Source organism: Lysobacter sp. FW306-1B-D06B (assembly GCF_038446665.1).
In the GTDB taxonomy this organism is placed as follows: Bacteria; Pseudomonadota; Gammaproteobacteria; order Xanthomonadales; family Xanthomonadaceae; genus Lysobacter_J.
In genome coordinates this window covers 1,642,523-1,756,932 of record NZ_CP151802.1, presented here as the reverse complement: position 1 = coordinate 1,756,932, position 114,410 = coordinate 1,642,523, and the positions used below count along the sequence as shown (strand labels likewise).

General features: G+C 68.1%; 101 protein-coding genes, 1 tRNA gene, 1 other RNA gene, 2 pseudogenes and 2 riboswitches (1 of these 107 cut by a window edge). Of the genes and pseudogenes, 27 read left to right on the top strand and 78 right to left on the bottom strand.

From position 1 onward, the window contains the following. Positions 1-369: 369 nt before the first annotated feature. Both AAFF32_RS08095 and AAFF32_RS08090 read left to right on the top strand, forming a co-directional pair. Complete coding sequence (locus AAFF32_RS08095; protein WP_216960027.1) at positions 370-642, top strand: HU family DNA-binding protein; 273 nt, start codon at positions 370-372, stop codon at positions 640-642. 241 nt (positions 643-883) lie between these two features. Next, on the top strand, positions 884-2,122 hold the full coding sequence (locus tag AAFF32_RS08090; RefSeq protein ID WP_342317026.1) for a contractile injection system protein, VgrG/Pvc8 family: 1,239 nt from the start codon (positions 884-886) through the stop codon (positions 2,120-2,122). A gap of 175 nt (positions 2,123-2,297) precedes the next feature. Here AAFF32_RS08090 and AAFF32_RS08085 read toward each other — a convergent pair. The 20 genes from AAFF32_RS08085 to AAFF32_RS07990 all read right to left on the bottom strand — a co-directional run bounded on the left by AAFF32_RS08085 (position 2,298) and on the right by AAFF32_RS07990 (position 18,524). Then, positions 2,298-2,373: transfer RNA gene (locus tag AAFF32_RS08085), tRNA-Lys, on the bottom strand. A 111-nt stretch (positions 2,374-2,484) separates the two neighbouring features. Next, complete coding sequence (gene queC / locus AAFF32_RS08080; RefSeq protein WP_342317025.1) at positions 2,485-3,183, bottom strand: 7-cyano-7-deazaguanine synthase QueC; 699 nt, start codon at positions 3,181-3,183, stop codon at positions 2,485-2,487. 24 nt (positions 3,184-3,207) lie between these two features. Further along, complete coding sequence (gene queE, locus AAFF32_RS08075) at positions 3,208-3,885, bottom strand: 7-carboxy-7-deazaguanine synthase QueE (RefSeq protein WP_216960044.1); 678 nt, start codon at positions 3,883-3,885, stop codon at positions 3,208-3,210. Positions 3,886-3,902: 17 nt separating this feature from the next. After that, entirely contained in the window at positions 3,903-4,682 is a 780-nt protein-coding gene (gene ybgF / locus AAFF32_RS08070) for a tol-pal system protein YbgF (RefSeq protein WP_216961822.1), read from the bottom strand. Positions 4,683-4,715: 33 nt separating this feature from the next. Next, a complete protein-coding gene (gene pal, locus AAFF32_RS08065; protein ID WP_216960047.1) occupies positions 4,716-5,225 on the bottom strand; it encodes a peptidoglycan-associated lipoprotein Pal in 510 nt (169 codons plus the stop codon). Between the two features lie 69 nt (positions 5,226-5,294). After that, the gene (tolB, locus tag AAFF32_RS08060; protein ID WP_216960050.1) at positions 5,295-6,611 is read right to left on the bottom strand and encodes a Tol-Pal system beta propeller repeat protein TolB; all 1,317 of its coding nucleotides are present in this window, start codon (positions 6,609-6,611) and stop codon (positions 5,295-5,297) included. Positions 6,612-6,775: 164 nt separating this feature from the next. Beyond that, entirely contained in the window at positions 6,776-7,747 is a 972-nt protein-coding gene (gene tolA / locus AAFF32_RS08055) for a cell envelope integrity protein TolA (RefSeq protein ID WP_216960051.1), read from the bottom strand. Further along, entirely contained in the window at positions 7,747-8,196 is a 450-nt protein-coding gene (gene tolR / locus AAFF32_RS08050; RefSeq protein ID WP_216960053.1) for a protein TolR, read from the bottom strand. The genes tolA and tolR overlap by 1 nt, the downstream gene beginning before the upstream one ends. Positions 8,197-8,284: 88 nt before the next feature. Further along, on the bottom strand, positions 8,285-9,070 hold the full coding sequence (gene tolQ, locus AAFF32_RS08045; protein ID WP_216960055.1) for a protein TolQ: 786 nt from the start codon (positions 9,068-9,070) through the stop codon (positions 8,285-8,287). Between the two features lie 67 nt (positions 9,071-9,137). Then, on the bottom strand, positions 9,138-9,569 hold the full coding sequence (gene ybgC, locus AAFF32_RS08040) for a tol-pal system-associated acyl-CoA thioesterase (protein WP_216960057.1): 432 nt from the start codon (positions 9,567-9,569) through the stop codon (positions 9,138-9,140). Next, positions 9,566-10,597, bottom strand: coding sequence for a Holliday junction branch migration DNA helicase RuvB (gene ruvB / locus AAFF32_RS08035; RefSeq protein WP_216960058.1), 1,032 nt, complete (start codon positions 10,595-10,597; stop codon positions 9,566-9,568). The genes ybgC and ruvB overlap by 4 nt, the downstream gene beginning before the upstream one ends. Positions 10,598-10,659: 62 nt before the next feature. After that, complete coding sequence (locus tag AAFF32_RS08030) at positions 10,660-12,579, bottom strand: potassium transporter Kup (RefSeq protein ID WP_216960060.1); 1,920 nt, start codon at positions 12,577-12,579, stop codon at positions 10,660-10,662. A gap of 39 nt (positions 12,580-12,618) precedes the next feature. Beyond that, the gene (ruvA, locus tag AAFF32_RS08025; RefSeq protein WP_216960062.1) at positions 12,619-13,209 is read right to left on the bottom strand and encodes a Holliday junction branch migration protein RuvA; all 591 of its coding nucleotides are present in this window, start codon (positions 13,207-13,209) and stop codon (positions 12,619-12,621) included. A 130-nt stretch (positions 13,210-13,339) separates the two neighbouring features. Continuing rightward, the gene (ruvC, locus tag AAFF32_RS08020) at positions 13,340-13,867 is read right to left on the bottom strand and encodes a crossover junction endodeoxyribonuclease RuvC (RefSeq protein WP_216960065.1); all 528 of its coding nucleotides are present in this window, start codon (positions 13,865-13,867) and stop codon (positions 13,340-13,342) included. A gap of 27 nt (positions 13,868-13,894) precedes the next feature. Then, positions 13,895-14,623: a YebC/PmpR family DNA-binding transcriptional regulator gene (locus AAFF32_RS08015; RefSeq protein ID WP_216960068.1), complete on the bottom strand. Its 729-nt coding sequence runs from the start codon at positions 14,621-14,623 to the stop codon at positions 13,895-13,897. Between the two features lie 37 nt (positions 14,624-14,660). After that, positions 14,661-15,311 carry an alpha/beta hydrolase gene (locus AAFF32_RS08010; protein ID WP_216960071.1) on the bottom strand — a complete coding sequence of 217 codons (651 nt, stop codon included), beginning with the start codon at positions 15,309-15,311 and terminating at the stop codon, positions 14,661-14,663. 160 nt (positions 15,312-15,471) lie between these two features. Next, positions 15,472-15,990, bottom strand: a complete 519-nt coding sequence (locus AAFF32_RS08005) for a GNAT family N-acetyltransferase (protein WP_342317024.1) — start codon at positions 15,988-15,990, stop codon at positions 15,472-15,474. Between the two features lie 2 nt (positions 15,991-15,992). Continuing rightward, a complete protein-coding gene (locus AAFF32_RS08000) occupies positions 15,993-16,274 on the bottom strand; it encodes a DNA primase (protein ID WP_216960077.1) in 282 nt (93 codons plus the stop codon). A gap of 6 nt (positions 16,275-16,280) precedes the next feature. After that, positions 16,281-18,077 carry an aspartate--tRNA ligase gene (gene aspS / locus AAFF32_RS07995; protein ID WP_342317023.1) on the bottom strand — a complete coding sequence of 599 codons (1,797 nt, stop codon included), beginning with the start codon at positions 18,075-18,077 and terminating at the stop codon, positions 16,281-16,283. 132 nt (positions 18,078-18,209) lie between these two features. Beyond that, positions 18,210-18,524: a zinc ribbon domain-containing protein gene (locus AAFF32_RS07990; protein WP_216960083.1), complete on the bottom strand. Its 315-nt coding sequence runs from the start codon at positions 18,522-18,524 to the stop codon at positions 18,210-18,212. A 242-nt stretch (positions 18,525-18,766) separates the two neighbouring features. Between AAFF32_RS07990 and AAFF32_RS07985 the strand changes: the two genes are divergently transcribed. Then, complete coding sequence (locus tag AAFF32_RS07985; protein WP_342317022.1) at positions 18,767-19,678, top strand: PhzF family phenazine biosynthesis isomerase; 912 nt, start codon at positions 18,767-18,769, stop codon at positions 19,676-19,678. A gap of 172 nt (positions 19,679-19,850) precedes the next feature. On the opposite strand, the gene AAFF32_RS07980 is transcribed toward AAFF32_RS07985, so the two are convergent. Then, entirely contained in the window at positions 19,851-21,692 is a 1,842-nt protein-coding gene (locus AAFF32_RS07980; RefSeq protein WP_216960088.1) for an ABC-F family ATP-binding cassette domain-containing protein, read from the bottom strand. Between the two features lie 207 nt (positions 21,693-21,899). Between AAFF32_RS07980 and ybaL the strand changes: the two genes are divergently transcribed. Together ybaL and AAFF32_RS07970 are read left to right on the top strand one after the other, a co-directional pair. After that, positions 21,900-23,585, top strand: a complete 1,686-nt coding sequence (gene ybaL / locus AAFF32_RS07975; RefSeq protein WP_216960090.1) for a YbaL family putative K(+) efflux transporter — start codon at positions 21,900-21,902, stop codon at positions 23,583-23,585. A gap of 10 nt (positions 23,586-23,595) precedes the next feature. Next, the gene (locus tag AAFF32_RS07970; RefSeq protein ID WP_216960093.1) at positions 23,596-24,228 is read left to right on the top strand and encodes a YceH family protein; all 633 of its coding nucleotides are present in this window, start codon (positions 23,596-23,598) and stop codon (positions 24,226-24,228) included. A 72-nt stretch (positions 24,229-24,300) separates the two neighbouring features. Here AAFF32_RS07970 and AAFF32_RS07965 read toward each other — a convergent pair whose 3' ends face one another. The 13 genes from AAFF32_RS07965 to clpB form a co-directional block, all read right to left on the bottom strand. After that, positions 24,301-25,047, bottom strand: a complete 747-nt coding sequence (locus tag AAFF32_RS07965; protein WP_342317020.1) for an adenosylcobinamide-GDP ribazoletransferase — start codon at positions 25,045-25,047, stop codon at positions 24,301-24,303. After that, positions 25,044-25,604, bottom strand: coding sequence for a histidine phosphatase family protein (locus tag AAFF32_RS07960; RefSeq protein WP_342317019.1), 561 nt, complete (start codon positions 25,602-25,604; stop codon positions 25,044-25,046). The genes AAFF32_RS07965 and AAFF32_RS07960 overlap by 4 nt, the downstream gene beginning before the upstream one ends. After that, positions 25,601-26,647 carry a nicotinate-nucleotide--dimethylbenzimidazole phosphoribosyltransferase gene (gene cobT / locus AAFF32_RS07955; RefSeq protein WP_342317018.1) on the bottom strand — a complete coding sequence of 349 codons (1,047 nt, stop codon included), beginning with the start codon at positions 26,645-26,647 and terminating at the stop codon, positions 25,601-25,603. The genes AAFF32_RS07960 and cobT overlap by 4 nt, the downstream gene beginning before the upstream one ends. Beyond that, the gene (gene cobU, locus AAFF32_RS07950; RefSeq protein WP_342317017.1) at positions 26,644-27,165 is read right to left on the bottom strand and encodes a bifunctional adenosylcobinamide kinase/adenosylcobinamide-phosphate guanylyltransferase; all 522 of its coding nucleotides are present in this window, start codon (positions 27,163-27,165) and stop codon (positions 26,644-26,646) included. Before cobU ends, cobT begins: the two co-directional genes overlap by 4 nt. Then, a complete protein-coding gene (locus tag AAFF32_RS07945) occupies positions 27,153-28,628 on the bottom strand; it encodes a cobyric acid synthase (protein WP_342317016.1) in 1,476 nt (491 codons plus the stop codon). The genes cobU and AAFF32_RS07945 overlap by 13 nt, the downstream gene beginning before the upstream one ends. Then, positions 28,625-29,620, bottom strand: a complete 996-nt coding sequence (gene cobD, locus AAFF32_RS07940) for a threonine-phosphate decarboxylase CobD (protein ID WP_342317015.1) — start codon at positions 29,618-29,620, stop codon at positions 28,625-28,627. The genes AAFF32_RS07945 and cobD overlap by 4 nt, the downstream gene beginning before the upstream one ends. Further along, on the bottom strand, positions 29,613-30,539 hold the full coding sequence (gene cbiB / locus AAFF32_RS07935) for an adenosylcobinamide-phosphate synthase CbiB (protein ID WP_342317014.1): 927 nt from the start codon (positions 30,537-30,539) through the stop codon (positions 29,613-29,615). Before cbiB ends, cobD begins: the two co-directional genes overlap by 8 nt. Further along, on the bottom strand, positions 30,536-31,834 hold the full coding sequence (locus tag AAFF32_RS07930) for a cobyrinate a,c-diamide synthase (RefSeq protein WP_342317013.1): 1,299 nt from the start codon (positions 31,832-31,834) through the stop codon (positions 30,536-30,538). The genes cbiB and AAFF32_RS07930 overlap by 4 nt, the downstream gene beginning before the upstream one ends. Then, a complete protein-coding gene (gene cobO, locus AAFF32_RS07925) occupies positions 31,831-32,457 on the bottom strand; it encodes a cob(I)yrinic acid a,c-diamide adenosyltransferase (protein ID WP_342317011.1) in 627 nt (208 codons plus the stop codon). Before cobO ends, AAFF32_RS07930 begins: the two co-directional genes overlap by 4 nt. Continuing rightward, positions 32,454-32,978, bottom strand: coding sequence for a hypothetical protein (locus AAFF32_RS07920; protein ID WP_342317253.1), 525 nt, complete (start codon positions 32,976-32,978; stop codon positions 32,454-32,456). The genes cobO and AAFF32_RS07920 overlap by 4 nt, the downstream gene beginning before the upstream one ends. A 104-nt stretch (positions 32,979-33,082) precedes the next feature. Beyond that, on the bottom strand, positions 33,083-33,664 hold the full coding sequence (locus AAFF32_RS07915; protein WP_342317010.1) for a hypothetical protein: 582 nt from the start codon (positions 33,662-33,664) through the stop codon (positions 33,083-33,085). Between the two features lie 24 nt (positions 33,665-33,688). Then, the gene (gene btuB, locus AAFF32_RS07910; RefSeq protein WP_342317009.1) at positions 33,689-35,533 is read right to left on the bottom strand and encodes a TonB-dependent vitamin B12 receptor; all 1,845 of its coding nucleotides are present in this window, start codon (positions 35,531-35,533) and stop codon (positions 33,689-33,691) included. Positions 35,534-35,664: 131 nt separating this feature from the next. Beyond that, positions 35,665-35,900: riboswitch (cobalamin riboswitch) on the bottom strand. A 279-nt stretch (positions 35,901-36,179) separates the two neighbouring features. Further along, positions 36,180-38,765 (bottom strand): ATP-dependent chaperone ClpB, encoded by a 2,586-nt coding sequence (gene clpB / locus AAFF32_RS07905; protein ID WP_342317008.1) that lies wholly within the window; start codon positions 38,763-38,765, stop codon positions 36,180-36,182. 150 nt (positions 38,766-38,915) lie between these two features. On the opposite strand from clpB, the gene otsB reads away from it, so the two are divergent. The 3 genes from otsB to otsA are packed head-to-tail and all read left to right on the top strand — an operon-like array spanning position 38,916 to position 42,876. Then, positions 38,916-39,665: a trehalose-phosphatase gene (gene otsB, locus AAFF32_RS07900; protein ID WP_216960133.1), complete on the top strand. Its 750-nt coding sequence runs from the start codon at positions 38,916-38,918 to the stop codon at positions 39,663-39,665. Between the two features lie 47 nt (positions 39,666-39,712). Next, positions 39,713-41,509 carry a glycoside hydrolase family 15 protein gene (locus AAFF32_RS07895; RefSeq protein WP_216961824.1) on the top strand — a complete coding sequence of 599 codons (1,797 nt, stop codon included), beginning with the start codon at positions 39,713-39,715 and terminating at the stop codon, positions 41,507-41,509. Continuing rightward, positions 41,506-42,876 carry an alpha,alpha-trehalose-phosphate synthase (UDP-forming) gene (gene otsA, locus AAFF32_RS07890; protein ID WP_342317007.1) on the top strand — a complete coding sequence of 457 codons (1,371 nt, stop codon included), beginning with the start codon at positions 41,506-41,508 and terminating at the stop codon, positions 42,874-42,876. The genes AAFF32_RS07895 and otsA overlap by 4 nt, the downstream gene beginning before the upstream one ends. Before the next feature lie 48 nt (positions 42,877-42,924). Here otsA and gloA read toward each other — a convergent pair whose 3' ends face one another. From gloA to rluD, 7 genes are all read right to left on the bottom strand, one after another. Then, complete coding sequence (gene gloA, locus AAFF32_RS07885; RefSeq protein WP_342317006.1) at positions 42,925-43,455, bottom strand: lactoylglutathione lyase; 531 nt, start codon at positions 43,453-43,455, stop codon at positions 42,925-42,927. Between the two features lie 58 nt (positions 43,456-43,513). Beyond that, positions 43,514-45,118 carry a hypothetical protein gene (locus tag AAFF32_RS07880; RefSeq protein WP_342317005.1) on the bottom strand — a complete coding sequence of 535 codons (1,605 nt, stop codon included), beginning with the start codon at positions 45,116-45,118 and terminating at the stop codon, positions 43,514-43,516. 144 nt (positions 45,119-45,262) lie between these two features. Continuing rightward, positions 45,263-45,709, bottom strand: coding sequence for a DUF3574 domain-containing protein (locus AAFF32_RS07875; RefSeq protein WP_342317004.1), 447 nt, complete (start codon positions 45,707-45,709; stop codon positions 45,263-45,265). Then, a complete protein-coding gene (locus tag AAFF32_RS07870; protein WP_342317003.1) occupies positions 45,706-46,122 on the bottom strand; it encodes a thiol-disulfide oxidoreductase DCC family protein in 417 nt (138 codons plus the stop codon). The genes AAFF32_RS07875 and AAFF32_RS07870 overlap by 4 nt, the downstream gene beginning before the upstream one ends. Then, the gene (locus AAFF32_RS07865; protein WP_342317002.1) at positions 46,112-46,660 is read right to left on the bottom strand and encodes a DUF4166 domain-containing protein; all 549 of its coding nucleotides are present in this window, start codon (positions 46,658-46,660) and stop codon (positions 46,112-46,114) included. Before AAFF32_RS07865 ends, AAFF32_RS07870 begins: the two co-directional genes overlap by 11 nt. After that, positions 46,657-47,412 carry a peptidoglycan editing factor PgeF gene (pgeF, locus tag AAFF32_RS07860; protein ID WP_216960157.1) on the bottom strand — a complete coding sequence of 252 codons (756 nt, stop codon included), beginning with the start codon at positions 47,410-47,412 and terminating at the stop codon, positions 46,657-46,659. The genes AAFF32_RS07865 and pgeF overlap by 4 nt, the downstream gene beginning before the upstream one ends. A gap of 3 nt (positions 47,413-47,415) precedes the next feature. Continuing rightward, positions 47,416-48,402: a 23S rRNA pseudouridine(1911/1915/1917) synthase RluD gene (gene rluD, locus AAFF32_RS07855; RefSeq protein ID WP_342317001.1), complete on the bottom strand. Its 987-nt coding sequence runs from the start codon at positions 48,400-48,402 to the stop codon at positions 47,416-47,418. Positions 48,403-48,481: 79 nt separating this feature from the next. Here rluD and AAFF32_RS07850 point away from each other — a divergent pair, with 79 nt between their 5' ends. Then, complete coding sequence (locus AAFF32_RS07850) at positions 48,482-49,327, top strand: outer membrane protein assembly factor BamD (protein WP_216960162.1); 846 nt, start codon at positions 48,482-48,484, stop codon at positions 49,325-49,327. Between the two features lie 69 nt (positions 49,328-49,396). Here the strand turns inward: AAFF32_RS07850 and AAFF32_RS07845 are convergent, their stop codons facing one another. The 3 genes from AAFF32_RS07845 to sucC form a co-directional block, all read right to left on the bottom strand. Further along, positions 49,397-51,031 (bottom strand): NAD+ synthase, encoded by a 1,635-nt coding sequence (locus AAFF32_RS07845; protein WP_216960176.1) that lies wholly within the window; start codon positions 51,029-51,031, stop codon positions 49,397-49,399. A gap of 161 nt (positions 51,032-51,192) precedes the next feature. Further along, complete coding sequence (sucD, locus tag AAFF32_RS07840) at positions 51,193-52,068, bottom strand: succinate--CoA ligase subunit alpha (protein WP_216960179.1); 876 nt, start codon at positions 52,066-52,068, stop codon at positions 51,193-51,195. A gap of 12 nt (positions 52,069-52,080) precedes the next feature. Continuing rightward, positions 52,081-53,247, bottom strand: a complete 1,167-nt coding sequence (gene sucC / locus AAFF32_RS07835) for an ADP-forming succinate--CoA ligase subunit beta (protein WP_342317000.1) — start codon at positions 53,245-53,247, stop codon at positions 52,081-52,083. 217 nt (positions 53,248-53,464) lie between these two features. On the opposite strand from sucC, the gene AAFF32_RS07830 reads away from it, so the two are divergent. The 8 genes from AAFF32_RS07830 to coaE all read left to right on the top strand — a co-directional run bounded on the left by AAFF32_RS07830 (position 53,465) and on the right by coaE (position 65,267). Continuing rightward, positions 53,465-55,090 (top strand): ATP-binding protein, encoded by a 1,626-nt coding sequence (locus AAFF32_RS07830; protein ID WP_254200192.1) that lies wholly within the window; start codon positions 53,465-53,467, stop codon positions 55,088-55,090. Positions 55,091-55,174: 84 nt separating this feature from the next. Continuing rightward, a complete protein-coding gene (locus AAFF32_RS07825) occupies positions 55,175-56,638 on the top strand; it encodes a sigma-54 dependent transcriptional regulator (RefSeq protein WP_216960187.1) in 1,464 nt (487 codons plus the stop codon). A 408-nt stretch (positions 56,639-57,046) separates the two neighbouring features. Further along, on the top strand, positions 57,047-57,460 hold the full coding sequence (locus AAFF32_RS07820) for a pilin (protein WP_342316998.1): 414 nt from the start codon (positions 57,047-57,049) through the stop codon (positions 57,458-57,460). Positions 57,461-57,561: 101 nt separating this feature from the next. Continuing rightward, positions 57,562-60,603: a fused MFS/spermidine synthase gene (locus AAFF32_RS07815; RefSeq protein ID WP_342316997.1), complete on the top strand. Its 3,042-nt coding sequence runs from the start codon at positions 57,562-57,564 to the stop codon at positions 60,601-60,603. Positions 60,604-60,700: 97 nt separating this feature from the next. Beyond that, entirely contained in the window at positions 60,701-62,422 is a 1,722-nt protein-coding gene (gene pilB / locus AAFF32_RS07810; protein ID WP_342316996.1) for a type IV-A pilus assembly ATPase PilB, read from the top strand. A gap of 3 nt (positions 62,423-62,425) precedes the next feature. Then, a complete protein-coding gene (locus tag AAFF32_RS07805) occupies positions 62,426-63,685 on the top strand; it encodes a type II secretion system F family protein (RefSeq protein ID WP_216960198.1) in 1,260 nt (419 codons plus the stop codon). A gap of 45 nt (positions 63,686-63,730) precedes the next feature. Further along, positions 63,731-64,594 carry an A24 family peptidase gene (locus tag AAFF32_RS07800; RefSeq protein WP_216960201.1) on the top strand — a complete coding sequence of 288 codons (864 nt, stop codon included), beginning with the start codon at positions 63,731-63,733 and terminating at the stop codon, positions 64,592-64,594. 55 nt (positions 64,595-64,649) lie between these two features. Next, positions 64,650-65,267 (top strand): dephospho-CoA kinase, encoded by a 618-nt coding sequence (gene coaE, locus AAFF32_RS07795; protein ID WP_342316995.1) that lies wholly within the window; start codon positions 64,650-64,652, stop codon positions 65,265-65,267. A gap of 26 nt (positions 65,268-65,293) precedes the next feature. Here coaE and AAFF32_RS07790 read toward each other — a convergent pair whose 3' ends face one another. The 3 genes from AAFF32_RS07790 to AAFF32_RS07780 all read right to left on the bottom strand — a co-directional run bounded on the left by AAFF32_RS07790 (position 65,294) and on the right by AAFF32_RS07780 (position 70,289). Next, a complete protein-coding gene (locus AAFF32_RS07790; protein WP_342316994.1) occupies positions 65,294-66,292 on the bottom strand; it encodes a Nudix family hydrolase in 999 nt (332 codons plus the stop codon). A gap of 75 nt (positions 66,293-66,367) precedes the next feature. After that, entirely contained in the window at positions 66,368-69,097 is a 2,730-nt protein-coding gene (secA, locus tag AAFF32_RS07785; protein ID WP_342316993.1) for a preprotein translocase subunit SecA, read from the bottom strand. Between the two features lie 268 nt (positions 69,098-69,365). Next, positions 69,366-70,289, bottom strand: a complete 924-nt coding sequence (locus AAFF32_RS07780) for a M23 family metallopeptidase (RefSeq protein ID WP_342316992.1) — start codon at positions 70,287-70,289, stop codon at positions 69,366-69,368. Here AAFF32_RS07780 and AAFF32_RS07775 point away from each other — a divergent pair. Next, positions 70,288-70,743: a DUF721 domain-containing protein gene (locus AAFF32_RS07775; protein WP_216960217.1), complete on the top strand. Its 456-nt coding sequence runs from the start codon at positions 70,288-70,290 to the stop codon at positions 70,741-70,743. The genes AAFF32_RS07780 and AAFF32_RS07775 overlap by 2 nt on opposite strands. A 223-nt stretch (positions 70,744-70,966) precedes the next feature. Here AAFF32_RS07775 and lpxC read toward each other — a convergent pair whose 3' ends face one another. The 17 genes from lpxC to rsmI form a co-directional block, all read right to left on the bottom strand. Continuing rightward, positions 70,967-71,881, bottom strand: coding sequence for a UDP-3-O-acyl-N-acetylglucosamine deacetylase (gene lpxC, locus AAFF32_RS07770; protein ID WP_216960220.1), 915 nt, complete (start codon positions 71,879-71,881; stop codon positions 70,967-70,969). 260 nt (positions 71,882-72,141) lie between these two features. Then, positions 72,142-73,362, bottom strand: a complete 1,221-nt coding sequence (ftsZ, locus tag AAFF32_RS07765; protein ID WP_216960223.1) for a cell division protein FtsZ — start codon at positions 73,360-73,362, stop codon at positions 72,142-72,144. A 186-nt stretch (positions 73,363-73,548) separates the two neighbouring features. Continuing rightward, positions 73,549-74,784 carry a cell division protein FtsA gene (ftsA, locus tag AAFF32_RS07760; protein ID WP_216960225.1) on the bottom strand — a complete coding sequence of 412 codons (1,236 nt, stop codon included), beginning with the start codon at positions 74,782-74,784 and terminating at the stop codon, positions 73,549-73,551. Then, positions 74,781-75,521: a cell division protein FtsQ/DivIB gene (locus AAFF32_RS07755; RefSeq protein ID WP_216960228.1), complete on the bottom strand. Its 741-nt coding sequence runs from the start codon at positions 75,519-75,521 to the stop codon at positions 74,781-74,783. Before AAFF32_RS07755 ends, ftsA begins: the two co-directional genes overlap by 4 nt. Continuing rightward, the gene (locus AAFF32_RS07750; RefSeq protein ID WP_342317252.1) at positions 75,518-76,477 is read right to left on the bottom strand and encodes a D-alanine--D-alanine ligase; all 960 of its coding nucleotides are present in this window, start codon (positions 76,475-76,477) and stop codon (positions 75,518-75,520) included. The genes AAFF32_RS07755 and AAFF32_RS07750 overlap by 4 nt, the downstream gene beginning before the upstream one ends. A gap of 17 nt (positions 76,478-76,494) precedes the next feature. After that, a complete protein-coding gene (gene murC / locus AAFF32_RS07745; RefSeq protein WP_342317251.1) occupies positions 76,495-77,937 on the bottom strand; it encodes a UDP-N-acetylmuramate--L-alanine ligase in 1,443 nt (480 codons plus the stop codon). An 8-nt stretch (positions 77,938-77,945) separates the two neighbouring features. Next, positions 77,946-79,037 carry an undecaprenyldiphospho-muramoylpentapeptide beta-N-acetylglucosaminyltransferase gene (gene murG / locus AAFF32_RS07740; RefSeq protein ID WP_216960234.1) on the bottom strand — a complete coding sequence of 364 codons (1,092 nt, stop codon included), beginning with the start codon at positions 79,035-79,037 and terminating at the stop codon, positions 77,946-77,948. Further along, complete coding sequence (gene ftsW, locus AAFF32_RS07735; RefSeq protein ID WP_216960236.1) at positions 79,037-80,362, bottom strand: putative lipid II flippase FtsW; 1,326 nt, start codon at positions 80,360-80,362, stop codon at positions 79,037-79,039. Before ftsW ends, murG begins: the two co-directional genes overlap by 1 nt. Continuing rightward, positions 80,362-81,447 (bottom strand): phospho-N-acetylmuramoyl-pentapeptide-transferase, encoded by a 1,086-nt coding sequence (gene mraY / locus AAFF32_RS07730; protein ID WP_216960239.1) that lies wholly within the window; start codon positions 81,445-81,447, stop codon positions 80,362-80,364. Before mraY ends, ftsW begins: the two co-directional genes overlap by 1 nt. Continuing rightward, positions 81,437-82,792: a UDP-N-acetylmuramoyl-tripeptide--D-alanyl-D-alanine ligase gene (murF, locus tag AAFF32_RS07725; RefSeq protein WP_342317249.1), complete on the bottom strand. Its 1,356-nt coding sequence runs from the start codon at positions 82,790-82,792 to the stop codon at positions 81,437-81,439. Before murF ends, mraY begins: the two co-directional genes overlap by 11 nt. Positions 82,793-82,821: 29 nt before the next feature. Continuing rightward, a complete protein-coding gene (locus AAFF32_RS07720; RefSeq protein ID WP_216960242.1) occupies positions 82,822-84,294 on the bottom strand; it encodes a UDP-N-acetylmuramoyl-L-alanyl-D-glutamate--2,6-diaminopimelate ligase in 1,473 nt (490 codons plus the stop codon). Further along, on the bottom strand, positions 84,291-86,231 hold the full coding sequence (locus tag AAFF32_RS07715; RefSeq protein WP_216960245.1) for a penicillin-binding protein 2: 1,941 nt from the start codon (positions 86,229-86,231) through the stop codon (positions 84,291-84,293). Before AAFF32_RS07715 ends, AAFF32_RS07720 begins: the two co-directional genes overlap by 4 nt. Beyond that, positions 86,228-86,497, bottom strand: coding sequence for a cell division protein FtsL (gene ftsL, locus AAFF32_RS07710; RefSeq protein WP_216960248.1), 270 nt, complete (start codon positions 86,495-86,497; stop codon positions 86,228-86,230). Before ftsL ends, AAFF32_RS07715 begins: the two co-directional genes overlap by 4 nt. Continuing rightward, complete coding sequence (rsmH, locus tag AAFF32_RS07705; protein ID WP_216960251.1) at positions 86,494-87,600, bottom strand: 16S rRNA (cytosine(1402)-N(4))-methyltransferase RsmH; 1,107 nt, start codon at positions 87,598-87,600, stop codon at positions 86,494-86,496. Before rsmH ends, ftsL begins: the two co-directional genes overlap by 4 nt. 11 nt (positions 87,601-87,611) lie before the next feature. Then, positions 87,612-88,058, bottom strand: coding sequence for a division/cell wall cluster transcriptional repressor MraZ (mraZ, locus tag AAFF32_RS07700; RefSeq protein WP_216960254.1), 447 nt, complete (start codon positions 88,056-88,058; stop codon positions 87,612-87,614). An 802-nt stretch (positions 88,059-88,860) separates the two neighbouring features. Beyond that, positions 88,861-89,215, bottom strand: an RNA gene (gene rnpB / locus AAFF32_RS07695) — RNase P RNA component class A. 292 nt (positions 89,216-89,507) lie between these two features. Then, the gene (rsmI, locus tag AAFF32_RS07690; RefSeq protein ID WP_216960258.1) at positions 89,508-90,359 is read right to left on the bottom strand and encodes a 16S rRNA (cytidine(1402)-2'-O)-methyltransferase; all 852 of its coding nucleotides are present in this window, start codon (positions 90,357-90,359) and stop codon (positions 89,508-89,510) included. A gap of 208 nt (positions 90,360-90,567) precedes the next feature. Between rsmI and AAFF32_RS07685 the strand changes: the two are divergent. The 5 genes and pseudogenes from AAFF32_RS07685 to AAFF32_RS07665 all read left to right on the top strand — a co-directional run. Then, positions 90,568-91,824 (top strand): annotated as a pseudogene (locus AAFF32_RS07685) (penicillin-binding protein activator); the annotation flags it as partial. Beyond that, a pseudogene (locus tag AAFF32_RS07680) lies at positions 91,808-92,187 on the top strand (YraN family protein). The pseudogenes AAFF32_RS07685 and AAFF32_RS07680, both read left to right, overlap by 17 nt. 89 nt (positions 92,188-92,276) lie before the next feature. Further along, positions 92,277-93,281, top strand: coding sequence for a DUF4349 domain-containing protein (locus tag AAFF32_RS07675; protein ID WP_342316990.1), 1,005 nt, complete (start codon positions 92,277-92,279; stop codon positions 93,279-93,281). 1 nt (position 93,282) lies between these two features. After that, on the top strand, positions 93,283-93,816 hold the full coding sequence (locus AAFF32_RS07670) for a metal-dependent hydrolase (RefSeq protein WP_342316989.1): 534 nt from the start codon (positions 93,283-93,285) through the stop codon (positions 93,814-93,816). Continuing rightward, positions 93,813-95,195: an FAD-linked oxidase C-terminal domain-containing protein gene (locus AAFF32_RS07665; protein WP_216960274.1), complete on the top strand. Its 1,383-nt coding sequence runs from the start codon at positions 93,813-93,815 to the stop codon at positions 95,193-95,195. The genes AAFF32_RS07670 and AAFF32_RS07665 overlap by 4 nt, the downstream gene beginning before the upstream one ends. 7 nt (positions 95,196-95,202) lie before the next feature. Here AAFF32_RS07665 and AAFF32_RS07660 read toward each other — a convergent pair whose 3' ends face one another. The 10 genes from AAFF32_RS07660 to glyA form a co-directional block, all read right to left on the bottom strand. Then, positions 95,203-95,388 carry a hypothetical protein gene (locus AAFF32_RS07660; protein WP_216960279.1) on the bottom strand — a complete coding sequence of 62 codons (186 nt, stop codon included), beginning with the start codon at positions 95,386-95,388 and terminating at the stop codon, positions 95,203-95,205. A 114-nt stretch (positions 95,389-95,502) separates the two neighbouring features. Beyond that, complete coding sequence (gene thiL / locus AAFF32_RS07655) at positions 95,503-96,462, bottom strand: thiamine-phosphate kinase (RefSeq protein ID WP_342317247.1); 960 nt, start codon at positions 96,460-96,462, stop codon at positions 95,503-95,505. An 86-nt stretch (positions 96,463-96,548) separates the two neighbouring features. Then, positions 96,549-97,010, bottom strand: a complete 462-nt coding sequence (gene nusB, locus AAFF32_RS07650; RefSeq protein WP_216960285.1) for a transcription antitermination factor NusB — start codon at positions 97,008-97,010, stop codon at positions 96,549-96,551. Then, entirely contained in the window at positions 97,007-97,474 is a 468-nt protein-coding gene (gene ribH, locus AAFF32_RS07645; protein WP_216960288.1) for a 6,7-dimethyl-8-ribityllumazine synthase, read from the bottom strand. Before ribH ends, nusB begins: the two co-directional genes overlap by 4 nt. Before the next feature lie 81 nt (positions 97,475-97,555). After that, a complete protein-coding gene (gene ribB, locus AAFF32_RS07640) occupies positions 97,556-98,668 on the bottom strand; it encodes a 3,4-dihydroxy-2-butanone-4-phosphate synthase (RefSeq protein WP_216960291.1) in 1,113 nt (370 codons plus the stop codon). A gap of 12 nt (positions 98,669-98,680) precedes the next feature. Beyond that, a complete protein-coding gene (locus tag AAFF32_RS07635; protein WP_342316986.1) occupies positions 98,681-99,286 on the bottom strand; it encodes a riboflavin synthase in 606 nt (201 codons plus the stop codon). A gap of 173 nt (positions 99,287-99,459) precedes the next feature. Further along, positions 99,460-99,652, bottom strand: a riboswitch (FMN riboswitch). Positions 99,653-99,794: 142 nt separating this feature from the next. Next, entirely contained in the window at positions 99,795-100,556 is a 762-nt protein-coding gene (locus tag AAFF32_RS07630) for a class I SAM-dependent methyltransferase (RefSeq protein ID WP_342316985.1), read from the bottom strand. A 23-nt stretch (positions 100,557-100,579) separates the two neighbouring features. Continuing rightward, positions 100,580-101,674, bottom strand: coding sequence for a bifunctional diaminohydroxyphosphoribosylaminopyrimidine deaminase/5-amino-6-(5-phosphoribosylamino)uracil reductase RibD (gene ribD / locus AAFF32_RS07625; RefSeq protein WP_342316984.1), 1,095 nt, complete (start codon positions 101,672-101,674; stop codon positions 100,580-100,582). Then, on the bottom strand, positions 101,674-102,195 hold the full coding sequence (gene nrdR / locus AAFF32_RS07620) for a transcriptional regulator NrdR (RefSeq protein WP_216960303.1): 522 nt from the start codon (positions 102,193-102,195) through the stop codon (positions 101,674-101,676). Before nrdR ends, ribD begins: the two co-directional genes overlap by 1 nt. Positions 102,196-102,294: 99 nt before the next feature. Next, a complete protein-coding gene (gene glyA, locus AAFF32_RS07615; RefSeq protein WP_216960306.1) occupies positions 102,295-103,548 on the bottom strand; it encodes a serine hydroxymethyltransferase in 1,254 nt (417 codons plus the stop codon). 170 nt (positions 103,549-103,718) lie between these two features. Here glyA and lpxO point away from each other — a divergent pair, with 170 nt between their 5' ends. The 3 genes from lpxO to pyrF all read left to right on the top strand — a co-directional run bounded on the left by lpxO (position 103,719) and on the right by pyrF (position 107,561). After that, positions 103,719-104,624: a lipid A hydroxylase LpxO gene (lpxO, locus tag AAFF32_RS07610; protein ID WP_342316983.1), complete on the top strand. Its 906-nt coding sequence runs from the start codon at positions 103,719-103,721 to the stop codon at positions 104,622-104,624. A 190-nt stretch (positions 104,625-104,814) separates the two neighbouring features. Further along, positions 104,815-106,476 (top strand): energy-dependent translational throttle protein EttA, encoded by a 1,662-nt coding sequence (gene ettA, locus AAFF32_RS07605; protein WP_216960325.1) that lies wholly within the window; start codon positions 104,815-104,817, stop codon positions 106,474-106,476. A 272-nt stretch (positions 106,477-106,748) separates the two neighbouring features. After that, the gene (pyrF, locus tag AAFF32_RS07600) at positions 106,749-107,561 is read left to right on the top strand and encodes an orotidine-5'-phosphate decarboxylase (protein WP_216960328.1); all 813 of its coding nucleotides are present in this window, start codon (positions 106,749-106,751) and stop codon (positions 107,559-107,561) included. A gap of 376 nt (positions 107,562-107,937) precedes the next feature. Here the strand turns inward: pyrF and AAFF32_RS07595 are convergent, their stop codons facing one another. Together AAFF32_RS07595 and AAFF32_RS07590 are read right to left on the bottom strand one after the other, a co-directional pair. Next, a complete protein-coding gene (locus AAFF32_RS07595; protein ID WP_342316982.1) occupies positions 107,938-109,386 on the bottom strand; it encodes a DUF1501 domain-containing protein in 1,449 nt (482 codons plus the stop codon). A gap of 10 nt (positions 109,387-109,396) precedes the next feature. Beyond that, positions 109,397-111,121 carry a DUF1800 family protein gene (locus AAFF32_RS07590; protein WP_216960335.1) on the bottom strand — a complete coding sequence of 575 codons (1,725 nt, stop codon included), beginning with the start codon at positions 111,119-111,121 and terminating at the stop codon, positions 109,397-109,399. Positions 111,122-111,384: 263 nt separating this feature from the next. Here AAFF32_RS07590 and AAFF32_RS07585 point away from each other — a divergent pair, with 263 nt between their 5' ends. Next, the gene (locus AAFF32_RS07585; RefSeq protein WP_216960337.1) at positions 111,385-112,728 is read left to right on the top strand and encodes an NCS2 family permease; all 1,344 of its coding nucleotides are present in this window, start codon (positions 111,385-111,387) and stop codon (positions 112,726-112,728) included. A 4-nt stretch (positions 112,729-112,732) separates the two neighbouring features. Here the strand turns inward: AAFF32_RS07585 and AAFF32_RS07580 are convergent, their stop codons facing one another. Together AAFF32_RS07580 and AAFF32_RS07575 are read right to left on the bottom strand one after the other, a co-directional pair. Beyond that, positions 112,733-113,599: a glycosyltransferase family 2 protein gene (locus AAFF32_RS07580; protein WP_216961831.1), complete on the bottom strand. Its 867-nt coding sequence runs from the start codon at positions 113,597-113,599 to the stop codon at positions 112,733-112,735. Beyond that, on the bottom strand, positions 113,586-114,410 hold the 3' portion of the coding sequence (locus AAFF32_RS07575; RefSeq protein ID WP_216960340.1) for a glycosyltransferase. Its footprint extends 30 nt past the window's final position; only the last 825 of its 855 coding nucleotides appear in the window; its start codon lies beyond the right edge, outside the window; it ends in the stop codon at positions 113,586-113,588. Before AAFF32_RS07575 ends, AAFF32_RS07580 begins: the two co-directional genes overlap by 14 nt.

The following is a 114,410-nucleotide window of genomic DNA, read 5'->3' as shown; positions in this document are numbered from 1 at the left end:
TCTTCCTGGTCTCGCTGCCGCTGCGTGCTCATCTCCCGACTTTCGTACACGTTTGCGCGGTAGCACTGGCGGTGGACCTCGTCCTCGTGCTGATTCGTCGGAGCACGCGCTCGCGCGCCTACTAAGTCCTTTGCGGTGCGCATATCGGCTGGATCAACCACCCAAGGGTGCTGGATGGACCTCGGAGCTTCCGCATGCTGGTGCCGAATGTCGGCCGCGATTGCGGTACCCGGCGGCCGATCCCGCCTCGCCATGGCCTAGCATCATTTGCCGCCCAAGGAAAGGTGCCATCACCGCGATCGGGGCCGCAGCCACGAGGCGCGCCCGCCTTGGCTGTAGACTATCCAGTCTTTCAAAGCAGGAACCCGCATGAACAAGGCACAGCTCGTCGAATCCATCGCAGAACGTTCGCAGCTCACGAAGACCCAGGCCGAAGCCGCGGTCAATGCGCTGGTCGAGTCGGTGACGCAGGCCCTGAAGCAGGGCGAGGTCGTCACGCTGGTCGGCTTCGGCACGTTCGAGGCCCGCAACCGCGCAGGCCGCACCGGCCGCAACCCGAAGACGGGCGAAGACATCGCGATTCCGGCGACGATCGTGCCCGCGTTCAAGCCGGGCAAGGCATTCAAGGACGCGCTGAAGTAATCGCATCCGTGTAGAACGCGGCCGCATTTGCGGCCGCGTTTGCTTTGACAGGCGTATCGAGCCGAAGCCGCACGCGATACAGCAAAGAAGCGCATTGCGCTGCATCGAAATTCGACTTCGGTACAGCGATGGGCCAGCCCTGAAAGACTACCCGCCGGTAAATTTCGCCCGCGGAAGTTCCCTGCGGCGAACGCGTCTTGAACGCCAGCGCCGTCCACGACACCTTCGGCGGCCCGCCCACTTGAACGTTGCTGGGGATGGCCACGTTCGTCCAGCACCGGCATCGCTACCCGAGCGCAGCATCGTTGGCATCGTCACGGCCTTCGAACAGGACGAAACCGGCTTCCGCCGTAGCCGCTATCGCGCCACCGTTGAATCGCCGCTCGCGCGCCTGGGCCTGCGCCATAACAGCCGCATCTTCCAACGGGTCAACGCCACCGAGATCCTGGCGACGCTGCTGAAGGAGCACCGCGTGATTGGCACGCGCACTGCGTACTCGGCGGCACACGAGCCGCGCGAGTACTGCGTCCAGTATCGCGAAAGCGACTCGGAGTTCTTTCATCGGCTGGCGACCGAAGAGGGCATCGTCCACTGGCATGAAGTCAGCGAGGGTCTCCACGCGCAGAAAGACATGAACCGGACGGTGCTCAACGACAGCAGTAGCACCGTCAAGGGCAACGATACGGACACGGTCGTGGGTACGCGCACGGTCAAGGTGACTGGGGAGGTCAGCGAATCGTACGAAGCCGGTGAAAGCAAGACCATCTCCGCTGGCGGCTATACCGAAACCATCACGGGCAACTTCACCACCACGCTGACCGGAAACTACACCAGCCAACGCGACGGCACCTGGTCCGAGAACGTGACACAGACGTCCAGCCGGACGGTGACGGGTGCGGTCACCGAAACCCTGCATGGCGGTCGCACCGTGATGATCTCGGCCGCAGGTGACCTGCACGGCAACGCGCTCTTCCAGCGCTTCGCTTTCGTCGTGACCTTTGAAGTCGCCGACTACCATCAGCTTCAGCGGAAGCTCGATTTCAGCCTTCTGGTCGCCGGTTGCCGGCACGTACTTGATATTGATGCGCTCGGTCGGTGCTACCGATCCAGTCTTCTTGTTGTTCATTGCCTGCATCCTGCACATTTGGTGAGCGCCGCATCGGTGTCAGGCATGGAGCTATTCCATGCTTTTGCGTGGACACTTTGCCGCGAGATGAATGGCTATTCATCTGAAGCCGAAATTACCAACGGCACGCCCGGAGTGCATATCAGACGATTCCGAATGTTCGATCGAGCCTTAGTTGCAGTGCGGTCCACCGGCAGCGCAGGCTCGAAGGCTCGCGTTTGGCACGCCACACGCCGCCGCGGTCTCGACCTGCATCTTCGGGCGCACGGAAGAATTCAGCGGGCGCCTCGGCGCGCTGTCTCGCGGGTGTCTGTGGGCGCGGAGTGCATGCCTGTGTCGAAACCCACTGCCTAAACATCGCCACGCTCGAAGTGCGCGGCAATTCCCGGCAGGCCTTCCACTAGCTCAGCGCCCCGGTTGCCCAGGCTGGCCAGCCGCATAGCGAACTCGAACCGACCCGTGCCGCGCCGATGTGACGCGTGCTCCACCGCAACACGGTGCCTTGCGGAAGCGGCGGTCTGCTGAAGGATGGTGGGCCGTGATGGATTCGAACCATCGACCAGCGGATTAAAAGTCCGATGCTCTACCGACTGAGCTAACGGCCCACGTTTTGAAGATCGGCGCGACCGCGATGCGGCGCGCGGGCCCGACGTTGCGCCGGGGCGTGCATTCTAGCGCAGGCCGCCGTGACGGTGCAGGCGACGCGCCGGGAAGATTCAGGCGTAACGCGTGGGGTCGGGCATGCCGGCCGCAGTGAAGCCTTCGGCACGCAGGCGGCAGGCGTCACAGTGGCCGCAGGCGCGGCCTTCGTCGTCGGCCTGGTAGCAGGAAACGGTCTGCGCGAAATCCACGCCCAGGCGCACGCCCTCGCGCACGATGTCGGCCTTGCTCATGAACTGCAGAGGAGCGTGCACGCGCAGGCCCGCGCCCTCCACGCCGGCCTTCGTGGCCAGGTTGGCCAGCTTCTCGAACGCGTCGATGAACTCCGGCCGGCAGTCCGGATAGCCCGAATAATCCACGGCATTGACGCCGCAAAAGATGTCGTTGGCGCCGAGCACTTCGGCCCAGCCCAGCGCGATGGACAGCATGATGGTGTTGCGCGCGGGCACGTACGTGACGGGAATGGCGTCCTTCACCGCCGCCTGTCCGACCGCGTGGCCGTCGGCATCGGTGGGCACGAGGATCGATTCGTCGGTGAGCGCGGAGCCGCCGATGCTGCGCAGGTCGACGTTCACCGTCTTGTGCGCGACGGCGCCGAGCGACGTCGCGACGCGGTCGGCAGCGTCGAGTTCGGACGTGTGGCGCTGGCCGTACCGCACGCTCAGCGCATGCACGGCGAAGCCCTGCGCGCGGGCGATGGCGACGACGACGGCGGAGTCCATCCCGCCCGATACCAGGACGACGGCGTTCTTCATGGGGTTCCTTCAATACGAGCCGGCTCAGCGGCCGGGCTCGTCATTCCACAGGATCTTGTGCAATTGCAGCTGGAAACGCACCGGCAGTTTGTCGGCGACGATCCAGTCGGCCAGGTCGCTCGGCTTGATCTGAGTGAAGCTGGGCGAGAACAGCACGTCGCAGACCTCGGTCAGCCGGTGCTCCGCCACAATACCTTTCGCCCAGTCGTAATCCTCGCGCGAGCAGATCACGAACTTCACCTGATCGTGCGGCGTCAGCAGCGGCAGGTTGGACCACAGGTTGCGGTGCACTTCCATCGAGCCCGGCGTCTTGATGTCGAGCACGCGCGAAACGCGCAGGTCGACGTCGGCGATGTCGATCGCGCCCGAAGTTTCCAGCGAGACCTCATAGCCGGCATCGCACAGGCGCTCGAGCAATCCGATGCAGCGCTTCTGGGCGAGCGGCTCGCCGCCGGTCACGCAGACGTGGCGGGCGCCGTGCTGGGCGACCTCGGCCAGGATGTCGTCGATCTGCCGCCACTCCCCGCCGTGGAAGGCGTAGGCGGTGTCGCAGTATTGGCAGCGCAGCGGACAACCGGTCAGGCGCACGAAGACGGTCGGCCAGCCGATAGCACGGGCCTCGCCCTGCAGGGACAGGAAGATTTCGGTGATGCGCAGCCGGTCGGGCGATGCGGCGGCCGCATCGAGGGGGACGGCGTTCATGCCGCCATTTTAGCGGATCAGCGCAGCCGGCCGAGCTGGATCGCGTTGAGGCGGTCGCTGGCGGTGCGGGCGGCGTCGGTGCCGGGGTACTTCGTGGAGACCTCGGCGAGCGTGCGCTCGGCGGCCTCGACCTGCTTCTGGTTGAACTGCGACAAGCCGATCTTGAGCATGGCGCCCGGGGCCTTGTCGTGGGTCGGGTAGCGGTCCAGCAGCGACTGGAACTGCACCTGCGCCATCTGGTAGTTCTGGGTGACGTAGTAGCTCTCGCCCAGCCAGTACAGCGCGTTGGGCGTGTAGGCACCCTCGGGGTGGGTCTCGATGAAGGCCTGGAACAGGCGGGCCGATTCGACGTAGTCGCCGGCCTTCAGGGCGTTGAACGCGGCGTCGTAGGCGACGCGCTCGTCGGCGCTCTTGGCGATCGCGCCCTTGTCGCCGTAGACCGCCGGAGGGCGGTCCTTGGCGGCGGCCGACGGCGCGGCGGGCTTGCCCGCCGGCGCCGGGGCCGCGTTGGGAGCGGGCGGGACGACCGCGCCACTCTCCAACCGGTTGATGCGACCGTCCAGGTCCAGGTACTGGGCCTTGGAACTCTGCAGCAGTTGTTGATTCTGCTGCTGCAACTCCTCGACCTGCGAACGCAGGGCCTGGACCTCGTTGCGCAGCGCCGAGACCTGGTTGAGCAGGTCCACGTTGCCCTGGTTGTTAGCCGCCTGCTGTTCGAGAACAGTCACGCGGTCGGCCAGGCTGGCGCGCTGGGCGACAGCAGGCGCGGCGACCACGAAGGTCGCCGCGAATGCCATGACGAGTACGGTCTTGCGGATCATCGTCAACGCTTACTTAGCGGTGTAGACGATCTCGACGCGACGGTTCTTGGCCCAGCAGTCCTCGTTGGAGTCGGTGCAGACCGGGCGCTCTTCGCCGTAGCTGGTCACGGTGATCTGGCTGCCCGAACCACCGTTGGCCTGGATGGCCGACGACACGGCATTGCCGCGGCGCTCGCCCAGGCCCAGGTTGTATTCGCGGCTGCCGCGCTCGTCGGCGTGACCTTCGAGGGTCATACGCGAGGACGGACGGTCACGCAGGTACTTGGCATGGCAGCCGACGATGGCCTGGAACTCCGGACGCAGGGTGTCCTGGTCGAAGTCGAAGTACACCACGCGCTGGCGCAGGCAAGCGTCGGTGTCCAGATCGTTCGGGCCGTAGACGCCCGACGTGGCAGGCTGCTCGACGGGGGCCGGGGCCGGGGCGGTTTCGGTCGGAGGGGTTTCCTTGACCTTCTTGGAGCAGGCCACGGCCGCGGTGCAAAGCACGGCGGCGAGCAGGATGCGAGTCGTGTTATTCATGGTTCTTCCTCGTCAAATCGGGGACAGTTCGGGGCGAACAGCTGTAATCAATACACCGCTATCGTCATATCAACGCGGCAAACGGAACGGCCCCCAGGCGGGCTCACGCACGTCCCCATCCGCAAGCACCAGGCGCTGGCGCACCCGGGCATCGGACGAAACGGCGTAGAGCACGCCCCGGCGGCCCTCGCGCGCAGCATAAAGGATCATTGCGCCGTTAGGTGCAAAGCTGGGCGACTCGTCGAGGGAACCGGGCGAAAGTGTGCTCCAGCGCGCAGCGCCCAGCGTGCTGTCCATCAGGGCGATGCGGTAGTTGTTGCCGGCGCCCTGGGCGGTGGCGATCTTCTTGCCATCGGCCGACACGCTGGCGCTGGCGTTGTAGCTTCCCTGGAAGGTCACACGGGTGGCGCTGCCGCCGGTGGACGGAACCGAATAGATCTGCGGACGGCCACCGCGGTCGGACGTGAAGTAGATCGTGCCGCCGTCGGCACTCCAGGTCGGTTCGGTGTCGATGGAGAAGTGGTTGGTCAGCTGCGTCAGTGCCTTGCTGCCCAGGTCCATCACATAGATCTCGGGATTGCCGCTGCGCGAGAGGGTCAGCGCCAGTCGGCGACCGTCCGGCGAGAACGACGGCGCACCGTTGATGCCCCGGTACTTGGCGACCAGCTCACGCGCACCGGTGGCGATGTTCTGGATGTAGATCGACGAGCTGCCGCCTTCGAAGCTCACGTACGCGAGGCGGTTGCCGTCCGGACTCCACGACGGCGACAGCAGCGGCTCGGGCGAGCGCACCACGGTCTGCGGGTTGAAGCCGTCGGAGTCGGCGACCATCAGTGCGTACTGCGCACCGCGACCGGTACCGGTGGCCGTGACGTAGGCGATGCGGGTAAAGAACGCGCCACGCACGCCGGTGATCTTCTCGTACACCGCATCCGCGATCTGGTGCGCGACGTCGCGCATCGCGTTGGCGCGAGCGGTCAGTGCGAAACCCAGCAGGCGCTGCTGCTTGGCCACGTCGAACAGCTCGTACTCCACGCGGTAGCTGCCGGCGCCGGCGTCGAGCACGCGGCCCACCACGATGTAGTCCTGGTTGAGCGCACGCCACGTCGGGTAATTGATCTCGCCGCCGCGGGTGGGCTTCTCGGTGATGTCGTTGACCGGCAGTGGGCGGAACTGGCCCGAACGCGCCAGGTCGGCGGTGACCACCTCGGCGACGTCCGTCTGCGGCGCGGCGGCACTGCCCTGGTAGGGCATGGGCACCACGACGATCGGCAAGGCCGCGGCGTTGCCGCCGACGATGTCGATCTCCAACCCTTGCTGGGCGGCGGCGGACAGGGGCAGCAGGAGGGCAAGCAGCGAGGCCAGCCAGGCGAGGGATCGTTTCATCGGCACTCCAGTCATCAATCCATTCGTTGGGCGGATCGGCGCAGGGACAATCCGTTCAGCTTTGTAATTGTTAACGCCGGCAGGTGAACGCCGGCTCAAAACTGAACCCTGCCCGCGACTCCTTCCCGGCCAGCGGGGCCGACCGGGACCCAAGCCTGGACCGCTCAGCGGTCCTCGGCGGTGAAGTTCAGCGTGAGATTGCGTTCGAACACCGACTCGAAGCCGGCGAAGGGCAAGGGCTGGGCCTTGAGCACGGCCGCCTCGATCGAGCGGCGACCCTGCTCATCGTAGGCGCAGGGCGATGACACTTCCGCACTCATCACCTGCCCGCCCGGGAGTTGGCGGATCACCAGCCGACAGCGCGCGCCGACCGGCACCGTCTCCGGCCGCGTCCATTTGGCGAGGATCGCCTCTTGGAGCGCCGCGGCGTAGCGGGCCTTGAGGCCGGCGTCGGCGCCGTTGTTGCCCGGGGGCGGGCTGGCGTCGCTGGAACCGGTGCTGGGCGCGGTCTCGCTCGAGGACTGGCGGGCGCGGACGTCGGCGATCTGGCGCAGGCGCTGCTCGGCCAGATTGGCCTCGCGGGCGGCCTGTTCGCGCTTCTTGCGGATGTCGGCGAGCTTCTGCTGGCGCTCCTGGTCCTGCTGTTCGGCCAGGCGGCGCTGCTGTTCGACTTGCTGCTGGCGCTTCTGCTCGGTCAGGTCGACCTGCTCCTGCTTGCGCTTGAGTTCCTGCGCCTTCTTTTCCTCGGCCGGCGTCGGGGTCAGCGTTTCGACCACCGCCTCCTGGTTCTCGGTGTCGGGCACCGGGATGAAGTCCTGCGCCTGCTGCTGCGGCGGCGCGACCGCATCCTGCGGCACCGGCTCCGGCAAGGGCTGCGGAAGCGGCGCGGTGTCCTCGGGTTCTGGCGGCGGCGGCACGTCTTCGATCGGCTTGGGCCGGTTGCGCAGCGTGCGCTGCATCGCCGGCGACAGAGCGTTGGCGTCGATCAACTCGGCCGAGACCGGCGAGCCGGCCACGGACACCGGCGCCGTGGCACGCGTCCAGAACAGACCGATGAACATCAGTCCGAACAGGAACACATGCAGCAGCAGCGCCCAGACGATCGCCTGCGTGGTGTCGGCGCGCGACTCGCGCATCAGCGACCGCCCTGGGTGGCCTGGTCGGGTTGGCTCATCAGGCCGACCTTCTTCACGTTGGCGCTCTGCAGGAGCACCAGCGCGTCCATCACCCGCTGGTAATTGGCCTTGGCGTCACCGGCCACGAACACCGCCACGTCCGGATTCTGCGAGACGATCGCGCGCACCTTGGCTTCCAGCGCCTTCGCATCGACGGCTTCGTTGCTGCCGGACTTCACCGTCAGGAAGTAATGGCCTTGCGCATCGACGCTGACGATGACCGGGTCCTTCTTCTCCTGGATCGACTTGGCGTTGGACTGCGGCAGGTCGATGTCCACGCCCAGGTTCAGCAGGGGCGCGGTGACCATGAAGATGATGAGCAGCACGAGCATCACGTCGATGTACGGAACGACGTTGATCTCGGCTTTGAGCTTGCGCTTGCGATGGCGGCGCGCGGTGATCCCGGCCATGGCCTTCCTCTACTGTTCCGGTGCTTCTGATGCCAGTGCGGAGTAAGAGTCCGCACATTGGCGTGCGGGCTCTTGCGACGGACTCGCGCTAGGTTTCGTCGACCTGGCGCTGCAGGATCGAGGAGAACTCTTCGGAGAAGGCGTCGTAACGGACCGACATGCGCTCGACCTTGGTGGCGAAGCGGTTGTAGGCCCACACCGCCGGGATGGCCGCGAACAAGCCCATCGCAGTCGCGACCAGCGCTTCGGAGATGCCCGGCGCGACTGTGGCGATGGTCGCCTCCTTCATGTTCGCCAGACCCTGGAACGAAATCATGATGCCCCACACCGTGCCGAACAGGCCCACGTATGGGCTGATCGAGCCGACGTTGGCGAGGAACTCCAGGTTGTGCTCCAGGCCATCGATCTCGCGCGAACCCGTGGCGCGCATGGCGCGCTGCGCGCCTTCCAGTTGCATGCGGCTGTCGGCGCCGCGGCGCTGGCGCAGGCGGCTGAATTCGCGGAAGCCGGCTTCGAAGATGGCTTCCAGTCCGCTGACCTCGCGGTTGCGCTCGGTCGCGCCGGCGTAGAGCTTGGACAGCTCGGCGCCCGACCAGAAGCGTTCTTCGAACTGATCGGCCTCGCGCGCGGCACGGTCGAGCACGCGCTTCTTGCGGAAGATGATGACCCACGAGGCGATCGAACCGAACAACAGCAGCAGCATCACCAGCTGGACCGGGATGCTCGCATGCAGCACCAGCTGCAGCAGATTGAGGCTGTTGGCGTCGGCGGCGCCGGCGGTCACGGCCTGCGCGGCAGCGCCTGCGGCGTTTGCGGCGTCTTCCGGCAGGGCTTCGACCGAGGTGGCCTGCAGCGCGGTCAACAGTGGCGTCATGCTTGGTTCTCCGTGCCCGTCTAGCGGGACTGTCTGCAACGTGTGTCTTGTTTGTCGGGTGGTACGGTCAGCGCGGCCGTTCGAGCGCCTTGAGCTCTTCCAGCAGCGGCGACGGGATTCCGCGCGGGCGGAACCCGGCGGCGTCGAGCGCGGCCACGCGCACCTGCGCAGTCAGCAGCACATCGCCGCCGCGGCGAATCGTCTGTGCAAACACCGCGCTGGCGCGGCGGCATTCCACCAGCTCGACCTCCACCGCCAGCGCATCGTCCAGTCGCGCCGGCTTGAGGAAGTCGATCTGCATCGCGCGCACCGCGAACACCAGATCGTGTTCGCTTCGCAGGGCCTCCTGGCCATGACCCTCCGCGCGCATCCATTCGGTCCGTGCGCGCTCCAGGAAGGCCACGTACCGCCCGTGGTAAACCACCCCACCGGCGTCCGTATCTTCCCAATAGACGCGTGTCGGCCAACTGAACGTCGCCGAAACCGTCTCGCCCGTCATGGCTGTTCCTCGAAAAGACCGCCCGTGCCGGGCTTGGGCTTCAGGCCGATGTGGCGATACGCCTTCGGCGTGGCCATGCGGCCGCGTGCGGTGCGGATCAGGTAGCCCTGCTGGATCAGATACGGCTCGACCACGTCCTCGATCGTGCCGCGCTCCTCGCTCAGCGCCGCGGCCAGCGATTCCACGCCGACCGGGCCGCCGTCGAAGGAATCGACGATGGTGTGAAGCAGGCGGCGATCGAGTTCGTCGAAGCCTTCCGGGTCGACTTTCAACATCGCCATGGCCGCGTCGGCCACTTCGCGCGTGATGTCGCCGCCGGCGCGCACCTGTGCGAAGTCACGCACGCGGCGCAGCAGACGGTTGGCGATGCGCGGCGTGCCGCGCGAACGCCTGGCGATCTCCGCCGCGCCCTCCGGTTCGCAGGCGATGCCCAGGATCTTCGCCGAGCGCCGCACGATCCGGGTGAGCTCCTCGGCGTTGTAGAACTCCAGGCGCTGCACGATGCCGAAACGGTCGCGCAGCGGCGCCGTCAGCAGGCCCGCGCGCGTGGTCGCACCGATCAGGGTGAAAGGAGGCAGATCGAGCTTGATCGAGCGCGCGGCCGGGCCCTCGCCGATCATGATGTCGATCTGGTAGTCCTCCATCGCCGGATAGAGCACTTCCTCGATCGCCGGCGACATGCGGTGGATCTCGTCCACGAACAGCACGTCGTGCGGCTGCAGGTTGGTCAGCAGCGCGGCCAGGTCGCCGGCTTTTTCGATCACAGGGCCGGAGGTCTGGCGCAGGTTCACGCCCAGTTCGTTGGCGATGACGTGGCTCAGCGTGGTCTTGCCCAGGCCGGGCGGCCCGAAGATCAGCACGTGGTCCAGCGCCTCGCCGCGCGCCTTGGCCGCCTCGATGTAGATCTTCATCTGCTCGCGCACCGGCTGCTGGCCGAGGTACTCGTCCAGCCGCTTGGGGCGGATCGAGGCCTCGATGGCCTCGTCCTCGCGCGTGGCGCCGGCGGCGATGATGCGGTGATCGTTCATCCGCCTATGTTCGCACGCGCGGCGCGTGGGTCACAGCGACGTGGGGCACGCTCCGGCGCCCATCAGATCTCAACCTGCGCGCCCAGTTCCACCAGCCGGTTGCCCGGAATGCGGAAGAACCCGGTCGCCGGCGCCGCATTGCGGTGCATGAACGCGAACAGCCGGTCGCGCCAGATCGGCATGCCGCGGTGACGGCTGGCCACCACGGTCTCGCGGCTGGCGAAGTACGTGGTGTCCATCGGGTCGAAATAGGTGCCGCCGGCGTCGCAGGAACGCATCAGCGCGAGCGGGACATCGGGGACTTCCATGAAGCCGAAGCGGATCAGCACGCGGTAGAAGTCCTCTCCGGCGATCGACTCGATCTTCAGGCGCTTTTCCCTCGGCGCGTACGGGATGTTCAGCGTCTCCACCGTGAGGAAGACGTTGCGCTCGTGCAGCACCTTATTGTGCTTGAGGTTGTGCAGCAGCGCGTGTGGCACCACGCCCTTGTCGGCGGTCATGAAGATCGCCGTGCCCGGCACGCGCACCGGCGGTGCGAGCATCAGGCCGGGGATGAAGCTGTCCAGGCCGATGCCTTCCTTGCGCACCTCGTCGTGCAGCAACTCGCGGCCACGACGCCAGGTACGCAGCAGCGTGAACACGACCACGCCCAGCAGCAGCGGGAACCATGCGCCGTCCAAGAACTTCGCGCCGTTGGCGACCACGAAGCCCACATCGACGATGAAGAACACCAAGCACAGCGGCAGCACCCACGTGCGCCAGCGCGGCCACAGCGCGCGCGCGACCAGCGCCAGCAGCAGCGTGTCGATCAGCATCGTCGCCGACACCGAGATGCCGTAGGCCGTGGCCAGCGCGGTGGAACTGCGGAACATCAGCACCACGACCAGCACCGTTACCATCAGCAGCCAGTTGATGCCCGGCACGTAGATCTGACCGATGGTTTCGTGCGAGGTGTGCTTGATCTGCATGCGCGGCAGGAAGCCCAGCTGCATCGCCTGCCGCGCCACGGAGAACGCGCCGGTGATCACCGCCTGCGAGGCGATCACCGCCGCCATGGTCGCCAGCACGATCATCGGATACAGCGCCCACGGTGGAACGGCTTCGAAGAACGGGTTCTTCACCGCCTCCGGATGCGCGAGCACGAAGGCGCCCTGCCCCAGATAATTCAGCGTCAGGCACGGCAGCACCATGAAGTACCAGCCGTGGCGGATCGGCCGGGCGCCGAAATGGCCCATGTCCGCGTACAGCGCCTCGCCGCCGGTGACGGCCAGCACCACCACGCCCAGGATCATCACCGACAGGAGGCCGTGCGACATGAAGAACTGCATGCCCCACCACGGATTGAGCGCCTGGATCACGGCCGGCGCCTTGACGATGTTGTAGATGCCGATCGCCGCCAGCGAGAAGAACCACACCAGCATCACCGGGCCGAACACGCGGCCGACCTTCTCCGTACCAAAGCGCTGGGCGAAGAACACCAGCACCAGAATGACCACGGCCAGCGGCACGATGAAGCGATGCAGCCCGGGCGCGGCGACTTCCAGGCCTTCGACCGCGCCGAGCACGGTGATCGCCGGCGTGATCACGCTGTCGCCGAAGAACAGCGACGCGCCGAAGATGCCCAGGATGCCCACCACGTAGGCCGATCGCGAGCCCTTCGCCAGCGTGCGCTGGGCCAGCGCCATCAGCGCCATGATGCCGCCTTCGCCCTGGTTGTCGGCACGCATGATGATGGTCACGTACTTCAGGGTGACCACGATCATCAGCGCCCAGAACACCAGCGACAGCATGCCCAGCACGGTCGCTTCGTCCACCACCATGCCCAGTTGCTGGGCGAAGTGCGGCGAGAACGCTTCCTTCAGCGTGTACAGCGGGCTGGTGCCGATGTCGCCGAAGACGACGCCGATCGCGCCGACGACCAGGCCGGCCAGCCCCTGCTTGCCATGGCCGTGGCTGCGCGAATCGGTTGCGGGAAGGGACATGGGATAGGAATCGACAAGGGCGGCGCGAAGCGCCACGGGTCAACGAAGCGCGGACTTTAGCGCTTTGCGGATGATGGTGGCAGCGTCGTCGCCGACGGCCACGGCTTCGCGCGCCATGCGCACGGCCTCGGCGGGCTTGTAGCCCAGCTGCTGCAGGGCGATGACGGCCTCGCTCTGCGGATCGGCCGCGCCGCCCGGTGAGGCGAGCGTGGCGCCTGCGCCGGCGAGGTCCGCCGCGCGATCGCGCAGTTCCACCACCATGCGCTCGGCGGTCTTCTTGCCGATGCCGGGGATGCGCGTCAGCGCGGTGATGTCACCGGCCTGGACGAGCCGTGCGAATTCGTCTACCGAAACGCCGGAAAGGACCGCCAGCGCGATCTTCGCGCCGATGCCGGAGACCTTCTGCACGTCGCGGAACAGCCTGCGTTCGCCTTCGCGCAGGAAGCCGTACAGCGACACGCTGTCTTCCTTCTGCGCGTAATGCGTGAACAGCGACACCTCGCGCCCCAGGTCCGGCAGGTCGTAGAAGGTGCTCATCGGCGCTTCCAGCTCGTAGCCGACGCCATGCACGTCCACGACCAGCCACGGCGGCTGCTTGAAAACCAGGGTGCCTTTGAGGCGGCCGATCATCGCAACGCTCCTGGGTGAAGCGGAAACACGGAAGTGAAAACAATGAAGGAAACGCCGCGAGCGCACGCAACGCATCGGCGCGAAAGCGTCGCCTTCCCGGGTTTCCGCCCCCCGTTCCCGTTCTTGAAGCTCATGACCCCCGCCTGCGCAGCAGCGCCGTCGACAGGCCGGTTCGCGCCGACGTAGCGCTCATGTGGGCGTGGGTGAGCGCCACCGCAAGGGCGTCGGCGGCGTCGGCCTGCAGCTTCACTTCGGGCAGGTTCAGCAGCAGCCGCACCATGTGCTGGACCTGGTCCTTGTCCGCCGCACCGCGCCCGACCAGCGACTGCTTGATCACCCGCGGCGCGTACTCGCTGATGGGGATGCGCCGCCGCACGACGGTGGCCAGTGCCGCGCCGCGGGCGTGGCCCAGCTTCAGCGCGGAGGTCGCCGACTTGTCCATGAACACCGTCTCGATCGCCACCTGATGCGGCTGCCACTGGTCCAGCAGCGCCTCCAGCCCCTCGCAGAGCAGGCCCAGGCGCGACGGGAAGTCCTCCGCGTCCAGCAGCTTCAGCGCCTGCGCGTGCACGAACGTGCAGCGCCCGTCGGCGGCGACGTCGATGACGCCCACGCCGGTGCGCTGAGAGCCGGGATCGATGCCCAGGATGCGGATCACGTCGTCAGCCTATACCGGACGCGAGGGTCAGGCGTAGGCGCCCTCGTCGAGGTCGGCGTTCGAATAGACGTTCTGGACGTCGTCCATGTCTTCCAGCCAGCGCAGCAGCTTGACCACCTGCTGGGCGGTCTCGCCGGCGACGGCGATGTCGTTGTCCGCGCGCATCGTCACTTCGGCGATGTCGGCGGCCAGGCCCGCGGCGTCCATGGCGGCCTTCACGCTGGCGAAGGCGTCCGGCGCGGTGATCACGTCGATGGCGCCGTCGTCGTAGACGACCACGTCGTCGGCGCCTGCGTCGATGGCGACCTCGGTGATCCTTTCTTCGTTGGCCCCGGCGGCGAACGACAGCACGCCGACCTTCTTGAACATGAAGGAGACCGAGCCGTCGGTACCCAGGTTGCCGCCGAACTTGCCGAACGCGTGGCGCACATCGGCCACGGTGCGGACCTTGTTGTCGGTCAGGCAGTCGACGATGACGGCGACACCGCCCGGGGCGTAGCCCTCGTAGCGGATCTCCTCGTACACCACGCCTTCCAGCTCGCCGGTGGCCTTCTTGATGGCGCGCTCGATCACGTCCTTGGACATGTTGACCGACAGCGCCTTGTCGACCGCCGCGCGCAGGCGCGGATTGCCCGACGGATCGCCGCCGCCGCCGCGGGCGGCCACGCCGATCTCGCGAATGATCTTGGTGAAGATCTTGCCGCGCTGCGCGTCCACCGCGTTCTTGCGCGCTTCGATCGAGGGACCTCTGCCCATGGAGTCTTCCGGCTGAAACGTGTCGAAGCCGACAATTTTACTCGATCGGACCGCCGCTGCCGCGCACCGGGAAGCGCCCGTCGCGGAAGAAACCCACCGCCAGGCGGACCACTTCGGGCGAATACAGCAGGCCGGTGTGGCTGACCGGGATCACGGCATGGTCCGCCAACCCGGGCAGGCGAGTCTCGGCGACCGCCACGGTGCCGTCGTTCTCGCCTTCGAACCGGCCGAAATAGCGTCCCAGCCCCAGCGGCGTGCGCCCGGCGACCATGCCGATGGCGGCCGGCCCGTTCCACACCGGGCAGCCCTGGCGGAGCAAGCGGGCACTCCGGCCCAGGTAAGGCGCGCTCCAGGCCTGGGCCGCGAGGGTTTGCGCGGCCGCGCTTCCGCACAGGGGCGAGCCCAGGCACACGACGCGGGCGACGGGCAGGTCAGGGTGGGATTCCAGCGTGCTCAGGGCGACCAGCCCGCCCAGGCTGTGGGCCAGCAGATGCGCCGGGCGCCCGCGCAGGCGCTCGGCCAGCCGCGGCAGTGCCGCATCGGGGCCGCCGGCGATGGTCGCGTAGCCGAAGAAGTCGGGCTCATAGCCTTCCGCACGGAGCCGCCGCGCCACCCAGTGCATCGACAGGCGCGGCATCCACAGGCCGTGGAGCAGGACGACGCGGCGGGTGTCGGAGGGATCGGTCATGCCGGCATGGTGCCCGAAGTCAGTCCCATTGCCGTCGTTCCCGCGAAGGCGGGAACCCAACGACCCGCCGCCATTCCGGCTTCCGGAGAGCGTGATGCCGGCCGCCTTGGATCCCCGCCTTCGCGGGGATGACAGCTGAAAGGTCTACCAGCCGAAGGCGCTAGTCGACAGCTGCCGCCCTGCGCAGGATGAATTCGTGGTCCCGGGTGCTCCCGACCACGAAGTCGTAGTCCCCCACCCGCTCGAACCCGTGCCGGGCATAGAACCGCTGCGCACCCAGGTTTTCGCTCCACACGCCGATCCACAGCGTGCGCGGTCCGTCGCGCAGCAGCCACGCCTGCGCCGCATCGAACAGGCGCGAGCCCCAGCCACCGTTGTGGTGTTCGCGCAGCACGTACAGGCGCTTGAGCTCGCCGTCGCCGGGTTGCACGTCGTCGTGCGGCAATGCGCAGGCGCCGGCCGTCGCATAGCCGACCGCCACGCCGTCGACCTCCAGCAGCCAGGTCGCATACGCCTCATCGGAAAGCAGCGAGGCCCATTCCGCAACGGAATAGGCCTCGTGCAGGAAGTGACGCAGATCCTCCGGCGGGTACAGATGGCCGAAGGTTTCGGTGAAGCATGCCGCGGACAGCGCCGACAGCACGTCGGCATCGGCAGACGTCGCGCGGCGCAGTTGCATGCTTACTTCTCGTCCTCTTCGTCTTCCTCGGACTCTTCGTCCTCGTCTTCCTCGTCCTCTTCGGCGTCTTCGTCCTCTTCCTCGTACTCGTCGCCGAAATCCTCACCGTCCCAGCGGAACTGGTCGTCGGCCACGAACGCCATCGAGACCTGCCCGCCGGTCGTGCGCGTGCGCACCAGCCAGCCGCCGAACACCTGCGCGCGCTCGGTCACCAGGCCTGCACCTTCGGACGAACCGGTCTCGCCCAGCAATTCCCACTCGAGATCAAAAGCCACTTCAGTCATTTCGTTTTACTTCCCTTCTTTGGGTCGAACCTGGATGTGCACTTCCGCCAGCTGGACGTCCGGCACCGGCGACGGGGCGCCGGTCATCAGGCACTGCGCAGTGGTGGTCTTGGGGAACGCGATGACGTCGCGGATCGACTCGGTGCCCGCCATCAGCGCGGCGATGCGGTCGATGCCGAAGGCGATGCCGCCGTGCGGCGGCGCGCCGAAGCGCAGCGCGTCGAGCAGGAAGCCGAACTTGCCTTCCGCCTCTTCCGCGCCGATGCCGAGCAATTCGAACACCGCGCTCTGCATCTGCGAGTTATGGATGCGGATCGAACCGCCGCCGATCTCGTTGCCGTTGAGCACCATGTCGTAGCCGCGCGACACGGCGGTCTTCGCGTTGGCGCGCAGGTCGTCGATCGAATCGACCGCCGGCGCGGTGAACGGGTGATGCAGCGCGACGTAGCGGCCTTCTTCCTCGTCCCACTCGAACATCGGGAAGTCGGTGACCCACAGCGGCGCCCAGCCTTCCGCGACCAGGCCCAGGTCATTGCCGAGCTTCAGGCGCAGCGCGCCCATGAAATCGCTGGCGGACTTGTACGTGGCCGCGCCGAAGAAGATCGCATCGCCCGTCGTGGCGCCGGTGGCCTGCACGATGGCGGCCAGCGTCGCGTCGTCGAGGAACTTGGCGATCGGCGAATTGACGCCCTCGCGGCCCTTGGCGGCGTCCTCGATCTTCATCCACGCCAGGCCCTTGGCGCCGTACTTGGCGGCGTGCGCGGCGTAGTCGTCGATCTGCTTGCGGCTCAACGTCGAGGCGCCCGGAACGCGCAGCGCGACCACGCGGCCGTCCTCGTGGTTGGCCCAGTCGGTGAAGACCTTGAACTCGCAGTTCTTGACGAGCTCGGCAATGTCGGTGAACTCCAGCGCGATCCGCAGGTCCGGCTTGTCCGAACCGTAGCGACGCATCGCTTCGGCGTAGGTCATGCGCGGGAACTGCGCCGCCAGCTCGACGTCCATCACTTCGCGGAACACGGCGCGGATCATTTCTTCCACCAGGTCCTGCACGTCGCGCTCGGACACCCACGCGAACTCCATGTCGAGCTGGGTGAACTCGAGCTGGCGGTCGGCGCGAAGCGCTTCGTCGCGGAAGCAGCGCGCGATCTGATAGTAGCGATCGAAGCCCGCCATCATCAGGATCTGCTTGAACAGCTGCGGCGACTGCGGCAGCGCGTAGAACTCGCCCGGATGCATGCGCGCCGGCACGAGGAAGTCGCGCGCGCCTTCCGGTGTCGCCTTGGTCAGGATCGGCGTCTCGATGTCCTGGAAGCCGCGCGAATCCAGGTAGCGGCGCAGTGCCTGCACCAGCTTGATGCGCGTGCGCATCATCTGCTGCATCTCGGGGCGGCGCAGGTCCAGGTAGCGGTACTTCAGGCGGATGTCCTCGCCCGCGTTCTCGTGGGCGTGGAACGGCAGCGGCTCGGCCTTGTTCAGCACCTCGATCCGGGTCGCGACGACTTCGACCTGGCCGGTCCGGATCTTGTTGTTGACCGACTCACGCTTGCGCACCACGCCGGTGACGCGCAGGCAGTCCTCGTAACCCACGTTCGCCGCGGTCGCGATGACGGCCGCGTTGGCCTCGCCCGCGCCCAGCGCCGCGTCCGTGGTCGGCTCGGCCACGATCTGCACGATGCCCTCGTGGTCGCGCAGGTCGATGAAGCACAGGCCGCCGAGGTTGCGGGCGACGTCGGCCCAGCCGCAAAGGGTGACGGTCTGGCCGATCAGGGCCTCGTCGACGAGGCCGCAGAAATGGGTACGCATGGGGGCTCCAGTGGATCGCAACGGTCCGGCGCGGGGCCGGAGAACCGTGCATTTTAGCGGCAGCCGCGGGCGTTGGCCCATGCGCGGCCGGCGGTCGGGCGCCGGCGGGTGCGGGCGTGGCGCCCGGCCCCGTCAGGCCTTGGCCGGCGGGTCGGGCTTCTTCTCGGCCGGCTTGGCTTCGGCGGGCTTGGATTCGGCGGGCTTGCTCCCGCCGGCGGCGGACCCCGAGCCGCCCTCGCCCGCCAGGTTGCGCTTCTTGTCGCCGTCCTTCTTGAAGTCGGTCTCGTACCAGCCGCCGCCGGCGAGGCGGAACTGCGGCGCGGTCAGCTGGCGGCGCACCTGCGGCTCGCCGCAGGCCGGGCACTGCGCCGGATCGGCGTCCGACAGCTTCTGCAGACGGTCGAAGGTGTGGCCGCAGGCGGCGCACTCGAAGGCATAGATCGGCATGGCACCGCGGACATTGCGAAAGTCAGGCGGGCATTTTGGCGGCGAATGCTCGATTTTCAAGGTCATCGGGCCTTGCCGGCGGCCGGATCGGCCGACGCGCGGCCCGCAGATCCGCCATGGGCAGGTCCGCTCACGGACTCCTCGCGCGCACTTCCTGCGGCGAAACACTGTGATTCTGGCTCACGCGCGAGTTCCGCCGCACACGCGCCCTACACTGCGGATCCCCCACGTCGGATCACGCAATGGAACCGCTGCGCCTGTACCGCATCGACGCGTTCACCACGCATCCCGGCCAAGGCAACGCCGCTGGCGTCGTCACCAACGCCACCGGCCTGGACGAAGCCCGGATGCAGGCCATCGCGGCCGAACTGGGCCATTCGGAGACCGCCTTCGTCCTGCCCGCGCGCGACTCCGGGCACGACATGCACATCCGCTACTTCACGCCCACGACCGAAGTGCCCGTGTGCGGCCACGCGACGGTCGGCGCGCATTTCGCGCTGGCGCTGGAAGGCGCCGCGCCCGGCGTGCGCCGGCAGCTCACCGGCGCGGGTGTGCAGTCGGTGGAAACGCGCCGCGACGCGGATGGGATCGTCGTGCGCATACAGCAGAATCCGCCGACGTTCAGCCAGCCGCTGTCGCCGGACCTGGTGCACGAACTTGCCCTCGCGCTCGGTCTCGCTCTGGACGAGTTCGATCGGCGCGGTCCGGTGCAGTTCGTCAGCACCGGCCACGGCAAATTGATGATTCCGATCCGAAGCCGCGCGCGCCTGCATGCGCTGCGGCCGGACATGACGCGCCTGGCCGCACTGGACGAGCGCACGGGCTCCCGGGGCTACTTCGTCTTCACGCTCGATTCCGAAGACGGCGGCGACGCGTTGACGCACGGGCGCATGTTCGCGCCGGGCATCGGCATCCACGAGGATCCGGTGACCGGCAACGCGAACGGTCCGATGGGCGCGTGGCTGGTGAAACACGGGCTGATCGACACGCGAAACGGCGAAGTGCGATTCCGCGCGCGCCAGCGCACCGGCGAAGGACGCGGTGGCTTCATGGACGTCACGGTCACTGTCGACGACGGCGAGCCGGTGGCGGTGGCGATCGAAGGCCGTGCGGTGCTCGGCGAGCGGATGGAGCGGACGGTCGAAGTGGCGTAGGCGTACTGCGAAGAGCGCCGTCATCCCGCAAGCGGGACAAGGGAGCTTGTCACTCTCCCGCCGCGGGAGCGTCAAACGAAATCAAAGCCCCTCTCCCGCTGACGGGAGAGGGGTTGGGGTGAGGGCAAACCGTCGCGATGAACGCAGAACGAAGCAGCAGCGCGAAAGCCGCTCAGCCGTACAACGCCAGCAACGCCTCTTCCGCATCGGCCAGCTGCGCAGCCACCTGATCGCGCTGCTTCGACAGCGCCGCCGCATCGGTGCCACCGCCGGCATAGCGATCCGGATCGGCCAGATCCATGTCCAGCGTATGCAGCTTCGATTCCAGTTCGGCGACGCGCGCCTCGGCCTGCGCCAGCTTGTGTGCGTTGACCTTGGGAGCCTTTGCGACCGTCTTCGCTGCGGGCGCAGCGGCGACCGGCGCCTTCGGCCGCTCGGCCGCGCTGTCGCGCGTGCGTAGCCACACCGCATAAGCGTCGAGGTCGCCGTCGAACGGCTGCGCGACGCCATCGGCCACGCGCCAGAACGTCTCGCACACCAGGCCGATGAGATGGCGATCGTGCGAAACCAGCACGATCGCGCCGTCGAAACTCGCCAGCGCCTCGGCCAGCGCTTCGCGCATGTCCAGGTCGAGGTGGTTCGTCGGTTCGTCGAGCAGCAGCACGTTGGGCTTGAGCCAGGCGATCAGCGCCAGCGCCAACCGCGCGCGCTCGCCGCCGGAGAACGCATCCACCGACTCGAACGCACGGTCGCCCGGGAAATTCCACTTGCCCAGGAAGTCGCGCAGCTGCTGCGTCGCCACGCCCGGCGCGATGTCGGCCAGGTGGTCGATGGGCGTGCGGCCTTCCTGCAGCGATTCCACCGTGTGCTGGGCGAAGTAGCCGATGCGCAGGTCCGGATGGCCGCCGCGCTCGCCGCTGAGCAGCGGCAATTCGCCGACGAGCGACTTCACCAGCGTCGACTTGCCCGCACCGTTGGGCCCCAGCAGTGCCACACGATCGCCGGCTTCGAGGATGAAGCCGATCTGGTGCAGCACGGTGTGATCGCCGTAACCGCAATCGGCATGCGTCACGCGCAGCAACGCGTGCGGCAACTTTGCCGGCGCCGGGAACTCGATCCGCAACGCACGCTCCACGCGCACGGCTTCGGTGTTGGCCATCTTGGCCAGGCGCTTGACGCGCGACTGCGCCTGCTTGGCCTTGGCCGCGCTGGCGCTGAAGCGGTCGATGAAGCTTTGCAGGTGGGCGCGCTCGGCCTGCACCTTTTCGTGGGTGATCTGCTGCAGGCGCAGGTGCTCGGCGCGCTGGCGCTCGAAGGCGGTGTAATCGCCCGTGTAGAGCTTGCCCTTGCCGTCGTGCAGGTGGAGCGTGTGCGTGGTGATCTCGTCGAGGAACTCGCGATCGTGCGAGATCAGCAGCAGCGTGCCCGGGTACTTCAGCAGCCACTGTTCCAGCCACAGCACCGCGTCGAGGTCGAGGTGGTTGGTCGGTTCGTCGAGCAGCAGCAGATCCGACGGCGTCATCAGCGCACGCGCCAGGTTCAGGCGCACGCGCCAGCCGCCGGAGAACTCCTTCACCGCGCGCTCGTGCGTGTCGGGCGTGAAGCCCAGCCCGTGCAGCAGCTTGCCGGCGCGCGCGGTGGCATCGTAGCCGCCGAGCTCCTCCAGCAGATGGTGCGCATCGGCGACCGCCTCCCAGTCCTCGCGCGCCATCGCGTCGCGCTCCTTGACGATCGCCGCGTACACCGCGGCATCGCCGGAGAGGACGAAGTCCAGCGCCGGATCGTCCAGCGCGGGAGTCTCCTGCGCGACGCTGGCGATGCGCACGCGCGCGGGGATGTCGATGTCGCCCTTGTCGGCCTCGACATGGCCCTGCAGGGCGGCGAACAGCGACGACTTGCCGGTGCCGTTGCGCCCGATCACGCCCACGCGCCAGCCGGCGTGCAGGGAGAGGTCGACGTTGGACAGCAGCAGGCGCTCGCCCCGGCGCAGGGCGAAATTGCGGAAGGAGATCACGGTGAAACCATGGAAACGGCGGATCCGGGCTGGATCCGGGTCGCGTAGTCTAGCCGTTGGCCCGCTCGAACCGGGCCGCCGCGCGGCTGCTGACCGCCGGTTTACGTGGTTTGACGCAATCTGGCGCTCGCAACCGCGCGCTCAATCCCGGGTTGCATCGACGCCCCCCCGCCCACATCCTGAACAGGATCACCCTCTGGAGAGCCGATGCATCACACGTCCCTGATCGCGATCCTCGTGGCCGGATTCGTCCTGGCCTTCATCTTCGGCGCATTGGCGCAGAAGCTGCGCCTGTCGCCCCTGGTGGGCTATCTGCTGGCCGGCGTCATCGCCGGACCGTTCACTCCCGGCTTCGTCGGCGACCAGACACTCGCACCCCAGCTCGCCGAAATCGGCGTGATCCTGCTGATGTTCGGCGTGGGCCTGCACTTCTCCCTGCGCGACCTGCTCGACGTGAAAGCGATCGCCCTGCCCGGCGCCATCGCGCAGATCGCATTGGCGACGGCCCTGGGCTGGGGCATGGCGCTGCTGTTGGGCTGGTCGCATGGCGCGGGACTGGTGTTCGGCTTGTCGCTGTCGGTGGCGAGCACCGTGGTGCTGCTGCGTGCGCTGGAAGAACGTCGACTGGTCGAGACCGCCCGCGGCCGCATCGCGGTGGGCTGGCTGATCGTCGAGGATCTGGCGATGGTGCTGGCGCTGGTGCTGCTGCCGGCGCTGGCGGGCTTGCTCCGCGGTGGCGAGACCGACGCGGTGGAAGTGTGGGAAGCCTTGTTCAAGACGCTCGCCAAGGTGGGCGGCTTCATCGCGGTGATGCTGATCGTCGGCCGCCGCGTCATCCCCTGGATCCTGGAACGCGTGGCCGGCACCGGTTCGCGCGAACTGTTCACGCTGTGCGTGCTCGCCATCGCGCTGGGCGTGGCGTTCGGTTCGGCGGCGATGTTCGGCGTGTCCTTCGCACTGGGCGCGTTCTTCGCCGGCATGCTGCTCAACGAGTCCGAGTTCAGCCACCAGGCCGCGGCCGAAACGCTGCCGCTGCGCGATGCCTTCGCGGTGCTGTTCTTCGTCTCGGTGGGCATGCTGTTCGACCCGATGATCCTGGTCGAGCGCCCGCTGCAGGTGCTGGCGACGTTCTTCATCATCGTCTTCGGCAAGTCGGTCGCCGCGTACGCGATCGTGCGCATGTTCGGCAAGCCCAACAACACCGCGCTGCTGATTTCCACCAGCCTGGCGCAGATCGGCGAGTTCTCCTTCATCCTCGCGGGCCTGGGACTGCAGCTGGAAATCCTGCCGAAGGAAGGCCAGGACCTGATCCTCGCCGGCGCGCTGCTGTCGATCATCGTCAATCCGCTGCTGTTCGCCTGGCTCGACCGGCGCGAAGCACGCGACGAGACGGCGCGCACGCCCGCACCGGACGAACACATGTATCCGCCGATCCCGCCGGACCTGCACAACCACGTCATCCAGATCGGCTACGGCCGCGTCGGCAGCGAGCTGGGCCGGCTGCTCACCGATCGCGGCGTGGGCCTGGTGGTGATCGACGGCGAGGAAGACCTGGTCAATCGCGCGCGCGCCGCCGGCATTCCCGCGATCCGCGGCAACGCCGCCAACGAGCGCGTGCTGCGCGAGGCCGCGCCGGAACGCGCGCACACGGTGATGGTCGCGATTCCCAATGCGCTGGAGGCGGGCGAGATCATCGCCAAGCTGCGCGAGATCAACCCGGCGCTCACGATCGTCGCGCGCGCGCACAGCGATGCGGAAGTGAAACACCTGCTCCAGCACGGCGCCGATGGCGCAGTGATGGCCGAACGCGAACTCGCCCACAGCCTCGCCGAAATGGTGATGGCTACGCCGGTCTATCGCGGATCAAAGCACCTGCCGCCGGCCACGGCGTGAGTAAATCGCCATGAACGAAACCACTGCACAACTCACCCCGGTGGAAGCACGCATCGTCGCCTGTCTGTTCGAGAAGGAAGCGACGACGCCGGACACTTACCCGCTCACGCTCAACGCGATCGTGTTGGCTTGCAACCAGAAGACCGCGCGCGAGCCGACGATGGAACTGGAACCCGGCGAAGTCGGCAATGCCCTGCGGCGGCTTGAAACGCGCGGCTGGGTCAAGTCGCAGCACACCGCACGCGCCGAACGCTATTCGCACCGCCTCGAAGCGGTGCTGGGCCTGACCCGGCCGCAGACCGCACTTCTGACACTGCTGATGCTGCGGGGCGCGCAGACGGCACACGAACTGCTCGCACGCAGCGAGCGGCTGGCGAAGTTCGAGAACGCCGAGGACGTGCAATACGCGCTGGAACGCCTCGCGCAACGTGCGACTGCGCTGGTCGTCGCCCTGCCCCGCCAACCGGGACAGCGCGGCGAGCGTTTCGCGCACCTGCTCAGCGGCGAGCCGGACATCGTCGAATCCGCGCCATCGAGCGAACGCAGGACGTCGACCGACGACCGCATTGCCCAACTGGAGCAACGCGTGGCCGAACTGGAAGCGCGCTTGGACGCGATGGGCGGCGAGCGCGATTCCGGCTGATCCGGAGCCGTCGTCATCCCGGCGAAGGCCGGGACCCAGGGCCTCAGCGCATGGGCACTCCTTCCGCGGCCCTCACGTGCCGGAATACAGCGCCAAGCTGACCAGCACCGACGCTTCGACCAGTTCCACCAGCGCGCCTGCGGTATCACCGGTGATGCCGCCCAGCCGGCGCATGCACGCGCGCCGCCACATCACGAACACCACTACGGCGCACGCCAGCGCGATCGCGCCGCGCCATCCTGCCAGCGCGCACGCCGTCGCACCCAGCAGCAATGCCAGTGCGCACGCGACGCGCGGCGCCTCCGCCAGCCCCGTGCCCAAGCCGCCGCTGCGCACATAGGGCGTACCGATGAATGCTGCCGTCACCGCCATGCGCGCGAGCAGGGGCGCGATCCACAACGATGCCCATGCGCTCGGCGCGATGCTTGCCAGCGCAGCGAACTTCAACAGCAACAGCAGCACGAGCGCGGTGACGCCGGCCGGCCCGCTGCGGGGGTCCTTCATGATCTCGAGCGTGCGCGCACGGCGTTCGTCCCACGTGCCTGCCATGCCGCCGATCCACGCGTCCGCGCTGTCGGCCAGTCCATCCAGATGCAATGCGCCCGTCAGCGCGACCCATGCGACCAGCAGCAGTGCCGCGCACAGCAACGGCTTATCCGCAGGCAAGGCCCAAGCGAGCGCGCACAGAACTGCGCCGATAAGCGCTCCGACCAGCGGATACCAGGCCAGCGATCGCACTCGTGCCTGCGCATCGTCGAACACCTTGATCGGCACCGGGATGCGCGTCAGGAACCCCAGCGCGACCAGCAGTCCGTTCACCGTTCGCCGCCCGTCCACGCCAGCGGATGCAGCGATGCATGCGGCACGTCGATGCCGGCCATGTCGCCGAAGCTGCGCTGCTCGACCACGCAACGCAGCAGCCGGATCGCGCCACCGTGGGTGACGACGAGCACGCGTCGTCCCGCCGATGTCCGTGCGATCTCGTCCATCGCGCCCGACAGGCGCTCACGGAACTGCGCGAACGTCTCGCCCCCGGGCGGAGGATTGGCGACCGGATCAGCCCAGAAGCGGCCCAGCGCATCGCCCTGCTCGTCCGCGAGCGTTTCGATCGGCACGCCCTGCCACTGCCCGAAGTGGTACTCGGCCAGGCGCGCATCGATGCGCATCGTCATCCCGCGCGCCTGCGCCAGTTCGCGCGCGAACACCGCACAGCGTTGCAGCGGCGAGGACACGATCAGTGACCAGTCGCCACCCGCCACGGCCTCACGCAACTGCGTCCAGCCCAGCTCGCTCAGCGGATCGTCCAACTGCCCGCGATAGCTGCGCTGCCCGGTGTCGCCGTGGCGCAGCAGTTCGATGTGCGCCGGCCCGCTCATGCCTGCGACACCCCAGCCTGCTCGAACGTCGCCATCTCGCGATGCAGCGCGCACGCCATCCGCAGCAACGGCACCGTCACGGCGGCGCCACTGGCCTCGCCAAGGCGCATGCCGACATCGAGCAGCGGCTGCGCCTGCATCGCCTCCAGCACGCGCGCATGACCGCGCTCGCGCGACTTGTGCGAGAAGCACAGCCAGTCGCATACGCCCGGATTCAAACGCACCGCCGCCAGCGCGGCCACGGTGACGATGAAGCCGTCCACCAGCACCGGAATGCGCGCCTGCGCAGCCGCGATGCAGGCGCCCGCGAGCGCGGCGATCTCGAAGCCGCCCAGGCAGCGCAGCCGCTCCAGCGGCGTGTCCGCATGCGAGTTGCACAGCAGCGCACGCTGCACCACGTCGCATTTGCGCGCGATGCCGGCCGCGTCCAGTCCCGTTCCTGCGCCGACCATGTCTTCAGGCGCTACGCCGAGCAGCGCGCACGCCAGCGCCGTGGCGGCCGTCGTGTTGGCGATTCCCATCTCGCCGCCGATGAACAGGTCCGCGTCCGCATCCAGCGCCAGCGCCACGCGCTCGGCGCCGATCCGCATCGCCTCGGCCAGCTGCGCCTGCGTCATCGCCGGCGCTTCGCAGAAGTTCGCCGTGGACGGCGCGATCACCGCGCGATGCACGCCGGGAATCTCGCCGGGATCGTTCACCGTTCCCAGCTGCACGACGTCCAGCGTCGCGCCCAGGTGGCGCGCCAGCACGCTGATCGCCGCGCCACCGCCGGCGAAGTTGCGCACCATCTCGCCCGTCACGGCCTGCGGGAACGCGGACACGCCCTCCGCTGCGACGCCGTGATCGGCCGCGAACACGCTGATCCACACGCGTTCGATCCCGGGTCGGTCCGTCCCCTGACGCTGCGCCCACCACACGGCGACGTCTTCCAGCACGCCGAGCGAACCGGGCGGCTTGGTCAGCATGTCCTGGCGCGCACGCGCGGCGTGCGCCGCTACCGGGTCCGGAACGGGGCACGGCATGGTCCACCATGCGTCGATCATTCGATGTTTCCCTTGAGTGCAAGCGGCAGTCCTGCCGCGACGAACAGCACGCGCTCGCAACGCGCGGCCAGTGCCTGGTGCAGGCGTCCGGCTTCATCGACGAAGCGCCGCGTGAGCGCGCCCATCGGCACGATGCCAAGCCCGACCTCGTTGCTCACCAGCACGATCTCGCCGGGCAACGCAGGCAGCGCCTCCAGCAGCGCGTCGCGCTCGGCGACGAAACGCTGCTCGTCGTCCGATCCGAGCAGGTTGCTCATCCACAACGTCAGGCAGTCGACGAGCACGCAACGCTGCGGATGCGCATGCTCGCGCAGCGTCGCGGCGAGCGCGAGCGGCGCTTCGACGCTGCGCCAATGCGCAGGCCGACGCGCGCGGTGATGAGCGATGCGCTCCGCCATCTCCGCGTCGTGAGCCTGCGCGGTGGCGACGTACACCACCTCGCGGCCTGACTGCGACGCAAGCCGTTCGGCCAAGGCGCTCTTTCCCGAACGCGCGCCACCGAGGATCAGGCTGCGCATGAGGTCGCTCCGCACAGCAGCGCACGCAGTGCGTCGCCATCCAGGTTTGCGGCCACTGCGTCGGCGAGCCGCTCGATCGACGTCTCGCGCAGCGCCTGTACGTCGATCGCCACGGCATCGTGAAGTCCGGCCCATCGCAGCAGCGCCGCGAGTGCCTCGGGATGATCGAACACGCCGTGCAGGTAGGTCCCCATCACCTGCCCGTCGGCCGAGATCGCACCGTCCATGCGCCCATCGTCCAGCCGGCTCGACGGCAGCGCCATGCCCGATCCCTCGCTGACACCACAATGGATTTCGTAACCGCGCACGCGCGCATCGCCGATCAGCAATCGGCCGCTCACGCTGCGCAACTGCTTGTGTGGCGCAAGGGTGGTGCGCAGATCGAGCCAGCCCAGGCCGTCGCTCGATCCCGCCTCGCCTTCGATGCCATGCGGATCGTGCACCGCGTGTCCGAGCATCTGTAGCCCACCGCAGATCCCGAGGACCTTGCCGCCGTAGCGCAGGTGCCGCGCGATTGCGGCCTGCCATCCGCCCGCGCGCAGCCACGCCAGCTCCGCGCGCGTGGACTTGCTGCCGGGCAGCACGATCAGATCGCACGGTGGCGGAACTTCACCCGGCCCGACAAACACCACGTCCACCTGTGGATGCGCGCGCAGCGCATCGAAATCGGTGTGGTTGCTGATTCGCGGCAATGCAGGCACGGCGACGCGCAGGCGCGCACCGGGCCGCGCCTGACGCGACGGCGGCAGCGCATCCTCGGCCTCCAGGTGCAGCCCATGCAGATAGGGAAGCACGCCGAACACGGGCTTGCCGGTCTCGCGCACCAGCCAGTCCAGTCCAGGCTGCAGCAGCGCCAGGTCACCGCGGAAGCGGTTGATGACGAAACCTTGCACGCGGGCGCGCTCGCTCGGGCTCAGCAGCGCGAGCGTGCCGACGAGGTGCGCGAAGACGCCGCCGCGGTCGATGTCCGCCACCAGGATGACGGGGCAATCCACCGCCTCCGCATAGCCCATGTTGGCGATGTCGTTGTCGCGCAGGTTGATCTCCGCGGGGCTGCCGGCGCCTTCCACGACCACTGCTTCGTACTGCGCGCACAGGCGTGCGTGCGAGGCGAGCACCGCGTCGCGCGCGATGCGCTTGTAGTCGTGGTAGCCGCGCGCGTCGAGGTTCGCCACCGCGCGCCCATGCACGATCACCTGCGCGCCCGTGTCGCTGTTGGGCTTGAGCAGGATCGGATTGAAATCGGTATGCGGCGCCAGCCCGCAGGCCTGCGCCTGCACGGCCTGCGCGCGGCCGATCTCGCCGCCGTCCTCGGTGACGGCGGAATTGAGCGCCATGTTCTGCGGTTTGAACGGCGCCACGCGCACGCCCTGCCGATGCAACCATCGGCACAGCGCGGCCACCAGCGTGCTCTTGCCCGCATCGGACGTGCAGCCCTGCACCATCAGCACGCGCGCGCTCATGCCGCGTCCTCCGACAATGCAGACGCGAGTCCCGAGGCGAGCCGCTCGAAACCGGCCTCGTCCGCCGGCAACCCGAAGCGCAGGCTTGCAGGCTGCTCGAACAGTCGCGTGAGAATGCCGCACCGTGCCAGCGCCTCGTGCAATGCGGCCGCGCGCGGATCGCGCCGCCACTGGAAGAACGCGCAGCCGGCGGTAGGCGCGAGGCCCGCGTCGGTCAGCACGCGGCGCAGGCGTTCGCCCGCGGCAAGAAGACGCTCGCGCTGCGTCGCCTGCCAAGGGCGATCGGCGAGCGCATGGCGCAGTGCCCAGCGCGTGGGCCCGGAGAGCGTCCACGGGCCCAGTGTTTCGCGCAGTCGCCCGATCAACTCCGGCGATGCGCAGACGAACCCTGCACGCGCGCCGGCCAGGCCGAAGAACTTGCCCACCGAACGCAACACGATCAGTCCTTCGCGATCGCTCGCATCGCACAGGCTGTCGTGCGGCGTCGCATCGATGAAAGCTTCGTCGACGACCAGCCAGCCGCCGCGCGGTGCCAACGCGCAATTCAGCGCAAGCAGCGTCGCGCGTTCGAAGCGTTCGCCACCGGGATTGTTGGGATGGATCAGCACGACGACGTCGAAGCGCTCGTGCGCCGACAGCAGCGCGTCTGCCGCCAGTGTCTCCACTCCGTGCCCCGCCGCGCGCCATGCGTGCGCGTGTTCGGCATAGCCGGGCGCGATGACGCCGACGCGCGAATGCGCACGCATTCGCGGCAAGGCCTGGATCGCCGCCTGCGATCCCGCCACGGGCAGCAGGTGCGACGCGTCGTAGTAGTCGCGCGCGGTCTCGATCAATCCGTCGTCGTCCTCGGGCAGCCGATGCCATGCCGATGCCGGAACCTCGGGCACGGGCCAGGCGAACGGACTGATGCCGGTGGACAGGTCCAGCCATTCCGAAGGCGCGATGTCGTAAGTTCGCGCCGCGCGCAGCAAGCGGCCACCGTGTTCAAGCATGCAGGTCTCCCGCAACAAGGGCCGCCACCGTCGCCATCGCGAGCCACAGCCCCACGCCGCGTCGAACCAGGCGTCGCGCGGCGGCGATGGCGTCGGCGTCCGCGAGCGCGCCTTCGCCGAGCGCGGGACGCGATTCCCAGACACCGTGATACGGCGCCGGTCCGCCCAGGCGCACCCGCAGCGCGCCTGCGCCGGCGGCCATCACCGGGCCGGCGTTCGGGCTGTCCCACTGCGGCGCCTGCGTGCGCCAACAGCGCAACGCGGCGGCGGCATGGCCGAGCAGCGCGTAGGTGAGTGCGGTCAGCCGCGCGGGCACGTAGTTCAGCGCATCGTCGATGCGTGCAGCCGCCCAGCCATAACGTTCGAAACGCGGCGTGCGATAGCCCCACATCGCATCCAGCGTGTTCGACAGCCGGTAAAGCACGACACCCGGCGCGCCCAGCAGCGCGAACCAGAACAGCGCCCCGAACACCGCATCGCTGCCGTTCTCCAGCACCGACTCGGTGGCGGCGGCGGCGACCTGCGAGGCGTCGAGCGCGCCAGTGTCGCGGCTGACCATCCGCCCCACCGCTTGACGTGCGGTATCCAGATCCCCCGCGCGCAACGCGGCTTCAACCGCGCGCGCATGCTCGCCCAGACTGCGATGTCCAACGGCCAAGTACAGTACACACGCCGCGAACAGCCACGACGCCGTTGCCGACCACGCAGCCAGTGCCTGCACGATCAGCGCGGCGATCGCCACGAACGGCAGCACGGCGATGCTCCAGCCGATGACGCCGGCCAGGCGGCGGTTGCGATGGACGCGTCGTTCGATGCCCATGGCGATGCGTCCGAACGCGACCAGCGGATGCGCGCGCCGCGGCTCGCCCAGCAGCGCGTCCAGCGCCATGCCCGCCAGCATCGCCAGCGCCGTGCTCATGGCAGGAACAACCGCGTGGCCGCGACCGGGTCGGACGGGAAGTAGAAATGCACGAAGCTGGCCGTCATGCGCGCATCGCGATAGACCGCCTCGATGCTGGGGCCGCCGTTCGGGTTGATCGCCGATGCCAGCGCCGGCGATTCGATGTTCGCCTTCGCATAGTGGAAGGTGTGCCCGCGCAGCGTCCCTTCCGGCAGCGCGACCGACTGCAGCCCCAGCGCGGCCAGGCGCGGCTGCATCACGGCATGGCCGCGCAGGAGTCCGGCCATCGGTGCCTGCGCGCCAGCGCGATCGGTCAGCGAATCCAGCGCGAACAGCATGCCGCCGCACTCGGCCAGCAGCGGCTTGCCTGCGTCGCGATGTGCACGCAGTGCCGCGTGCAGGTCGGTGCGCTGCGACAGCGTTTGCAGGTGCAGTTCCGGGTAGCCGCCGGGCAACCATGCCGCATCGCAGTCGGGCAGCGCGTCGCCTGCCAGTGGCGAGAAGAATGAAAGCTCTGCTCCGGCATCGCGCAGCAGGTCGATGTTCGCCGGATAGAGGAAACAGAACGCGGCGTCGCGCGCCACGGCGATGCGCACGCCATGCAGGTTCGCATGCACCTCATTCGTGCGCGCCGGCGCGAAGGCGACCTCGGGCGGCAGTTCGGTCGACGCGTGGAGATGCCATGCGTCGGCCAGCGCATCCAGACGTCCATCGAGATCGGACAGTTCGCCGGCCGATACCAGGCCCAGGTGACGCTCGGGCAACGCGAGTTGCGCATCGCGCGGCAGCGCGCCGAGCCATTGCAGGTCAGGCGAAAGGCTCTCGCGAAGCAGCTTCGCATGATGCGCGCTGCCGATGCGGTTGGCTGCGACGCCGTACATCGCCAGGCCTTCGCGATACCGTGCCAGCCCTACGGCCAGCGCGCCGAAGGTTTGCGCCATCGCCGAGCCGTCGATCACCGCGAGCACGGGCAATCCCAACGTCTGCGCGAGGTCCGCGCTCGACGGCGCGCCATCGAAGAGACCCATCACGCCTTCGACGAGGATCAAGTCGGCTTCGCCGGCCGCGGCATGCAGCCGCGCGCGCACATCCGCCTCGCCGGTCATCCACAGATCGAGCTGGTACGCCGGCGCACCGCTTGCACGCTCCAGGATCATCGGGTCGAGGAAATCGGGCCCCGTCTTGAACACACGCACGCGTCGCCCTTGACGCGCGTGCCAGCGCGCGAGCGCGGCCGTCACACTGGTCTTGCCCTGCCCCGAGGCAGGCGCGGATACCAGCAGCGCAGGGCAGCGGCGCGCGTCCATGGTCACAGCTCGATTCCGTGCTGCGCCTTGATGCCGGCCTTGAACGCATGCTTGACCACGCGCATCTCGGTGACCGTATCGGCCGCGTCGATCAGCGCCTGCGGCGCGCCGCGCCCGGTGATGACCACGTGTTGTCGTTCCGGTCGCGAGGCCAGCGCGGCGAGCACCGCATCCAGCGCGACGTACTCCTTCGTCAGCGCGATGTTCAACTCGTCCAGGAGCACGAAGTCATAAGCAGGATCGGCCATCATGCGCGCGGCCACGTCCCACGCCGCACTTGCCGCGGCGATGTCGCGCGCGCGGTCCTGCGTTTCCCAGGTGTAGCCCTCGCCCATGACGTGATACTCCACCGCGTCGTCGAAACGACGGAAGAAGGCCTCCTCCCCCGTGGAGAAGCTGCCCTTGATGAACTGCACCACGCCGCAGCGAAATCCGTGCCCGAGCGAGCGCGCGAGCATGCCGAAGCCGGACGAGCTCTTGCCCTTGCCGTTGCCCGTGTTCACCACCACGACGCCGCGGTCGATGGTCGCACGGGCGATGCGACGGTCCACGAGTTCCTTCTTGCGCTGCGCGCGCTCGCGGTGATGCGCTTGCTCGCTGAGCCCGCGGCGCTCGGAGCCGGCGCTCACGCGCGCACGCTCCGCGCGGCGACGCGCGCGAACGCACCGATCGCGATCGCCCGCAACGCGAACGCCAGCCCGACATAGCCGGCGAGCGTGCCCAGCGCGCGCGGGTAATACTGCGGGATGCGGGCGATGAAGCCCGTGAGCGTGGGCTCCGGATAACGGCCGGAGAAGAAGTAGAAGCCGCCCTTGGAAATCAGGTACGCCACGCTGGCCGTGACCACCAGCGCCAACACCAGGCGCGGCAGCGCGCTCCAGCGGTCCCGATGCAGCCGCGTGGCGTACACGTGACCGCCCAGCCATAGCGCCGCATACGCCAGCGCGACCGCCCAGTACGCCGGCGACAGGCACCAGTCGGTGATCGTGCCGGTGGCCAGGCTGGCGAAGTCGAGCAGCGAGGACAGCACGAAGAACGCCGGCAGTGCCCACATCGGCCGCAGCATCGCGCCGGCCAGGAAGAACACTGCCCACGATGCACTCGGCAGCGCATTCACGCTGGCGAAGTGCTGGCCGCGCGTGCAGATCATCAATGCGGCGAGCGCGGCGGCGACCAGAATCTGCGCACGCGGCGACGAGTACGGCAGGAGGCTTTCGGAGCCAGAGAATCGCAGTGCGTTCATGGTGAATCTCCTCAACGGCCGGCGGGCTGCGTGTTGGAACGAAGGCCCACCACGCGATCAAGGATCGCGTGGACGACCAGCGCGACGGCGATGTAGGCCATCGTCGTGCGCACGAACAACGGCCCCCACTGCCAGGCGCGCGCCAGATACTCGGCGAAGTGCGGCTCCGCGTAGCGACCGCCCAGCCAGTAGAACGCACCATTGGAAATGGCGAACGACACCGACGCGCTGACCAGTGCGACGCCGGCGGCGCCGAGCATCGACGCCCATGTGGTGCGCAGTCGATCGGCGTACAGGCGCCCCCCGTACCAGAGCACGGCGTAAGCCGGCAGCAGGAACGAATACGCCGGCGTCACGCAGAAGTCGCTGAGGCCGGCGTATTCGATGGCGATCCAGTCGATCACCACCGCCAGCGCGATGAACACCGCGAACTGCCAGTGCTTGCGCAAATAGAGGCCGCCGAGGAAGAACAGCGCCATCGAGGCGTCGGGCAGGTGCAGCGCGTCGCCGAAATGATGGAAGCGCGTGGCGATCATCAGCACGGCGAAAGCGGCGAACAGGCCCAGGTTGGCGTGGCGTGTCAGGGGTTTCATCGGCGGCCTCACGTTGGTGTCCGCTCAGCGGACGGTGGGTTGATAGCGCACGGTCAGCAGCCAGGTGCGACCCGGCTGGTTGTAGAGCGCGGCGGTCTCGTAGCGTTTGTCGAAGGCGTTGTCGAGCGAGGCCTGCACGCTCCATGCGTCGGTGAATGCATAGCCCGCACGCAAGCCGAACAGTCCGTACCCGCCCATGCGGGTGGTGTTGGCGAGGTTGTCGTAACGCTCGCCCACGCCGATGACGCTGGCGCCGATGCTGAAGCGATCGAACTTGCGATCAAGGTCGATCCGTCCGGACTGCTTCGCACGGCGCGGCAGCAACTTGTCGTGGTTGACGTTGTCGCCGTCGTTGCGCGGGTCCAGCCAGGTGAGGCTGGTGCGCAGGCTCCAGTCCATCCAGACCACGCCCGCGGTCGCTTCCACGCCCTGGATGCGCGCGCGGTCGATGTTGTTCGGGCCGCCCATCGGGCCGAGCGTCGAGTCGAAGGCGATCAGGTCGTCGATCTTCGTGTCGAATGCATTGAGCGACCAGGTGCCCCAACCGTGTTCGCCGCGCAGGCTCACTTCGACACTGCGCGAGGTTTCCGGGCCCAGGTCGGGGTTGCCGTAGCCGGGGAAGTACAGCTCGTTGAACGTCGGCGCCTTGAACGCGGTGCCGTAGCTCGCACCCAGGCGCAGCGACGGCGTGAAGTTCCAGCCCCACAGCACGCTGCCGGTGGTTTCGCCGCCGAACTGGCTGTCGTCGTCGCGGCGCGCGCTCGCCTGCACGGACTGCGTGCCGAACGCCTGCTGCCACTGGCCGAACACGCCGCGGTTGATGCGACGATCACGCGCGTAATCGGTGTTGCTGTGCACCTTGTCGCCGAGCCAATCGAAGCCCAGCGTCAACAGGCCGGTGGCAAGGCCGACGTCGGCCTGCAACGAGCCCACTTCGCGGCGGGTATCGAAGGTGGAGGAATAGACGCCGTTGAGGAAGTTCTCGCTCAGGTCCGCGCTGGTGCCCAGCCCGGCGGTGAACTTCAAACGATCGCCCGGCGTGTAGCGCACACGACCGCCGACGACCTGCTGCACGGTGTCGGCTTCGTTGTTGGTGCTGCCGTCGTACTCGTTGTTGCCTTCGGCGCGGAAGGCGCGCAGGTCGGCATCCCACTGCTCGCTGAAGCGGTAGCCGCCCTGCAACGTCAACGACGTGTTGCGATAGCCGTCCTTGTCGGGATCGAAGTTGCGCGTGCCGCGGTAGGCGTTGATGCCGTCGGTGCTTTCGTGCGCGGCGTTGATCGCATACCAGGCGCCACGCGAGGGATCGCTCGCCTGCCCGGCGACGCCGGCCGCGTAGCGTTGCGTGTTATCGCTGCCGACGGCGGCGCTGGCGCTGGGCGCGAACGCGCCTTGCGGGCGGCGGGTGAAGATCTGGATGACGCCGCCCAGCGCTTCGGAACCGTACAGACTGGAGAACGGACCGCGCACGATTTCCACGCGTTCGATCTGTTCGACCGGGATGTCTTGCAGCGAGGCACCGCCGCTGGTGGCCGAACCGATCTTGATGCCGTCGATGAGCACCAGGACGTGGTCGGACTCGGTACCGCGCAGGAACAGCGACGTCGACTTGCCCGGGCCGCCGTTGTTGGCGATGGAGATACCCGCGCGCCCCGTCAGCAGGGCCGGCAGCGAGGCCGGCTGCAGGCGTTCGATCTCGGCACGGTCGATCACGGTGATCGCGGCGAGCGCCTGGTCCTGCGTCTGCGCGGTGCGCGTAGCGGTGACGACGACCTGATCGAGATCGGTGGCGGCATCGTCGGCGAAGGCCGGGGCCGCGAAAGGAAGGGAACACGACAACGACGCCGCCAGCGCGCGGCGGCGGAACATACGGTGATGCGGATGCACTGACACACTCCTTGACCGCGCCTGCCCGCGCGGGAACGTTGGAAGAGGACAGGCGGAAGGAGGGTTATGGCAGCGGCACGCGAACGGCATGCGCCCCATGACATCGCCCACCGCGTGTCGGGTCGCACAAAGGCCGGTCTCCGGGCTTGCGAGCGAAGGCAGGGATTCCTGCGCTTCCGGTCCGCGCCTTCCCATGCGTGAGCACAGTGGCTGTGATGCGGATCGTCTTCTCGCCTACCGTTGCGGGGGCAGCTCCGGAATTGCCGGCCGTGCATGCACGACCCGGCGCACCGGATTCCCGTTTCAACCACCGGCCAGGCCGGCGGTCACCTCAGGCGGGGGCATCTTAGCAGCACCCGGGGTATCGGCAATGGTCGCGGAGCCTTCGTTCGGCGCGCCCTTCCCCACCGTTCGTCCTGAGCGTAGGCGCGAAGCGCCGAAGTCGAAGGATGAGCGGGTTGCCGCCCGTCTCCATCCTTCGACTTCGCTTCGCTACGCTCAGGACGAACGGTGAGAATGGGCGCTCTGTCGTAGACCGCGACGCAGCACCCGCATAACGCCGAAGCCCCCGCAGCTTCCACCGCGGGGGCTTCGAGTCGCAGCAGTCATCCCGCTACGGACGGGTCGCTTATCCCTTCCGGAACACCAACTGCCCGCCCTGCGCATCAACGCCGATCACATCGCCGCTGGTGAATTCGCCGGCCAGGATCTTCGAAGCCAGCGGATTCTCCAGCTGCTGCTGGATCGCACGCTTCAGCGGGCGCGCGCCGTACACCGGATCGAAGCCGACATTGCCCAGCAACGCGAGCGCCTCATCGGACAGATCCAGCTTGAGCCCGCGCTCGCCCAGCCGCTTCTCCAGCCCGTTGAGCTGGATGCGCGCGATCTGCCGGATCTGCTGCTTGTCGAGCGGATGGAACACGACGATGTCGTCGAGCCGGTTGATGAACTCCGGGCGGAAGTGCGCCTGCACCACGCCCATCACTGCGCTCTTCATCTGCAGGTAGGCCTGCGGCGAATCATCTCCGGACATCTCCTGGATCTGGTGCGACCCCAGGTTCGACGTCATCACGATGACCGTGTTGCGGAAGTCCACCGTGCGGCCCTGGCCGTCGGTGAGGCGGCCGTCGTCCAGCACCTGCAACAGGATGTTGAACACGTCCGGATGCGCCTTCTCCACTTCGTCGAGCAGGATCACGCTGTACGGGCGGCGACGCACCGCTTCGGTGAGGTAACCGCCCTCTTCGTAACCGACGTAGCCCGGAGGCGCCCCGACCAGGCGGCTCACGGAATGCTTCTCCATGAATTCGCTCATGTCGATGCGCACCATCGCATCGCTGGAATCGAACAGGAATTCGGCCAGCGCCTTGCTCAACTCGGTCTTGCCCACGCCGGTGGGGCCGAGGAACAGGAACGAACCCGACGGGCGATTCGGATCGGAAAGCCCGGCGCGCGAGCGGCGCACCGCATCGGACACGACCTTGATCGCCTCTTCCTGGCCGACCACGCGCGTGTGCAGGTGCTCTTCCATGCGCAGCAGCTTCTCGCGCTCGCCTTCGAGCATCTTGCTGACCGGAATGCCGGTCCAGCGCGCGACGACCTGCGCGATCTCTTCCGCCGTCACCTTGTCCTGCAGCAGCGTGAAGCCCTTCGTCTCGGCTTCCTGCGCGGCCTTGAGCTGCTTCTCCAGCTCCGGCAGCGTGCCGTACTGGATTTCGCTCATGCGCGCGAAGTCCTGCTTGCGCTGCGCGGCCTCCAGCTCCAGGCGCGCGGCCTCGATCTGCTCCTTGATCTTCGTCGCGCCCTGCAACATGGCCTTCTCGGCCTTCCAGACTTCCTCCAGATCGTTGAACTCGCGCTCCAGCTTGGCGATCTCGTCCTCCAGGTCGGACAGGCGCTGCTTGGACTCGGCGTCCTTCTCCTTCTTCAACGCCTCGCGCTGGATCTTGAGCTGGATCAGGCGGCGCTCCTTGCGATCGAGTTCTTCCGGCTTGGAGTCGATCTCCATGCGGATGCGCGAGGCCGCCTCGTCCATCAGGTCGATGGCCTTGTCGGGCAGCTGGCGGTCGCTGATGTAGCGGTTGGACAGCGTGGCCGCGGCGACGATCGCCGGGTCGGTGATCTCCACGCCGTGGTGCACGGCGTACTTCTCCTTCAGCCCGCGCAGGATGGCGATGGTGTCCTCCACGCTCGGCTCGCCGACGAACACCTTCTGGAAGCGGCGCTCCAGTGCGGCGTCCTTCTCGATGAACTGGCGGTATTCGTCGAGCGTGGTCGCGCCGATGCAGTGCAGCTCGCCGCGCGCGAGCGCGGGCTTGAGCATGTTGCCCGCGTCCATCGCGCCCTCGGCCTTGCCGGCGCCGACCATCGTGTGCAGCTCGTCGATGAACAGGATGATCTGGCCTTCGCTCTTGCTCAGGTCGCTGAGCACGGCCTTCAGGCGTTCCTCGAACTCGCCGCGGAACTTCGCGCCGGCGATCAGCGCGCCCATGTCGAGCGAGAGCACGCGCTTGCCGCGCAGGCCCTCGGGCACTTCGCCGTTGATGATGCGCTGCGCGAGGCCTTCCACGATCGCGGTCTTGCCCACGCCGGGCTCGCCGATCAGCACGGGGTTGTTCTTGGTGCGGCGCTGCAGGACCTGCACGGTGCGGCGGATTTCCTCGTCGCGGCCGATGACCGGATCGAGCTTGCCGCTCTCCGCGCGCGCGGTGAGGTCGATGGTGTACTTCTCCAGCGCCTGGCGCTGGTCTTCGGCGTTTTCGGACTGCACGCTCTCGCCTCCGCGGACCTTGTCGATGGCCGCTTCCAGTTTCTGTTTGTCGGCGCCGGCGGCCTTGAGCGCGCGGCCGAGTTCGCCGCTGTCGTCCAGCGCGGCCAGCACGAACAGCTCGCTGGCGATGAAGGCATCGCCGCGCTGCTGGGCGAGCTTGTCGGTGACGTTGAGCAGGCGCGCCAGGTCGTTGCCGACGCTGATGTTGCCGGCTTGCCCGGTGACCTTGGGGAGCTTGTCGAGCGCTTCGCCCAGGCGTTCGCGCAGCAGCGGCACGTTGACGCCGGCCTGCGCGAGCAGCGGGCGGGTGCTGCCGCCGCTCTGTTCCAGCAGCGCGGTCATCAGGTGGGCGGGTTCGATGACGCTGTGGTCGCGGCCGATCGCCAGCGACTGCGCGTCCTGCAAGGCCTGCTGGAAGCGCGAGGTGAGTTTGTCCATCCGCATGGAGGTATCCCTTTCACTATGGGTGGCGGCCGCCACGGAGTGGGCCGCAATGCGCACCAGATGCGGTCGTTCGGCGCCCGTTTCAAGGAATTCCGGGGCGTTCGCGAAGCGTCCACCTGATGCTGACATACGCGTGTTCACAATGCGTGCATGTCCTCGCCCCCCCTCCACCTGCCCGCGCCGCCCGCGGTGTCGTCCGAATGGGCGCTGTTCCTGGATGTCGACGGCACGCTGCTGGATTTCGCCGATGTTCCCGGCGACGTCACGGTGGACCCCGGACTGATCGACGTGCTCGCCGTGCTGCACGGCCGCCTCGACGGCGCGCTGGCGCTGGTGAGCGGACGGCGGCTGGCGCAGCTCGACGCGCTGTTCGCGCCGCTGAGCCTGCCGGCCACGGGCCTGCACGGGCTGGAGCGGCGAGAAGACGGCCATCAGGAGCGGCACCCGCGCCCGCGCGCCCTGGACGAAGCCGTCGCCTGGGGCCAGGCGCTGGCGGCGCGCTATCCCGGCGCGCGCGTGGAGGACAAGGGCACCACCATCGCCCTGCACTGGCGCGCGGCGCCGGACGCCGAGGACCTGCTGCGCCAGTACGCCGATTCGATCCTCATCGAACTGCCCGGCTACCACCTGCAACCCGGCAACATGGTCGTGGAGCTGCGTCCCGACGGCGCGCACAAGGGCGGCGCGGTGGTGGAGATGCTCGCCCACCCGCCCTTCCACGGACGTCGCCCGGTGTTCGTCGGCGACGACCTCACCGACGAACACGCGTTCGCCGCGGTCAACAGCCACAACGGCTTCGGCGTGCTGGTGGGCTCGCGCCAACCCAGCGTGGCGCGTTACGGCCTGCACGACCCGGCCGCGGTGCGCGCGTGGCTCCAGGAGGGCCTGTCGCTGGCATGAGCGACGACGTGCACCCGCACTTCATCCACGAAATCCATGGAGCACCGATGACCTCATCCGCCTCCCTCCCCGCCAGCCTGGATCTGGGCCTCATCGGCAATGGCAGCGTCGCCGCGCTGGTCGACGCCCGCGCGCGCATCGTCTGGGGCTGCGTGCCGGCCTTCGACGGCGATCCCACGTTCTGCGCCCTGCTCTCCCCGCGCGAGCACGCGGGCGGCGACTGGGCGGTGGAGTTGGAGGACTTCGTCGAATCCGAACAGTCCTACATCACCAACACCGCGATGCTGCGCACGGTGCTGCGCGATGCGCACGGTGGCGCGGTGGAGATCGTCGACTTCGCGCCGCGCTGGCACCAGAACGATCGCTTCTACCGCCCGGTGATGCTGATGCGCCGGCTGCGCCCGCTGTCGGGCATGCCGCGCATCCGCATCCGCCTGCGACCGCTGGCCGACTACGGTGCGGTGCAGCCGGAGGTCACCTGGGGCAGCAACCATATCCGCTACCTCATTCCCGACTTCACCCTGCGCCTGACCACCGATGCGCCGGTGCGGCTGGTTCGCGACGCGCTGCCATTCATGCTCGATCGCGACGTGCACCTGGTGCTGGGACCGGATGAAACGCTCACCCAATCGGTCGCCGGCTTCGCCCGTTACGCGGAGGAACAGACGCACGTGTACTGGCGCAACTGGGTGCGCAATCTTTCGATCCCGCTGGAATGGCAGGACGCGGTGATCCGCAGCGCGATCACGCTCAAGCTGTGCCAGAACGATGAAACCGGCGCGATCGTGGCCGCGCTGACCACCTCGATCCCGGAAGCGGCCAACACCGTGCGCAACTGGGACTACCGCTACTGCTGGCTGCGCGACTCGGCCTTCGTCGTGCGCGCGCTCAACCGCCTGGGCGCGACGCGCACGATGGAGGAATACCTGCGCTACGTCGCCAACGTCGCCTCCGCGCACGGCGAATTGCAGCCGCTGTACGGCCTGGGGTACGAACGGCAGCTGGCCGAATCGGAAGTCGAATCGCTGGCCGGCTACCGCGGCATGGGCCCGGTGCGCCGCGGCAACCTGGCGTGGCTGCAGAAGCAGCACGACGTGTACGGCAGCGTGGTGCTCGCGTCCACGCAATTGTTCTTCGACCAGCGCCTCACGCGCGTGGGCGATGCGTCGATCTTCGAGCGGCTGGAGCCCGTGGGCGAACTCGCCTACGCGCTGCACGACAAGCCCGACGCGGGCCTGTGGGAGTTCCGCGGGCGCGAGGAAGTGCACACCTATTCCAGCGTGATGTGCTGGGCCGCGTGCGACCGTTTGGCGCGCATCGCGGTGCACTTGCGCCTGGCGCCGAAGGTGCAGCTGTGGCGACAGCGTGCAGACGAGATCCATGCGCGCATCGTCGCGCACGCCTACAACGAGGAACTCGGCCATTTCGTCGAGTCGCCCGACGGCAATCGCCTGGACGCCTCGCTGCTGTTGCTCGCCGACCTGGGCTTCGTGAAGCCGGACGATCCGCGCTTCGTGCGCACGGTCGAGGCGATCGGCCGCGACCTCAAGCGCGGCGACGCGCTGTTCCGTTACGTCGCGCCGGACGATTTCGGCGCACCGGAAACCAGCTTCACCATCTGCACGTTCTGGTACATCGACGCGCTCGCGTCGATCGGCCGGCAGGAGGAAGCGCGCGTGCTGTTCGAGCGCATCCTCGCCCGGCGCAATCCGCTGGGCCTGCTTTCGGAAGACCTGGAGTTCGACGGCGGCGAGGCCTGGGGCAACTTCCCGCAGACCTATTCGCACGTCGGCCTGATCAATGCCGCCATGCGCCTGTCGCGGCCGTGGCAGGACGCGGCATGAGTCGTCTGGTCATCGTTTCCAACCGCGTCGCGTTGCCGGGAGTGAACAGCCCGGGCGGGCTCGCGGTGGCGCTGCAGTCCGCGCTGGAGGAAACCGGCGGCCTGTGGTTCGGCTGGAGCGGGCGCATCGACCCGGACGACTCCGGCCAGTTGCACGAGCGCGACGCGGGCAACATCCGCTACGTCACCGTCGATCTGTCCAAGCGCGACCACGACGACTACTACAACGGTTTCGCCAACCGAACCCTGTGGCCATTGCTGCATTTCCGCGTGGACCTGGTGGACTACAGCCGCGTCACGTATGCCGCGTATCGCCGCGTAAACGCGCTGTTCGCCGAGAAGCTCGCGCCGCTGCTGCGCGACGACGACATCGTGTGGGTGCACGACTACCACCTGATTCCGATGGCGAAGCTGCTGCGAGAACTGGGCGTGGCGTGCCGGCTGGGGTTCTTCCTGCATGTGCCGATGCCCTCCTCCGACCTGCTGGCGGCGTTGCCGCAGCATGAGCGGCTGTTCGAAGGTTTGTCGTCGTATGACCTGATCGGCTTCCAGACCGAGCGCGACCTGGAGCGCTTCCAGGATTACGTACGCCTGTTCGGGCGCGGCCGCGTGATCTCGCACGGCGTGCTGGAAACGCGCAAGGGCAAGCGCCTGCGCGCGGGCGCGTTCCCGATCGGGATCGACACCGCGCAGATCGAGCAGCAGGCGCGCGCGGCGTCCGGCAAGGCCGGCGTGAAGCGGCTGGCCGGCAGCCTGTCCGGACGCGCGCTGGCGATCGGCGTGGACCGCCTGGACTATTCGAAGGGACTGCCGGAACGCTTCCGTGCGTTCGGCCGCTTCCTCAAGCGCCATCCGGAGCATCGCGGCAAGCTGACGTTCCTGCAGATCGCGCCGGTGTCGCGTGGCGAAGTGCTGGAGTACCAGAACCTGCGCAGCGAGCTCGAACAACTCTCCGGCCACATCAACGGCGCGCACGCCGAGCCCGACTGGACGCCCGTGCGCTACGTCAATCGCAACTACCCGCACCCGACGCTGACGGGCTTCTACCGTCTGGCGCACGTGGGGCTGGTCACGCCGCTGCGCGACGGCATGAACCTGGTCGCGAAGGAATACGTGGCGGCGCAGGATCCGGCGGACCCGGGCGTGCTAGTGCTGTCGACTTTCGCCGGCGCTGCGCGCGAACTCGACGCGGCGCTGCTGGTGAATCCCTACGACCTCGACGGCGTGGCCGATGCGATCGCCGCCGCGATGGAAATGCCGCTGGAAGAACGGCGCGAGCGATGGGCCTCGATGATCGAGGTGCTGCGCACGCACGACATCACGGCCTGGCGGAGGAATTTCCTGGCGGCATTGCGCGAGCCGGCGTAGCACGCGAACGGCGCTCGTGCGCCGTCGCGTCGGCATCGTGCGGGCTTATTACACGCGCGTGGTCGGCTGGAGGATCTCGACCCAGTAACCGTCCGGATCCTTGATGAAGGCGATGTTCTTCATGCGGCCGTCGGTAAGGCGCTTCTGGAACGCAACGCCGAGTTGCTCGAAACGCGCGCACGCGGCCTCCACGTCCGGCACCGAGACACAGATGTGGCCGAAGCCGCGCGGCTCGCCGTTGCCGTCGTGGTAGTGGAATGCGGGATCGGATTCGGTGCCGTGGTTGTGCGTGAGTTCCAGCACGCCGCGCTGGCTCAGCAGCCACTCGCCGCGCGCGGGTTCCTCGGCCGGGATCTGCGCCGGGTCGTCCACCAGCACGAGGAAGTAGAGGCTGAACTTCGCTTCGTCGAAATCGCGCCGGCGCACCAGCGTGAAGCCGAGCACGCGCGTGTAGAAATCCAGCGACGTCACCACGTCCTTGACGCGCAGCATGGTGTGGTTGAAGACGAAACCCTGGGTGGCGGCGTCGCGGGTGGCGGTCACGCCCGGGTTGGCGTTGAGCTGGTCTTGCAGGGACATGGTCGTGTCTTCGTTTCGTGGGGGCGAAGGAATCAGATGAGGGCGCGGGACGTCAGGCTCAATGTGCCGTATCCACGCTTTCGACCGGCGCCTGCCGTTGCAGCGACAGCAAACCCAGCAGCACGGCCAGCGCCACGTAGGCACCGGCGAACTGCCAGGCGATCGCCTTGCGCAGGCCTTCCAGCATCCACGGCCAGTAGATGCTGCCGCGCGGATCGACCGAATGGATGAAGCCGAACAGCGTCAGCGCCGCGCCGATGAGCAGCACCAGCGCCGCGCGGCGGAAGCGGTGTTCGATCATCGCCACCAGTGCGCTGGACCAGATCATCGCGGTGATGATGAAGCCGTTGCCCAGCGTGACGATGGTGGCCAGGTCCGGCAGGCCATGGCCGTCGACGCCGTCGTACAGCGCGGCGAAGCGGTCCGGCGCGATCCACGCGGGATTGCCGACCTTGATCACCAGCAGGTAGGCGATGGACGGCAGGAACGCCAGCGCGACCGCGAGCGCGTGCCGGCGCGGGCTCTCGTGGAAGGCCTGCACGGTGATGTCCATGCCGACGTAGACGATGATCGGCGCCAGCACCGCGATCGGCAGCCACTGCACCAGCCCGGACACGTAGCCGAAGATGCCGCCCAGTCCGATGAACAAACCGGTGAGCAGCGTGTAACCCATGCGCGCGCCCATGTGCTTGTACGCGGGCTGGCCGATGTACGGCGTGGTCTGCGCGACGCCACCGCAGAAGCCGGCGACCAGCGTGGAGATCGCCTCGGCCAGCAGCACGTCGCGCGTGCGGTAGTCATCGCCGGCCGCGCGTGCGCTCTCGCTGACGTTGATGCCGCCCACCACCATCAGCAGGCCGAACGGCAGCAGCAGCGGCAGGTACGGCACGGTGTACGGCAGGCCTTCGAGGAACCCGAGCGTGGGCAGCGGCAAGGTGAAGCGCAGCGGCGTGGCATCGGGCAGCTTGAAGCCCGGCGTGCCCAGCCCCGCCAGGCCCAGGCCGTAATACAGCACGGTGCCGACGATGAAGGCCAGCAGCACGCCGGGCATGCGAATCGGCAGCTTGCCCTTGGCCACCAGCACGTACATCAACAGGCCGAAGGTGACGAAGCCCACCACCGGCGAGCGCAGCGTTTCGATCAACGGCAGGAAGCCGAGCAAGGCGAGCGCAGCGCCGCCGATCGAACCCAGCAGCGCGGCGCGCGGCACCGCGCGCGTGATCGCATCGCCGAAGAACGACAGCACCAGCTTGAGCACGCCCATGACCACCAGCGAGGCCATGCCGAGCTGCCACGTCGCCGTCGCGGCAGCGGCTTCGTCCATGCCCTGCTGCTTGAACGCGACGAACGCAGGCCCCAGCACGAGCAGCGCCATGCCGATGCTGGTCGGCGCGTCCAGGCCGAGCGGCATCGCGGTGACGTCCGTGCGGCCGCTCTCGCGCGCCAGCCGGTGCGCCATCCACGTGTAGATCAGGTTGCCGACCAGCACGCCGAACGCCGTGCCGGGGAACATGCGCGTGAACACGACCTCGGCGGGGAAGCCGAAGATGCCGATCAGCGCGGCGGAGATGAAGCCCAGGATCGACAGGTTGTCGACGACGAGGCCGAAGAAACCGTTGAGGTCGCCGGGGACGAACCAGCGGCGTGGGGTGGTGGGCGGCATGAAAGGCTCGCGGCGTGGGATGGAAGATCCCGGATGGGAGATCCGGGATGGGGAGATCCTAGCGGCTTTGAGCCCTCTTCCAACGGAAGGATTGGAATGAGGACATGGCGCAGGCAGCCGCGCATCGCCGGCCCGGCCGCCTGCTCAGAACGAAACGTCCACCGCGCCGCGCGCCCACAACACCGACTCATGCCCCGTCACGCGTTTCCACGCCAGGCGGATGGCCTCGATGTCCTCGCGACGCTTCGCGCCATCCTCGTGCAACACGACGAGCACCTTGCAGCGTTGCCGCACCAGCCGACCATCCTGCTGGAAGCGCCACTGGCCGTAGCCATCGAGCACGGTCAGACCGTCCGGGAAGCGCGGCGTCACTTCGCCGTCGAGGAACGCACGCCACTGCGATTCGTGGATGGTGCCGGTGCCGTCCTCGTTGCCGACGGCGAAGTACAGCTCGCTGCGGATCCAGCCGGCGGAGTGCGCCGGCCTTGCGGCATCGCCCTGCATCGAGGCCGTGGTCGAGCCGGTGCTCGCGCAGCCGGTCAGCAACGATGCCGCGAGCACGATGGCGAGCGCGAAACGAAAGGAGGTCATGGCAGGAACCTCGCGGCCTGTTCTGGCGCGGGAATCGCGCAGTGCTCGTATCGTCCGAAGATCCGGTAGCGATTTCGCGCGAACCAGCGATAGAGTCGGTCGCGCAGGCCTCGCGGCAACACGCGCAGCAGTGCCGCGATCCGCCACGCGCCCCCCAGACCCGAGAGCACGCGGATGATCGCGTCCGTGTCGGTCCACGCGACGCCTTCTTCGATGAGCAGGAACGACACGGGATCGTCCGCATCCAGTCCGTGCGAGATCAGCAGTGCGCGACCGCTTTCGCTCTGCATCGCGGCGAAGCGGTAACGTGCGCGGCGGTCGTGCCGGAGCAGGAACCGCACCCAACCGTTGCACACCACGCACACGCCGTCGAAGACGATTACCGCGTGCCCGCGATCGAGTTCAACCGACATCCAGCCACCCCCGGTAATGCACCAGCCGACCGATCCACGGCATCGCCGCGTTCACATCAAAACGGTAGCGATGTTCGCGTTCGTATTCGCGTGCAACGACACCATCGAACCAGCGCCGCGGCAACGGCACGCCCAGCGCGCGCACCTTCGCCACGCGCCACACGACCGCGTGGCCGCTTCCAAGCGCTTCCACGTCGAGGCGAAAACCGAACGTCACCAGCCCCAGTCGTTCGCACAACAGTCCGTCGCTCGCCCACAGGCGCGAGCGCATCGCGCGGCCATTGATGATGCGCGCCCAGCGTTCGCGATGCAGGGTGCTGTCGATCTCGACGTCGATCGTGCCACGACCTTCCGCCGGCAACCGCGTCGCCCACGCGCACAGGCACGACAGGACGCCGTGCCCGCGCTCCACTTCGACCTTGCCGTGATAACGATGGAATCCAACGCGCTCGTGCAATGCGCGCACGGTCGGCGGCAGATCGTCGAAACGCGCCGGAAGCAGCTGACGGTACAGCGGCGTCGGCGCGAGGGCGCTCATTCGCGCGGGTCGATCCAGAGCAGCGAAGCCATGCGGCCGGTGCGCTGGTCGCGGCGGTGGGAGAAGAAGCGTTGCGGTTCGCTGATCGTGCACAGCCCGCCGCCGTGGATGCGTTCGGGCGACATCCCGGCCGCCAGCAACCGTTGCCGCGCCAGAGCGTAGAGATCCACGCGCCAGTGGTGCGGACGCGTCGTCACGAAGGCGCTGCCGGCCGCCCAGTCGCGCGAGACGAAGGCGTCGTACACCTCTTCGCCGATTTCATACGCCTGCGGGCCCGCGGCCGGTCCGAGCCAGACGTGCATGCGCACGGGCGCGGTGCGCATGGCGGCGAGCGTGTTTTCCAGGACGCCGCCGACCAGGCCGCGCCAGCCTGCGTGCGCGGCGCCGATCTCGTCGCCTTCCTCGGCGCAGAACAGCACCGGCATGCAATCGGCGGTGAGGATCGACAGGACGACACCGGGCTGCGAGGTCACCGAAGCGTCGGCGGTGACTTCCTCCGTCGCCGGTTCGTCGAAACGGTGCACGTCGACACCGTGGACCTGTCGCAGCCAGCACGGCGCGGAAGGCAGGCGCGCCTGCTCGGCGAGCAGCGCGCGGTTGCGCTCCACCGCCTGCGCATCGTCGCCGGCGCGCAACCCCAGGTTGAGTTCATCGAACGGCGCCTGCGAGACGCCCAGGCCGTGCCGCAGCGTGGTGAATCCGTGCACGCGCGAGGGTGCCGGCCACTGTGCATCGAGCCACGGCGCGGCCATCGATCAGCGTTCCCGCTCGGCAGCGGCCGCTGTGTCGTCGTGCAATACGCGCACGAGATGATTGAAGTCGTCCGGTGCCGGGGCGGAGCAACGCACGGGCTCGCCGGTCACGGGATGGGCGAATTCCAGCGTCTCCGCGTGCAGCGCCTGGCGCTTGAAGCCACGCAGCGTCTCGATGAGTTCCTCGGTCGCGCCGCGCGGCAGCTTCAACGGGCCGCCATACAGCGGATCGCCGATGATCGGATGCTTGAGGTGCGCCATGTGCACGCGGATCTGGTGGGTGCGGCCGGTTTCCAGGCGGCATTCCAGCAGGGTGTGCGCGCGGAAGCGTTCGCGCAGGCGGAAATGGGTGACGGCGTCGCGGCCGTCCTCGCGCACGGTCATGCGGATGCGGTCGCGCGGGTGACGGTCGATCGGCGCGTTGGCCGTGCCACCGGACACCAGCGCGCCGACCACGACGGCCAGGTACTGGCGGTGCACCTGGCGCGAGGACAGCTGCTCGATCAGCGCCGTATGCGCCTGCAGCGTGCGGGCCACGACCATGACGCCGGAGGTGTCCTTGTCGAGCCGGTGGACGATGCCCGCGCGTGGCAGCGTGTTGAGCGAGGGGTCGCGGTGCAGCAGCGCATTGACCAGCGTGCCGGCCGGATTGCCAGCGCCCGGGTGGACCACCAGGCCGGCGGGCTTGTTGATCACGAAGACGTGCTCGTCCTCGTACAGGACGTCCAGCGCGATGTCCTCGGGCTGCGAATGCGTCTGCACCTCCAGCGCGGCATTGAGGGTGACGGTCTCGCCGCCGCGGACCGGATCGCGCGGCCGGACCTCACGCCCGTCCAGGCGGGCGTCGCCGGATTTGATCCAGGCGGCCAGGCGGGAGCGGGAGAAGTCCGGGAACAGCTCGGCCAGGACCGCGTCGAAACGACGGCCGGCCGCGGCGTCCGGGACGGTCGCTTGCAGGAGGGCGGCCGGGGAATGGGAATCGGTGGTCATCGGACGGGCAGGATTCAGGGCGGGCATGCGGGGACTGCTATTATCCGGTCTTCGTACCTTCGGCGCCCGTCGAGATCCCATGACCCTACGCTCCGCCCCTTCGCGCCTGCTCGCCCTGCTGCTGATCGTCGCCTTCGCCGGCGTGGGCTGCAGCAAATTCAAGAACAAGGACGCGGACGAGGGCGTGCCCGTCGAGCAGCTGTACGAAAAGGCTCACAAGTCGATGGTCAACGGCAACTGGTCGGCCGCCGAGACCACCTTCAAGCGCCTCGTCGCCCAGTATCCGTACGGGCCGTACACCGAGCAGGCGCTGGTCGAGACCGCCTACGCCCAGTACAAGGCCGGCAAGCACGATGACGCGATCAGCAGCATCGACCGCTTCATCCGCACCTACCCGACGCACAAGAACATCGCCTACATGTACTACCTGCGCGGCCTGAGCAACTCCAGCCGCGACACGGTGTTCCTGCAGAAGGTGTGGACGCTGGACGCCAGCCGCCGCGACCTGGCGACCCCGCTTCAGGCGTTCAACGACTTCTCCATCGTCGCCGACCGCTACCCGAACAGCCGCTACGCCGCCGATGCGCGTGTCCGCATGGCCGGCCTGCGCGACATGTTCGCCCGCCACGAGCTCGACACCGCCCTGTACTACCTGCGCCGCACCGCGTACGTGGCCGCTGCCGAGCGCGCCAAGTTCCTGCTGGAAACCTACCCGCAGAGCTCGTACCAGAACGACGCCGTCGCCACGCTCGCCGCCGCCTACGAGGGCCTGGGCAACGAGGCGCTGGCCGCCGACGCGCGCCGCGTGCTGCAGCTCAACGACCCCAGCCACCCGTTCCTCGCCGGCAAGTGGCCGGACTATCCGAGCAACTGGCGCAAGCTCAACCCGTTCGCGGGCGAGAAGTCGGCGCTGGACAACGACTGACCGCTTCGGATTCCGCATCAGCAAAAACGCCGCCCTCGGGCGGCGTTTTTGTTTGCGCGCTCCGGCAGGTCAATGCCGGTAGCCGTTGCTGATCGGATACCGCCGCTCGCGCCCGAACGCGCGCCGCGAGACCTTGGGGCCCGGCGCAGACTGGTGGCGCTTCCATTCGCTGATGCGCACCAGGCGCAGCACGCGGTCCACGGTCGCCTCGTCGAAGCCGGCGCCGACGATTTCCTCGCGCGACTGCTCCTGGTCGACGTAGCGCAGCAGGATCGCGTCGAGCACGTCGTACGGCGGCAGCGAATCCTGGTCCTTCTGGTTCTCGCGCAGTTCCGCCGAGGGCGGCCGGTCGATCACGCCCTGCGGGATCACGCGGTCGCCGACGGTGTTGCGCCAGCGCGCGAGCTGGAAGACCTCGGTCTTGTACAGGTCCTTCAGCGGCGCATAACCCCCGCACATGTCGCCGTAGATGGTGGCGTAGCCGACCGCGTATTCGCTCTTGTTGCCCGTGGTCAGCAGCAGGCCACCGAACTTGTTGCTCATCGCCATCATCAGCGCGCCGCGCGCACGGGACTGCAGGTTTTCCTCGGTGGTATCGACCGGGTGGCCGGCGAACTGCTCGGACAGCGCATCGAGGAAACCCTGGAACGGCTTCTCGATCGGCACCGTCAACAGGCGCACGCCCTGCATGCGGCACTGCTCATCGGCCAGGTCGTTGGACAGGTCGGCCGTGTAGCGCGAAGGCATGCGCACGGCGGTGACGTTCTCCGCGCCCAGCGCATCCACCGCGATGGCGAGCACCAGCGAGGAGTCGATACCACCGGACAAACCCAGCCACGCCTGCTTGAAGCCGTTCTTGGCGAAGTAGTCGCGCGTGCCGCGCACCACGGCGCGCCAGGCCAGTGCGTCGCGGCTCTCGTCGCCGTCCTCCATCCACTGCACGGGCGAAAAACGGCGCGTGTCCGGATCGAAGTCCACCACCAGCCACTGGTCGGTGAAGGCAGCTGCCGCCGGATGCACGGTGCCGTCGCCGTCGGCGACGACCGAACCGCCGTCGAACACCAGCGCATCCTGGCCGCCGACGACATTGAGGTACACCAGGCCGACGCCGGTTTCCTGCACGCGCTGCGCCATCAGGGTGTCGCGCTCGGCATGCTTGTCGCGTTCAAACGGCGAGGCGTTGGGCACCAGAACCAACTCCGCGCCTTTGGCGACGGTGCTGGCGAGCGGCTCGGGGAACCAGAGGTCCTCGCAGATCACCAGCCCGACCTGCACGCCGTCCACGTCGAACACGCAGTCCTCGCGATCGGGGTCGACATCGAAGTAGCGGCGTTCGTCGAACACCGCGTAGTTGGGCAACTCGCGCTTGCGGTAGGTGTGCGAGATGTGGCCGTCGCGCAGCACGCTGGCCGCGTTGTAGACCACGCTGCCGGCCGCTTGCGGCCACCCTACCACGGCGACAATATCGCGCACGCCGGCGGCGACGCGTTCGATCGCCGCCTGGCAGTCGGCAAGGAAGCCGGGCCGCAGCAGCAGGTCCTCCGGCGGGTAGCCGCTGAGCGCTAGTTCGGGGAAAAGCACGACGTCGGCGCCGTACTCGTCGCGCGCCAGTTCGATCATCGTGGCGATGCGCTCGGCGTTCTGCTGGACCGCGCCTACGGGGAAGTCGAACTGTGCGAGGGCGATGCGGAGGGGGTTCGGCATGACCAACCTGTGCGTGCGTTGTGATCCGCGGGAACGAGCCTCGAAGGGCTCACCGGGCTGCGCCTATTGTTCCAGATCCCGCAGCGCGGGTCCGTGAGCACGATGCGCCAACGAAAAAGGCCGCCCGAAGGCGGCCCTTTTCGTACAACCACTCGCTGCGCTTACTTCGCCAGACGCTTGGCAATCGCCGCGCCCAGGTCGCCCGGCGACTTCACCGTGGTGACGCCGGCCTTTTCCATCGCGGCGAACTTGCCTTCCGCGGTGCCCGAGCCGCCGGAGGCGATCGCGCCCGCGTGGCCCATGCGCTTGCCCTTCGGAGCCGAAGCGCCGGCGATGAAGCCGACCACCGGCTTGGTCACGTGCTTGGCGATGAACTCGGCCGCTTCTTCCTCGGCGCTGCCGCCGATCTCGCCGACCATGATGATGCCCTCGGTCTGCGGATCGTTCTGGAACAGCTTCAGCGCGTCGATGAAGTTGGTGCCGTTGATCGGATCGCCGCCGATGCCGATGCAGGTCGACTGGCCCAGGCCCACGTCGGTGGTCTGCTTGACGGCTTCATACGTCAGCGTGCCCGAACGGGACACGATGCCGATCTTGCCCGGCATGTGGATGTGGCCCGGCATGATGCCGATCTTGCACTCGCCCGGCGTGATCACGCCCGGGCAGTTCGGACCGACCAGCACGGTGTCCGGGTAGCCCTTGAGCACGTTCTTGGCGCGCAGCATGTCCAGCACCGGGATGCCCTCGGTGATGCACACGATGACCTTGATGCCCGCAGCGGCCGCTTCCATGATCGCGTCGGCCGCGAACGGCGGCGGGACGTAGATGACGGACGCGTCGGCGCCGGTGGTCTTCACGGCTTCGGCGACGGTGTTGAAGACCGGCAGGTCGAGGTGCTTGGTGCCGCCCTTGCCCGGGGTGACGCCACCGACGACCTGGGTGCCGTACTCGAGCATCTGCTGGGCGTGGAAGGTGCCCTGCGAGCCGGTGAAGCCCTGGACGATCACCTTCGTGTTCTTGTTGATCAAAACGGACATGTCATCAGCCCCTTACTTGCCAGCGACGGCCGCAACGGCCTTCTTCGCGCCATCGTTGATGTCGTCGGCCGGGGTAATGGCCAGACCCGAGTTCTTCAGCAGTTCCTTGCCGGCTTCGACGTTGGTGCCTTCCAGGCGCACGATCACCGGCACCTTGACGTCGACTTCCTTCACCGCGGCGATGATGCCCTCGGCGATCATGTCGCAGCGGACGATGCCGCCGAAGATGTTGACGAAGATCGCCTTCACCTTGTCGGACGACAGGATCAGCTTGAAGGCCTCGGTCACGCGCTCCTTCGTTGCGCCGCCGCCGACGTCGAGGAAGTTCGCCGGCTCGCCGCCGTTGAGCTTGATCACGTCCATGGTCGCCATCGCGAGGCCCGCGCCGTTGACCATGCAGCCGATGTTGCCGTCCATCGTGACGTAGTTGAGGTCGTGCTGGCTGGCCAGCACTTCGGTCTCGTCTTCCTGGCGGATGTCGCGCATGGCGACCAGTTCCGGGTGACGGAACGAAGCGTTGTCGTCGGAATCGACCTTGCCGTCGAGCACGGCGAGGTCGCCGTTGGTGAGGATGGCGAGCGGGTTCAATTCGACCAGCGCCAGATCCTTCTCGTTGAACAGCTTGTAGAGGCCCAGCATGATCTTGGTCAGCTGGTTCACCTGCTTGGCGTTGAGGCCCATGGCGAAGCCGAGGTCGCGGCACTCGAACGGCTGCAGGCCCTGCACGTAGTTCACATGCAGCGCGTGGATGGCTTCGGGCTTCTCGGCGGCCACCTGCTCGATGTCCATGCCGCCTTCGGCCGACGCGATGAAGGTCACCGACTTGGTCGAGCGGTCGACGAGGATCGACAGGTACAGCTCCTTGGCGATGTCGGTGCCTTCGGAGATCAGCACCGAGTCGATCGGCAGCTCGACGCCGGCCGTCTGGTAGGTCGCCATCTTCGTGCCGAGCATCGCGGCCGCGTACTGCTTCACCTCGTCGTACGACTTGGCCAGCTTGACGCCGCCCGCCTTGCCGCGACCACCCGCATGGATCTGCGCCTTGACGACCCACAGGTCGCCCGGGATGGTCTTGGCGGCCGCGACGGCCTCGTCCGGAGTGCGCGCGACGCGCCCGGTCGGCACCGCGATGCCGTAGTCGGCAAACAGCTGCTTTGCCTGGTATTCGTGAAAATTCATGCGTCCACCGAGGGGAGTGAAAAGAATCCCCGCGGCCAGCGCCGCTGCGGGTCCCATGAGGTATCGGGACACCCGTTCGGCCGAGCGCGAGGGGGCCGTATTGTCGCCCATCCATGCGGCCCGGGCAAAACCGCCCCTCGGCCGACCCGCGCGCTGGCGGCCCGACCCGACCGCCGGCCATACTCGGCACATCGCTTCAGCACGGAAGGACCGCCGCTTGTCGATTGCCTCTGCCCGGCCCCCCGTTGCCGCCGACGCCGACAGCGCGCTGCGCCGCGAGCTGTACTTCTTCACGCTCTACCGCCTGTTCGAGGCGGCGCTGCTGGTGTTCTTCCTGTTCGGACCGGCCACCGGGCTGGTCGAGCCCCTGCGCAATGCGCTGGTCGCGCGCTCGATCGCCCTGTCCTACCTCTTCATCGCCGCCCTGCTCTTCGCCTTCGGCCGGCGCGGCGACCTGCGCGCACAGACCCTGACCGGCATCGGCGCGGACCTGTTCTTCGGCCTGCTGGCCATGCACGCGATGCCCGCGGCGGGGACCGGCATCGCACTGATGCTGCTGTTCAACGTCGGCGCGGCGGCGCTGTTGCTGCCGGCCCGGTACGGCCTGGGCGCGGCCGTGGTGGCGGTGCTGGGCCTGTTCGGCGAGTTCGTCTGGAGCAAGCTCGCCATCGAGAGCACCGACCGCACGTTGGCCGAACCGATGATGTTCGCGGTGGGCTACATGGCGATCGCGACACTGACCAGCATCCTCGGCCGGCAGATGCGCGAAAGCTATGACCTCGCCGAGCGCCGCGGCGCCGAGGCCGCGCACCTGGGCGAGATCAACGAACTCATCATCCGCCGCCTGCGCACGGGCGTGCTGTTGGTGGACCGCGGCGACCGCATCCGCCTGGCGAACGAAGCCGCCATGCTGCTGCTCGGCGACGCCGGCGAGAGCACCGACCTGCACGGCCAGCGCAGCCTGGCCGTGGCCGCGCCCGAGCTCTCGCGGCGACTGGAACGCTGGCGCCAGGACGGCAGCCACAACGACAGTCCGCTGCAGCTCGCGCCGGACCTGCCGGAAGTGGTACCGCGCTTCACCCGCCTGCTGGCGGGCAGCGAGCAGGTCCTGGTGTTCCTGGACGACACCTCGCTGCTGTCGCGCCACGCCGAGTCGATGACGCTGGCGACGCTGGGCCGCTTCTCCGCCAGCCTGGCCCACGAGATCCGCAACCCGCTGGCCGCGATCAACTACGCCGTGCAGCTGCTGGAAGAGTCCGACGACATCCCCACCGCCGAGCGCCGCCTGCTGGAAATCATCCGCCAGCAGGGCATCCGCATGAACGGCATCGTCGAGAACGTGCTGGGCATGGCGCGGCGCGAACCGGCCAAGCCGGAGCACGTGGAGCTGGTCGGCTTCGGCCGCCAGTTCGTCGAGGAATACCTGGCCAGCCACCCGCTCGACCTGGACACGCTGCGCACCACTTCGCAGGTGGCGCGGCTGCCGGTGCTGATCGATCCGCGCCACCTGCACCAGGTGCTCACCGTGCTGGTGCACAACGCGCTGACTTACGGGCGCATGCCGGGCGAACCGGCGCGGGTGACGGTGAACATCTACCCCGACGACACGGGCCTGCCCTGCATCGACGTGCTCGATCGCGGGCCCGGCATCCCCGAATCCGTGGCCTCGCGCCTGTTCCGGCCGTTCTTCACCACCTCCAGCCACGGCACCGGGCTCGGCCTGTACATCGCGCGCGAACTGTGTCGCGCCAACCAGACCACGCTCGATTACGTCGCGATGCCCGGCGGCGGCGGGTGCTTCCGGGTGCGCCTGATCGGCAGCCACACCCTGCTTACGGCATGAAGTTGCAAGCTGAATGCGCGATTGTGTGCGTGCACGCTTGGCTCTTCACGCGGCCTTAAGTTATCGTGAAGGACGGAGGGCAGGATGGCCGAAACACGTAGTGCATTGGTGGTCGACGACGAACGCGATATCCGCGAACTGCTCGTCATGACCTTGGGCCGCATGGGCCTGCGATGCGACACCGCCTCCACGATTGGCGAAGCCCGCGGCCAGCTCGCGCGCAATCGCTATGACCTGTGCCTGACCGACATGCGCCTGCCGGACGGCTCGGGCATGGACCTGGTCGCCGAGATCAGCCAGAAGCATCCGGAAACCCCGGTCGCGATGATCACCGCCTTCGGCAACGTCGAAGCCGCGGTGGAAGCGCTGAAGGCCGGCGCGTTCGATTTCGTCGCCAAGCCCGTCGACCTGGCCGTGTTGCGCGACCTCGTCCGCCACGCCCTGGACCTCAACGAACGCCGCAAGACCGCGCCGCCGGCCGATGCCGTGGCTGCGCGCCTGTACGGCCAGTCGCCGGCGATGGCGACCCTGCGCGGGACGATCGGCAAGGTCGCGCGCAGCCAGGCCCCGGTGTACATCGTCGGCGAGTCGGGCGTGGGCAAGGAGCTCGTCGCCCGCACGATTCATGCAGAAGGCGCGCGCTCCACGGGCCCGTTCGTGCCGGTCAACTGCGGCGCGATCCCGGCCGAGCTGATGGAGAGCGAGTTCTTCGGCCACAAGAAGGGCAGCTTCACCGGCGCCCACGCGGACAAGCCCGGCCTGTTCCAGAGCGCCGATGGCGGCACGTTGTTCCTGGACGAGATCGCCGAGCTGCCGCTGGCGATGCAGGTCAAGCTGCTGCGCGCGATCCAGGAAAAATCGATCCGCCCCGTCGGCGCCAACGCCGAAGTGCCGGTGGACGTGCGCATCCTGTCGGCCACGCACAAGGACCTGGGCGCGCTGGTCGCCGATGGCCGCTTCCGCCAGGACCTTTACTACCGAATCAACGTGATCGAACTGCGCGTGCCGCCGCTGCGCGAACGCCAGGACGACCTCGCGGGCCTGGCCGAGAAGGTGCTGCTGCGCCTTGCGACCGCGCAGGGACGCATCTTCCCGCCGACGCTCAGCCCCGATGCACTGGAAGCGCTGCGAGCGTATGCCTTCCCGGGCAATGTCCGCGAGCTGGAGAACATCCTGGAGCGCGCGCTCGCGCTGGCCGAAGGCGACAGCCTGACCGCCGAGGACTTGCGCCTGCCCAAGCCCGCCGGCGCCTCCGCGTCCGCGCCCATGGCCGCTGCCTCTGCGGCGCCCGCACCCGCATCGAGCGCCGCGGCCTCGCAGCCGTCGCTGATGGTGCCCGGCCAGCCCGCGCAGGCGATCGACCCGCGCACGCTCAATCCGCGCGACACCGCCAGCAGTCCCCTGCCCTCGTACATCGAGGAGATCGAACGCGCCGCGATCCAGCAGGCGCTGCAGGAGAACCGCTACAACAAGACGCGCACCGCGGCCGCGCTGGGCATCACCTTCCGCGCGCTGCGCTACAAGCTCAAGAAGCTGGGCATCGATTGACGCCCCTGGCGCGCGGACGCGCGCCGATCCGTCCATTGGCAATGCGCATCGCATGAGTGCGATGCGTCGGCGCGTGCGCCTCACATCAGCGAAGCGGGCCACCGCCAAACCGGGGTATCCACCACCCGATCGCCATACGGGCCCGTACAAAGACGTCAGGAATTTCCGGACAAACTGACGTAAATGGTCACGCCAGGAAGGGGCTGACAATCTGCGTCACACCGGCTCCGACGGCTTCTGACATTTATCGTGACCTCATTTCCAGTTCAGCAACCCCATGAGCGGAAAACGGCCTTGGCACGGGTTATGCGTGTACCTTAGCGGCACGTGCAGTGAGCACGGCTGCCCGAGGACCGGAAAAGCCGGCCCACTGGCACGTGAAGTCAAAACACTCCTAGGGGAAATCGTATGAAGAAGCAGCAGGGCTTTACCCTCATCGAACTGATGATCGTGGTTGCGATCGTCGCCATCCTGGCCGCCATCGCACTGCCGGCCTACCAGGACTACATGAAGCGTTCGAAGGTCTCGGAAGCCGTCGCTACCGCCGGCGCCTGCAAGACCTCGGTTGCTGAGTACGTCGCCGCCACGACCAAGCTGCCGGCCGACCTCGCCGCTGCCGGTTGCAGCGACGTCGCCAGCCAGTACGTCAGCAAGGTCAACGTCACCAACGGCAAGATCACCGTCACCCTGCAGGGTGTTGGCACGGGCGTGGACGGCAAGAACCTGACGCTGGAGCCGGTTCAGAACGGCGACACGATCACCGGTTGGACCTGCGCCACCGACGCCGAGAAGAAGTTCGTGCCGGGCTCCTGCCGAGGCTGATCGACGCTTCGCGTTTGTAGAGAAAGGGGGGCTCATGGCCCCCCTTTTTTTTTGCTAGTTTCGAATCGGGAGCCACGCACCGTGGCTGGGGAAGTCGGGGAATGACCGTCAACACGCAACGTCACGGAGCCGCGCTGCTCTGGATCTTCATCGCCTCGGGTTTTGCGGGGCTGATCTATCAGTCCATCTGGACGCAGTATCTGGGCCTGTTCCTGGGACATTCGGCGTACGCGCAATCGCTTGTGCTCCTGCTCTTCATGGGCGGCATGGCATTGGGCGCATGGCTGATCAGCCGCTTGAGCGATCGTCTGCAGCGTCCGCTGCTCTGGTATGCGGTGATCGAACTGGTGATCGGCCTGCTTGGACTGACGTTCAACCAGATCTACGGCGCCTCCACCTCGCTCGCTTACGACGTGCTCTTCCCCGGCGTCGGCAGTCAGGCCTCCGTCGGCGCGATCCGCTGGGCGATCTCGGTGCTGCTGGTCCTGCCGCAGTGCATCCTGCTCGGCGCGACCTTCCCGCTGATGAGCGCCGGCTTCCTGCGCCTGCGTCCGGATTCGGACGGCAAGGTCATCGCCGGCCTGTACTTCACCAACAGCATCGGCGCCGCCGCTGGCGCGCTCGCTGCCACATACCTGCTGCTGCCCCGTGTCGGCCTGCCGGGCACGATCTTCACCGCCGGCCTGCTCAACGTGCTGGTCGCGATGGCGGTGTATCCGATCAGCAAGAAGGAGGCGACCGTACCGACGGCATCTTCGGCACCGACGGATGCCGGCGGCGTCGCTCCGTCGCTCATCCTCATCGCTGCGGCGGTGACCGGCCTGACCTCGTTCGTCTATGAGATCACCTGGGTCCGCATGCTGTCGCTCGCGTTGGGCACCACCGTCCATGCGTTCGAGCTGATGCTGGCGGCCTTCATCGCCGGTATCGCGTTCGGCGGCCTGTGGCTTGCGCGCAACACCGACCGCATCCGCTCGCCGCTCAAGATGGTGGGCTGGGTGCAGATCTGGATGGGCGTCGCGGCCCTGGGCTCGATGTTCGTCTACGCCAATGCCTTCGAATGGGTCGGCTGGCTGATGCGCGTGCTCATGCGCTCGAATGAGGGTTACTCCCTCTACAACGTCTCCAGCGGCATCATCTCACTGCTCGTCATGTTCCCGGCCGCGTTCTTCGCCGGCATGACGCTGCCGCTGCTGACCATCATCCTGCTGCGTAGCGGCGCTGGCGAGCGCGCGATTGGCCGGGTCTACGCGGCCAACACGCTGGGCGCCATCCTCGGCGTCCTGCTGGCCGTGCACGTCCTGCTTCCCTTCGTCGGCCTGAAGTCGGCGCTGTGGATCGCAGCGGCCGGCGATCTGATCCTCGGCATCATCCTGCTGCGCCGTGCCGCCCAGAATGGTGCCCTCTCGCAACCGGCGATGGCGGGCGCGGTGACCGCGGTCGCACTGGTCGCCAGCATGGCGCTCGTTCACTTCAATCCGCTCGTTCTCGCTTCTTCGGTCTATCGCACGGGCAACACATCGCTCAGCGACCAGACGCAGATGTTGTTCTACCGCGACGGCAAGACTGCGAGCGTCGCGGTTTACGCAACAGAAGACGGCAAGGGCGGCACGACCATGTCGATCTCCACCAACGGCAAGGTGGACGCCGGCCTCACGGCATCCCTGAAGCACGAGCCACGCCCGGACGAGAGCACCATGATCCTCGCGGGCGCCCTGCCGCTGGCGCTGAAGGACAACGTCGACCAGGTCGGCGTGATCGGCTTCGGCTCGGGCCTCACCACCCACACGCTGCTGGGGAGCAAACGCGTCGGCCAGGTCGACACCATCGACATCGAACCGATGATGGTCGAGGGCGCGCGCCTGTTCGGCGAGCGCGTCGAACGCGCCTACACCGATCCGCGCTCGCACCTGCTGTTCGACGATGCGAAGTCGTACTTCTCCTCGGCGCGCAAGAAGTACGACGTGATCATCTCCGAACCGTCCAATCCGTGGATGGGCGGCACCGCTTCTCTGTTCTCCACCGAGTTCTACAAGTTCGTTCCGCGCCACCTCAAGGACGACGGCATCCTGGTCCAGTGGCTCCAGCTGTACGAGATCAACCCGACACTCGTCAGCTCGGTGCTGGCGGCGATGCTCCCCGAGTTCAACGACGTCCAGGCCTACATGGCCAACCAGGGTGATCTGATCATGGTGGCCTCGCCGAAGGGCAAGGTGCCGCCGCTGAAGGATCTGTTTGCCTCCGACCCGGGCCTGCGTGCGGACCTCGCGCGCGTGGGCTTCGGCACGCTGCGGGACCTGCAGGATGCGTACGTGCTGGACCGCCAGGGCCTGGCCGCCTTCGCCGCGATGTTCCCGACGCAGGCGAATTCCGACTACTACCCCGTGTTGCAGTTGAATGCACCGATGTCGCGCTTCAAGCGCGACATGGTCCTGGACCTCGGTCATGTGCTCAAGGCACCGTGGCCGGTGTCTGCCAGCATGTCGGACGTGCCCCGCCGCTCGCTGGAATCGCAACTGCCGGCCACTCGCCGCGAGCTCAGCAATGATCCGAAGTTCCACGCGGCCCGCGAGCTTCGTGAGGCCCTGGTCAGCGGCGCCCCCATTAAGGGAGAGTTCGCCGCCCGCGACGACGCGATGATGCTGGAGGCGCTGCGCGGCCTCGCCCAGACCTGCAAGCTCGACCAGACGCCCGCGCAGAGCGCGGAGATCATGCTGTCGCTCGCGATCGAAACGATCCCGTTCATGGATGCGAAGGCGAACCAGGATCTGTGGGTGCAGCCGGCCTGGCTCGGCGACTGCAAGCCGACGCATCCGCTGGTGGTGGACACGCTCGCCCTGCTCGCGGCTACTTCGACCGACGACCATGTCGCTGTGATCGAAGCGGGAGATCGCCTGCTCGGCGGCCCCAACGCCGGATTCATCTTGAGCAACGGCAACGCCAGTTACTACGTCTGGGGTGCGATGCAGTTCGCGGCCTACCGCCTCCAGAACCCGCAGCTCAGCCAGGCCCTGGACGCAAAGTACGGCGGCAAGATCGCGCGCAAGGTCAGCGATCAGATCCCGATCCGTCTGGTGCGCTCGCTGGCGGCGGGAGAACGTGGCGTTCCCGGTGAACAGGCCACGGCAGCCGGGGGACGTTAGCCCCCGGTTCGTCGCGAAGCGTATTACGTGAAACAGTGCCGGCCCTCGGCAAAGGATTGATGTACATTCCCCAGTGGGGAAGTACCTGGGGGCCACCATGAACGTAGCTGCTACCGCCAACCTGGTGGGGATCACCGGCATTGCCCGGCGCCTGGTCATGGACGGGGCGTTGGACGACAACGCGGCACGGCAGGCGCTCGCCGCCGCCACCGCGGCCAAGCAACCGATCACCGCCTACCTCGCCGAAAAACGTCTCGTCACGCCAGGCCAGCTTGCGGCCGCCAACTCGATCGAGTTCGGCGTGCCGTTGTTCGATGCCACGGTGCTCGACGCTTCGCAGTCGGCCATCAAGCTGGTCAGCGAATCGCTCGTCCGCAAGCATCAGATCCTGCCGCTGTACAAGCGCGGCAACCGCCTGTTCGTTGGCGTCTCGGATCCGACCAACACGCTGGCGCTGGACGAAATCAAGTTCCAGAGCAACCTCGCGATCGAACCGATCCTGATCAGCGAGGACCAGATCCAGCGCTGCATCGAGAAGTGGCTGGAGGTCAGCGACAACCTCGCCGACACCGTCGGCAACGACGAAGGGCTGGAGAACCTCGACATCTCCGGTGGCGATGACATCGCCGCCGACAACACCGTCGACGTCAAGACCGACGACACGCCGGTCGTGAAGTTCGTCAACAAGGTGCTGGTGGACGCGATCCGCCGCGGCGCGTCGGACATCCACTTCGAGCCCTACGAAACCGAATACCGCGTTCGCCTGCGCATCGACGGCCTGCTCAAGCAGGTCACCAAGGTGCCGACCAATCTGTCCGGCCGCATCGCCGCGCGACTGAAGGTGATGTCGCAGCTCGACATCGCCGAAAAGCGCGTGCCGCAGGACGGCCGCATCAAGCTCAACATCTCCAAGACCAAGCAGGTCGACTTCCGCGTCAGCACGCTGCCCACGCTGTTCGGCGAGAAAGTGGTGCTGCGTATCCTCGACGGCAGCGCGGCCAAGCTCGGCATCGACAAGCTGGGTTACGAGGACGATCAGCGCGCGCTGTACGAACAGGCGCTGGCCAAGCCTTACGGCATGGTGCTCGTCACCGGCCCCACCGGCTCCGGCAAGACGGTGTCGCTGTACACGGGCCTGAACATCCTCAACGAGGAACAGCGCAACATCTCCACCGTCGAAGACCCGGTCGAAATCCGCGTGCCGGGCATCAACCAAGTGCAGATGAACGTCAAGCGCGGCATGACCTTCGCCGCCGCGCTGCGCAGCTTCCTGCGACAGGACCCGGACGTGGTGATGGTCGGCGAAATCCGCGACCTGGAGACGGCGGAGATCGCGGTGAAGGCCGCGCAGACCGGTCACCTCGTGCTCTCCACGCTGCACACCAACGATGCCCCGCAGACCGTCTCGCGCCTGATGAACATGGGCATCGCGCCCTACAACATCACCTCGTCGGTGACGCTGATCATCGCCCAGCGCCTTGCGCGCCGACTGCACGACTGCAAGCAGGAAGTGCATCTGCCGGAGCACGCCCTGCTGGCCGAAGGCTTCACCCACAAGGAAGTCGAAGCGGGCATCAAGATCTACGAGGCGGTCGGCTGCTCCGACTGCACCGAAGGCTACAAGGGCCGCACCGGCATCTACCAGGTCATGCCGATGACCGAAAAGATCCAGGCCATCATCCTGCAGGGCGGCAACGCGCTGGACATCGCCGAAGCCGCCAAGCAGTCCGGCGTGCGTGACCTGCGCATGTCGGCCCTGCTCAAAGTGAAGAACGGCGTCACCAGCCTTGCCGAAATCAACCGCGTAACCAAGGACTAACCCATGTCCGCGACCCGTACCGCCACCAAAACCGCTCCCGCCACACGCCGCCCCAATGCGATGGGTGTCTTCGTCTGGCAGGGCACCGACAAGCGCGGCAAGGTGATGAAGGGCGAGCAGCCGGCGAAGAACGCCAACGCGCTGCGCGCCGAACTCCGCCGCCAGGGCATCACGCCGCGCACGGTCAAGCCCAAGGGCAAGCCACTGCTGGGCGGTGCCGGCCGTCGCATCACCCCGCTCGACATCGCGATCTTCAGCCGCCAGCTGGCAACGATGATGAAGTCGGGTGTGCCGATCGTCGGCGCCATCGAGATCATCGCGAACGGCAACAAGAATCCGCGTATGACGACGATGCTCAACTCGATCCGGTCGGATCTGGAGAGCGGCTCCTCCCTGTACGAATCGCTGAGCAAGCACCCGGTCCAGTTCGACGAGCTCTACCGCAACCTGGTCAAGGCCGGTGAAGGCGCGGGCGTGCTGGAGACCGTGCTCGACACGGTCGCCACGTACAAGGAAAACATCGAAGCCCTGAAGGGCAAGATCAAGAAGGCGATGTTCTACCCCGCCGCGGTGGTCGCGGTGGCGCTGATCGTGTCGTCGATCCTGCTCGTCTTCGTGGTGCCCCAGTTCGAGAGCGTGTTCAAGAGCTTCGGCGCGGACCTGCCAGCGTTCACCAAGATGGTGATCTCGATGAGCGACTTCATGGTCGCTTATTGGTGGCTGGTGCTGATGATCGTTGTGGGCACCATCGTCGCCTTCGTCATGGCGAAGAACCGATCCGTGGCGTTCTCACGCTTCCTCGACCGGATGATTCTGAAGCTGCCAGTAGTGGGCCAGATCCTGCACAACTCCGCCGTCGCCCGCTTCTCGCGCACGCTGGCGGTGACCTTCAAGGCGGGCGTGCCACTGGTGGAGGCACTGGACATCGTCGCCGGCGCGACCGGCAACGTGGTTTACGAAGACGCGGTGCGCAACATCCGCGACGACGTTTCGGTCGGCTACCCGGTCAACATGGCGATGAAGCAGGTCAACGTGTTCCCGCACATGGTCGTGCAGATGACCGCCATCGGTGAAGAAGCCGGTGCGCTGGACACCATGCTGTTCAAGGTCGCCGAGTTCTACGAGCAGGAAGTCAACAACGCGGTGGACGCGCTGTCGAGCCTGCTGGAGCCGATGATCATGGTGTTCCTCGGCGTGGTCGTCGGCGGCATGGTGGTGGCCATGTACCTGCCTATCTTCAAGCTCGGCGCGGTCGTGGGCTGACGCCCCAGGATTCCGTCGGACAGGACTTCGGGCACAATCCCACGCATGGCATTCCTCGATCAAAACCCCGCCATCGGCTATCCGCTGGCGGCCGGACTCGGCCTGCTGGTCGGCAGCTTCCTCAACGTGGTCATCCTGCGCCTGCCCAAGCGGCTGGAGTGGCAGTGGCGGCGCGACAGCCGGGAGGTGCTCGGCGAGCCCGACACCTACGATCCGCCGCCACCGGGCATCGTGGTGGAGCGGTCACACTGCCCGCACTGCAAGCACCAGCTGTCGTGGTACGAGAACATCCCGGTGTTCAGCTACCTCGCGCTGCGCGGAAAGTGCCGCAACTGCAAGGCGCCGATCTCGCCGCAGTACCCGTTGGTGGAAATGCTGACGATGCTGCTGGTGCTGGCCAGCGTGTGGAAGTTCGGCTTCGGCTGGCAGGGATTCGGCGCGATCGTCTTCACCTGTTTCCTGATCGTGCTGTCGGGCATCGACCTGCGCACGCAGTTGCTGCCGGACCAGCTGACGCTGCCATTGATGTGGCTGGGACTCATCGCCGCGTCGGACAACCTGTACTTCCCGGCCAAGCCGGCGTTGCTCGGCGCGGTGGCGGGCTACCTCAGCCTCTGGATCGTGTGGTGGCTGTTCAAGCAGCTCACCGGCAAGGAAGGCATGGGGCACGGCGACTTCAAGCTGCTGGCCGCGATCGGCGCATGGACCGGGCTCAAGGGCATCCTGCCGACCATCCTGCTCTCCTCCGTGGTGGGCGCCGTGGTCGGTTCGATCTGGCTTGCGATGAAGGGCCGTGACCGCGCGACGCCGATCCCCTTCGGCCCGTACCTGGCCATCGCCGGCTGGATCACCTTCTTCTGGGGCAAGGAACTCGTCGGCACGTACATGCAGTACGCCGGCCTGAAGTAGACCGGGCCGTCGCGCGCCGGTTTACCCTAGCGGTTCCGCGGCTGCGTCCTGGTCCATGAGCGAGTTCATCGTCGGCATCACCGGAGGCATCGCCTCCGGGAAGAGTGAAGTCACCCGGCGCTTCGAGGCGCTCGGCATTGCCGTGGCCGACGCCGACCTCGCCTCGCGCCTTGCGGTCGCGCCCGGCTCCGACGGGCTTGCGGAAGTGGTCGCCGCGTTCGGCGCCGACGTGCTCGCCGCCGACGGCAGCCTGGACCGTGCCGCCATGCGTCGCCATGTGTTCGGCGACGAGGCCGCACGCCGGCGCCTGGAATCCATCATCCATCCCCGCGTGCGCACCGCCCTGCTCCAGGCGTGCGCCGAGGCGACGGGGACGTACGCGATCGCCGCGATCCCGTTGCTGGCCGAAGGCGGCGGTCGCGAGGCCTACCCGTGGCTGTCGCGCATCCTGGTGGTCGATGTGCCCGTCGATGTGCAGCGCGCGCGGGTCATGGCGCGCGATCACGTCGATGCGGAACTGGCCCAACGGATGATCGCCGCGCAGGCCACGCGCGACCAACGCCTGGCGATCGCCGACGACGTCATCGTCAACGACGGACCGATCGACGCCCTCGCCGCCCACGTCGCCGCACTCGACCGGCGCTACCGCGCGATGGCGAACGCGCACGCCTGAAGCGTCACGCGGGGCGGGACGCGGCCTCAGACCGTCGGCCAGAGCCCGCGTATGGCGGCGATGCCCTGCGCTCCGTTGGCTCGCGCCTCTTCGATGTCGGCCGGGTTCAAGCCGCCGATGGCGTAGATCGGCAGCGAGACGCTCTCGCGCATCGTGGCAAAGCCTTTCCATCCCATGCCCGCGACGCCCGGATGGCTGGGCGTGGGTTTGAGCGTGCCCAGGACCGCGAAATCGCAACCCAATGCCTGTGCGGCCCGCAGATCCTCGATGCCGTGGCACGACGCGGCCACCGGCAACCCGGCCGGAAGGGGCCGGGCGGACAGCGCGTGCAGGCGTTCGGCGGGCAGATGCAGGCCGATGCCGAATTCCGCGGCCAGGTCGGCATCACGGCTCACCAGCGCTTCTGCGCCGGCCTGACGGCAAAGCGCAGCGGCGCGCGAGACCAGTGAACGCCAGCGCGTCGCGTCGAGTCCGGGAGCACGCAGTTGGACGCGACGGACGCCGTTCGCCAGCGCCTGCTCCAGTTGCGCCAGCCAGACCTCGTCGCCATCGCCCGGCGGCGGGGTGACCAGATAGTGCGCCGGCTGCAGCAGCGCGGCGACCACGGGACGGTCGGCGGGCGGCATCGAATAGCTGGGAAGTTTCTGCGGCGGCACCCAGACCAGCGCCTGGCCCTCGCGGCCTCGTGCATGACCTCGCCATGCGGCGATGTTGCGCACATCCAGGCGCAGGCGTTTGTCGGGATAGCGCTGCGGCACGTTGATCAGCGCGGTGCCGATCTCGACCTCGATGCCGAGCTCCTCGTGCAGCTCACGCGCCAGTGCGTCCTCGGCGGATTCCCCGGGCTCGTGCTTGCCGCCGGGAAACTCCCACAAGCCGGCCAGGTCACGGCCTTCGGTGCGACGGGTGAGCAACACACGACCGCGCGCATCGCGGATGACGCCGGCGACGACTTCCACCTGGCGCAGCGAACCGACCGGCGATGGCGCCGACAGCGGATGCGGGTGGGGCGCCTGGATGCTCATCGGGAAACCAGGGCGTTCAGACCCTGCGACCTACCCTCCCCCGCGTACGGGAGAGGGCGTCTGGAGCGGCTGCCGTCAGGCGATCTGCCCATGGCAGTGCTTGTACTTCTTGCCGCTGCCGCAGGGGCAGGGATCGTTGCGGCCGACGTTGGCGAACACGTCGCCACCGCCCGCGGCACGCGCCTGCGCGGCTTCTTCATCGGCGCCGTAACCGCCCACATCGGCGTGCTGGAACTGCATCTGCCGCGCCTGCGCTTCCGCAGCCGCGCGCTCCTGCGCTTCCATTGCGGCGATCTCTTCCTCGCTGCGGATGCGCACGCGCGCCAGCAGGCCGACGACCTCGCGCTTCACCTTCTCCAGCATTTCGGAGAACAGCTCGAAGGCTTCCTTCTTGTATTCCTGCTTCGGCTGCTTCTGCGCGTAACCGCGCAGGTGGATGCCCTGACGCAGGTAATCCATGCGCGCCAGGTGCTCCTTCCAGTTCTGGTCGAGCACGTTGAGCATGATGTGCTTCTCGAGCAGGCGCATGGTCTCGCCGCCGAGCTGCGTCTCGCGCTGGCCGAAGTGCTTCTCGACCTCTTCCTGCACCAGGCGCTCGATGGTCTCCGCGTCGAGCTCGTCGCGCTGCTTCGCGATCCCGACCAGGTCCATCTGCACGCCGAATTCCTCCTCCAGCGTGGACTGCAGGCCCGGCAGGTCCCACTGCTCGTCGATGGAGTTCAGCGGCACGAAGCGCGCGACCGTGTCGGCGACGACGTCGCCGCGGATGCCTTCCACGTTGTCCTGCACGCTCTCGGCTTCCAGCAGCTCATCGCGCTGGGAGTAGATGACCTTGCGCTGGTCGTTGTTGACGTCGTCGAAGTCCAGCAGGTTCTTGCGGATGTCGAAGTTGTGGGCCTCGACCTTGCGCTGCGCGTTGGCGATCTGCTTGGTCACCAGCGGGCTTTCGATGATGTCGTCTTCCTTCAGGCCCATGCGCGCCATCACGCGCTGCACCCAGTCGGCCGCGAAGATGCGCATCAGGTTGTCTTCGAGCGACAGGTAGAAGCGCGAGGAGCCCGGGTCGCCCTGGCGACCGGCGCGGCCGCGCAGCTGGTTGTCGATGCGGCGGCTCTCGTGGCGCTCGGTGCCGACGATGTGCAGGCCGCCGGCGGCCTTGACCGCTTCGTGGCGCGCCTGCCATTCGGATTTCAGGCGGGCCTTGGTGACTTCGTCGATCTCGCCGCCGTTCTTGGCTTCGAGTTCGGAGACTTCGTTCTCCAGCGAACCGCCCAGCACGATGTCGGTACCGCGACCGGCCATGTTGGTGGCGATGGTGATCGCACCCGGACGGCCCGCCTGCGCGACGATCTGCGCTTCGCGCTCGTGCTGCTTGGCGTTGAGCACTTCGTGGTGGATGCCGGCATCGCGCAGCTGCTGGCTGAGCATTTCCGACACTTCGATCGAGGTCGTGCCGACCAGCACCGGCTGCTTGCGCGCGTTGGCGTCCTTGATCTCGTTCAGCACCGCGCGGTACTTGCCGTTGCGGTTGAGGAACACCGCGTCCGGATGGTCCTTCCGCTGCACCGGCCTGTTGGGCGGAATCACGATGACTTCCAGGCCGTAGATGGTCTGGAACTCGTAGGCTTCCGTATCGGCCGTACCGGTCATGCCGGACAGCTTCTTGTACATGCGGAACAGGTTCTGGAAGGTGATGCTCGCCAGCGTCTGGTTCTCGCGCTGGACCGGCACGCCTTCCTTCGCTTCCACCGCCTGGTGCAGGCCGTCCGACCAGCGGCGGCCCGGCAGCGTGCGGCCGGTGAATTCGTCGACGATCACGACTTCGCCATCGCGGACGATGTAGTCCACGTCGCGCTGGTAGATCGCATGCGCGCGCATGGCGGCATTGAGGTGATGGACCACGCTCAGGTTCTGCGCGCCGTACAGCGCGTCGTCGTCGCCCTGCAGGATGCCCGCCTGGCGCAGCAGGCTCTCGGCGAGTTCCTGGCCGGCTTCGGACAGGTGCACCTGCTTGCTCTTCTCGTCGACCCAGTAGTCGCCTTCGCTGTCTTCCGTCGCCTGGCGGGTGAGCTGCGGAACGAGGCGGTTGACCTTGATGTACAGCTCCGGCGACTCGTCGGCCGGGCCGGAAATGATCAGCGGCGTGCGCGCCTCGTCGATCAGGATCGAGTCGACTTCGTCGACGATCGCGTAATGAAGGCCACGCTGGAAGCGGTCTTCCTTCGACAGCGCCATGTTGTCGCGCAGGTAGTCGAAGCCGAATTCGTTGTTGGTGCCGTAGGTGATGTCCGCGCCATAGGCCGCGTGCTTGTCGCCGTGCGGCATGCCCGGGTAGACGACGCCGACCGACAGGCCCAGCCAGTTGTACAGGCGGCCCATCCAGGCCGAGTCGCGGCGGGCCAGGTAGTCGTTCACGGTGACGACGTGGACGCCCTTGCCTTCCAGCGCGTTGAGGTAGACCGGCAGGGTCGCCACCAGGGTCTTGCCCTCGCCCGTGCGCATCTCGGCGATCTTGCCCAGGTGCAGGACCATGCCGCCGATCAGCTGGACGTCGTAATGGCGCATGCCGAGCACGCGCTTGGATGCCTCGCGGCAGACGGCGAAGGCCTCAGGGAGGATCTTGTCCAGCGATTCGCCGTCGGCGATGCGCTTCTGGAATTCCGGAGTCTTGGCCTGCAGCTCCTCGTCGGAGAGCTTCTGCATCTCCCCTTCGAGGGCGTTGATCTTGAGGACGGATCGTTGCAGTTGGCGCAGCAGGCGTTCGTTGCGGCTGCCAAAGACACGGGTAAGCAGGCTGTTGAACATGGAGTACTGGGGTCCGGGAAGCGGAACAGGGAAACCGGCGGGGCAGGACGCATTCAGAGTCCGCGTCCGCCGATGAGTTCCCCGAAGGAAGTCTGGTCGGCTCAAACGAAATCGGGGCGCCGCGCGCCCCGATCGTATCGAGCCTGAACTGTGGCCACGCCGATTGTAGCGTGGGGACACCGGCCCGTGCTTGCAAGGCGCGGCTGACCGGCCGTGGCGCGATCCGCGACCGCCTTCGCAACCCGCCTTGGGGCGGGTCGCGGCGACCTCAGCCGTTGATCTCCATCTTCAGCGGCGACTGCTGGCTGAGAAACTTGCGCGGATTCACGACGCGGCCGTCTTCCCACACCTCGAAGTGGACGTGGGCGCCGGTCGAACGGCCCGTGGAGCCGGCCTTGGCGATCTCCTGCCCAGCCCGGACCAGTTCGCCGACCTTGCGGGTCAGACGCGAGTTGTGGGCGTAGCGGGTGACGTAGCCGTTGCCGTGATCGACCTCGATGACGTTGCCATAGCCCGAGCGCACGCCCGAGTAGCTGACCACGCCGTCGGCGACGGACAGCACCGGGTCGCCCACGTTGGCCTTGAAGTCGATGCCCTTGTGGTTGGCATGGCCGCCGCTGAAGGGGTCGGCGCGGCCGCCGAAGCCGGAGGTGATGTAGCTGTTGGCGATCGGCTCGCGGCCCGGCACGGCGTTCATGTCGAGCTGGCGGTTGAACAGCAGCGATTCCAGCACGGAGAGCTGCTCGCCCGACGCCTTGAACTGAGCGCCCAGCGTGGCCATGCCGTCGTCGAGCTCGGTCTTGGTCATGTCGCGGACCGGGCCGACGCCGCCGACGCCGACCGGCTTGTCGAAATCGAACTCGCCGTCCTGCAGCTGACCGATGCGGGTCAGGCGTTCGCCCAGGGCATTGAGGCGGTTGGCCTCGGCCTGCAGCTCGCCCATGCGGGCGGCCAGGGCGTTGATCTCGCGCTGCGCGTCGCGACGGGTTACCGCTATCAGCGCTTCCTGCTTCTCGGCCTTGCTGCGCAGCATGGCGTTGTCGGCCAGGCTGACGCCGGCCCCCAGCGCCGTGCCCGTGCCCAGCAGGAGCGCGATCGCGAGGCCCGGGCGCTGTGCGCCCCAGTGGCCGGCGCGCGCAAGCCAATGCGACAGGTGCGTGCGGGATTTGTTTACGATGGTCGAATAAGTCATGTCTAGTTCTGATTCCAAGCCCAGGTCGCCCAAAGGCCACCCTTCGACTCCGCGAAATGCGCTGGATGCGCTCCTCGCCGAGCCCGCTGGCGGTCCGGTGCGTCGTGCCATGTGGCTTGACGAACTGGACCAACGGTTTCGCCCACTCCTGCCGCCTTCTTTGGCCGCGCATGCGCGACTGGCCAATTACGAACGCGGCCGGCTCGTGTTTGTCGTCGATGCCCCGGTGTGGCGAGCCAAGATGCGGCTCGCTGCCCCTGAACTGCTCGACGCGGCCCGTTCCATCGGGCTGGATGCGGCTGAACTCATCGTCAAAACGACAACGCCGGTGACTGCCTCCCCGCAATCTGGCCGGAACGCCAAACCCATCTCTGCGGCTGCACTGCAAGCTCTGCAGGCAGCCTTGGAATCACTGAAGGACCCGGACTCCTCCGGCTCCAGCGACCCGACCTGAGCTCACGTCGACTTTGGCAGGGTTATTGCCGCGGACGCCGATACGCCAGGGTCGGGGGCATGCTAAATGCCTAACCCTTTGAACTTGTTAAAGGGTTGGAAACATTTCGGAAGAAAAACGTAAAAAATACGTTAATGCGTCACGCGAAGTTCACGTCTGTGACGTCCGGCCAATTCATGAAACCGATTGCGGCGCCTTTCGCGGACCGCCCACGTGCCCCGCCTCAGACCGTGGCGGGGATCCCGTAGGTGACGGGAGCCTCTTTGACGTCGGCCTGCGTGAACGTGACTTCGTCCCAGGCTGAACGTTCGGCAAGCAGCGCGCGCACGAGCTTGTTGTTGAGCGCGTGGCCCGACTTGTAGCCGACATAGGCGCCGATGACCGGGTGACCGGCCAAATACAGGTCGCCCACGGCGTCGAGGATCTTGTGGCGCACGAACTCGTCGGCGTAACGCAGCCCGTCCTCGTTGAGGACGCGGAACTCGTCCAGCACGATCGCGTTGTCCATCGAGCCACCCAGGCCGAGATTGCGGTCGCGCATGTACTCCAGGTCGCGCATGAACCCGAACGTGCGGGCGCGGCTGACTTCCTGGATGTAGTTGGCGGTGGAGAACTCCACTACGGCCCGCGATTGCGACGCCGGGATCGCCGGATGGTCGAACTGCACGGTGAAGTCCAGGCGGAAGCCGTCGTAAGGCTCGAAGCGGGCGACCTTGTCGCCGTCGCGCACTTCCACCGGGTGCTTGATGCGGATGAAGCGCTTGGGCGCCTCCTGCTCCTGGATGCCGGCGGACTGCAGCAGGAACACGAATGGGCCGGAGGAACCGTCCATGATCGGCACTTCGGCCGCGGACAGCTCCACATATAGATTGTCGACGCCCAGGCCGGCCAGGGCCGACAGCAGGTGTTCGACGGTCTGGATCTTGGCCGGGCCGCAGGTCAGGCCGGTGCACAGCGTGGTCTCGGTGACCAGTTCGGCGCTGGCGGGCACTTCAATCACCGGCTCCAGGTCCACGCGACGGAACACGATGCCGGTATCGACCGGCGCCGGACGCAGGGTGAGAAAGACCTTCTCGCCACTGTGCAGGCCCACGCCGGTGGCGCGGATCACATTCTTGAGGGTGCGCTGGCGCAGCATCGCAAGGGACCTATCGGGGGACGGCGTCTTCTTAGGTGAGTCCGACAGCAGGCGGATGCAAATGGTTCTCGCCTGAACGGGCCGGCAAGAATAGCACCGCAGGCCCTGAACCATGACGGAAACAAGTCACGAACCGGGACAGCAAGACGGCCGGCCGGACCCGCTAGAGCGGACCGGCCGGCCCCTGCCCCACGAGGGGCCAGAAAGGACGACGGACGACTAAGGCCCTCCCCCATCACTGGGGGAGGACCGGGTGAAACTCAGTCCGCCTGCCTGCGCAGGAACGCCGGAATGTCCAGATAGCTGCTGTCGCTGCCGAAATCGGCGACGGCCGGGGCCGCCGGCTCCACGCTGCGGCTGCCGGCGCTTCCGCGCAGGCTGGTGCCGAAGCTCGGACGGGCGGTCGGCATCTCGTCCATGGCCGAGAACTCCGGCTGGCCGGTCGTGGCGTTGCGAACCAGCGTGATCGGGGCCCGATGGGCCTCGCGCTCGTTGCCGCGCACGGACTGGCGGGCGACCGCACGGTTCAGGCCCGTGGCAACCACGGTGACCTTCACCTCGTCCTGCATGTCCGGATCCAGCACGGTGCCGATGACGACGGTCGCGTCTTCGGACGCGAAGTTCTCGATGGTGCGACCGACTTCGTCGAACTCGGCCATCGTGAAGTCCGGACCGGCGGTGATGTTGACCAGGATGCCGTTGGCGCCGGACAGGTTCACGTCGTCCAGCAGCGGGTTCTGGATCGCCGCTTCGGCCGCGGCCTGCGCACGATCGTCGCCGCGAGCCGCGCCGGTGCCCATCATCGCCAGGCCCATCTCGCTCATCACGGTGCGCACGTCGGCGAAGTCGACGTTGATCAGGCCCGGGCGCACGATCAGATCGGCGATGCCCTGCACGGCGCCGAGCAGCACGTCGTTGGCGGCGCGGAACGCCTGGATCATCGTGGCGTTGCGGCCCAGCACGGTGATCAGCTTTTCATTCGGGATGGTGATCAGTGAGTCGCAGTGGTGGCTCAGTTCCTCGATGCCCTTCAGCGCGACCTGCATGCGACGACGGCCTTCGAACGGGAACGGCTTGGTCACCACGGCCACGGTCAGGATGCCCATCTCCTTGGCCAGCTGCGCCACGACCGGAGCCGCGCCCGTGCCGGTGCCGCCGCCCATGCCCGCGGTGATGAACACCATGTCGGCGCCGGTGAGGGCGTCCATGATGCGCTCACGGTCTTCCAGCGCAGCCTGACGGCCGACTTCCGGATTCGCGCCCGCACCCAGGCCCTTGGTGACGTTGCTGCCCAGCTGCAGCTGCAGCTTCGCGCCGCAGTTCTTGATGGCCTGCGAGTCGGTGTTGGCGGTGATGAACTCCACGCCGTCGACGTTGCCGCTGACCATGTGCGCCACGGCGTTGCCGCCGCCGCCACCCACGCCGATGACCTTGATCACCGCATTCGGGGCCATTTTTTCAACCAGTTCGAAATGTGCCATGTCGTCGTCCTCGTTATGTAGTGCTAGTTATGTGGTGTGTCTTTCGAATCGATGGTGTTGCCGAACCGCAAGTACCGCTTCGCCTTCGCCTCGCCTGCCCGCGTGATCCGGCTTGCCTCTCCGGACCGGGAACCGGCGTCGGCCCTTGCCGCGTCGATTCCATGAAACCTGTGGCGCGTTCGATCATCAGAACTCGCCGCGATACCAATTCTTGAGTTTGCTGAAGAAGCTGCCCGCGCGACCGGTCGGAATCACCGGACGCCGCGGGTTCTCGATCTGGCTACCCATCAGCAACAGGCCCACGCCCGTTGCATGCACCGGGTTGCCGACCACTTCGCCCAGCCCCGTCACGTGCTGCGGAATGCCCACGCGCACCGGCATCTGCAGCATCTCTTCGGCCAGCTCGACCACGCCTTCCATCTTCGCGGCGCCGCCGGTGAGCACCATGCCGGCGCGCACGTGCTGCTCGAAGCCGCTGCGACGCAGTTCGGCCTGGATCATTTCGAAGATTTCCTCGTAACGCGCCTGCACCGCCTGCGCGAGCGACGCGCGCGGCATGCGGCGCGGCGGGCGATCGCCGACGCTGGGCACCTGGATGGATTCTTCCGCCGTCGCCATCTGCGCCAGCGCGCACGCATAGCGAACCTTGATCTGCTCGGCTTCCGGCGTGGGCGTGCGCAGCATGTGCGCGATGTCCTCGGTCACCTTGTCGCCGGCGATCGGCAGGCTCGCGCTGTGCGCGATCGCGCCGCCGACGAACACGGCGATGTCGGTCGTGCCCGCGCCGATATCGACCAGCACGACACCGAGTTCACGCTCGTCGCTGGTCAGCACGGCCTGGCTGGACGCCAGCACGCTCAGGACCAGGTCGTCCACCTGCAAGCCGCAGCGCTGCACGCACTTGCTGATGTTCGCCGCCGCCGACTGCGCGCACACCACCAGGTGCGCATGCACCTCCAGGCGCACGCCGGTCATGCCGACGGGATTGCGGATGCCTTCCTGCGAATCGTCCAGCACGTAGTCGCGCGGGATCGCGTGCAGGATCTTCTGATCGGCGGGAATCGCCACGGCCTTGGCCGCATCGAGCACGCGATCGAGATCACCGTAAGTCACCTCGCCGTCGCGGATCGGCGCGATGCCCTGCGAGTTTCGGCACTGCACGTGGTTGCCGGAGATCGAGGCGTACACCGAGCGGATCTCGCAGCCGGCCATCAGCTCGGCTTCCTCGATGGCGCGCTGGATCGACTGCACCGTGGATTCGATGTCCACGACCACGCCGCGCTTTAGGCCGCGCGATTCGTGCGAACCGATGCCGATCACCTCGATGGGATTGCCCTGGGAATATTCACCCACCAGCGCCACCACCTTGGAGGTGCCGATGTCGAGGCCGACGATGAGCGACTTGTCACCCTTGCGGTTCATGATTGTCCTTGCTGCTGTTGCGGCACCGGCGCCGACACCGGAATCGGCGCCCACGTGAGTGCAAAACCATTGGTGTAACGAAGGTCGGCGCGCTTGAGCACCTGCGCCTGTTGCGAGAGAAGCTGCGGCAGCAGTCGCACGAAACGGCCCAGCCGGGCGCGCGCCTCGCTGCGGCCGACGACGATCCGCGCGCCGTTGTCCAACGCAAGCGTCCAACTGCCGCGCGGATCGAGCTCGACCTCGCGCACCTCCAGACCGATCGGCGCGAACATCGCGCGCGACTCGTTGTAGAGCTCCACGACATCACCGACGCGCGACTCCGGGCCACCGAATTGCGGCAGGCCTTCCGGCACCTGGATGCCCTTGGCCGGGAACAACCGCCCCTGTTGCGAGAGCAACAGGTCGTCGCCCCAGCGCGCGAACGGGCGGTGTTCGTACACCGTCACTTCCAGCACGTCGGGCCAGCGCTTGCGCACTTCCGCACGCTCGACCCACGGCAGCTTCGACACGGCATCCTGCGCCGCCGCCAGATCCACCGCGAAGAAGCCGCGCTGCGCATACGGCAACAGCGTCTTCTGCAGCAGCGCGCCGTCCACGCGTTCGAACTCGGCGGTCGCGCGCAGCTTGGTCAGCGGCCAATGGCCTGCACCGACCCAGCCGTTGAGCACGGCCACGACCGGCAGCACGACCAGCGCTACCGCGAGGATCCATCCGACGAGGCGAAGCATGGCGTTCACGCCACCGCACCTCCTTCGTCGGCCAGGCTGGACTCGAGCACGCGCCAGCACAGTTCATCGAATTCGATGCCGACCTGGCGCGCGGCCTTGGGCACCAGCGAATGACTCGTCATGCCCGGCGCGGTGTTCACTTCCAGCAGGTACAGCTGGCCGGTGGCGCGATCGCGCATGAAGTCGACGCGGCCCCAGCCGCGGCAGCCGGCGGCGACGAACGCTTCGCTTGCGATGCGGCCGATCTCGGTCTCTTCCGCGCCTTCGAGCCCGGGGCACAGGTACTGCGTGTCGTCGGCGATGTACTTGGCGTGGTAGTCGTACCACTCGCCCTTGGGCACGATGCGGATCGACGGCAACGCCACGCCGCCCAGCACCGGCACGGTGAGTTCCTCGCCGACGATGAGCTGCTCCATCAGCATCTCGCCCGGGTAGTTCGCAGCCAGTTCGACGGCCGCCTCGAGGTCCGCATCGTTCAGCACGCGCGAGACACCGACACTGGAGCCTTCACTGGACGGCTTGATGAACACCGGCAGGCCCAGCTGACGGGCAGCGGCGTGCACGTCGTCGCCCTTGGCAAGCCTGACGTAGCGCGGGGTCGGCAGATCGAGGCTCAGCCACACCTGCTTGGTGCGGATCTTGTCCATCGTCAGCGCCGAGCCGAGCACGCCCGAGCCCGTGTACGGCACGCCCAGCGCCTCGCACAGTCCCTGCAGCACGCCGTCTTCGCCGCCGCCCTTGTTGCCGTGGAGGATGTTGAACACGCGGTCGACACTGCCGGCGCGAATCGCGTCGATCAGGGCGGGAATGCCGTCCACCGCAAAGGCGTCGACATTGCGCGAGCGCAACGCTTCGAGCACGTTGCGACCGGAGTCGAGCGAGACCTCGCGTTCGGCGCTGGTACCGCCCATCAGCACGGCGACGCGGCCGAAGGCGGCCGGATCGGTGATCCGGAGCGAACCGATGTTGGTGGGCCGTGCGCTCACTTCTTCTCTCCGTTGGAACCGTCGAAGCCGTTCGCGGCGATCTGCTGCGCGGCGTAGCCGATGTCGCCCGCGCCCATCAGCAGCAGCAGGTCGCCATCGTTGAGGACATCGGGAAGCACCGACGACAGATCGCCGGCGCCGCTCACCACGACCGGATCGATGCGGCCGCGCGCGCGGATCGCGCGTGCCAGCGACTTCGCATCGGCACCGGCGATCGGCGCTTCGCCGGCCGGATACACCTCGGTCAGCACGAGCACGTCCACGCTCGACAGCACGGCGGCGAATTCGTCGAACAGATCGCGCGTGCGGCTGTAGCGGTGCGGCTGGAACGCGACGACCAGGCGCTTGTCCGGCCAGCCCCCGCGCGCGGCGGCGAACACCGCGTCCAGCTCCTTGGGATGATGACCGTAGTCGTCGACCAGCTGCACCGTCGCGCCCTTCGACGTGGACGGAGTTCCGAGCAGGTTGAAGCGGCGGCCGACGCCGGCGAAGTTCTGCAACGCGCGCGCGATCGCATCGGCGGCGACGCCGAGCTGCCACGCGACGGAAGCGGCCGCCAGCGCGTTCTGCACGTTGTGGCGGCCCGGCAGCGCGAGCGTGATCGGCGTGCGCGTCGCATCGGGCAGGCACAGCGTGAAGCGCATGTTCGGGCCGTGCTGCTGCACGTCCTCGGCGCGCACGTCGGCATCAATGCTGAAGCCGTAGGTCATCACGTGGCGCGGCGTCTTCGCCGCCAGCGCCGCGACTTCCGCGTCATCGATGCACAGCACGGCCAGGCCGTAGAACGGCAGGCGGTGCATGAATTCCTCGAACGCCGCCTGCACGCGGGCGAAGTCGCCGCCGTAGTTTTCCAGGTGATCGGCGTCGATGTTGGTGACGATGGCGATCTGCGGGTTCAGGCGCAGGAAGCTGCCGTCGCTTTCGTCGGCCTCCGCCACCAGCCATTCGCCCTTGCCCAGGCGCGCGTTCGCGCCTGCGGCGAGCAGCTGCCCGCCGATCACGAACGTCGGGTCGATGCCGCCTTCGGCGAGCACGCTCGCGGCCAGCGACGTCGTCGTGGTCTTGCCGTGCGTGCCGGCCACCGCGATGCCGCGCTTGAAGCGCATCAGCTCGGCCAGCATTTCCGCACGCGGCACCACCGGGATGCGCTGCGCGTGCGCTTCCATCAGCTCGGGGTTGTCGGCCTTGATCGCGCTCGACACGACCACGCAATCCGTGCCCAGCACGTTGGCCGCAGCGTGACCCTTGTTGACGGTCACGCCGAGCTTGGCCAGACGGCGCGTCACCGCGTTATCGGCGTTGTCCGAGCCGGACACCTGATAGCCCAGCGTGCACATCACCTCGGCCAGGCCGCTCATGCCGACGCCGCCGATGCCGACGAAGTGCACGCGCGGGAACGCCTTGGCGAGGTCGCCGGTGTGCTGCAGGCGGCGACGCAGGGCCGTACTCATTCGACTTGCTCCAGAACCAGTTGGGCGACGCGGTCGGCCGCGTCGGGCTTGGCGATCGCGCGTGCGGCCTGCGCCATCTGCAGCAGGGCGCCGCGTTCGCCGAGGATTTCGAGGGTGGCCGACAGACGCTGGCCGAGATCGCCCGCCGTGCCCTGCGGCAGCAGCTGCGCGGCACCGCGATCGACGAGGTATTGCGCGTTCTTGGTCTGGTGGTCGTCCACCGCCTGCGGGAACGGCACCAGCACGCTGCCCACGCCGACGGCGCACAGCTCCGCGAGCGTCAACGCGCCGGCGCGGCAGACGACGACATCGGCCCAGGCGTACGCCGAGGCCATGTCGGCGATAAAGGGTTCGACCGAAGCCTGCACGCCCGCCTGCGCGTAAGCGCGCTCGGCTTCCTCGCGCAGCTTCTCGCCACTCTGGTGCCGCACTTCGCACTGCACGCGGCCACGCAGTCCGGCGACGGCCTGTGGCACGGCGCTGTTGAGCGCACGCGCGCCCTGGCTGCCGCCCAGCACGAGCACGCGCAGCGGGCCGCTGCGTCCGGCGAAGCGCTGTTCCGGCGGCGCCACCGCCGAGATTTCCGCGCGAACCGGATTGCCGACCACTTCCTCGTTCGCGAACGTGCCGGGGAACCCCGTCAACACATGCCGCGCGAAACGCGCGAGAACGCGGTTGGTCAGGCCCGGTGCGCGGTTCTGCTCGTGCACGATCAGTGGAATGCCGGCCAGTCGCGCCGCCAGACCACCCGGCCCCGCCGCATAACCGCCGAAGCTGATGACCGCGCGCGGCTGTCGCTCGCGCAGTGTCTGCAGTGCGGCGCGCACCGCGCCGATCATGCGGAACGGCGTGGCCAGCAGCGTCGCGACGCCCTTGCCGCGCATGCCGCGCACGGCGATGGTGTCGATGGCGATGCCGTGCTGCGGGACCAGGCGCGTTTCCATCCCGCCTTCGGCACCGAGCCAGAGCACGGGCACGCCGCGCTCGTTCAGCGCCCTGGCGACGGCGAGGCCCGGGAAGATGTGCCCGCCGGTGCCGCCGGCGAGGATCATCACCGGATGCAGGTCGGAGTCGGTCGCAGGCAACATCATGCGATCCTCCCGAGCGTCGGTTCGACGCGCTGCTGCAGGCGGCTGGTGCCGCGCGCGGACGCGGTTGCGGCGGCCGGCTTGCGCGACGGCAGCGGCGTCGCATTCGGTGCGGCGGTTTCGTTCGACGACGGAGTGGGCGACAGCGGCGCGTTGTCGTTGCGCACGCGGGCGACCTGGCGCTGCGCGCGGTCGAGTTCGTACGACACGCGCAGCAGCAGGCCGAGCGCGGCGCAGGTCATGATCACGCTCGAACCGCCGTAGGAAATCATCGGCAGCGTGAGGCCCTTGGTCGGCAGCAGGCCCAGGTTCACGCCGATCGAGACGAAGCTCTGCAGGCTCATCCACAGCGCGATGCCGAAGGCGCAGTAGCCAGCGAAGTGACGGCGCATCTCCACGCACTTCAGGCCGAGCCAGAACGCGCGTCCGGCCAGGGCCGCGTACAGGCCGACGACGGCGCACACGCCCAGGAAGCCGAACTCTTCCGCGATCACGGCCATGATGAAGTCGGTGTGCGCTTCGGGCAGGTAGGACAGCTTCTGCACCGACGCGCCCAGGCCAACGCCCAGCCATTCGCCGCGACCCACTGCCATCAGGGCGTTGGTGAGCTGGTAGCCAGTCTTGAACGGGTCCTGCCACGGATCCAGGAACGAGGTCAGGCGCACCACCCGATACGGCTCCGCGATCGCGACGACCGCCAGCACCGGCAGGCCGATCAGCACCGGGCCGAACATGCGCGGCATGTTCACGCCGCCCAGCACCAGCATGCCGGCGGTGATCGCCAGCAGCAGCGAGGACGAACCGAAGTCCGGCTGCAACAGCAGCATCATCACCAGCGCCACGGCGACGCCGATCGGCTTGAGCATCGCGCCCCAGGTCGCGGTGACCTCTTCGCTGTAACGCTTGAGGTAGCTGGCCAGCCAGACGATGTAGAGCAGCTTCACCGCCTCCACCGCCTGGAAGTTGGAGAAGCCCAGGTTGAGCCAGCGCCGTGCGCCGTTCACGCTGCGGCCGATGCCGGGCACGAACACCGCGATCAGCAGTACGAAGCACACCAGCAGCAACCACTGATTGTGCTGCTCGATGGTCTTCAGTTCGGTGCGCATCACCCACAGCGCCATCACCAGGCCGATGGCGAGGAACACCACGTGGCGCGTGAGGAAGTAGAACGGACTGACGTCGTGGCCGTCGGCGACACCGATCGAAGCCGAGCCGACCATCACCACGCCCAGGCACGCCAACGCGCACGAGATCCCGAGCAGCCACGGGTCGAAGTGGCCGCCGATCGCGTCGAGTCGTGTTGCCTGGCGCGCGGATTCGCTCATCAACGTACCTTCAGCGTGGCCAGGCCGACGAGGACGAGCACCACCGAGATGATCCAGAAGCGCACGATCACGCGCGGCTCCGGCCAGCCCTTGAGCTCGAAGTGGTGGTGGATCGGCGCCATGCGGAACACGCGCTTGCCGGTGAGCTTGAACGAAGCCACCTGGATCATCACCGAGAGCGTCTCGATCACGAAGATGCCGCCCATGATCACCAGCACCAGTTCCTGGCGCACGATCACCGCGATGGTGCCCAGCACGGCGCCCAGCGCGAGCGCGCCGATGTCGCCCATGAACACCATCGCCGGGTAGGTGTTGAACCACAGGAACCCGAGTCCCGCGCCGGCGATCGCCGCGCAGATGATCACCAGTTCACCCGCGCCGGGCACGGCGGGAATCTGCAGGTACTTGGAGAACTCTGCATGGCCCGAGGCGTAGGCGAAGATACCCAGCGCGCAGGCGACCAGCACGGTCGGCATGATCGCCAGACCGTCGAGGCCGTCGGTGAGGTTCACCGCATTGGAGAAGCCGACGATCCACAGGTAGGCGATGGTGACGAAACCGATGCCCGCCAGCGGCAGCGCGATCGACTTGAAGAACGGCACGTAGAAGGTCGTCGCCGCCGGCACGTCGGCGAAGAACCACAGGTACAGGCCGGCGCCGAGGCCGAAGATCGACTGCAGCAGGTACTTCCAGCGCGACTTCAGGCCGTTGGGATCGCGGCGGACGATCTTGATCCAGTCGTCGTACCAGCCGATAGCGCCGAAGGCGAGCATTACCAGCAGCACGATCCAAACGTACTTGTTGCGCAGGTCGCCCCACAGCAGGACCGAAGCCATCACCGTGAGCAGGATCAGCGCGCCGCCCATGGTCGGCGTGCCGGCCTTGGAGAAGTGCGACTGCGGGCCGTCCTTGCGGATCGGCTGGCCGCCCTTGAGCTGGCCGAGCTTGCGGATCACCGCCGGCCCCCACCACAGCGACAGCGCAAGCGCGGTGAGCGCGCTGAGGATGCCGCGGAAGGTGAGATACCCGAACAGACCGAACAGGCTCTGCAGTTGTTCAAGCCAACGCGTGAGTTCAAGCAGCATGGGGTTCCCCTTCTTGCGGGCCCACGAGCGCGGCCACGATCCTGTCCATCGCGCTTCCGCGCGAACCCTTGACCAGCACGCGCACGCCGTCGTGCAGCTCGTTGCCGAGCGCCTGCGCCAGCGCGGTGTGCGTTTCGAAATGCCTGGCGCCCTCGCCGAACGCGGCCGATGCGGCGGCGCTGTACAGCCCGAGCGTGTAGAGACGGCGGATGCCGGCGCCCTTGGCGCGGCGACCTGCCTCGGCGTGCATCGCCTCGGCGTCGGCGCCGAGTTCGCGCATGTCGCCCAGCACCAGCCACGACTCACCGCCGCCCGCGGCGAGCGTGTCGATGGCCGCGGCGAGCGAGCCGGGATTGGCGTTGTAGCTGTCGTCGATGATCACCGCGCCGTTTTCGAGGCGGTGCGAGATCAGCCGGCCGGCGACCGGACGCGCGGCGTTGAGCCCTTCGGCCACCGCCTCCAGCGAAGCGCCTGCGCTCAGCGCCAGACCTGCCGCCGCGAGTGCGTTGCTTACGTTGTGGCGGCCCGGCAGTGCGAGCGCGATCGCCGCTTCGCCCTGGGGCGTCACGAGCAGGAAGCGCGAGCCGTCGGCCAGCGCTTCGATGTTGCGCGCGGTGATGTCGGCGCTCGCTTCCAGCCCGAAGCGCAGCAGGCGCCGGCCGTGCGCGCGCTCGGCGAAGTACGGCGCGAATGCGTCGTCGGCGTTGATGACCGCGACGCCGTCCGCCGGCAGCGCGTCGTAGATCGCCGCCTTGGTGTCGGCCACGCCGAGCAGGCTGCCCATGCGTTCCAGGTGGCCGGGCGCGATGTTGTTGACGATCGACACGTCCGGACGCGCGATGTCGGTGAGGTACGCGATGTCGCCCGGCTTGCCGGCGCCCATCTCGTAGATCGCGAATTGCACGCCTTCGGGTGCGTCGATGACCGCCAGCGGCAGGCCGATCTCGTTGTTGCGATTGCCCGGCGTGGCGTAGGTGACGCCGACGCGCTGCAGGATCGACAGCGTCAGCGCCTTCACGCTGGTCTTGCCGTTGCTGCCGGTGATCGCCACGACCTTCTGCGCGTTACCTTCCGAAAGCCGTTCGCGATGCACGGCGGCGGCAAAGTCGGCCAGCGCCCGCTCGGTGTCGGCGACGACGATCTGCGCAACGGGCGCATCCACGTCGCGCGATACCAGCGCCGCGGCGACACCGGCCTGCGCGGCCTTGGCGACGTGGTCGTGGCCGTCGAAGCGCTCGCCCTTGAGTGCGACGAACAGCGCTGCGCCCTGCTTCGGCAGCGCGCGGGTGTCGGTGGCGATGGCGTCGACCACGCGGTCCTCACCGACCAGGCGGCCGCGGGTCATGCGCGCGATCTCGGACAGGCGACGCGGCTTCACTGGCGTGCCTCCAGCGCCGCGCGGGCGACCTGCGTGTCGTCGAAGGGATGCTGCACGCCCTGGATGTCCTGGTACGGCTCGTGGCCCTTGCCGGCCACCAGCACGATGTCGTCGGCGCCGGCCATGCCCACCGCGTGCGCGATGGCGGCAGCGCGGTCGCGCTGCACGGTCACGCGCTGCGGATGCGCGAAGCCGGCCATGATGTCGGCGACGATGGCATCGCCGTCCTCGAAGCGCGGGTTGTCGTCGGTGACGATCACCACGTCGGCATGCTGCTCGGCAATGGCGGCCATCTGCGGACGCTTGCCGCGATCACGGTCGCCGCCGCAGCCGAACACGCAGATCAGCCGGGCCTGCACATGGCCTCGCAGCGAAGACAGCGCCTGTTCCAGCGCGTCGGGCGTGTGCGCGTAGTCGATCACCACCAGCGGTGCGACGCCGTCGCCGCCGAGGCGGTTCATGCGTCCGTGGATCGGCCGCAGCAAGGACAGCGTGTCGGCGACCTGCGCCGGCGCATCGCCGAGCGCCAGCAGCACGCCCGCGACCGCCAGCAGGTTGTCGACGTTGAAGCGGCCCAGCAGCGGCGACTGCACCGCATGCGTTTCGCCGTCGACGACCAGGTCGAAGCCGATGCCGGCGTTGTCGAAGCGCAGGTTGTGCGCGCGCAGCGTCGCCGCCGCGTCGTCGCGCGAGCTCACGCCGATCGCGCGCACGCCGGCCGGCAGCGTGCCGATCAGCTCGCGCCCGAATGCGTCGTCGAGGTTGATCACCGCGGCCTTCAACCCCGGCCACGCGAACAGGCGCGCCTTGGCGGCGCCGTAGGTCGCCATGTCGCCGTGGTAATCGAGGTGATCGCGCGTGAGGTTGGTGAACACCGCCACGTCGAAATGCACGCCGTCCACGCGGCCCTGGTCGAGCGCGTGCGAGCTGGCTTCCATCGCGATGGCCTGCGCGCCGTCGTCGTGCATCTGCGCGAGCAGCTCATGCGTCTGCAGCACCAGCGGCGTGGTGAAACCGGTCGGAACGACCTGGCCATACAGGCCGGCGCCGAGCGTGCCCACGCTGCCGCTGACGATGCCGCGCACGTTCCATGCCTGCGTGAGCAGCTGCACGGTGGAGGTCTTGCCGTTGGTGCCGGTCACGCCGACCACGGTCATCGCCTCGGTGGCGCGGCCGTGGAAGCGGTCGCCCATCTCGCCCAGGCGCTCACGCAGCCCGGGCACGGCGATGGCGTCGTGCGGCGCGGGCAGGTCGTCCGGCGCAGGCGGCTCGAACAGGATCGCGGCGGCACCGGCCGCGCGCGCCTGCTCGACGAAGCGCAGGCCGTGCGCGCCGAAGCCGGCGATCGCGACGAATGCGTTGCCCGGTCGCACCGCACGGCTGTCGAGCACGAGCCCGGTGATGACCAGCTCCGGCGGAATGCCGTCCACGTCGGGCAACAGTTCGGCCAGCGGCATGAGGCGGCTCATCGCGCACCTCCCGGCTGGCTCACCATGCCGGTGGGCAACGGCAGTGCGGCGGCGGAGGCATGGACCGGTGCGGGCAGCACGGCGCCGGTCGGCTTGCCGCCGTTGGCCTTGGCGCGCTTGGCCTCGGCTTCGGCCTGCGCGGCCATCCAGGTGTCGATGTCGTCCGGGGCGACGTCCATCAGACGCAGCGCGCCTTCCATGACGCTCTTGAAGACCGGGCCCGACACGAAGCCGCCGAAGTAACCCTTCGCCGGATCCGGATCGTTGACCACCACCACCATCGAGAAGCGCGGATTGTTCACCGGCACCACGCCGGCGAAGAACGACACGTAGCGGCGCGAGTAGCCGCCGAATTCGTTGAACTTACGCGCCGTGCCGGTCTTGCCGGCGACGTGGTAGCCCAGGATCGCCGCCTGCGTGGCGGTGCCGCCCGGCTCGGTCACGGTCTGCATCATGCGCATGATCTGGCCGGAGATGGCCGGATCGAGCACCTGCACCGGCTCGTGCCGTTCGCCCTTCACGAAGGTCGGCGCGATCAGCTTGCCGCCGTTGCCCAGCGCCGCATACGCCTGCGCGATTTGCAGCGGTGTCGCCGACAGGCCGTAGCCGTAGGACATCGTCTGCTTGGTCGTGCCGCTCCAGCGCGACGGCGGCGCGAGCACGCCCGAGGACTCGCCCGGGAAGCCGCTGTTGGTCTTGCGGCCGTAGCCGAAGCGCTTGAGGAACTCGTAGTACTCCTGGTTCGGCAGCTTGGCGACGATCTTCGACACGCCGACGTTGGAGCTCTTGGTGATCACGCCCGTCGTGTCGAGCACGCCGTAGTTGTGGTGGTCGGTCGTGCGGAACCGGCCGTTCGGCATCCAGCCTGGGTTGGTGTCGAAGCGCGTGTGCGGGGTGATCACCCCCGCTTCCAGCGCAGCGGCCACGGTGAGCGGCTTCATCGTCGAACCCGGCTCGATCACGTCGGTCACCGCGCGATTGCGGTGCGTGTCGGGATTGCCGACGGAGAGCGCATTGGGGTTGTAGGTCGGCAGGTTCGCCATGGCCAGTACTTCGCCGGTGGCGATGTCGAGCACGACGGCCGAACCGCTGCTGGCGCCAGTGCGCTCCAGCGCGCCGCGCAGTTCGCGCGTGGCGAGGAACTGGATGCGGCGGTCGATGGTGAGGGTGAGGTCGCGGCCGGGTTCGGCGGCCTTCACCAGGTCCACGCTCTCGACGATGCGGCCGGCGCCGTCGCGGATCACGCGCTTGGCGCCGGGCTTGCCGCGCAGCCAGTCGTCGAACGCGAGCTCAAGGCCTTCCTGTCCCAGGTCGTCGATGTTGGTGAAGCCCAGGATGTGCGCCATCGCTTCGCCCTGCGGGTAGAAGCGGCGGAACTCGCGCTGCGAGAACACGCCCGGCACCTTGTAGGCAAGGATGCGCTTGGCCTCGTCGGGATTGATGCGGCGCTTGAGGTAAACGAATTCCTTGCTCGAGCGCTGGCTGAGCTTGCGTGTCAGCGCATCGGGCGACACGCCCAGCGCCTTCGCCAGCTGCGGGATGCGAGTGGGATTCTTCAGCAGTTCCTGCGGGTTGGCCCAGATCGACTCGACCGGCGTGGACACGGCGAGCGGCTCGCCGTTGCGGTCGGTGATCATGCCGCGCGAGGTCGGGATCGGAATCTCGCGCAGCGAGCGTGCATCGCCCTGCTGGCGATAGAAATCGTTGCTGATGACCTGCAGGTCCAGCGCGCGGCCGACCAGCGCGATCGAGCACAGCCCCAGCGCGCCGCCCACCAGGATAAGCCGGTTGCGCAGGTTGAACGAGGCGCGCACACGGTTCTTGCCGCCGTTGCGGTCGCGATCGCCGGCGAACTTCTCACGCAATGCGAGCACGGCATCGAGCGGCCCGCTGCGTCCGGACTTGTTGCCACGCGAATGCTTCGAAGGGCCGTTCATGGACGGATCACCACGGTTTCGGCGCCTTCGGGGAACTTCATGCCCAGGCGGTCGCGCGCGACCTGGTCGATGCGGTTGCTCTCCGCCCAGGTGGCCTGTTCGAGCTGGAGGCGGCCGAACTCGATGTTGAGTTCGTCGCGCGAACGCTCCAGACGGCTGAGCTGCACGAACAGCTGCCGGTGCTCATGGCGCGCCTGCACGACGGCCAGCGCCGAAACGACGTTGGCCACCACCAGCACGCTCAGCAGCAGGCGCACGACGCTCACAGTCGCGCCTCCTCGTGCCGCTCCACAGCAGCCGGGAATCGGGTACGCGGAAGACGGAATCGCCGGAGTTCCGGCTCACCGGGCGCCATCGCTTCCCGCCGGTCTCCACGGCCCGTTGCCGGCTGTGCCGTGTCGGAGACGCCGTCCGAGGCGTTTGCGCCTTCCTCGTTCCCGATTCCCAGCTTTTCCGCCACGCGCAGTACCGCGCTGCGAGCCCGCGGATTGGCCGAGGTTTCTTCGTCGTATGCCTTCTGCGCCGAACCGATCGCGCGCAGCACCGGCGTGAACGCCACCTCTACCGGCATGCGGCGGTTGGCCGGCGGCGCCTTGCTGTGGCGCGCGATGAACTGCTTGACGATGCGGTCTTCCAGCGAATGGAAGCTGATCACCGCGAGCCGGCCGCCGGGCTTCAGGCGCGCCAATGCGGCGTCCAGGCCGGTTTCCAGGTCGACGAGTTCGCGGTTGATGAAGATGCGGATGGCCTGGAAGCTGCGCGTGGCCGGATGGATCTTCTGGTCGCCGCGCGGCACCACGGAGGCAATGAGATCGGCCAGCTGTGCGGTGCGTAGCAGCGGCTGCGCGTCGCGACGGGCCACGATGGCGCGCGCGATCTTGCGGCTCATGCGCTCCTCGCCGTAGGTCCACAGGACGTCGGCGATCTCGCGGTCTTCGGCGCGCGCGAGCCACTGCGCCGCGCTCTCGCCGCTGTCGGGGTCCATGCGCATATCCAGCGGGCCGTCCTTGCCGAAGCTGAAACCGCGCTCGGCGACGTCCAGCTGCGGCGAAGACACGCCCAGGTCGAACAGCACGCCGTCGAGACCGGCGGCGGTTTCGTTCCACTGCGCAAGCTCGGCGAAGCTGCCACGGAAGACCGCGACGCGGGCGTCCTGCGCGAACTCGCGCATCGCCACCGCAATCGCTTCGGGGTCCTTGTCCATGAGCAGCAGACGGCCTCCGGGGCCGAGTCGTTCCAGCACGCCGCGCGCATGACCGCCACGCCCGAACGTGCCGTCCAGGTACGTTCCATTCCCGCGCACGTTCAGGCCGTCGAGCACCTGCGCGTACATCACGGGAAGGTGGCCGGAAAGCGCGCCGCGCTCCATGCCACCCACCGTCACAGCTGAAGGTCGAGCAGCTCCGCGCTCAGATCGTCGTCAGAGACCGTCTGACGGATCTGCGCGTGGTGCGCCTGCTCGCTCCACAGTTCGAACTTGTCGCCCATGCCCAGCAGCACGGCCTTCTTCTCGATGCCGACCGCGGCGCGGTGGCTGGCCGGGATGCTGATGCGCCCGTTGCCGTCGAGCTCGACGAACGCCGCCGCGCCGACGAGCTTGAGCTGCATGCTCCGGTTGACCGCCTTCGCCTTGGGCAGCGCATTGACCTGGTCGCGCAGCCGCTCCCACGCAGCCTGCGGGTACAGGTACAGCGAGCCGGACTCGAAGGGGTTGTAGGTGATGACCAGGCGACCGGCGCATTCACGCGCGACGACGTCACGGTAGACGGTGGGCACCGCCAGCCGGCCCTTGTCGTCAATCGTGATGGCGGTCTCACCCTGGAACATTGAGCACCTGTTGGGGCCGCCTCTAGGCGGGCGACTTGATCCTGGAAAACCACAAAAAACCCGGTTTTCCCTCAGATGCCCACCTTAGGCACGCCCCACAGGGTTGTCAACAAGTTTTAGGGAGCAAATTCACCTGTCTCGTCAATGACTTGCGAAGAACTTCACAGGTTTGTTCAAGACTTATCCACTACCCATTGTTTAGTCTCAAATTTTGAGACTGGACCGCCTTGTCGCAGGACATTGGCAAAGCCCCGCCTAACGCCGGAAGGCCGATGCTGCGCCGCAGCACCGGCCTTCCATTTGCGAAAACGATCGGAATCCTTCGATCGATCACCGAGGCCTAACACGCCAGCCACCCTGACGAACGAGCCAGCCCCCTTTAGCAAAGGGGGCGCCGCGGCAGCGGCGGGTAATTGGTGGCGATGCCTCGGGGCCCGAAGTTTCGCTACGCGAAACTTTGGGGTTCTTCCCAGGCCAGCCTGGATCACCCGGACCTAACCCACCGATCACCCTGACGAAAGACGCCAGCCCCCTTTGGTAAAGGGGGCGCGGCGGCAGCCGCAGGGAATTGGAGGCGATGCCTCGGGGCCCGAAGTTTCGCTGCGCGAAACTTCGGGGTTCTTCCCAGGCCAGCCTGGATCACCCGGACCTAACCCACCGATCACCCTGACGAAAGACGCCAGCCCCCTTTGGTAAAGGGGGCGCGGCGGCAGCCGCGGGGAATTGGAGGCGATGCCTCGGGGCCCGAAGTTTCGCTACGCGAAACTTTGGGGTTCTTCCCAGGCCAGCCTGGGAAGAACAGGCGCGGAGCCGGCCTGTAAGCCGGGTTCTGTCGTGGACAGTCATTCCTCTAGGCGCAGCGTCACCGCTACGCTCAAGCAACCTACCCGGAGACACCGCGGGCCGCGGCATTGCCTCCCTATTTGGTCTTGCTCCCGGTGGGGTTTGCCGTGCCGGTCCGTTGCCGGACTCGCGGTGCGCTCTTACCGCACCGTTTCACCCTTACCACGCACGTCTTGCGACGCCGTTCGGCGGTCTGCTCTCTGTTGCACTTTCCGTCGGCTCGCGCCGCCCAGGCGTTACCTGGCACCGTGCCCTGTGGAGCCCGGACTTTCCTCGGCATCCTTTCGGATGACGCGACTGCCTAGGCCGACTCCGCGAGGCGAATTCTACTGCTTCGCAGCTGAATTCACCTCCCAAAGTTTGCTGTGCAAACTTCGGGCCCCGCGCCGCCACTCCAATTCCCCGCGGCTGCCGCCGCGCCCCCTTTACTAAAGGGGGCTCTGGCTTCGACTACGGGGGGTTCGAGGGGGTTGCCGTCGACCAAATGGGCTGTGGCGCCATGCCCGCGCCCGTGTTCCGCGGCGATGCCGCCCCAAAAGCCGTCATTCCCGCGAAGGCGGGAATCCAACTTTCCGGCCTATCACCCTCGCCGCAGCGCGGGAGGCGTCACTCGTCGGAGTGGTACAAGGCCTTGCGCGGCGCGCCGCTCAGCTCGGCCGCCAGCTTCGCCGCCTGCGACGGCTTCAGATGCTCGGTGAGCTTGGCGTACAGCCGGCGACCCTCGGCGATGGCGGCGTCGGCGTCCTCGCCCGCGCCTTCGACGATCACCACGAACTCCCCCTTGCGCTGGTTCGGATCGGCGGCGACACGCGAGCGCAGTTCGCCCAGCGTGGCATCGAGCACGGTTTCGAACAGCTTGGTCAGTTCGCGTGCGATTACGCCGCGCCGCGATTCGCCGAATGCGGCGGACAGGTCTTCCAGCGACTCTTCGATGCGGTGCGCGGATTCGTAGAAGATCAGCGTGCGCACCTCGCCGGTGAGCCGCGAGAGGCGTTCGCGGCGCGCGGACGCCTTCGCCGGGAGGAAGCCTTCGAATACGAAACGGTCGCTGGGAATCCCCGCCACGCTCAGCGCGGCGATCGCGGCGCACGCGCCCGGCACGGGCGAGACCCGCAGGTTGGCGGCGCGCGCGGCGCGCACCAGGCGGAAGCCGGGGTCGCTTACCAGCGGCGTGCCCGCGTCCGAGACCAGCGCGAATGATTCGCCCGCTTGCAGGCGCGCGACCAGGTGCACGGCCTGCGCTTCCTCGTTGTGTTCGTGCAGCGCGATCAGCGGTCGTTCCAGACCGAAGTGCGAGAGCAGCTGGCGCGTATGGCGCGTGTCCTCGGCGCAGATGGCGTCGACAGTCTTCAGGGTTTCCAGCGCGCGCGCGGAGAGATCGCCAAGGTTGCCGATGGGCGTGGCGACGACGTGGAGGGTGCCGGGGGCCTTCGAGGCGCCTGGTTGGGACGTGTGCATCGTGCGTCTGCGGTGGGGCCGGGTAGAATCCTAACCGGTTCCCTCAAGAACGCCGTGTAGCGGCGCGCGCATGCCGATGATCCAGGCTTCCAACCGTTGGGCAATGAAGTGGATGTTCGCGGCGGCCATCAGTGCCGCGCTGCTGGGCGGTTGCGCCACGGTTTCCACCACCGGCACGTCCAGCTCGCAGCAGAGCCGCAATCCGGCCATCGCCCAGGCCGGCGAGCTCGCCCGCAACGGCGCCGCGCTCACCGGTGCGGCGCGCAGCGCCAATGAGCGCGAGATCGAGCGCCTGCTGTCCACGCTCGACAACGCCACCCTCGCCCGCGAGGCCGCGTCGCTCGCCGCCGGCGACCCGCTCTACAACCACGCCGGCCAGGCGCTGCTGCGCCGCGGCCTGCCGCTGCCGCGGCCGTTCGACCGCACCGGCTGGAACTTCGACGCCGCCAATCGTCCGGCGGCCGAGGGCGACGGTTACCGCCCGCCGGTGAAGGTGGCCGTGCTGCTGCCGATGTCGGGCAATCTCGCCGTCGCCGCTGCGCCGGTGCGCGATGGTTTCCTCGCCGGCTACTACGGCGAACCGCGTCGCCGCCCGGACGTGAGCTTCTACGACACCGCCGACACGGCCGGCGGCGCGCTCGCCGCGTACGACCGTGCGGCGCTGGAAGGCAACGATTTCGTGGTCGGGCCGCTGGGCCGCGACGAGGTCAACGCGCTGTTCTCCAGGGGCCCGCTGCAGGTGCCGGTGCTCGCGCTCAACCGCGGCGATGCCGCGCCGCCGGCCGGCAACGCCAGCTTCTCGCTCTCGCCGGACGACGAGGGCATCGCCGCCGCCGAATACCTGCTGGGCCTCAACGCCAAGCGCGTGCTGGTGATCGCCGCCGCCGACGACACGCAGCAACGCGCCGTCGCCAGCCTGCGCGAACGCCTGGTTGCGCGCGGCGCGACGGTGACCGATGTCGTCGGCGAGGGCACGTCCGATTTCGTGCCCTACGCGCAGAAGGAAGGCGGCGTGGACGCCGTGTTCCTGGCGGTGAAGGGCAGCAGCGCGCGCCTGCTGATGCCCCGCCTCGCCCTCGCCGGCCTGGCCGGCAAACCGCGCGTGGCGACCTCGCAGCTGCTCTCGGGCACCGGCAAGGCCGAGGAAGACCGCGCTCTGGACGGCATCGCCTTCCCGACCGAAATCTGGACCACGCGCGGCGTGCCGGGCCTGCCGCCGGCGGCGATCGCCGCCGCGCAGCTCAACAGCACCAAGGGTCCGGCCGCGCGCCTGTTCGCGTTCGGCTTCGACGCCTGGCAGATCACCGCCTACCTGCAACGACTGGCGACCACCGCCGACGGCCACATCGACGGCGCGACCGGCACGCTGCGCCTGGACGGCTTCGGCAACGTGCAGCGCACGCCGGCCTGGTCGACCTTCACCGCCGGCATCGCCACGCCGCTGGCGGATGCGTCCCGCCGCTGATCGCCGCGCCCGCGGCGCGGCGGTGGAAGCCGCCGCGCGTGCGTACCTGGCTCGCGCGGGACTGCGCGATGTCGCCGCGAACGCGAGCTACCGTTTCGGCGAACTCGACCTGGTGATGCTCGACGGCGCCACGCTGGTGTTCGTGGAAGTGCGCTACCGGCGCGACGCGCGCTTCGGCGGCGGCGCGGCTTCGATCGACGGGCACAAGCGCCGCAGGATCGTGCAGGCCGCCCACGCCTTCCTCGCACAGCATCCAAAGCACGCGAACGCGCCGTGCCGCTTCGACGTGGTCGAAGCCGACGGCGATCCCGCCCCCCTCGCCTGAACTGGCTGAAGGACGCCTTCCGCGCCGACGACGTCTGAGGGCAGTTCGTATTGCGCGTGACGACGGGCAACCCCGACTATCGCGGGCATCCGTTGGCCATGACGCCATGACGAGAGGGAACCGATCGATGCGTATCAAGCTCCATGCGGGCCTGCTGGCCTGCGCGTTGGTGTTGGGCGGGTGCTCCAGGCAGGACCACGCGGCCGATGCCGAGAGTGCGGCCGACGCCGCGATGGAGGCCCCCGCCGCGAGCGCGGCCCCCGCCGCAAGCGCGGCCGATGCCGCGATGGAGGAGCGCGCGCCCCCCGCCGCGTCGGCTCCGACGCAGCCCGCCTCCGCACCGGCCGATATACAGACGCAGTTGGAATCGGCTGTGGCGACGCAGCCCTCGGGCGAACGGAGCTTCATCCGCACCGCCTCGGCCGAATTCCGCGTGGGCGATGTCTACCGCTCTGCGCTTGCGATCGAGGATCTGGTGGCCCAGCAGGGCGGCTTCGTCGCCAGCAACCGCATCCAGACCCAGGTGTTCGAACGGCAGACGCGCCCCAGCGGCGACGGCAAGCTGGTCGAGCTGTCCACGTACACCGTGCGCGGACAGCTGCAGGTCCGCGTGCCCAGCGAGCGCACGCAAACGTTCCTGCGCGCGCTCGCGCAGCATGTGGAGTTCCTCGACAACCGCAACTTCGAGGCGGTCGATGCGCAGTTCGAACTGCTGCGCCAGCGCCTGGCGTATGCGCGCCACCAGGACGCGCAGCGTTCGCTCGGCGACGTCGCCGCCGAGCGCGGCAAGACCGGCGAAAAGATCGACGCGATCAACGCGCGCGCCGATGCCCAGACGCAGCGCGATGAAGCGACGATCGCTCGGGCGACGCTGGAAGACCGCATCGCTTTCGCCACGATCGACCTGACGCTGTACCAGGCACCTCAGGTGAGCCGCGCCGAACGCATCGACGTCGAAGAGGTCGTGCGTCGCGATGGCCCGGGCTTCTTCGCGCGACTGGGTCATGCGCTGCAGGCGGGCTGGCGCGGCGCGCTGGACGTGTCCATAGCGCTCGCGCTGTTGTGGCCGCTGTGGCTGGCCATGCTGGCGGCGGCGTTCGTCGTGCTGCGCTGGCGCAGGCGCAAGCCCTGACATGCCGACCGTCTTCACCCATGCCGTGGTGCCGCTGGCGATCGGGATTGCACTGGGCCCGCGCGCCATCGATCGACGCTTGCTGCTCGCCGGCGCGGTCGCCGCGGTGCTGCCGGACGCGGACGTCGTCGCGTTCAAGCTGGGCATCGCCTATGCGGACGACTTTGGACATCGCGGCGCCAGCCATTCGCTGGTGTTCGCGGTGACACTGGGCCTGCTCGCGGCCTGCTTCCACGGCGCGCTACGCAGCGCACCATGGAAGGCGGCACTGTGGTGTTTCGCCTGTGCGTTGTCGCATCCGCTCCTGGACGCGCTGACCAACGGCGGGCTCGGCGTCGCGCTGTGGTGGCCCTGGTCGGATGCGCGCCTGTTCGCACCGTGGCGCCCGATCGCGGTGTCGCCGATCGGCGCGGGATTCTTCAGCGCACGCGGGCTTGCGGTCATCGCTTCGGAAATCCGCTGGGTGTGGCTGCCCTGCGCGATCCTCGCGATGACGATCCTTGCACTGCGCCGGGCAGTATCCTCGCGTCCATGAGTTCTCTGCCACACGCACTGACGTCCGAACTGCAATCGCTGCTCGGCGACGGCTGGCGCACGGACGCCAGCGAACGTCTCACGTATGCGTATGACAATTCGCGTCGGCAGGCGTTGCCCGACGCCGTCGCGCTGCCGACGACGACCGAACAGGTCGTCGCGCTGGTGCGCGCCTGCCGCGCGGCGCGCGTGCCGGTAATCGCGCGCGGGCGCGGCACCAACACCACCGGCGCGGCGGTGCCGGTCGCGGGCGGCGTGGTGGTGTCGTTCGAACGCATGAACCGCATCCTCGACATCCGCCCCGGCGATCGCTGCGCGGTGGTCGAGCCGGGCGTGCTCAACGGCGACCTGCAGGCGGCGCTGAAACCGCACGGCCTGTTCTGGCCGCCGGACCCGACCAGCGCCGGCTACAGCAGCATCGGCGGCAACCTCGCCTGCAACGCGGGCGGCCCGCGCGCGGTGAAGTACGGCGCCACGCGCGACAACGTGCTCGCGCTGACGGCCGTTACCGGCACGGGCGAGCTCATCCACTGCGGCACCGCCACGACCAAGGGCGCGACCGGCTACGACCTGCAACGCCTGCTGGTCGGCAGCGAGGGCACGCTGGCGTTGATCGTCGAAGCCAGCCTGCGCCTCACGCCCGCCCCGAAAGCACGCCGCGCGCTGCGCGCGATCTACCGTGACGTGTCATCCGCCGCGCAGGCCGTCGCGCGATTGATGGCGCAGCCGGTCACGCCGTCGATGCTGGAATTCATGGACTGCGATGCCGTTCGCCTGGCGCGCGACGTCGGCGGCGCGGACCTTCCGCCCGATGCCGGTGCTTTGCTGATGATCGAAGCCGACGGCGATGCCCAGACATTGCCGCACGACATGGAGGCGTTGATGCGCGCCGCCGACGGCGACGGGCTGGTGTCGCTCGACGATGCCGCCGACGAGTTCGCGCGCGAGAAGCTGTGGGCCGCGCGCAAGGCGCTGTCGCCATCGCTGCGCACGCTCGCGCCGGGCAAGATCAACGAGGACGTGGTGGTGCCGGTGTCGCGCATCCCGCAGCTGGTCGACGGCGTGCAGGCGCTGTCGCGCGAATTCGACCTGCCCATCGTCTGCTTCGGCCATGCCGGCAACGGCAACCTGCACGTCAACCTGCTTTATCACCCCGAGGACGATGCGCAAACCGCGCGTGCGCATGCGGCGATGGCACGCGTGTTCGCACTGACCTTGTCGCTGGGCGGCACGCTGTCGGGCGAACACGGCATCGGGCTGGCCAAGCGCGAGTTCATGCCGCAGGCGATCGACGCACCCACGCTGGCGATGATGCGCGCGGTGAAGGCGGCGTTCGATCCGGACGGGATCCTCAACCCGGGCAAGCTGCTGCCGGATTGACGCGGGTCTAGAGGAACTGGTCGAGCTTGCGCATCACCAGCATCATCCCGACCACCCAGCACAGGATCACCATCACCACCGCGCCCCAGTTGTTGGCCATCCTGCCGCGACGGCGCTGGACCCAGAACCCCACCGCAAGCAGCACGGTGGGCACGATGAAGAACAACAAGCCGAGCAGCAGCCTCGTCTCCACGCGAATCCTCCTTCGGGTTGGTGCCGGCGCAGCGGGTCGCCTCGGTGTTCGCGCGATGCATCGGCGCGTTCGATCTTACGCCGGGGCCGTGACGCTGGCGCGCTCCCTCCGGGCTCAGGTGAAATGCACGAAGCCGGCCCGGGCCGGCTGCCACTGGCTGCCGTCGGCAAGCAGGGCGCGCACCGCGTCGCCCTCCTCGATGCGGCCGATGCGCGCCACCGGCGTGCCGGCCTCGCGTGCGGCACGTTCGACCTCGTCGCGAAGGTCGGGCGATGCGGTGAAGCACAGCTCGTAGTCATCGCCGCCGCTCGCCTGGAGCGCGCGGCGCGTCTCGCCGTCGAACCTTGCGCGCAGGGCGTCGGATGCGGGCAGGCGCTCCAGGTCGATCTGCGCGCCCACGCCGCTGGCACGGCACACATGCGCCAGATCGGCGAGCAGGCCGTCGGACACGTCGATGCACGCATGCGCCACATCGACCAGGCTGCGCCCCAGTGAAAGGCGCGGCGTCGGGCGATCCAGCCGCGCACGCAGCCAGGCATCGCGTGTGCCGCCGTCGCGCCACTGCGCAAGCGCGCCGGCGGCGTCGCCCGGCGTGCCGCTGATCCAGACATCATCGCCCACACGGGCCGCATCGCGTCGCAGTACGCGGCCCGGCGCGGCGAAGCCATGCACGGTGACGCTGATCGACAACGGACCGCGCGTCGTATCGCCGCCGACCAGCGCGACGCGGTGGAGATCGGCCAGGCCGAGGAAACCGTCGAGGAAGGCCTCCACCCAGCGTTCATCGCCGTCGGGCAATGACAGCGACAGCGTGCACCACGCCGCCTCCGCGCCCATCGCGGCCAGGTCGGACAGGTTCACCGCCAGCGACTTCCAGCCGATGTCGGCCGGCGCGGTATCGTCGGGAAAATGCACGCCGGCATTGAGCGTGTCGGCCGCGACCACGAGGAGCCGGCCGGGCGGCACGCGCAGCAACGCGGCGTCGTCGCCGATGCCCAGTTCCACGTCGTCGCGACGGGGAACGCGGCGGCGGATGCGATCGATCAGATCGAACTCGGGCGCGATGCGATGCACTTCAGCCACGATCGTCTCCATCGCGCCGCGGCGCGTGACAGCGGCACAGTCGCGGCGCGAGGAATCGTCCGTGCGCCGCGATGTTCTCAGCGCGCCTTGGGCGCCTTCACTTCCGTTGCGCGCCACTCGGCGGCGGCATGGTCGAGTACGCCGTTGACGTAGGTGTGACCGTGCTCGGCGCCGAAGCGCTTGGCCGTTTCGATGGCCTCGTTGATCACCACGCGGTACGGCACGTCCGGACGCAGGCGCAGCTCGTAGGCGGCGATGCGCAACACCGCGCGCTCGATCGCGTCGACCTGGTCGATATCGCGGTCGAGGAAGGGCTTGAGCGCCTCGTCCAGCTCGGAGACATGCTGGTCGACGCCGCGCACGAGGTCCTCGAAGTATTCCAGGTCCGCAGGCTCCTTGGCCTGTTCGTGTGCGAACTGCGCAATCACGTCGCGCGCGGTGGCGCCCGACATCTGCCACGCGTAGACGGCCTGGAGCGCGCGGCGACGCGCTCGCGAACGGGCAACGGGATCGATTCCATCCGGACGACGACGGTTCATGGCAGTTGCCCCAGCAGGTGACTCATTTCCAATGCGGCCAGCGCCGCCTCTTCGCCCTTGTTGCCGTGCGTGCCGCCGGCGCGGGCCTCGGCGTCCTCGTGACGCTCCACGGCGAGCACGCCGTTGGCGACGGGCAGCCCGTAATCCAGTTGCACACGCATCAGGCCGTCCGAACAACCGTCGGCCACCTGTTCGTAATGGCGCGTGTCGCCGCGCACGACGCAACCCAGCGCGACCACGGCGGCGTGCTTGCCGGCCTTGGCCAGGCGCGTGGCGACCACCGGGATTTCCCAGGCGCCGGGCACGCGGATCACGTCGACCGCGCTTTCGGCCACGCCGTTGTCGGCAAAGGTCTTGCGCGCGCCCGCGACCAGCGTATCGGTGATGCGCGGGTTCCAGCGGCTGGCGATGATCGCGAAACGCGCGCCTTCGGGGCTGCGCAGGTCGCCTTCGTAGTGGGTCATGGGGTGTTCTTCGTGAAGGGCGGGAATTCTAACCCGTCGCGGCTCCCTCCCCTGTTTAGGGAGGGTCGGGGACGCCGGGGTTCAGTGCGGCAATTCGACGTACTCGACCACTTCCAGCCCGAAGCCGGCCAGGCCAATCTGCTTGCGCGGCGTGCCCAGCACGCGCAGCCGGCCCAGGCCCAGGTCGGCCAGGATCTGGCCGCCGGCGCCGTTGCGCCGCCATTCGGCCAGTGCGTGGGCACGGGCGGACGGGGCCTCGTCGGCGTGCTGGGGCGCGCGGATGCGGGCCAGCAGGCTGTCGGCGTCGGCATGGTCGGCCAGCAGCACCAGCGCGCCACGGCCTTCGGCGGCGATGGTCCGCAGCACGTCGCCCACGGCGGGGCCGAAGTCCGGCCGGCGCCAATGCAGCGCGTCCGCCAGCGGGTTCTGCACATGCACGCGCACCAGCGTCGGCGTCGCGGGGTCGGGCTCGCCGCGGCGCAGGGCGAAGTGCAGCGCGTGGCTCAGGCGATCGCGGTAGGTGACCAGTTCGAACGGGCCGTGCTCGGTCTCGATCGGGCGCGCGTCGACGCGCTCGACCGTGTGCTCGGTGTTCAGTCGGTAGCGGATGAGCTCTTCGATCGAACCGATCTTCAATCCGTGCTCGGCGGCGAAGGCCTCCAGCTCCGGCCGGCGCGCCATGCTGCCGTCGGGGTTGAGGATCTCCACCAGCACGCCGGCCGGCTCCAGGCCGGCAAGCAGCGCCAGATCGCTCGCCGCCTCGGTATGGCCGGCGCGGTTGAGCACCCCGCCCGGCTGCGCCTGCAGCGGGAAGATGTGGCCGGGCTGCGACAGGTCGCTCGCCGCCGCGTCGGGCCGCACGGCCGTGCGCACGGTGTGCGCACGATCGTAGGCGCTGATGCCGGTGGTCACGCCTTCGGCCGCCTCGATGCTGACGGTGAAGTTGGTGTGGTGCGGCGAAGTGTTGTCGCGCACCATCGGCGGCAGGCCGAGCTGACGGCAACGTTCGCGCGTGAGCGACAGGCACACCAGGCCGCGCGCGTGCGTGACCATGAAGTTGATGTCCTGCGGGCGCACGAGTTCGGCGGCCATGATCAGGTCGCCTTCGTTCTCGCGGTCCTCGTCGTCGACGATGACGACCATGCGACCGTTGCGGATCTCTTCGAGCAATTCGGGAATCGGGCTGAAAGGCATGCGTGCGTTCCCTTATGCGTTGACGGCGCGATCGGCCAGCAGCCGTTCGACATAGCGCGCGACGAGGTCGATCTCCAGGTTCACCGCATCGCCCACGTTCGTGTGCGCGAAGCGCGTGTGCGCGACGGTGTGCGGGATCAGCGCGACTTCGAAGCCGGTGTCGTCCGCTTCGTTCACGGTGAGGCTGACGCCGTCGACGCAGATCGAGCCCTTCTTGGCGATATAGCGCAGCAGCGGCGCCGGCGCGGTGAAGCGCCAGCGCTGCGCGCGCGCGTCGGGTTCGATGCGCTCCACGCGGCCCACGCCATCGACGTGCCCGCTGACCAGGTGACCGCCGAGGCGATCGGTCGGACGCATCGCGCGCTCCAGGTTCACCGCGTCGCCGACCGCGAGCGCGCCCAGCGTGGTGAGCGCCAGCGTTTCATTCGATGCATCGGCGGCGAAGCCGCGCGCGTCGAATTCGATGACGGTCAGGCATACGCCGTTGACGGCGATGCTCTCGCCCAGTTGCACGGCGTCGAATGGGAGCGTGCCGACTTCGACGCTCAGGCGGACATCGCCGCCGCGATGCTCGGTGGCGGCCAGCCGGCCGACGCCTTCGATGATGCCGGTGAACATCAGCGCCCTCCCCGCTTCAGGCGCGAGAGGGAGACGAAGGCTACTGGCGAGGTTCCGGCACGCGGATGCGCCGGCGATTGCGGTCGGAGCTGCATATGAAACGTTTCCCGATCAAGAAATGAGCGAAAAACGCCTCAAGGCATGAGGCAGGCGCACGGCACGGGGCCGTGTGCGGCTGTCTTCTTTCATCCGGACTTTCCGGAGCCCACGGTCGCCCGCGATTTCCGACCGTCGGCTCCGGCATTGGACCGGATCTGCTGACCTTCGCGCATTGAGTCTTGCATCAATGTCGAAGCGCTCGCGGGCTCGCACGGACGAACCGTGCCTACCGCCGGTGGGGAGTTCCACCCCGCCCTGAAGACGTTACGAGTTGTTTTTGCCGGCGAACCGGCCCGCGAATTCTAGCACCCGGTCCAGCGCGGGCCCGGCGGATGGTGTGTTCCGGCGATGGTGCGGAAAGGCCGCCGAAGCCCTGCCCGTTCATGCGGACTGGGCGAAGCGGTCCGCCCTAGGCCTTCCGCCGCAAATGCAGGAACAGCGGCCACTGGATCGTCCGCGCCTCGTCCGCATCCCCCCAGGCTGCCGCCAGTGCGGGCGCGTGCCGCGCGACGGGGTCTTCGCCGGTGTCAGCCGCGCAGCGGGCCACGGCGGACATGCTCGACAGGTAACGCAGGAACTGCGGCAGCCGCCATTCCATCTCCAGCCAGAGCGAAGGCGCCGGCAGTGCCGGGAACGGCCACTCGTAGCCGGCGTAATGCGCATCCACCTGCGCCCGCTCCGGCGGCCAGTACGGTTCGATGCGGGAGCGGAACGCCGCCACGGCCTCGACCATGCCCTCGGGCGCGATGAAATCGCCATAGCCCCATGCCGCCAACACGCCACCGGGCGAGAGCACGCGTTCGCACTGCGCGAAGAACGTCGGCCGGTCGAACCAGTGCAGCGCCTGTGCGACCGCCACCAATTGCACGCTCGCGTCGGGCAGTGTCGTGCGCTCGCCGGGCTCGACCGCGAGGCTCACCTTGTCCGTGCCCGGCTGCGCCCAATGCTGCGCGAGCTGCTTCGCACTCGGCTCGGTCGCATGCACGTGGGCGAAGCGCGCCGCGAGCCCGCGCGTGGCCTGGCCGCTGCCGCAACCGGGCTCCCACACGTGCGCCGAGCGCGGCACGACGTCGGCGATCGCATCGAACAGCGCGTCGGGGTATTCCGGTCGCGCCTGCGCATACGCATCGGCGATGCCGGAGAAGTGGTCTTTGAAATCCGCGCCGGTCATGGCGGCTCCTCGAGTGCATGGACTCAGGTTTGCGGATCGGGCCTCATCAGCAGGCGGATGTCCTGTCCGAGGTAGCGCGATTCGACGATCGACATCTTCACCTTCTGCGCCATCGTGTCGATCGCCAGGCCGTCGAACATCGGCCGCGCGCGCTCGCCCAGCAACACCGGCGCGACGTACAGCAGGACTTCGTCGACGAGGCCGGCGCCCAGGAACGCGCCCGCCAGCGTCGCGCCGGCTTCGAGCTGGATTTCGTTGACACCGCGTTCGGCCAGCAGTCGCAGCACGGCGTCGAGGTCGAACCGGCCTTCGTGCACCGGCACGGCCGCATGATCGGCCTGGAAACCGCGCGGCGCCTTCGCATCGGGCGCATGCAGATAAAGCGTGGGCGCATCGCCCTCGCGTACGCGACCGCGTGCGACGGTGGCCAAGCCCGGATCAAGCACCACGCGCAGCGGCGGCACGAAGGGCGTGTCGTCGGGGAAGCGCACGGTGAGCGCGGGATCGTCGGCGAGCACGGTGCCGGCGCCGGTGACGATCGCGCCGCTGCGCGCGCGCCAGTGCTGCACGTCCAGGCGCGAGGCTTCGCCGCTGATCCACTTCGATTCGCCGCTGGCGAGCGCGCTGCGTCCGTCCAGGCTGGTCGCCAGCTTCACGCGCAGCCACGGCCGACCGCGCTGCATGCGCGAGAGGAAGCCGCGGTTGATCGCGCGCGCCTGCGTTTCCATCAGACCCGATTCCACCGCGATGCCGGCCGCGCGCAGCTTCTCGAAGCCGGCACCGTCGACCTGCGGGAACGGGTCGCGCATCGCCGCGATCACGTGCGAAACGCCGGCGGCGATGAGCGCATCGGCACACGGGCCGGTGCGGCCGGTGTGCGCGCAGGGTTCGAGCGTGACGTAAGCCGTGGCACCCTTCGCGCGTTCGCCCGCCTCGCGCAGCGCGAACACCTCCGCGTGGGGCTCGCCGGCGCGCTGGTGCCAGCCTTCGCCGACGACCTCCTCACCGTGCGCGATCACGCAGCCGACCATCGGGTTGGGCTTGGTCGTGTACGCGCCGCGCTCGGCCAGGCGCAGCGCGCGGGCCATCATCGCGTGATCGATTGCGGTGAAGGCCATCAGCGTTTGCCCTTGCGTGGGGACGGCTCGGCGTCTTCGTCGAGCAGCGGCAGCTGCCCTTCGCCGGCGTTGTCGCTTTCCAGCCGGTCCAGTTCCTCGCGGAAATCGGCCACGTCCTGGAACGCTCGGTAGACGGAAGCGAAGCGCACATAGGCGACGTGGTCGAGCTTGCGCAGCTCGGTCATGACGAAATCGCCGACGCGGCGCGAAGGCAGTTCGCGTTCGGCCGTCATGCGCAGGTGATGCACGACGGCGCGCACGGAGGCTTCGATCTGCTCCTCCGACACGGGCCGCTTCTGCAGCGCGCGGTCGAAGCTGGCGCGCAGCTTGCGCGTTTCGAACGCCTCGCGGCGACCGTCGCTCTTGATGATCAGCGGCAGCTTGAGCTCGATGGTTTCCAGCGTGGAAAACCGCTCGCCGCAGGCTTCGCACACGCGACGGCGGCGGATCGTCGCGCCGTCGTCGGACACACGCGAATCGATCACGCGGGTGTCGTTGTGCTGGCAGAAGGGACAGTGCATGAGGACCGGGATTCGTGATTAGGGATTCGTGATTCGGAAGGGCGAAAGCCGGTGGCGTCGATTACGAATCCCGAATCCCGTCATCCCGAATCCCGCTACTCAGCCGTAGACCGGGAACTTCTTGCACTGTGCCGTCACCTTCTCGCGCACGGCGGCGATGACGGTTTCGTCCTTGGGCGCGTCGAGCACGTCGCAGATCCAGTTCGCCAGTTCGACGCAGTCCGCTTCCAGGTAACCGCGCGTGGTGACGGCGGGCGTGCCGATGCGCAGGCCGGACGTGACGAACGGCTTCTGCGGGTCGTTCGGCACGGCGTTCTTGTTGACGGTGATGTGCGCCTTGCCGAGCGCGGCTTCCGCGTCCTTGCCCGTCACGCCCTTGCCGATCATGTCGATCAGCATCAGGTGGTTCTGCGTGCCGCCGGAGACGATCTTGTAGCCGCGCTCGATGATGACCTTCGCCATCGCCTGCGCGTTCTTCACGACCTGCTGCTGGTAGGTGGTGAATTCCGGCTCCAGCGCTTCCTTGAAGGCGACCGCCTTGGCGGCGATGACGTGCATCAGCGGACCGCCCTGGATGCCCGGGAAAACGATCGACTGCAGCTTCTTCTCGATTTCCTCGCCGGCGCCCTTGGCGACGATGATGCCGCCGCGCGGGCCGCGCAGCGTCTTGTGCGTGGTCGAGGTGACCACGTGCGCGTGCGGCAGCGGGTTGGGGTACACGCCCGCGGCGACGAGGCCGGCGACGTGCGCCATGTCGACGAAGAGGTACGCACCGACCTTGTCGGCGATGGCGCGGAAGCGTGCCCAGTCGATCTGCTGCGAATACGCCGAGAAACCGGCGACGACCATCTTCGGCTTGTGTTCGACGGCCAGGCGTTCGACTTCGTCGTAATCGATCAGGCCCTGGTCGTTGACGCCGTACTGCACGGCGTTGAACAGCTTGCCCGAGGCGTTGACCTTGGCGCCGTGGGTCAGGTGGCCGCCGTGGGCCAGCGACATGCCCAGGATGGTGTCGCCCGGGTTCAACAGGGCGAAGTACACGGCCTGGTTGGCCTGCGAGCCCGAATGCGGCTGCACGTTGGCGTAGTCGGCGCCGAACAGCTGCTTGAGGCGGTCGATGGCCAGCTGCTCGGCCACGTCCACGTACTCGCAACCGCCGTAGTAGCGCTTGCCGGGGTAGCCTTCGGCGTACTTGTTGGTCAGCACGCTGCCCTGGGCCTCCATGACGCGCGGGGAGGCGTAGTTTTCCGAGGCGATCAGCTCGACGTGGTCCTCCTGGCGGCGCGCCTCGTTGGCGATGGCCTGGGCGAGTTCATCGTCGTAACCGGCGATGCGGGCGGAGCTGGGGAACATTCGCGAACCTCGGGCGTGGGGTGAACGGGGGGCCGGCGGGGGCCCGAAAAGCTGGCGCGGCCGGGGCGAAGATGGTAGCCCAGGCCTTAAAATGCAGCCAGCGAGCACGCCGGCCGGAAGGCCGTCAACGCGAACATCCCGCCCCAAACCCCACAGGGAATCCTCCGACCGTGAAATGGGTCTTTGTCCTGCTGTTCCTCGCCAGCGCGGTGTACGTGCACCTGCGCGGCCGGGTCCGGCACCGCCTGGGCCGGCAATTGCTGGACCACTCCACCTTCATGGCGCCGATCAACGTACTGATGTACGCCTTCTCGCGCGTGCCGACGACGCCGTTCATCCAGGAGCCCGGCCAGCACTTCCCCGAGCTGGAACCGCTGCGCCAGAACTGGCAGGCCATCCGCGAGGAGGCCCGCCGCCTGCGCGAGCTGCAGCACATCAAGGCCGCCGACGGCTACACGGACGTGGGCTTCAACTCGTTCTTCCGCCGCGGCTGGAAGCGCTTCTACCTGAAGTGGTACGACGAGGCCCACCCCTCGGCGGCCGAGCTGTGCCCGACCACCACCGCCCTGCTCCGCCAGATCCCGAGCGTGAAGGCGGCGATGTTCACCGAGCTGCCGCCGGGCAGCGAGCTGCGTCCCCACCGCGACCCCTACGCCGGCTCGCTGCGCCTGCACCTGGGCCTGGAAACGCCCAACGACGACGGCTGCTTCATCGACGTGGACGGCCAGCGCTACAGCTGGCGCGACGGCCAGTGGACGATGTTCGACGAGACCTACATCCACAGCGCCCGCAACGACACCCAGGCCAACCGCATCATCCTGTTCTGCGACGTGGAGCGGCCGCTGCGCTTCGGCTGGGCCCGCGCCTTCAACCGCTTCGTCGCCCGCAACCTGATCGCCGCCGGCGCCTCGCCGAACATGGAAGGCGACAAGACCGGCCGGATCAACCGCCTGTTCAAGTACTTCTACGCCCAGCGCCTGAAGGCCAAGGCCCTGCGCGAACGCAACAAGACGCTGTATTACGGCCTGAAGTACGCGGCCGTGGCGCTGGTGGTGGCGTTCATCGTCTGGATTTGACGCCGCCGGGCGCTCTCATGCCCCTCCCCCTGCCTCGCAGGGGGAGGGGGCGATTGAGGGAGCGCCCAACCTGAAGCCCGCAGCCGTCAGGCTGGGAAACCGCACCCGCCTGCGGGATAATCGCCGCTTCCAACCGCCCGACGCAGGCCATTCCCGGCCGGCACGGGCGCGTCCCGGTTCCGGAGAGCGCATGCAATACATCTACACCATGAACGGCGTCAGCAAGGTCGTGCCGCCGAAGCGTCAGATCATCAAGGACATCTCGCTGTCCTTCTTCCCGGGCGCGAAGATCGGCCTGCTGGGCCTCAACGGCGCGGGCAAGTCCACGGTGCTGAAGATCATGGCCGGCGTGGACACCGACTTCGTCGGTGAAGCGCGCCCGCAGCCGGGCATCAAGGTCGGCTACCTGCCGCAGGAACCGCAGCTGGATCCGGAAATGACCGTGCGCCAAGCCGTCGAAGAAGGCGTGGGCGATGTGATCAACGCCCAGGCCGCGCTGGAAGCGGTCTACGCCGCCTACGCCGAGGACGGCGCCGATTTCGATGCGCTGGCCAAGGAGCAGGAACGCCTGGAAGCCATCCTCGCCGCCGGTGACGCGCACACGCTGGAGAACCAGCTGGAAGTCGCCGCCGACGCGCTGCGCCTGCCGCCGTGGGAGGCGGTCGTCGGCAAGCTCTCGGGCGGTGAGAAGCGCCGCGTCGCGCTGTGCCGCCTGCTGCTGCAGAAGCCGGACATGCTGCTGCTCGACGAACCGACCAACCACCTCGACGCCGAGTCCGTCGAATGGCTGGAGCAGTTCCTCGCGCGCTACACCGGCACCGTCGTGGCCGTCACGCACGATCGCTACTTCCTCGACAACGCCGCCGAGTGGATCCTCGAACTCGACCGCGGCCGCGGCATTCCGTGGAAGGGCAACTACACCGACTGGCTCGTGCAGAAGGACGAGCGCCTGAAGCAGGAAGAGAACCAGGAAAAGTCGCGCCAGAAGGCCATCCAGAAGGAACTGGAATGGGCCCGCCAGAACGCCAAGGGCGGCCGCTCCAAGGGCAAGGCGCGTCTTGCGCGCATCGACGAGCTGCAGTCGGTCGACTACCAGCGCCGCCAGGAAACGAACGAGATCTTCATTCCGCCGGGCGAGCGCCTGGGCAACAAGGTCATCGAGTTCAAGAACGTCAGCAAGAAGTTCGGCGACCGCCTGCTCATCGACAACCTGTCGTTCTCGGTTCCGCCGGGCGCGATCGTCGGCATCATCGGCCCCAACGGCGCCGGCAAGTCGACGCTGTTCAAGATGATCACGGGCCAGGAGAAGCCCGACAGCGGCGAGATCGACATGGGTTCGACCGTGAAGCTGGCCTACGTCGACCAGAGCCGCGACAAGCTGGAAGGCAACCACAACGTCTTCCAGGAAGTCTCCGGCGGCCTGGACATCCTCAACATCAACGGCATCGAGATCCAGTCGCGCGCTTACATCGGCCGCTTCAACTTCAAGGGCCAGGACCAGCAGAAGATGGTCGGCTCGCTGTCGGGCGGTGAACGCGGCCGACTGCACATGGCCAAGACGCTGCTGCAGGGCGGCAACGTGCTGCTGCTCGACGAACCGTCCAACGACCTGGACATCGAAACGCTGCGTGCGCTGGAAGACGCGCTGCTGGAGTTCCCGGGCAACACGTTCGTGATCTCGCACGATCGCTGGTTCCTGGACCGCATCGCCACGCACATCCTCGCCTTCGAAGGCGACTCGCACGTGGAGTTCTTCCAGGGCAACTACCGCGAGTACGAGGAAGACAAGAAGCGCCGCATGGGCGACGAAGCGGCCAAGCCGCATCGCCTGCGCTTCAAGGCGTTGAAGTGACGATCTGACCCGCGCCCGCATCTGCGGGCGCGGCTTTGTCAGATCGTCATCCCGGCGAGGCCGGGAGCCAGGCCCGCAGCTGTCCGACGCAAGTGAGTTCGTTACAGATCTGGAGCTGTCATCCCCGCGAAGGCGGGGATCCATACCTCCGCCGTATCACGCCTGACGAAGGGTGACGCGTTTGCGAGTTGGATGGTGCCGCCATTCGGCGGCCCAGAAGACCCCGCCTTCGCGGGAATGACAACAAAGAACAAGAAAGACAAGGACCCAGCATGACCTTCATGTCATCCCTGAAACATCGCTGGAGTGAAGCCGACTCCCTGGTCTGCGTCGGCCTCGATCCCGAACCTTCCAAATTCCCGGCAAAGTTCGCGAACGATCCCGATGCGGTCTTCGCCTTCTGCCGCGACATCGCCGACGCCACCGCGCAATACGCCTGCGCGTTCAAGCCGCAGATCGCGCACTTCGCCGCCCTGGGCGCGGAAGGCGCGTTGCAGCGACTCATCGCGCACATCCACGCCACGCATCCCGGCGTGCCGGTGATCCTGGACAGCAAGCGCGGCGACATCGGCAGCACGGCACAGCATTACGCGTCCGAAGCCTTCGACCGCTACGCCGCCGATGCGGTGACGGTGAACCCGTACCTGGGCCGCGATTCCGTGCAGCCCTTCCTGGATCGCGCCGATCGCGGCGTGGTGATCCTGTGCCGCACGTCGAATCCGGGCGCGGGTGATCTCCAGGATCTCGTCATCGACGGCCGCCCGCTGTACCAGCACGTCGCCGAGAAGATCGCGCGCGAATGGAACGGCAACGGCAACTGCTCGCTGGTCGTCGGCGCGACATGGCCGGCGCAGCTGAAGGAAGTGCGTGCGATCGTCGGCGAGGTGCCGTTCCTGGTGCCTGGCGTCGGCGCGCAGGGTGGCGACGTGGAAGCGGTCGTGACGAACGCGAAGACCGCTGACGGCACCGGCCTGATGGTGAGCAGCTCGCGCGCGATCCTGTATGCCTCGTCGGGCGCGGATTACGCGCAAGCGGCTGCGAATGCGGCGCGTGAGTTGCGCGATCAGATCAACCGGTATCGCTGAAATCCACGCGCCGGTTCGCTGAACCACGCGCGCCGTGGGTGCTTGAGCCCCTCTCCCACCGGGAGAGGGGTTGGGGTGAGGGTCGGCGGAGTGTCAGCGCCGGAGCTCGCGGGGCCGCTATCAAGCCGATCGCAAGAAGCAAAATGGATTCCAGCTTTCGCTGGAATGACGGTGAAGCAGCGTCGAGGCTGCGGGCCTGGATCCCGGCCTTCGCCGGGATGACAGCAGGGTTCTGCAGTGCCGCACAGTCACGGATTTCGATAGCGAGATCGCTGCCATCCATGGCGTCACGCAACGGGCTTCGGATCGCCCGGCCCGGCCATCCATGGCCGGGCGTTCGGCAGGCCACGCGGCAGTGCCGCGTAAGCGGCCTGCCTCACCCCAAGAACCCCACCTTCGACGAACCGAAGTTCTCGATCCCCGGGAAGATCGTGCTCACCTCGCCAGCCGGCAGACCGAACCACTGCGCCAGCGTCGCACCCATCTGGTTCACCGACATCGTCGGCACCATGCGTCCGCGACCGACCGCCTGCGCGCCGTCGAGTTCCAGCAGCGGGTAACCGCCCCACACCTGCTGTCCACGCAGCGCGCCACCATTGGCCGCCGCACCGCCCATCACCAGCTGCACGCCGCCCCAGCCGTGGTCGGTGCCGTTGCCGTTGCTGTTGAGCGTGCGACCGAAGTCGCTCATCGTGAACGCCGTGGTGTCGTTGAGCGCGCCGATCTCCGCCAGCGCCGCGCGGAACGCCGCCAAGCCTTCCGACAGCTGCCGCAGCAACTGGCCGTGGCCGTTCGCCGCCATCTGGTTCTGGTGCGTGTCGAAACCGCCCAGGCTTACGTAGTAGATCTGCCGGCGGTGGTTGATCGCCGACGTCCGGCTGGCCTTGATCATGCGCGCGACCATGCGCAGCTGCGAGGCGATGTTGCTGCCGGTCGGGAACACGGTGGCGATGTCGCCGCCGTTGACCGGGTCCAGCGCCACGCGCAGCGTGTCGTTGAGGTTGATCGCGCTTTCGCCGATCACCGCGTACTGGTCCTGCATGATCGGCGTGTGCGAGGCCTCGATGATCCCGCGCAGCGATTCGTAGCGGATGCGGTCGGCATTGTTGCCGTTGTTGCGGAAGCGGTTGATCGTCGCCGCGCCGCCGGAGGACATCGCGAACGGCAGCGTCGTCTGGCCGAACTGGAACAGGTTGCTGCCGGAGATCGAGATCGACGGCGGCAACGACTGCAGCCCCAGGTTCGACGCTTCCACGCGGTCGCCGAGCAGGCCGCCCCAGCCGGTGACGCCGGCGCGGTTGGTGTGCCCGCGCATCCACAGCTTCTGCTGATCGTTGTGCGAGTACAGGTACGGCGGCAGCGCCTTCAGGCGGCGGACGACGTCGTCCTTCGTCAGCGGCACCGTCAGCGGCCCGACGTTGGCCAGGAACGCCAGTTCACCCGCATCGAACAACGGCTTCATCGCCGCGCAGCCGGGATTGAGGCCCCAGGTCTTGCCGCCGGTGTCGGTGACCTGCACCAGCGCGTCGCGCGCATAGCCCAGGCCGAACGGATTGGTGGTGGCCTCGAACACGCCACCGCGGCTGGTCAGGTACGCCGCATGCTCGGCCGCCTCGTGCGGGATCAGCATGTTGAACGAGTCGCTGCCGCCGAACAGGAAGATGCATACCAGCGCCTTGTAGTCGTTGCCCGGCAACGGCTCGGCGGCGAATGCGCGGCCGACGAGTTCGAGCTGCGGCATCAGCGCATAGGTGGCGCCGCCGGCGATCACGGCCTGCACGCGGCGCAGGAACGCGCGGCGGTCTTCGCGAATGGAACGGGACATGGTCGGGCTCCTAGCGCTGGATCGCGAATTCGGGGGTGGCCATCGCCAGCAGCACCAGCGACTTGGCGCGGTTGCCGGCGGACTCGTTGGCGGTGGCGAGGCGGTCGAGCATCCCCACCATCGCCTGCGACGTGGCGGCGCTGAGCGCGCCATGGAACATCAGCAGGTTCACCCGCTGCACCATGCCGGCGTGGTCCTTCGCTTCGGCCAGCGCGGTGAGCTGCACGAGGTCGAGGTACGGCGCATTCGAGGTCGTCGTCGGCGGTGTGGCGGCGTTGTTCCAGACCAGCGAATCGTGCTGGTTGAGCATGCTCAGGTACGTCGCTTCCGTGAGGATCTGGAACTCCGGCGCGAACATGCCCTGCACGCCGTCGGCGGCGGGAAGCCGGTAGTCGGGCTCGAAGAAGTTGAACACCGACGGCGCGCGTTGCGATTCCTGCTGCAGCGAGGCGCTCAGGTCGCCCGCGTTGGAGAACGCGAAGCGCACCTCGCCCGTCGCGGCAGGCACGTAGCGCGCGTTGAAGGCACGCCACACTGTGGCCAGCTTCACCAGCGGTTCGCGTGCCTTGCCGAAGCTGCCGCTCGTGGGCGGCAGGCGTGCTTCGATGTCCAGCAGCACGGCGCGGATCACGCGACCCAGATCGCCCCGGCTGTCCACCCACACGTTCGCCACGCGCTCCACGTATTCGCTGCTGGGATTGCTGGTGACGAAACGCTGGATCAGCTGGCGGCTGATGAACGGCGCGACGTTGGAATGCCCGGCGAGCGCGTCCAGTGTCTTGCTCAGGCTCGCCACGCAGTTGTTGCCTTCGTTGATGACGATGCCATCGAAGATGGTCTTGGGCTGGTCGTCGTGGAAGGCGGCGTGGCATTCCATCGGTGCGTAGCTGGTGTTGTCGCCGCGGCCGAATTGCGCGTCGGTCTGGCCGGCATAGGTCCACCCGGTGAACACGCGCGCCATGCCGCTGACGACCTGCTCGTCGTAGGTCGGAATCGTCTGGCCGCTGGCATCCAGCACCGGCGTGAAGTTGCGGTTGCGCTTCACCAGGCCGATGGAGAACAGCTGCATCACTTCGCGGCCGTAGTTCTCGTCGGGGGTGATGTTGCGGCGCGGATCGGCCTTGCGGTTGCCGACGTGGCTGAGGAAGTAGCCCATCGCCGGATGCACGCTCACCTGCTCCAGCAGCGTGCGGTAGCTGCCGAACGCGCCACGCGCCAGCGTGTCCTGGTAGTCGGCGATGCGGAACACGGTGGCGTTGGAATCGGCGACTTCGCGATCGGACACCACCATGATCTCGCTCAGCGCGAAGGCCATGCGCAATCGCAGCTGGTCGCGCCCGTTCGCCGCCTGCCACAGCCAGTAGTTGCGGCGATTCTGCGGCGTCGGCGTGGCGACGCCGTTGGCGACGAGCTGCTGCAGGTGCGGCAGCATCAGCGTCGGCGTCTCGGCGATCTGCTCGTCGATCCAGCGCTTGTAGCCGATCTGGCGCACGCGCGTGATCTCGGCCGCGGTTGGTCCGAACGTCGCCTGCGTGAGGAAGCGCGCCGCGTCGGCGTCGGTGGCCGGGATGTCGGGATACGGCGCCGGCTGCTGCGGCGTGCCCGGCGAACCCCCGCTCCCGTCGGACGGCGGCGCGAAGGTGCCGCCATCGCTACCACCGCCGCCCCCGCACGCGGTGAGCACGCAAAACGCGAGCGCGAGCATGCCGGCTCGCGCGCCCTGCCTGATGTCCATGAGAATCCCCTGTCGGCCGCAAAGCACGCGGCGAGCGGTGCGCACGGTAGCGCGCACACCCCTGCCACAATCGGCGCTACGTCCGGGTTTCAAAATCCTGAACGTGACCGGTGTATCAACTCTGCAACGCGGCTTTTGCCGCCTGGGGCGATCGGACGGCCGGGGCCGGTGGGCGGCATCACGCGGCGCAGGCGACGATTTCCCGATGCTGCGCTGCGCGACACCGCGCTAACCTCCACGCCCGCCCTCCCCCAGGACTCGCCATGTCACGCCCTGCGCCCCGCTTCCTGGACTCGCTGTTCAAGCTGGGACGGCACGGAACCGACGTGCGAACCGAGGTGATCGCCGGCATCACCACCTTCCTCACCATGTCCTACATCGTGTTCGTGAATCCGAGCATCCTCGGCAACACGGGCATGGACACCGGCGCGGTGTTCGTCGCCACCTGCCTGGCCGCGGCGATCGGATCGCTGGTGATGGCCTTCGCCGCCAACTACCCCGTCGGCATGGCGCCGGGCATGGGCCTGAATGCGTTCTTCGCCTTCACCGTGGTCGGCGCGATGGGCTACACCTGGCAGCAGGCGCTGGGCGCGGTGTTCGTGTCCGGCGTGGTGTTTTTGCTGCTCACCATCACCGGCGCGCGCGCCTGGCTGATCGCCGGCATTCCGCATTCGCTGCGCAGCGCGATCACCGCCGGCATCGGCCTGTTCCTGGCGATCATCGCGCTGCAGAAATCCGAAGTGATCGTCGGTGATCCCGACACGCTGGTCGCGCTCGGCAACCTGCGCCAGCCCGAGCCGCTGCTCGCCGTCGCGGGCTTCCTGCTGATCGCGGTGCTGGAAGCCTGGCGCGTACGCGGCGCGATCCTGATCGGCATTCTCGCCGTCACCGCCACGGCGCTGCTGTTCGGGCGCGTGCAGTACCACGGCATCGTCGACCTGCCGCCGAGCCTGGCGCCGACCTTCATGCAACTGGACATCCGCGGCGCGCTCGGCGGCGGCGAAGGGTTTTCGCTCGCGGCGATGCTGCATGTGGTGATCGTGTTCGTGCTGGTGGAGGTGTTCGACGCCACCGGCACGCTGATGGGGGTCGCGCGCCGTGCCGGGCTGCTTCCACCGGACGATGCGTCCGCCGCGCAGCAGAAGCGTTTCGGACGTGCGCTGTTCGCCGACAGCACGGCGATCCTCGCCGGCTCCATGCTCGGCACCAGCAGCACGACGGCGTACATCGAAAGCGCCTCGGGCGTGCAGGCCGGCGGCCGCACCGGACTCACCGCGCTGGTGATCGCCGCGCTGTTCCTGCTCGCGTTGCTGTTTTCGCCACTGGCCGCGATGGTGCCGCCGTACGCGACCGCGCCGGCGCTGCTTTTCGTTGCCGGGCTGATGCTGCGCGAACTCGGCGACGTGCACTGGGAAGACCTGACCGAAGCCATCCCCGCCGCGCTGTGCACGCTGGCGATGCCGTTCACCTACTCCATCGCCAACGGCCTGGCTTTCGGCTTCATCGCCTATGCGGTGCTGAAGCTGTTCACCGGACGCGCGCGCGAAGCGCATGCGGCCGTGTGGGTGGTGGCGGGGTTGTTCGTGCTGCGGTTTGCGCTGGAGTGAGCGCTCAGGCCTTCATCCGCGCACGCAGATACGCCACCGGAAACCGCAACCAGATCGCCGCGAACACCGCCGCCGCCATGCCCGTGCTGCGGCGTGGCGCTTCGAACTTGCGGAAGTAGCGCCACAGGCCGCGGTGCTTGTGCCATTCCACGAAGAACGGGCGCGAGCGGCTCGACACACCGCGCACGTGCAGCACGCGCACGTGGTTGGCCACGGCGACCAGCGCGCCGGATTCGCGCGCGCGACGCGACAGGTCGAGGTCTTCGGCGTGCAGGCGGTAGCCTTCGTCGAAGCCGTGCAGTCGTTCGAACAGCGCGCGCGGCATCAGCATCAGCGCGCCGGACACGGCTTCCACCTGCTGCAGCGCGCGCGTGTCGTCGATGGGAAGCTCCAGCTTCGGCGCCGGCGTGCCGCCGAGCGCGGCGCTGAGCATCGCGCCGAAGTCCGGATCCCGGCGTCGTGCCGCGCCGTCGCGCACGCCGTGGTCGTCGACCAGGTCCGCGCCGAGCAGTGCTTCGCCCTGCGGCGCGGCGAGCGTGCGCAAACGCGCGAGCGTGTCGCGTTCGACCATGCAATCGGGATTGACGAAGGCCAGCCACTGCTCGCCTTCGCCCACGTCGCGCGCGCCTTGGTTGCAGGCCACGCCGAAGCCGGGATTGTCCGGGTTGGCGATGAAGCGCACGCGCGCGTCCGCGCTGGCGTGGCGCTGCACGATTTCAAGCGTGCCGTCGTCGGAACTGTTGTCGACCACGCGGATCGCGCTCACGCCGTCCGCGGCGCGCAGGCGCACCAGGCAGTCGTCGATGGTTTCAGCGCTGCGGTAAGTCACCACCACCGCAGCGATGCCGGCGTTGGGGTCAGGCGAAGAGATCACGTTGCGGTTCCGGCGGTCCAAGGTTGTCGAGCAATGCGGTGAGCTGGACACGCGAGGCACGCAGCGGGTCCTGCATCAGATAGTTCGCCAGGCGCGCGTGCCAGTCGGGCCAGCGGGCAGCGAGCGCATCCATGTCGCCGTCGAACGGCAGGCCCTCGGCTTGCCGGCCGACGAAGGCGGTGTCGCACAGTACATTGCGCCAGCCCAGGCCCGCCAGTCGCAGCGAGAGGTCGATGAGCGCCGCGTACCACGACCCGTAACTGCTGGCGTCCAGCCCGCCCGCACGGCGTCGGGCGACGCCGCGCACCAGCACGGCGTGGCTGACCGCGGCCGGCAGTTCGGGATGCAGCGCCGGCATCGCCTTGGCTGCGCGCGCGATGCGGTCCAGGTCCGGCGGCACGGGGTCGATCTCGCCGATGCGCGGCCAGGCGGCCGCTTCGCCTGCATTGCACCAGGGCGTCGCCGTGGCGATCGCGCCGTCGCTGGCAAGGCCGGCCGACAGGCGCGCCAGCCAGCCCGGCGCCGGCACGGCATCGCTGGCGAGCACGACGACGTCGGCATCGCCGCAGGCGGCCAGCACTTCGTCCAGATGCGCGACTTCGCCCACGCTGCGCTGGCGGCGGGTGTAGTCGGCCTTCAGCGCGGTGCGCGCGACCCAGCGCTCGATGATCGCGTAGCCGCGCGGGCCGGCCTGCGCATCGTCGGCCAGCCACACCGGCGTGCCGGGGGCGGTGGCGGCGTCGAGCGCCGCGAGGCAGGCGTCGAGCGCTTCGTCGTCGCGGCCCACCGGCACGACGACGACCGGGCC

Bases quoted from the DNA above. Each gene is read 5' to 3' on its own strand.
- AAFF32_RS07800 (WP_216960201.1), top strand. From the start codon at position 63,731: ATGGCATTCCTCGATCAAAACCCCGCCATCGGCTATCCGCTGGCGGCC.
- sucD (WP_216960179.1), bottom strand. From the start codon at position 52,068: ATGTCCGTTTTGATCAACAAGAACACGAAGGTGATCGTCCAGGGCTTC.
- AAFF32_RS07780 (WP_342316992.1), bottom strand. From the start codon at position 70,289: ATGACTTATTCGACCATCGTAAACAAATCCCGCACGCACCTGTCGCAT.
- AAFF32_RS07790 (WP_342316994.1), bottom strand. From the start codon at position 66,292: ATGAGCATCCAGGCGCCCCACCCGCATCCGCTGTCGGCGCCATCGCCG.
- ribB (WP_216960291.1), bottom strand. From the start codon at position 98,668: ATGCCTTTCAGCCCGATTCCCGAATTGCTCGAAGAGATCCGCAACGGT.
- coaE (WP_342316995.1), top strand. From the start codon at position 64,650: ATGAGCGAGTTCATCGTCGGCATCACCGGAGGCATCGCCTCCGGGAAG.
- gloA (WP_342317006.1), bottom strand. From the start codon at position 43,455: ATGTCCCTGCAAGACCAGCTCAACGCCAACCCGGGCGTGACCGCCACC.
- AAFF32_RS07825 (WP_216960187.1), top strand. From the start codon at position 55,175: ATGGCCGAAACACGTAGTGCATTGGTGGTCGACGACGAACGCGATATC.
- AAFF32_RS07985 (WP_342317022.1), top strand. From the start codon at position 18,767: ATGGAACCGCTGCGCCTGTACCGCATCGACGCGTTCACCACGCATCCC.
- ruvB (WP_216960058.1), bottom strand. From the start codon at position 10,597: ATGAACGATCACCGCATCATCGCCGCCGGCGCCACGCGCGAGGACGAG.
- cbiB (WP_342317014.1), bottom strand. From the start codon at position 30,539: ATGAGCACGGCGCTGGCGATGCTGGCGGGCATGGCGCTGGACGCGCTG.
- rluD (WP_342317001.1), bottom strand. From the start codon at position 48,402: ATGACCACCGATTCCCATTCCCCGGCCGCCCTCCTGCAAGCGACCGTC.
- ftsZ (WP_216960223.1), bottom strand. From the start codon at position 73,362: ATGGCACATTTCGAACTGGTTGAAAAAATGGCCCCGAATGCGGTGATC.
- AAFF32_RS07670 (WP_342316989.1), top strand. From the start codon at position 93,283: ATGCCGACCGTCTTCACCCATGCCGTGGTGCCGCTGGCGATCGGGATT.
- AAFF32_RS07915 (WP_342317010.1), bottom strand. From the start codon at position 33,664: ATGAAACCCCTGACACGCCACGCCAACCTGGGCCTGTTCGCCGCTTTC.
- ruvA (WP_216960062.1), bottom strand. From the start codon at position 13,209: ATGATCGGCCGCCTCAAAGGCACCCTGGTTTTCAAGCAGCCGCCGTGG.
- AAFF32_RS07875 (WP_342317004.1), bottom strand. From the start codon at position 45,709: ATGACCTCCTTTCGTTTCGCGCTCGCCATCGTGCTCGCGGCATCGTTG.
- sucC (WP_342317000.1), bottom strand. From the start codon at position 53,247: ATGAATTTTCACGAATACCAGGCAAAGCAGCTGTTTGCCGACTACGGC.
- AAFF32_RS08030 (WP_216960060.1), bottom strand. From the start codon at position 12,579: ATGTCCCTTCCCGCAACCGATTCGCGCAGCCACGGCCATGGCAAGCAG.
- AAFF32_RS08010 (WP_216960071.1), bottom strand. From the start codon at position 15,311: ATGACCGATCCCTCCGACACCCGCCGCGTCGTCCTGCTCCACGGCCTG.
- tolB (WP_216960050.1), bottom strand. From the start codon at position 6,611: ATGAAACGATCCCTCGCCTGGCTGGCCTCGCTGCTTGCCCTCCTGCTG.
- cobT (WP_342317018.1), bottom strand. From the start codon at position 26,647: ATGATCGACGCATGGTGGACCATGCCGTGCCCCGTTCCGGACCCGGTA.
- AAFF32_RS07585 (WP_216960337.1), top strand. From the start codon at position 111,385: ATGTCACGCCCTGCGCCCCGCTTCCTGGACTCGCTGTTCAAGCTGGGA.
- cobU (WP_342317017.1), bottom strand. From the start codon at position 27,165: ATGCGCAGCCTGATCCTCGGTGGCGCGCGTTCGGGAAAGAGCGCCTTG.
- otsB (WP_216960133.1), top strand. From the start codon at position 38,916: ATGTCCTCGCCCCCCCTCCACCTGCCCGCGCCGCCCGCGGTGTCGTCC.
- AAFF32_RS07845 (WP_216960176.1), bottom strand. From the start codon at position 51,031: ATGCCGAACCCCCTCCGCATCGCCCTCGCACAGTTCGACTTCCCCGTA.
- ybgF (WP_216961822.1), bottom strand. From the start codon at position 4,682: ATGGCATTCGCGGCGACCTTCGTGGTCGCCGCGCCTGCTGTCGCCCAG.
- AAFF32_RS07850 (WP_216960162.1), top strand. From the start codon at position 48,482: ATGACCCTACGCTCCGCCCCTTCGCGCCTGCTCGCCCTGCTGCTGATC.
- pgeF (WP_216960157.1), bottom strand. From the start codon at position 47,412: ATGGCCGCGCCGTGGCTCGATGCACAGTGGCCGGCACCCTCGCGCGTG.
- AAFF32_RS07805 (WP_216960198.1), top strand. From the start codon at position 62,426: ATGTCCGCGACCCGTACCGCCACCAAAACCGCTCCCGCCACACGCCGC.
- cobD (WP_342317015.1), bottom strand. From the start codon at position 29,620: ATGCTTGAACACGGTGGCCGCTTGCTGCGCGCGGCGCGAACTTACGAC.
- ybaL (WP_216960090.1), top strand. From the start codon at position 21,900: ATGCATCACACGTCCCTGATCGCGATCCTCGTGGCCGGATTCGTCCTG.
- AAFF32_RS07990 (WP_216960083.1), bottom strand. From the start codon at position 18,524: ATGCCGATCTATGCCTTCGAGTGCGCCGCCTGCGGCCACACCTTCGAC.
- mraY (WP_216960239.1), bottom strand. From the start codon at position 81,447: ATGCTGCTTGAACTCACGCGTTGGCTTGAACAACTGCAGAGCCTGTTC.
- secA (WP_342316993.1), bottom strand. From the start codon at position 69,097: ATGTTCAACAGCCTGCTTACCCGTGTCTTTGGCAGCCGCAACGAACGC.
- pyrF (WP_216960328.1), top strand. From the start codon at position 106,749: ATGACCTTCATGTCATCCCTGAAACATCGCTGGAGTGAAGCCGACTCC.
- ettA (WP_216960325.1), top strand. From the start codon at position 104,815: ATGCAATACATCTACACCATGAACGGCGTCAGCAAGGTCGTGCCGCCG.
- AAFF32_RS07895 (WP_216961824.1), top strand. From the start codon at position 39,713: ATGACCTCATCCGCCTCCCTCCCCGCCAGCCTGGATCTGGGCCTCATC.
- AAFF32_RS07720 (WP_216960242.1), bottom strand. From the start codon at position 84,294: ATGAGCCGCCTCATGCCGCTGGCCGAACTGTTGCCCGACGTGGACGGC.
- queE (WP_216960044.1), bottom strand. From the start codon at position 3,885: ATGAACGCCGTCCCCCTCGATGCGGCCGCCGCATCGCCCGACCGGCTG.
- AAFF32_RS07945 (WP_342317016.1), bottom strand. From the start codon at position 28,628: ATGAGCGCGCGCGTGCTGATGGTGCAGGGCTGCACGTCCGATGCGGGC.
- pal (WP_216960047.1), bottom strand. From the start codon at position 5,225: ATGAATAACACGACTCGCATCCTGCTCGCCGCCGTGCTTTGCACCGCG.
- AAFF32_RS07870 (WP_342317003.1), bottom strand. From the start codon at position 46,122: ATGTCGGTTGAACTCGATCGCGGGCACGCGGTAATCGTCTTCGACGGC.
- ybgC (WP_216960057.1), bottom strand. From the start codon at position 9,569: ATGACGGGCGAGACGGTTTCGGCGACGTTCAGTTGGCCGACACGCGTC.
- lpxC (WP_216960220.1), bottom strand. From the start codon at position 71,881: ATGCTGCGCCAGCGCACCCTCAAGAATGTGATCCGCGCCACCGGCGTG.
- AAFF32_RS07880 (WP_342317005.1), bottom strand. From the start codon at position 45,118: ATGCCGCCCACCACCCCACGCCGCTGGTTCGTCCCCGGCGACCTCAAC.
- ftsW (WP_216960236.1), bottom strand. From the start codon at position 80,362: ATGAGCGAATCCGCGCGCCAGGCAACACGACTCGACGCGATCGGCGGC.
- AAFF32_RS07595 (WP_342316982.1), bottom strand. From the start codon at position 109,386: ATGTCCCGTTCCATTCGCGAAGACCGCCGCGCGTTCCTGCGCCGCGTG.
- AAFF32_RS07865 (WP_342317002.1), bottom strand. From the start codon at position 46,660: ATGAGCGCCCTCGCGCCGACGCCGCTGTACCGTCAGCTGCTTCCGGCG.
- AAFF32_RS07820 (WP_342316998.1), top strand. From the start codon at position 57,047: ATGAAGAAGCAGCAGGGCTTTACCCTCATCGAACTGATGATCGTGGTT.
- AAFF32_RS07630 (WP_342316985.1), bottom strand. From the start codon at position 100,556: ATGACCGGCGCGGATTTCAAAGACCACTTCTCCGGCATCGCCGATGCG.
- rsmH (WP_216960251.1), bottom strand. From the start codon at position 87,600: ATGGAGCGCGGCGCGCTTTCCGGCCACCTTCCCGTGATGTACGCGCAG.
- murF (WP_342317249.1), bottom strand. From the start codon at position 82,792: ATGACCCGCGGCCGCCTGGTCGGTGAGGACCGCGTGGTCGACGCCATC.
- otsA (WP_342317007.1), top strand. From the start codon at position 41,506: ATGAGTCGTCTGGTCATCGTTTCCAACCGCGTCGCGTTGCCGGGAGTG.
- tolR (WP_216960053.1), bottom strand. From the start codon at position 8,196: ATGGCCGGGATCACCGCGCGCCGCCATCGCAAGCGCAAGCTCAAAGCC.
- nusB (WP_216960285.1), bottom strand. From the start codon at position 97,010: ATGAACCGTCGTCGTCCGGATGGAATCGATCCCGTTGCCCGTTCGCGA.
- clpB (WP_342317008.1), bottom strand. From the start codon at position 38,765: ATGCGGATGGACAAACTCACCTCGCGCTTCCAGCAGGCCTTGCAGGAC.
- AAFF32_RS07665 (WP_216960274.1), top strand. From the start codon at position 93,813: ATGAGTTCTCTGCCACACGCACTGACGTCCGAACTGCAATCGCTGCTC.
- queC (WP_342317025.1), bottom strand. From the start codon at position 3,183: ATGAAGAACGCCGTCGTCCTGGTATCGGGCGGGATGGACTCCGCCGTC.
- btuB (WP_342317009.1), bottom strand. From the start codon at position 35,533: ATGTTCCGCCGCCGCGCGCTGGCGGCGTCGTTGTCGTGTTCCCTTCCT.
- AAFF32_RS07635 (WP_342316986.1), bottom strand. From the start codon at position 99,286: ATGTTCACCGGCATCATCGAAGGCGTCGGCCGGCTGGCCGCCACCGAG.
- AAFF32_RS07815 (WP_342316997.1), top strand. From the start codon at position 57,562: ATGACCGTCAACACGCAACGTCACGGAGCCGCGCTGCTCTGGATCTTC.
- tolA (WP_216960051.1), bottom strand. From the start codon at position 7,747: ATGCGCGAGTCGCGCGCCGACACCACGCAGGCGATCGTCTGGGCGCTG.
- tolQ (WP_216960055.1), bottom strand. From the start codon at position 9,070: ATGACGCCACTGTTGACCGCGCTGCAGGCCACCTCGGTCGAAGCCCTG.
- ribD (WP_342316984.1), bottom strand. From the start codon at position 101,674: ATGGCCTTCACCGCAATCGATCACGCGATGATGGCCCGCGCGCTGCGC.
- AAFF32_RS07675 (WP_342316990.1), top strand. From the start codon at position 92,277: ATGCGTATCAAGCTCCATGCGGGCCTGCTGGCCTGCGCGTTGGTGTTG.
- AAFF32_RS07970 (WP_216960093.1), top strand. From the start codon at position 23,596: ATGAACGAAACCACTGCACAACTCACCCCGGTGGAAGCACGCATCGTC.
- ftsA (WP_216960225.1), bottom strand. From the start codon at position 74,784: ATGAACCGCAAGGGTGACAAGTCGCTCATCGTCGGCCTCGACATCGGC.
- AAFF32_RS07775 (WP_216960217.1), top strand. From the start codon at position 70,288: ATGTCTAGTTCTGATTCCAAGCCCAGGTCGCCCAAAGGCCACCCTTCG.
- AAFF32_RS08000 (WP_216960077.1), bottom strand. From the start codon at position 16,274: ATGACTGAAGTGGCTTTTGATCTCGAGTGGGAATTGCTGGGCGAGACC.
- pilB (WP_342316996.1), top strand. From the start codon at position 60,701: ATGAACGTAGCTGCTACCGCCAACCTGGTGGGGATCACCGGCATTGCC.
- AAFF32_RS07590 (WP_216960335.1), bottom strand. From the start codon at position 111,121: ATGGACATCAGGCAGGGCGCGCGAGCCGGCATGCTCGCGCTCGCGTTT.
- aspS (WP_342317023.1), bottom strand. From the start codon at position 18,077: ATGCGTACCCATTTCTGCGGCCTCGTCGACGAGGCCCTGATCGGCCAG.
- mraZ (WP_216960254.1), bottom strand. From the start codon at position 88,058: ATGTTCCAGGGTGAGACCGCCATCACGATTGACGACAAGGGCCGGCTG.
- murG (WP_216960234.1), bottom strand. From the start codon at position 79,037: ATGTTGCCTGCGACCGACTCCGACCTGCATCCGGTGATGATCCTCGCC.
- AAFF32_RS08005 (WP_342317024.1), bottom strand. From the start codon at position 15,990: ATGCAACTGCGCCGCGCGACGTCTGCCGATGCCGACGTGCTGTCGGCG.
- glyA (WP_216960306.1), bottom strand. From the start codon at position 103,548: ATGTTCCCCAGCTCCGCCCGCATCGCCGGTTACGACGATGAACTCGCC.
- AAFF32_RS08095 (WP_216960027.1), top strand. From the start codon at position 370: ATGAACAAGGCACAGCTCGTCGAATCCATCGCAGAACGTTCGCAGCTC.
- nrdR (WP_216960303.1), bottom strand. From the start codon at position 102,195: ATGCACTGTCCCTTCTGCCAGCACAACGACACCCGCGTGATCGATTCG.
- ribH (WP_216960288.1), bottom strand. From the start codon at position 97,474: ATGACCCACTACGAAGGCGACCTGCGCAGCCCCGAAGGCGCGCGTTTC.
- AAFF32_RS07960 (WP_342317019.1), bottom strand. From the start codon at position 25,604: ATGAGCGGGCCGGCGCACATCGAACTGCTGCGCCACGGCGACACCGGG.
- AAFF32_RS07920 (WP_342317253.1), bottom strand. From the start codon at position 32,978: ATGATCTGCACGCGCGGCCAGCACTTCGCCAGCGTGAATGCGCTGCCG.
- AAFF32_RS08015 (WP_216960068.1), bottom strand. From the start codon at position 14,623: ATGGGCAGAGGTCCCTCGATCGAAGCGCGCAAGAACGCGGTGGACGCG.
- AAFF32_RS07715 (WP_216960245.1), bottom strand. From the start codon at position 86,231: ATGAACGGCCCTTCGAAGCATTCGCGTGGCAACAAGTCCGGACGCAGC.
- rsmI (WP_216960258.1), bottom strand. From the start codon at position 90,359: ATGCACACGTCCCAACCAGGCGCCTCGAAGGCCCCCGGCACCCTCCAC.